This window comes from Streptomyces sp. NPDC017246, from assembly GCF_044331325.1.
Classification (GTDB): domain Bacteria; phylum Actinomycetota; class Actinomycetes; order Streptomycetales; family Streptomycetaceae; genus Streptomyces.
Genome location: NZ_JBIRMW010000010.1, coordinates 221,609 through 325,883, shown reverse-complemented (window position 1 = coordinate 325,883; position 104,275 = coordinate 221,609). Strand labels below are relative to the sequence as shown.

Here is a 104,275-nt window from a genome sequence, read left to right as displayed (position 1 = left end):
GCCCCGCTGGGTGACGGGCTGTACGGACTCGGCGACGGGCTGCGCGGTGTTCTCTGGCTGCTCAGACACAATGCCCCGATTCTACGGCGCCCCCCCCCCCCCCCCCCCCCCCCCCCCCCCCCCCCCCCCCCCCCCCCCGCCCCTCCTCCGTTTGTGTGGCATCAGATCCAGCCGTCGAGCGGCACTTCCTCGCAGAGCCGGACGACCGGCCTGCGGCCCGTGACACCGACTCCCGAGGAGACCTTGACCCGGACCCCGGGGCGCACCGCGTGCAGCGGCCCGTCGACGCGACAGCGGACCGTGAAGCCCTCCGTCATATAGACCGGCCAGAGGTCGGCGTCGGCGGCGGCGACCCCGCGCCGTACGGAGATCACGCCCTCGCCCTCGCTGAGTTCGGGGTTGAGCTCGGTCGACCCGCAGGTCGGACAGAGCAGTCGCTGGAACGTCGTGGTGTGGCACCAGCGGCAGCGCTGGAAGTAGAGCTCGGTGCCGGGGGCCGACTCCTCGGCGGCCTGGACGGCGGTCCCGCTCCTCAGTCCCGTGTGGAACACGATGCCTTCTCCTCGCACTCGGCGGCTCGACCGCGCATGGAGCAAAGATATGGCACTGAGTGCCATCAAATAAAGACCTGAGTTCCCTCAATTAGAGATACCGCGAACCCCGACGCCGTTTTCCGTTCACCTTCAGCCCTCGCCGAGGCTCGACTCCACCTCGCGCACCACGCGCCACATGGGAGTGGACCGCTTGGTGATCACGACGACGACGTCCTCGGTCTCCTCGACCGGCACGTCCACGACCGCGTCCGGACTCCAGGTGGCGCGGACGAACTCCAGGGCCCCGTCGACCTCCGCCAGCGGCTCGCCCTCACCGCCCGAGCGCAGCCAGTGCCGCAGGGCGTGGTTGTGGGCGGCGACCACGGCCGCCGCGGCGACGTTGGCGCGCAGGGTGCCGTCCCTGCGGTCGGCCCAGCGGGTGCGCAGATAGTCCCCGAGGGTCTTCTCGTACCGCCAGACGACCGACAGTTCGTAGGTGCGCAGCCCGGCCACCTCACGGGTGAGCCGGTAGCGCTGCACGGAGAAGGTGGGGTTCTCGGCGTACATCCGCATGACGAGCCGGGCGGCGCCGCAGACCCGGACCATCGGGTCGTCGGAGTCGGCGCTCGCCGCGAGGAAGCGGGTCATGTCGGCGAGGCACTGCTCGTGGTCGGGGAAGACCACGTCCTCCTTCGACGGGAAGTACCGGAAGAACGACCTCCGGCCGACGCCCGCGAGGGTGACGATGTCGTCGACCGTCGTCTGCTCGTAGCCCCGCTCCAGAAAGAGCTGGAAGGCCGCGGCGATGAGGGAGTCCCGCATCGCGGGCTTCGTGGAGTTCGTCGACGCTGTTCCCATGGCCCGAACCTAACACCCGTACGCCCCTCGCGCGGCACTAGGTGCCGAATGAATCCGGCACCCAGTGCTGTCGGGAGGGTACGGAGGCTCAGGCCTCCAGGCGGATCAGCGCGCGGTCATCCGGAGCGCGCCGTCCATCCGGATCGTCTCGCCGTTGAGGTAGTCGTGCTCGGCGATCATCGTCACCAGTCGGGCGTACTCCTCCGGGCGCGCGAGGCGCTGCGGGAAGGTGACGCTCGCGGCGAGACCGGCCCTGACGTCCTCGCCGAAGCCGGCCATCATCGGGGTGTCGACGATGCCGGGGGCGATGGTGACGACCCGGATGCCGAACTGCGCCAGGTCGCGGGCCGCGGTGACGGTCATGCCCGCGACGCCCGCCTTGGAGGCGGCGTAGGCGATCTGGCCGACCTGCCCCTCGAAGGCCGCGATCGAGGCGGTGTTGACGACGAGACCGCGCTGCCCGTTCTCGTCGGGCTCGTGCCGGGCGATGGCCTCGGCGGCGAGCCGCATCACATTGAACGTCCCGAGCAGATTGACGTTGAGCACCGCCCGGAAGAGGTCGAGGTCGTGCGGACCCTTCCGGCCCAGGATACGGGCGGAGGGGGCGATGCCCGCGCAGTTCACGGCGAGCCGCAGCTCGGCGCCGTCGGCGTCGATCGCGGCGAGCGCCTCGCGGACCTGCTGCTCGTCGGTGACGTCGGCCGCGAGCAGCCGGACGCCCTCGGGCAGCGGCCCGGCGGCGGCCACGGCCTTGTCCAGGTCGAGTCCGTAGACGGTGGCGCCCCGGGCGGCGAGCGCCGCCGCGGTGGCGGCGCCGAGGCCGGAAGCGGCACCGGTGACGAGAGCGGCGGAGCCGGCGATGTCCATGGAACTCCTCGTTCGTGTCGTGCGGGTGCGACCCTGCCGCCGGGTTGGCCGCCGGATCGGGCGCGTGCCCGCGGAGGACCGCGCGGTCCGCGCGATCTGCGCCGCCCACCATAGAACCGCAGGCCGCGCCCCCGGAAGCGGACCCGGGAGGGTCGTCAGGGGCGCGTCGGCACGATCGACGCGCCCCTGCCGGAGGAACCCGGTCAGAAGGGCTTGGCGGGGAGGTACTTGCCGTCGAGCGTGATGACCGCGCGCTCGCCGCCCTCGGGGTCGGCGACCTTCTTCACGTCCAGCGTGAAGTTGATCGCGGAGATGATGCCGTCCCCGAACTCCTCGTGGACCAGGGCCTTGAGGGTGGTCCCGTACACCTGGAGCATCTCGTGGAAGCGGTAGATGGTCGGGTCGGTCGGGATGCCGTCGAGGGACCCCCGGGTGGGGATCGTCCGCAGCAGCCGCACCGCGTTCTCGTCCAGGCCGAGGAGTTCGGCGACGGCCTTCGCGGCCGGCTCCGGAAGGGCGTGCTGGCCGAGGACGGCGGCGGTGGTGAAGGCGACGGAGAGGCCGGCGGCGTCGGCGATCTGCCGCCAGCTCAGGTCCTTGACGGTCTTGGCCTCGACGGCGGCGACGGCGAGCTCGCGACGGGCGGTGGGGTCGAACTGGGCGTGCACCATGAGAGGTACGTCCTTTCCTTACGGGGGGGGTGGGGTGGTTCAGGCGGCGGCACGGGCGCCGACGGGGGTGGCGTGAGGGCCGGTGGCGGTGACGTGAGCGCCGGTGGCGGTGGCCGTCCCGGTGACGTGAAGCTCCTCGACGGTGCCGTCGGCGATGTCGAAGACCCAGCCGTGCAGCCGCACCGCTCCCTGGGCGAGGGCGCGGGCCACGGAGGGGTGGGTGGCCAGGTTCGCCAGCTGCGCGGCGACGTTCTCCCGTACGAGCGCGGCCACGTCCCCCGCCCTGCCCGCCGCGGCGGTACGGGCCAGGGAGGCGTCGGCGTGACGGAGCCAGGCGGCGACGGCGGGCGCGCCGCTCAGATCGCGTCCCTCGGCGAGCGCGGTCATCGCGCCGCAGGCGGAGTGCCCGCAGACGATGACGTCCCGCACGCCGAGGACGGTGACGGCGTACTCGACTCCGGCGGCCACCCCGTCGGTGCCCGGGGCGTGGGCGGGGACGAGGTTTCCGGCGGTGCGGACGACGAAGAGTTCACCGGGGTCGGTCTGGGTGATCAGTTCGGGTACGACCCGGGCGTCGGAGCAGCCGATGAACAGCGTGCCCGGACGGTGGGCGGTGGCGAGGTGGGCGAAGAGCTCTGCTTTGGCTGGGAAGACCTCCCGCTGGAAGCGGGCGATTCCCTCGGCGAGATGAGGCATGCCCTCACCCTGCACGAACAGGCACTATAGCGTCCAAGACCCACTATCGATGCCTGCCATAGATCTCATCTATAGCGCTCTACACTCGGTGCCATGCAGCCGGAACTCCGTCATCTCCGCTATCTGCTCGCCGTCGCCGAGCACGCCAACTTCACCCGCGCCGCCGAAGGGCTCCGTATCGCCCAGCCCACGCTCTCCCAGCAGATCAAGCAGCTGGAGAAGGCCCTCGGGGTACTGCTGCTCGACCGGACCGGCCGCACCGTGCGCCTCACCGACTCGGGGGAGGCCTACGCCGCCTACGCCCGGCGGGCGCTCCAGGACCTGGCGGCCGGCGAGCGGGCGGTGCTCGACGTACGCGACCTCTCCCGCGGCCGGCTCCGGCTCGCCGCCACGCCGACCTTCACCGCCTACCTCACGGGCCCGCTGGTCGCCGCCTTCCACACCCGTCACCCGGGCATCACGGTGGAGGTACGGGAGTCGACCCAGGACCGCATCGAGGCCGAACTCCTCGCCGACCGCCTCGATCTCGGCATCGCCTTCGAGGGCGGCCATCTGCCGGGCGTCGAGGCCACCGCGCTGTTCACCGAGACCCTCGGCCTCGTCGTGGGTCCCGGTCACCCCTTCGCCGGCCGGACGGAGCCCGTACCGGCGGAGGAGCTGAACCATCACCATCTCGCCCTGCTCAGCCAGGACTTCGCCACCCGCAGACACATCGACGCGTACGTCGCCGAGCACGGCCTCCGGCCCCGGATCGCGATGGAGGCCAACGCCGTCGGCGCCCTCACCGAGATCGTCCGGCGCACCGCCCTGGCCACCGTGCTGCCCGACGCGGTCACCCTGGACCACCCGCAGCTGAGCCATGTCCCGCTCTCTCCCGCCCTGCCGACCCGCGGCGTCACCCTGCTGCGCCGGGCGACCGGCTACCGCAGCGCCGCCGCGCGCGCCTTCACGGAGCTGGCCAGCGGCTGGGAGGAGGACCGTGCCCCGTCCGCCGGACCGGCGTCGGACAACAGCTAGTCCGGCATACGGTTCCCGGCCGTCTTCTTCCCTGGTACACGAGGGAGCCGGCCGAGCGGGCCGGTTTCCGTCCGACGGGGTCAACCGATCGGATGACCCCGGGGTCGGCCGTTGCGGGCACCGGACGCAGCCGGGACGACGACGGCCGGTGCGGGGGGACGCCCCCAGGATGGAGGGGAAGCGGGCCACGGACTCCCGACGGCCCCCGCAGTCCACCGAGTTCACTGGAGCAGACCCCATGAAGCACGTGAAGAAGGCCACCTCGCGCACCCGTGTCCTGACCGGTGGCGCGATCGTCGCCGCGCTCGCCCTCGGTGGCTTCGGTGCCTACTCCGCCAGCGCCACCGGCGAGAACACGGCGGCCGCCCCCGCCGTCGTCGCCAAGGCGGACGCCAGGAACAAGAGCACCACGCAGTCGACGCATCTGACGGTCGAGGCCGCCACCAAGGCAGCGCGGGCCGCCCTGGACGCCGCCGAGAAGGAGAACCAGCGCGTCTCCGTCGCCGTCGTCGACCGCAACGGCAACACCGTCGTCACCCTGCGCGGCGACGGCGCCGGCCCGCAGTCCTACGAGTCGGCCGTCAAGAAGGCCTACACCGCCGTCTCCTGGAACGCCCCGACCTCGGAGCTGGCCAAGCGCCTCACCAACGCCCCGAACCTGAAGGACATCCCCGGCACCCTCTTCCTCGCCGGCGGCGCCCCCGTCACCGCCAAGGGCGCCCCGATCGCGGGCATCGGTGTCGCCGGCGCCCCCTCCGGCGACCTCGACGAGAAGTTCGCCCAGACCGGCGTCGCCTCCCTCGGCAAGTAGTCCCGTCCCGCGCCCGCACGAGGAACACCGCCATGAACGCCCTCGACGACACCCTCCTGGCGGCCGCCGCGCACGGTGACACCGGTGCCGTCCGCGCGGCCCTCGGCGCGGGCGCCCAGGTCGACGCCCGCGACCGGCACCGGCGCACACCGCTGCTGCGCGCCGTCCGGCGCGACCATGTCGCCGCCGCGCGCGTCCTCCTCGCCGCGGGCGCGGATCCGAACGCCCAGGACGACCGGTGCGACAGCCCCTGGCTGGTCACCGGTGTCACGGGCAGCGTCGCGATGATGCGGACGCTGCTCCCCGCCGGCCCGGACCTGGGCGTCACCGACCGCTACGGCCGTACGGCCCTGATCCCCGCGGCGGAGCGGGGGCACGTGGCCTACGTCCGCGCCGTCCTCGACGAGACGTCCGTCGACGTCGACCACGTCAACCGGCTGGGCTGGACGGCGCTCCTCAAGGCCGTGATCCTCGGCACGGGCGCCCGCCCCCACCAGGGGGTCGTCGCCCTCCTCCTCGCGGCGGGCGCCGACCCCGACCTGCCGGACCCGCACGGCCGCACGGCCCTGGACCACGCGGTCCGCCACGGTCTGACGGGGATCGCGGCCCTGCTCGTTTCAGGCCGTGCGGGGCGTGCGGGGCGTGCAGGCCCCGGAGGGGCGTCCCGAACCGCCGTCACGCCTGCGAGAGCCCCCGGGCGATGACCAGGCGCTGGATCTGGTTGGTGCCCTCGAAGATCTGGGTGATCTTGGCCTCGCGCATATAGCGCTCGACCGGGAAGTCACGGGTGTAGCCGTAGCCGCCGAGGACCTGGACGGCGTCCGTCGTGACCTTCATGGCCGTGTCGGTGGCGATGAGCTTGGCGGCACTGGCCTGCCGGCTGAAGGGGCGGCCGAGGTCACGGCGGCGGGCCGCGTCCAGGTAGGTGGCGCGGGCCGCGTCGACGGCGGCGGCCATGTCGGCGAGCAGGAAGCCCAGACCCTGGTGGTCGATGATCCGGCGGCCGAAGGTGGTGCGCTCGTTGGCGTACGCGACGGCGGCGTCGAGGGCGGCCTGGGCGAGGCCCGTGGCGCAGGCGGCGATGCCGAGCCGGCCGCTGTCGAGCGCGCTGAAGGCGATCTGGAGGCCCTGGCCCTCGTCGCCGACGAGCCGGTCGGCGTCGAGGAGGGCGCCGTCCCAGTAGGCGGAGGTGGTGGGGACCGCCTGGAGGCCCATCTTGCGCTCGGGGGCGCCGAAGCTCAGCCCCTCGGTGGCGCCGGGGGCGAGGAAGCAGGAGATGCCGTGGCTGCCGGGCGCGGTGCGGGCGAAGAGCGCGTAGAAGCCGGCCCTGCCGCCGTGGGTGATCCACGCCTTGGTGCCGGTGATCCGGTAGCCGTCGTCCTGTCGCTCGGCCTTGCAGGTGAGCGCGGCGGCGTCGGAGCCGGCCTGCGGCTCGGAGAGGCTGTAGCCGCCGACGGTCCGGCCCTCCAGCATCTCGGGCAGCCAGCGTTCCTTCTGCTCCGCGGTGCCGAAGGTGTGCAGGGGGTGGCAGGCGAGCGTGTGGACGCTGGTGGCGACGGCGACGGCCGCCCAGCGTGCGGCGAGCTCCTCCAGGACCTGGAGGTAGACCTCGTACGGCTGGCCTCCGCCGCCGTACTCCTCGGGGTACGGCAGGCCGAGCAGCCCGGCCTCGCCGAGGGTGGCGAAGAGGCCTTCGGGATAGGTCTCGGTGGCCTCGTACTCGTCCGCCTTGGGAGAGAGCTCCTTGTCGGCGATCTCCCTGGTGAGGGCGATGAGGTCCGCTGCCTCGGGGGTGGGAAGCAGGCGGTCGACATCCATGGCGTCTCCATCGGCGCGCAAAGTGGTACTGCGGAGGGTACTGCAGTACCGGTTAGCGTAGCGCAGAAGGATGTCGCCGTAACCCCCCGGAACGTCGGCCTGGAATACTGAGCGGGTGATCGAGACCTCAGCCGCCGATGCCCCGAAGCTGACGGGCCGCGGCGCGGCCCGCCGCTCCGCCCTCTTCGAGGAGCTCGTCGCCCTCCTCGTCGGCGAGGGTTTCGCCCGGCTGACGCTCGACGACCTCGCCGCCCGGCTGCGCTGCTCGAAGCGGACCCTGTACGGACTGGCCGGCAGCAAGGAACAGCTGGTCAGGGCGGCCGTCGTGCACTTCTTCCGACGCGCCACGGCCCGGGTCGAGGCGGTCCTCGCCGCCGCGACGGACCCCGCCGAGCGGCTCGCCGCCTATCTGCGGGCGGTCTCGGCCGAGCTGGCGCCGGTCTCGCCGCAGTTCTTCGACGACGTGGCCGCGTTCGAGCCGGCGGCGGAGGTGTACGAGCGCAACACGCGCGCGGCGGCCGGCCGGGTCCAGCAGCTCATCGAGGAGGGCGTCCGCGCGGGCGTCTTCCGTGAGGTGCACGTGACCTTCGCGGCCGACGTCATCTCCTCCGTGATGGTCCGCATCCAGCGGCGTCAGGTCGCCGCGGCGACCGGCCTGGCCGACGCGGAGGCGTACGAGCAGCTGGCCGAACTCCTCCTGAGCGGCCTCCGCAGGGCCTGAGCCCGGGACGCCGACGTCTCGCCGGGTCCACGTGGCCCGGCCCCCGGCCGTACAACCTTTCCCTGCGGCACGGTGTCAAAGGGGTGTACGCGGGGGCCCAGACGCGACCTCCGGCCGTGACAGGACCCCCCGCATCCGGGGGGCGAGGAGGTTCTCGTGGCTCGTGCACGAACGGCGGTGGTGGCAGCGGCGCTGATCGCGACCGTGGCGCCGCTGACATTCGGGGGACCGGTGGCCTTCGCCGCACCGGCGCCCGTGACGACGACGGCCGAGGCGACGGCCGGGATCGGCACGGTCGTCCAGGAGGGCGGCCGGCTGGCCGTCCCCGCGGGCGAGGAGGGCGCGGTGACGCTGCGGTTCACGGCGACGGTCGCCCCCGACGTGTGGGGCCCGGTGACCGCCGTACTCCGCCTCCCGACCCAGCTCGTCGAGAGCGCGGGTTCCTCGCCGGTGAGCGAGAACGTGATCCGTTCCACCTGCGCGGTCGACGGGGTCGCGTACGGGGCCTGCCGCTGGGTCATGCCGTACGCGATCGACGACCGGCCGGTGGACCCGCCGTCCCTCACCCTGCCGACGGTGACGACGACGGAGACGGCGACCTCGCCGACGAGGACGGTCCGCTACACCGTCACGCTGGACGCGGACCGGACGGCGCTCGTCCTGGGCACGCCGGACGCCGTGGTCCTCCTGCGGGACGGGCAGGGCGAGGTGGTGGCCGAGGGCACGGTCCGCCTCGACTTCGTCCCCGGCACTCCCCCGCCGGACGGACGCGGCGCCGTGCACGCGCGGGACAGGAGCGGCGTGCTGTGGAGGTACGAGGGCACCGGCGACGTCGGCAGGCCGTTCGCGGCGCGCAAGCGCGTCGGTGGCGGCTGGAACGCGTACACGGCCGTGGTTCCGGTCCGGAGCACCGACGCCGCCGGGCGGGGCAGCCTGGTGGCCCGCGACCGGAACGGGGTCCTCTGGTACTACGAGGGCACGGGCGACCCCGACCGGCCGTTCGCGCCGGCCCGGCGCGTCGGGGGCGGCTGGAACACGTACACGGCCCTCACGGGCTTCGACCACGGCGGCCTGGTCGCGCGGGACAGGGACGGCGTCCTGTGGTCGTACGAGAGGAACTACGGTTCCGGCGGCCCCTTCGAGGCACGTCGGCGGGTCGGCGGCGGCTGGAACGTGTACACCGCGCTGACCATGTCGGGGTACGGCGACGGAGCACTGGCACGGGACGCGAGCGGGGTGCTGTGGAAGTACGACCGCCCCGGCTACTCCCCCTCCGTGCCCTTCGTACCGAAGCGGCGCGTCGGGGGCGGCTGGAACGCCTACACCGCGATCGCCGGCACCGGCGAACTCGGCCGGGACGACACGCCCGACCTCGTCGCACGTGACACCTCCGGAAGGCTCTGGCTCTACCAGGGAGTGCCCCGGCACGCGCCCGGCCCGTACTACCTGAGCATCGTCCCGGGCCCCCACCGCACCCTCGTCGGCGGCGGCTGGAACACCTACGACCTGATCTTCTGAGCCCACCCTCCTCCGCCCTCCCTTCCGCGTTCAGGTCCTGAACGCGGAAGGGGCTTAATTCAGGATGTGACTTAAAGCTCAAGAGAAGAAGGTGCTGAGGTCACGGCAGCGGTATGTTGCCTCTAGGACTACTTCGCCAGGGGGCCCCAGTGACCATGCGGAACGGCCGCACCGTGCGTGACCTGCGACGCGAGAACCGCACCGCCGTCCTTCAGCGCCTCTACTTCGACGGGCCGCTGAGCCGCTTCTCGCTCGGCCCCGCCACCGGCCTCAGCTCCGGCTCGGTCAGCAACGTGGTCGCGGAACTCGTCGCCGAGGGCCTGGTCGAGGAGGCGGGCAGCGTCGACTCGGCGGGCGGACGGCCCCGCACCCTGCTCCGGATCACCCCGGACAGCGGCTGCATGATCGGCGTCGACGTCGGCGAGACCCGGGTCAGGATCGAGCTCTTCGACCTCACCCTCACCGAACTCGCCCGCACCGAACGCCCGTTGGCGATCGACGGACCGAACCCCCACGACCGGTACGAGGTCGGGGTCGTCGTCGGGCACGTCCGGGAGGGCATCGCGGAGGTGCTGCGGACCGCGGGCGTGTCCGCCGAACAGCTCCTCGGGGTCGGCATCGGCGTGCCCGGCATCGTGGCCCGCACCGCCGAGGACGGCGCGGTCGTGCACGGGCAGACCACCGGCTGGGACGCGGTCCCCCTGGAGCGGATGCTCCGCGAGAGCGTGGACCTGCCGGTCTCGGTGCCGTACTGGATCGACAACGGCGCCAAGACCCTCGGCCAGGCCGAGATGTGGTTCGGCGCCGGACGGGGCGCGCGCAGCGCCGTCGTCGTCCTCTTCGGCTCGGGCGTGGGCGCCTGTGTGGTCACCGACCCGATGGGGCCCGGCCGGGCGATCGAGTGGGGCCATCTGAAGGTGCGGGTCAGGGGCCGCCGCTGCCGCTGCGGAGCCCAGGGCTGCCTGGAGGCGTACGCGGGCGCGGAGGCACTCCTGGAACGGTGGCGGGAGGCGGGCGGGCGAGCCCCGAAGGGTACGGACGAGGAGACGGCGCTGACGGCGATGCTGACGGCCGCCCACCCGGCGGACGCCACGACGGAGCCCGACGCGACGGCGCTCGCCGTACTGGAGGAGACCGCCGAGTACTTGGGCGCCGGCTTCGCCGACCTGATCAACCTCTTCCAGCCCGAACGCATCCTCGTCGGCGGCTGGGCGGGCCTCCAGCTCGGCGCCCGCTTCCTGGAGACGGTCAAGGAGTACGCGACGGAGTACGCCCTGAAGTATCCGGCGGCCCGGGTCAGCATCTCCCTCGGCACCCTGGGGCCCGACGCGGTGACGGTCGGGGCGGCGATCCTGCCCCTCGCGGACTTCTTCGCCCGGGGCGGGCGACGGGCCGAGGCCGAGGCCGACGAGGAACAGCCGGCCTGGGCATCGGCGGTACGGGACCGGGGCGTGTCGCACTGAGCGTGCGCCGCCCGTCGGACGGCCGGGCCGGGGCCGGGGGAACGAGACCGCCGCACAGGGGAGGCGCCCGGGGGCGGGCCCCCGGGCACCCCCGTTCCACGCCCCCTGCCACCGACGCGCGACGGCGGCCCGGCGACTCCCGGGAAAGGCCGGAAACACGCCGGGGTCCGAAAGTCGGAGCCCGGCCCCGCCGGCGACCCCTCCCCTGTCCCCCCACGCCGTGCGACGGCCGGCGGGCGGCGCACCGGGCGCCTGCCGAGGCGCGGGCCGAGTGGTCCAGCCCGGCGGAGCCCTCGCGGCCCAGCGCCACGAAGGTCCGGACGGCGGGCGCGGGCGCCGTGGTCCACCAGCGCACGGCGACCGCGCAGGAGGCCGGGACCCAGGGCCACGGCACCGCGGACGGTGATTCCGGGCCGCCGCGCCCCCGGATCACGATGCGCCGACTGCCGTACCGCGCCGGAAATCGTCCGGCGAGCGCCATCCCCGAAACCCCCCGAAGGGAACATGCCGGGCGCGGGTCCCCGCATCCCCCCTGTCGAAAGGCGGGACCGTGGCGTGAAGATCTGCTCCATGTCACCCGAGACCACGCCTGAGACCGTCTCCGCGACCGCTCCCGAAAGCGGGCGCTGGACCCCGATACACGGTCAGCCGTACCGTTCCGCCCCGTACCGGCCCGAGCGGATGCCACAGCCGGAATCCCTCGCGCGCGCCGCCGAGTTGCGGGTGCGGATGGACGAGCGACGGACCGTGCGCCACTTCTCCCCCGACCCCGTGCCCGAGCAGGTGGTCCGGGACGCAATAGCCTGTGCCGCGACCGCTCCCTCCGGGGCGCACCAGCAGCCCTGGACCTTCGTGCTGGTCAAGGACCCGGCCGTGCGGCAGCGGATCCGCGCCGCCGCCGAGCAGGAGGAGGAGCTCTCCTACGACGGCCGGCTGGGCGACGAGTGGCTCGCGGCGCTGCGTCCGCTCGGTACGGACGCGGTGAAGTCCCATCTCACGGACGCCCCGGCGCTGATCGTCGTCTTCCAGCAGCGCTACTGGCTCGGCCCGGACGGCACGAAGCACAAGCACTACTACGTCGACGAGTCGGTCGGCATCGCGGTCGGCATGCTGCTGTCCGCTCTCCACCTGTCCGGGCTGGCGGCGCTGACCCACACCCCGAGCCCGATGCGCTTCCTCTCCCACGTCCTCGACCGCCCCGAGAACGAGAAGGCCTTCGCGGTGATCCCGGTCGGCTACCCCGCGGACGACTGCGAGGTGCCCGACCTGGTCCGCAAGTCCCTGGACCAGGTCCTGATCGAGCTCTAGGCCACGTCGCGCCCCGATTCGGCGCGATGCCGGGATGCGACGACTTCGCCGACCGCGACGTCCCGGCCGCCGGGGCCGTCCGCCGGGGCCTCTCTCTGATGTGGCGGCAGCCGACACGGAGTGCGGAAACTTTAGTTCCCATCGACGGATCGGTAAACTATAGTTGTCACATGGCGACCTCTGAGATCACCCCAGAAGAGCAGGCAGGACTCGACAAGGCTCTGTACGACGCCTTGAACCCCCTGGCCTTGGCCATCCGTTCCCGGGAGACCGGGTTGCCCGCCGACCGCATGTGGGACGCGAGCCCTGTCGAAGTGGCGCTGTCCGTCCTGGCCGCCTGGAAGGTGATGGATGGCGAGGTCAAGCGGCTCACGGAGTGGGCGGCAGCGACCGCCGGCTCCTACGGCGCGAGCTACGAGCAGTTGGGAGCGGTCTGGGGCATCACCCGGCAGGGCGCCCGCAAGAAATGGCCCGATGCCGTCAGCCGCCCAGCACCCGCGACAGCGGGCAAGAGCACGCTTGCGCTGTTTGGAGGGACTGCCGAGCTGGTGCAGTCCCCTTCCGGCGGTTGGGGCTGGACCGGTCGAGGCGCTGACGGAGCATCCGGCACGGCCGCCGATGGGGCGCAGTACGTGACCGCAGAGGAAGCGGCGGCCCACGCGGGCGCGTTCCTCAAAGAACACACCCTCGGCCCCGATCGGCCCTAGGGCTTCTCTCGCGGGCCAACCGCGAGCCCGGATGAGGATGACGGCGCGGATGCAGCGTCGGCGGAGGTGATCGCTAGGCGACGGAACCTATCCGCCCCGCGGGCTCGCGGGGGCCGTCGTGGTGGATCGGGGTGTGGGCGCCGGTGAGGGAGTGGCCGGTGCCGCCGCGGCGGTTGGCGACGATCTCGGCGCCGATCGACAGCGCGGTCTCCTCCGGCGTACGGGCGCCCAGGTCGAGGCCTATCGGGGAGCGGAGCCTGGCGAGTTCGAGCTCGGTGACGCCGACCTCGCGGAGGCGCTTGTTGCGGTCCTCGTGGGTGCGGCGGGAGCCCATCGCGCCGATGTAGGCGACGGGAAGCTTGAGGGCGGCCTGGATGAGGGGCACGTCGAACTTGGCGTCGTGGGTCAGGACGCAGAGCACGGTGCGGCTGTCCACCTCCGTGGACGCCAGATAGCGGTGGGGCCATTCGACGACGATCTCGTCGGCCTCGGGGAAGCGGGCCGGCGTCGCGAAGACGGGCCGCGCGTCGCAGACGGTGACGTGGTAGCCGAGGAACTTGCCGACCCGGACGAGGGCGGCGGCGAAGTCGATGGCACCGAAGACGATCATGCGGGGGGCGGGCACCGACGACTCGACCAGGAGGGTCAGCGGCTGTCCGCAGCGGCTGCCGTCCTCGCCGATCTCCACGATGCCGGTACGGCCCGCGTCGAGCATCGCGCGGGCCTCTGCCGCGGCGGTGCGGTCGAGTTCGGGGTGGCCGCCGAGCTTCCCCTCGTACGCACCGTCGGGGCGGACCAGGAGGGCCCGGCCCATCAGGTCCTCGGGTCCGGAGACGATCCGGGCCAGGGCCGCCGCCTCCCCGGTGGAGGCGGCCGCGAGCGCGGCGGGGAAGACCCCGCCGCGGACCGGGGTGACGAGGATGTCGATGATGCCGCCACAGGTCAGACCGACCGCGAAGGCGTCCTCGTCGCTGTAGCCGAAGCGCTCGACGACGGTCCTGCCGTCGTCGAGGGCCTGGACGCAGAGGTCGTAGACCGCACCCTCCACACATCCGCCGGACACCGAGCCGATCGCCGTGCCGTCGCTGTCGACGGCGAGCGCGGCGCCCGGCTGCCGGGGCGCGCTCCCGCCGACCGCCACGACGGTGGCGACGGCGAACTCGCGTCCCTGCTCGACCCACCGCTGCAGCTCCTCGGCGATGTCCAGCATCTCGAACTCCTCGATAGGTGTGTGGAGGGCGGCGTCAAGGGCGTCAGCTGACGCCCAGCCAGCTCTCGAGCGGATGGATCGCGAAGAACACGATGAAGATCGCGGTCAGGCCCCACATGAAGGCGCCCACTTCGCGTGCCTTGCCCTGCGCCGTCTTGATGACGGTGTAGGAGATGACGCCGGCCGCGACACCCGTGGTGATGGTGTACGTGAACGGCATCAGGACCACGGTGAGGAACACCGGGATCGCGACGGAGCGGTCGCTCCAGTCGACGTGCTTGGCGTTCTGCATCATCATCGCGCCGATGACGACCAGGGCCGCGGAGGCGACCTCGGCCGGGACGATCGCGGTGATCGGGGTGAAGAAGAGGCAGGCCGCGAAGAACGCGCCCGTGACGACGGAGGACAGGCCCGTACGGGCGCCCTCGCCGACGCCGGTCGCCGACTCGACGAAGACGGTCTGGCCGGAGCCGCCGACGCCGCCGCCGATGACACCGCCGGCACCGTCGATGAACAGCGCCTTGGAGAGGCCGGGCATCCGGCCCTGGGAGTCCGCGAGCTTGGCCTCGGAGCCGACGCCGATGATCGTGGCCATGGCGTCGAAGAAGCCGGCGAGCACCAGGGTGAAGATGATCATGGTGACGGTGATGTAGCCGACGTCGCCCCAGCCGCTGAAGGACACCTCACCGATGAGCGAGAAGTCCGGCGTGGAGACGGCGCTGCCGCTGAGCTCCGGCGGGCCGGAGAACCAGGCCTTGGCCGGCAGGTCGCCGACGGCGTTCACGACGGCGGCGATGACCGTGCCCGCCACGATGCCGATGAGGATGGCGCCGGGCACGTTGCGGGCCTGGAGCGCGAAGATCAGCAGCAGGGTGAAGGCGAAGATCAGGACCGGCCAGCCGGCCAGCTCGCCGGCCGGGCCGAGGACGACCGGGCCACCGCCGGGAGAGGGGTTCTCGTGGACGAAGCCCGCCTTGACGAAGCCGATGAGCGCGATGAAGAGACCGATGCCGATGGTGATCGCGTGCTTGATCGCCAAGGGGATCGCGTTCATGATCATCTCACGGAGGCCGGTGACCACCAGGAGACAGATCACCACGCCGTAGGCCACACACATGGCCATGGCCTGCGGCCAGGTCATGACGGCGATGACCTGCGAGGACAGCACGCCGGAGACGCTGAGACCGGCTGCGAGGGCGAGCGGGACCTTGCCCCAGAAGCCCATCAGCAGGGTGGTCACGGCGGCGGCGAGCGCGGTCGCGGTGATGAGTGCGGGCTGGCTGAGGACGTTGCCGTCCACATCCTTGCCGCCGAGGATCAGGGGGTTGAGCAGGAGAATGTACGCCATCGCCATGAAGGTGGTGACGCCGCCGCGGATCTCCGTCGCGACGGTGGATCCTCTCTCCGAGATGTGAAAGTACCGGTCGAGCCAAGAGCGGCCGGCGGGGACGTTCGAGCCGGAGCCCGCGTCCTCCGAAGCGGTCTTGGGCTCCACAGACGACTGGGTCATGGGGCCTACTCCCAAGGTTCAAAGGGGCACCCGCGTCAGACTTCGAAGGACTTCTGATCTGGTGAAGAATGCGGGATTTGGGATGATGCGTGGGCTGCACGACCCGGGGGACGGCCCGAGGCGAACGGAATGGTTCGGTACTGCTGGTACTGCCGGTACTGCTGGTACTGCGATGTGCTGCTGATGATCCCGATACTGCGGGGGTACTGCTGGGGGTTGACTCCGGGCGGTACGAGCGGGGAAGTGTGACGTTCCTTGGGAGGCACGGACCGCCCGGAGAGTCCTACAGGGTGCCGGTGAGCGCCTCGGGGCGTACCGGCGTCTTGTTGAGCTCCAGGCCCGTCGCGTTCCGGATCGCCGCGAGGACGGCCGGAGTGGACGAGAGGGTCGGAGCCTCGCCGAGTCCCCGCAGGCCGTACGGCGCGTTGGGGTCGGCCAGTTCGAGTACGTCGACCGGGATGGTCGGCGTGTCGAGGATCGTCGGGATCAGGTAGTCCGTGAAGGAGGGGTTGCGCACCTTCGCGGTCTTCGGGTCCACGATGATCTCTTCCATCACCGCGACGCCCAGGCCCTGGGTGGTGCCACCCTGGATCTGGCCGACCACGGAGAGCATGTTGAGCGCCTTGCCGACGTCCTGGGCGGTCGCGAGCTCGATGACCTTCACGAGGCCGAGCTCGGTGTCCACCTCCACCACCGCGCGGTGCGCGGCGAAGGTGTACTGGACGTGTCCGTCGCCCTGGCCGGTGACCAGGTCGAACGCCTGGGTCTGGCGGTGCCGGAACTCGAGCTCGATGTCGATCGGCGCCTCGTCCTCCAGGATGTCGGCGATGGTCGCGAGGACCTCGCCGCCGTCGGTGACGATCTTGCCCGCCTCCAGGAGGAGTTCGGCGGTCGCCCAGGCCGGGTGGTAGGAGCCGTTCTTCCGGCGCCCGATCTCCAGGACCTTCTCGCGGACGGCCTCGCAGGTGTTCTTCACCGCGCCCCCGGTCATGTACGTCTGCCGGGAGGCGGACGTCGAACCGGCGGAGCCGACCTGGGTGTCGGCCGGGTGGATGGTCACCTGCGTGACACCCAGCTCCGTGCGGGCGATCTGGGCGTGCACGGTGACACCGCCCTGACCGACCTCCGCCATGGCCGTGTGGACCATCGCGACGGGCTCCCCGTTGATGAGCTGGAGCACCACGCGGGCGGTGGAGTAGTCGTCGAAGCCCTCGGAGAAGCCGACGTTCTTGATGCCGACGGCATAGCCGACACCGCGGACGACGCCCTCGCCGTGGGTGGTGTTGGAGAGGCCGCCGGGCAGCGCGCGGACGTCCGCGCCCTCGCCCGCGGTCTCCCACTGGCGCTCCGGCGGCAGCGGGCGGGCCTTGACCCGGCGCAGCAGCTCGGCGACCGGGGCCGGCGAGTCCACGACCTGGCCGGTCGGCATGATCGTGCCCTGCTCCATGGCGTTGAGCTGGCGCAGTTCCACCGGGTCCATGCCCAGCTTCGCCGCGAGCTTGTCCATCTGGGCCTCGTAGGCGAAGCAGGCCTGGACGGCGCCGAAGCCGCGCATCGCGCCGCAGGGCGGGTTGTTGGTGTAGAGCGCGATCGCCTCGATGTCGACGTCGTCGATGACGTAGGGGCCGACGGAGAGGGAGGAGGCGTTGCCGACGACGGCCGGGGAGGCCGAGGCGTAGGCGCCGCCGTCCAGCACGATCCGGCACTTCATGTGCGTGATCTTGCCGTCCTTGGTGGCGCCGTGCTCGTACCAGAGCTTCGCCGGGTGGCGGTGCACATGGCCGAAGAAGGACTCGAAGCGGTTGTAGACGATCTTGACGGGCTTGCCGGTGCGGAGGGCGAGCAGGCACGCGTGGATCTGCATCGAGATGTCCTCGCGACCGCCGAAGGCACCGCCGACGCCGGAGAGCGTCATCCGGACCTTCTCCTCGGGCAGGCCGAGGACGGGGGCGATCTGCTGGAGGTCGGAGTGCAGCCACTGGGTGGCGACGTACAGGTCGACGCCGCCGTCCTCGGAGGGTACGGCGAGGCCGGACTCCGGCCCGAGGAAGGCCTGGTCCTGCATGCCGAAGGTGTACTCGCCGGAGACGATGACGTCGGCGCGCTTGGCGGCCTCGTCCGCGTCGCCGCGGATGATCGGCTGGCGGTGCACGATGTTCGGGTGCGGGACGTGACCGATGTGGTGGTCGTCGCGGCCCTCGTGGATGAGCGGCGCGTCGGGGGCGAGCGCGGACGCCTCGTCCGTGACGAGCGGCAGCTCCCGGTAGTCGATCTTGATCTTGGCGGCCGCGCGGCGGGCGGTCTCCGGGTGGTCGGCGGCGACCAGGGCCACCGGCTCGCCGTGGTGCCGTACCCGGCCGTGGGCGAGGACGGGGGTGTCCTGGATCTCCAGGCCGTAGTTCTTCATCTCGGCCGGCAGGTCGTCGTACGTGAGCACGGCGTACACGCCGGACATCGCGAGGGCCTCGGAGACATCGATGGAGACGATCTCGGCGTGCGCGACGGTCGAGCGGAGCGTCTGGCCCCAGAGCATGTCCTCGTGCCACATGTCCGAGGAGTAGGCGAACTCGCCGGTGACCTTGAGGGTGCCGTCCGGGCGGAGCGTGGACTCGCCGATGCCGCCCTTGGTGTGGTTCTGGGTGACGTTCGTCGGCGTACCGGACGGAACGGTGCGGGTGTTCTGAGCCATGGTCAGACCGCCTCTCCCTGACGGGCGGCCGCGAGGCGGACCGCGTCGAGGATCTTCTCGTAGCCCGTGCAGCGGCAGAGGTTGCCGGAGAGGGCCTCACGGATGTCCTGGTCGGACGGGTCGCTCTGCCGCTCCAGGAGCTCGTCGGCCGCGACCAGCAGACCCGGGGTGCAGAATCCGCACTGGACGGCGCCGGCGTCGATGAACGCCTGCTGGATGGGGCTCAGTTCGACGCCCTCGCCGGTCTGCGAGTCCTGACCCGGCTTGGCCTGCCACCTCTTGGCGGCGTCGAGCGAGGTGCCGCAGGTGCCGGAGGCACAACCGGCGTGCTCCGCACGGTCCTTGGCGAACTCGGCGAGGCCTTCGACGGTGACGACCTCGCGGCCCTCGACCTGGCCGGCGGCGACCAGACAGGAACAGACCGGCACTCCGTCGAGGCGGACCGTGCAGGAACCGCACTCGCCCTGCTCGCAGGCGTTCTTGGAGCCGGGGAGCCCCATCCGCTCACGCAGGACGTAGAGGAGGGACTCGCCCTCCCAGACGTCGTCGGCTTCCTGCGGACGTCCGTTGACCGTGAAATTGACGCGCATGGTTATGCAGCTCCCTCAAGCGTGCGGCCGGTGCCGCGGTACTGCTCCCAGGTCCAGCCGAGCTGGCGGCGGGCCATGATGCCGACGGCGTGGCGGCGGTACTTGGCGGTGCCTCGGACATCGTCGATCGGGTTGGCGGCGCCCGAGCAGAGGTCGGCGAACTGCTTCGCGATCGACGGGGTGATGATCTTGCCGTTGTCCCAGAAGCCGCCCTCTTCCAGAGCCGCGTTCAGGAAGACCTCGGCCTCCTTGGCGCGGATGGGGGTGGGCGCGGCGGAGCCGATGCCGGTGCGCACGGTCCGGGTCTCCGGGTGCAGGGCCAGGCCGAAGGCGCAGACGGCGATGACCATCGCGTTGCGGGTGCCGACCTTGGAGTACTGCTGGGGGCCGTCCGCCTTCTTGATGTGGACGGTCTTGATGAGCTCGTCGGGCTGGAGCGCGTTGCGCTTCACGCCCGTGTAGAACTCGTCGATCGGGATGAAGCGGTTGCCGCGTACCGACTCGACCTCGACCTCGGCGCCCGCGGCGAGCAGGGCCGGGTGGGCGTCGCCGGCGGGCGAGGCGGTACCGAGGTTGCCCCCGACGCCGCCGCGGTTACGGATCTGCGGGGAGGCGACCGTGTGCGAGGCGAGTGCCAGGCCGGGCAGCTCGGCCCGCAGGTTCTCCATGATCTGGGTGTACGGAACGGCGGCGCCGAGGCGGACGTTCTCCTCGCCGACCTCCCACTCGCGCAGCAGCTCGATGCGGTTCAGGTCCAGGAGGTACTCGGGCCGCCGGTGGTCGAAATTGATCTCGACCATGACGTCCGTGCCACCCGAAAGGGGCACGGCCGTGGGGTGCTCTGCCTTGGCGGCGAGCGCCTCCTCCCAGCTGGCGGGGCGAAGGAAGTCCATGGTGGCTCTCTTCCAGTGATTCTGGTGATCGGGGGTCGTGCGCAGGGTCCCGGGGGGACGGCCGGTCCTCGACTTCACGTTCATGTGCTGTTCACGCGGTGTGTGGCCTAGTACACAAGCCCACGATCGCCCGGGTGCAGTCACCGAAAACATGAAGGAGTTGGCTGGCTCCCGTCGTCGTCTTGTAGATTCGAACGAAAGGCGGGGAACAGTTACCTCGCTGTTTTCCCCTGGAAACGGTGGCCCCACGCCACCGTCGACAACGCGACAACCCCACCACCCACTGACGAAGGAACGGCGGCGACACGATGCGGCTGCGCGCACTGCTGGAGAACGACGCGCTCGGGCTGCGCCTGCTCGGCGGCGAGGACGAGCTGGACCGCACCGTCCGCGGCGTGATGACGACGGACCTCAAGGATCCCAGCCGGTACCTGTCCGGTGGCGAGCTGGTGCTCACCGGCCTCGCCTGGCTGCGGGAGCCGGCCGACGCCGAGCCGTTCGCCCGGATCCTGGCCTCGGCCGGGGTCGCCGCCCTGGCGGCGGGCGAGGCGGATCTGGGCGACATTCCGGACGACCTCGTAGAGGCGTGTTCACGCCATCGGCTGCCGCTCTTCGCGGTGAACGAGACGGTTGCGTTCGCGACGATCACCGAGCACGTTGTTCGACAGGTCTCCGGCGAGCGGGCGGGGGACCTGGCGGCCGTCGTCGACCGGCACCGGCGGCTCATGACCTCGGGACCGGCGGGCGGCGGACCCGAGGTGGTCCTCGACCTGCTGGGCTCCGACCTGGACCTGCGGGCCTGGGTCCTCTCCCCCACCGGCCGCCAGATCGCGGGCGCGGGCGAGCCCCTCCCGGCCTCCCTGGCCGCCACCCTGGCCGGTGAGCACCTGGCCGCCACCCGGACCGGCAGGCGCGGCCCGCACCGGCTGAGCACCGGCGGAACGGCGTACTCGCTGTTCCCGATCCGCAACACCGGCCGGGGTGCCGCCCCCGCCTCCCGGGACGTGCGCGAGACGGTCCTCTCGGACTGGCTGCTGGCCGTCGAGGCGGACGCGGGCGACTGGCCGGCCGCCCGGCTCGACCTGCTCCAGGGCGTCACCCAGCTGATCGCCGTCGAACGGGACCGGCGCGACGCGGCCCGTACGGTACGGCACCGGCTCGCCCAGGAGGTCCTGGAGCTGGTGCAGACGGGCGCCGCGCCGGCCGAGATCGCGGCCAGGCTGCGGGTCGCCGCCCCGGTGCTGCTGCCCGGGCTCGGCACGGCCCCGCACTGGCAGGTGGTCGTGGCCAGGGTCGACTGGGAGCAGGAGGCCGGTCAGAGCCCCGCCGTGGACGGCGGCCCGGTGGCCCAGGCGCTCCTGGAGGAGATCCTCGTCGACCCGGCGGCCGCGGGCGCCGAGTCGGCCGACCGGATCGCCGTCGCGCACAGCGGCGACGAGGCCATCGCGCTGGTCCCGCTGGCCGCGGGTCCGCTGCCGGACAGCGAGGACGAGAGCCCCGCCCCCGCTCTCGGGCTGCACGCGGACGCGCTGCTCGCCGCCGTGCGGGCCCCGCTCTCGGCCGGTCTCGCCGACGACGGACGGCTCACCCTCGGTGTCAGCGCGGCCGTGCACTCGGCGGAGGGGCTGCGCGGGGCCCTGGAGGAGGCCCGGCACGCCCGCCGGGTCGCCGCGGCCCGTCCGGGCCGGGTCTGCGCCGCCGGCCACCACGAGCTGGCCTCGCACGTGCTGCTGCTGCCGTTCGTCCCGGACGACGTCCGGCGGGCCTTCACGGCCCGGCTGCTCGACCCGCTGCGCGACTACGACCGCCGTCACCGGGCGGAGCTGATCCCGACCCTGGAGGCCTTCCTGGACTGCGACGGCTCCTGGACCCGCTGCGCGACCCGTCTGCACCTGCACGTGAACACGCTGCGCTACCGGGTGGGCCGGATCGAGCAGCTCACCGGCCGTGATCTGTCCCGTCTGGAGGACAAGCTCGACTTCTTCCTCGCCCTGCGGATGAGCTGAGGGGCCGTTCACGGATTCACCCTTTCGGTTGAGTCCGGTGGAGTGACGTCCGGGCCGGTGGGAGGCTGTCCGCAGGGCCGGCCGGCGGGCCGCGCCGGGGCCTGATCACAGGCCCGGGAGTGATCTGACGGCCTGTCGGCCGCGGTCGGGAGCGCACTGCCTCGATGCATCGGACACTTGTGAATTCTTTCACCTGACCCCTTGGCCAGGTGCTGCCCTTCGTGCTGAGATGCGGGTCTTACTCAACAGCTCAATGGCGCGCTCGGGGAGGGCAATGTGGCGGACACCGCCATGTCTGGTTCCGAATCAAGGGGCGGCGAAGATCCGTCCCTCGCCTACGGCAAGGAGACTCCCGTGGAGACCGCCATATGGCGGCTCCGCTCCCGAGGGTGCTGGACGGACGCGGCGGCGCTCCTCGCGCCGCACGCGACGGAACCCGCCGCCGCACTCGAACGGGCCGCGCTGCTGATCGAGCGCTGCCTCTACACCGAACAGGGCTGGGCCGACGCCGAGGAGGCGCTCCGGGCGGCGGAGGCGGTGGCCGGCACGGACGAGGAACGCGGCGCCGCCGCCTGCGAACGCGGTTATCTGGCCTACGCGTCGACGCTTCTGGGGGTACGCGACCGGGCCGACGAGGCACGGATGGCACTCGGCCGGGCAGCGGCCCTGATCGCCCCGTCGGCCGAGGGCCGCCCCCTGCTCGACCTGCGGCGCGGGCTCATCGCGCAGAACCTCGGCGACTCCCCGCAGGCGGCCCGCGCCGCGTACCGCAGGGCCCATGCCGGGGCCACCGCGCAGGGGGACTCGCTGCTGCTCTCCTCCACCTGGCGGCATCTCGCCGGACTCGCCCTGAGGGAGGGCGAGTTGGCGGAGGCCCGGCACGGCTTCGCGGAGTCGCTCCGCATCCGTGAGGAGCTGGGCTATCTGGTCGGTACGGCCCCGGCCCTCACCGCGCTCGCCACCACGGAGACGGAACCGGAGGCGGGCCGCCTGCGCGCCGAGGCCCGCCGCCTCTTCCGTCTCCTGGGCGGGGTGCCGACCTGGCTCGCGAGCCAGCTGATGCCTCAGCCAGCGACGTGAAGTCCTTTACGGGGAGAGGTCAGTGACGGTCTCTCAGTAGGGCGTGCGCTTCGGCACCAGACAGACCAGGCTCTCGTCGGTGCCGACGAGCAGGGAGCCGGCGCCGGTGACGGCGACCGCGCGGACCGGGGGGCCCGGGCGGAACGAGAGCGTCGGGCCGCCCTCCGGGCGGTGGAGTTCGACGAGACCGTCGCCCCAGGCCGCGGCGACCAGCGGTCCGTGCGGGGTCTCCGTCGCGTGCAGGGCGACCACCGGCGAGGGGCGTTCGGCGAGGGGTTCGGGGCGCGGGTCGCGGCCCGGGGTCCAGAGGCGGACGGTCCCGTCGACGCCGCCGGAACAGACGAACGGGGTCTCGGACTCGACCGCCGAGACCGCCGTCACCCGCCCGCTGTGCGAGGCCGCCTGGTGCAGGCCCCGCAGACCGAAGGCGTGCACGGAGCCGAGCCGGTCCCCCACGACCACCGAACCGGCGATCGCCGCGAGGGCGGTCCCGGGATGGCGGACGAGGGTCGCCGAGACGGCCTCCGTGAGGCGCTCCAGGTACGGGGCACGCGGCGTCGTCCCCCGTACGGTGTGCAGCCTGCCCCGGTCGTCCAGGAGGAGCACCGTGCCGTCGGGCGCGGGCGCCAGCGCGGTGACGCGGCCGGGGACGGTGTGCGCGAGGCGTCCCGCCGGGCTCGCGTCCGCCTCGTGGAGGAGCCGTACGACCCCGGTGCGGTCGCCGACGAGCAGGGTCCCCTCCAGGGGGCCGCCCGCCGTGCCGAGGACCGTGACCGGACCCGGCCAGGGCGGGGTCAGATCGCCGCGGTGCCGGGCCCACCGGAACCGCCACGGAGAGCCCTCCGCGAGCTCGGCGAGCGCGGGCCGCAGCCGGGGGTCCGCGCCGTCGCCGAGCGCGGAGAGCAGCACCAACGCCCTTTCCGCGGGGGCCTGTTCGCGGCAGAGCGACTGTCCGGCCCGCATCCAGGCGGCCCGCAGTCCCCCGTGGTCCTCGGCCGCGTTCTCGCCGGGGCGGGAGGGCGCCTCGGGGCCGTCGAGCGTGCCCGGCACACCGGCGGCCGCGGAACCGGAGACGTACGCCGTGGTGACGAGCAGCGGGTCCGCCGCACAGACGGCCGCCGGGTCGGACAGGTCGGGCAGCGGCCGCGCGGGCTCCGGGGCGGCTGTCTCGGCAGGCTCGGCGTCGCCGTCGAGGTCCACGACGGCGACCCGGCGCTCGGCGCGGAGTGCGGCGGGGGCCGGGGTGCCGCTGCGGGCCTCGACCACCAGACGGACCCGTCCGACCCCCGCGAGCTCGGCGATCAGGTCGGTGAGCGCGGCCGGTTCGGCCGCGGCGTGCAGATCGGTCAGCAGGAGGACGGCGCGGGCGGCGGGCCGGGCCTCGCTGGTGGCGAGGGCGTGCACGAGGTCGCCGGGCGACCTCGCCACCACACCGAGGCGGTCGGCGATCGTCCAGGTCGCGCCGAGCGCGCTCTGTCCGGCCAGCGGGACGAGCACCCGGGCCGTACGGCGGCGCGGCCGGCCTGCCCGCGGACCGTGCTGGGCGAACCAGCCGAGCAGCGCCGACTTGCCGCTGCCGGGGGCGCCGGTGACGAGGCAGAGCCGGGGCGCCTCGGGATCGGTGAGCCAGCCGAGCAGGGCCGTGGCCTCGGCCTCCGTACCGGTGGCGGGCCGGCGTCCGTCCCATGCCGGGGACGGGGTCGCGGACGGCATGGGACACCTCACGGGCAACACGGTGCGGGCGGCTGACGTCACCGACCTTAGTCGTCCCGGGCCCCGGGGACCGCCCGGTCGGCGGAGGCGGTCTTCGGGAGCTTCGGCGAGCGGCCCGGGCGGGTCAGAGGTCGGGGTTGCCGCCCGCCGCGACGAGCTTGAGCCGGCCGACCTGGACCTGGGCGCCGCGCTCCGCCCATTCGCGCCCCCAGTGGAGGGTGCTCACATAGGAGACCACCGTGCCGACGCGCAGGTAGACACCGACGAACTCGCCCCGCTCGAAGGCGTAGGTCTCGTCGGCCCCGGCCTCCACCTTCACCGGCTCGAAGGGGCCGGACGTACCGTCCGACGCCTTCCTCTCCTTCTCCACCGCCTTCAGTACGGCGGTCGCCTCCTGCTCCGTGCCGAAGGTGTAGAGCGTGAAGGTGGCGCCCGTCTCCGACGAGGAGCCGCTCAGGACCAGGTCCTTGATGCTCGCACCCGTCACTCCGGGGCAGTCCACGTCGAGCCTGTCGGCACAGAACTTCACGGCCTCGGCCGCCGGGACCGCTTCGGGGTCGTCGCCGGTGTACGTGCCGTCGGTGAACTCGGACGACACCGGCAGGGCGTTGATCAGTCCGGTCGCGTCCAGCGAGGCCGGCACGTCCTCCTTGCCGTCCGTGGTTCCCGTGACCGCGTCGGTCCCCGTGGCAGCGCCGCCGCCTCCGCATCCCGTGAGCGCGATCACCAGAGCCGCCCCGACAGCGATCCCCCGTACACCCGTCCTCATCCCGACTCCCCGTGTGGCGTGACCGATTGACATGATCATCAACCCTAGCGGGGCGGAGTTCAGGCGTTCGCGCCGGTGAAGTGTTCGCGGACGAGGGCTTCGACGACCGGGAGGTCCTGGGCGATCAGGGCGTCGAGCAGGGCGGTGTGCTCGGCCGCGTCGGCGACGAGCACACCGTGGCGGACGACGGGCGCGCTGATCAGGGGCCACTGGGAGCGACGGTGGAGATCGTCGGCGACGGCGAGCAGTTGCTGGTTGCCCGCGAGGGAGAGGACGGCCCGGTGGAAGGCCCGGTCGGCCTCGGCGTAGTGGGCACGGTCGCCCCGGGCGGCGGCGTTCGAGGTCGCCTCGGCGAGCGGGCGGAGCTCGGCCCAGCGGGCCGCCGGGACCGTGCGGGCGAGCCGGAGCATGACGGGGACCTCGATGAGCGCGCGGACCTCGGCGAGTTCGGCGAGTTCGCGCGGGGTGCGCTCGGTGACGCGGAAGCCCCGGTTCGGCACGACCTCGACGGCGCCCTCGACGGCGAGGCGCTGCATGGCCTCGCGGACGGGGGTGGCCGAGACGCCGAAGCGCTCTCCGAGGGCGGGGGCGGAGTACACCTCGCCGGGGACGAGCTCGCCGCCGACGAGGGCGGTACGGAGGGCGTCGAGGATCTGACCGCGGACGGAGTGCCGCACGACGCGGGAGGCCGGGGCGGCGGGTTCGCCGTGGGTGTGCTCGCCCCGGGTGTCCTCGGCCCGGGTGTCCTCGGCCCGGGTGTCCTCGGCCCGGCGGGCCGGGCCGGTGGGGGTGCCGGTCCCGGGGTGAGTGCCGGTGCCGGGGTCCGGCTCGGCGCCCTGGGTCCCGTGGGAGCGGCGGACCGGATCGCCGGCGTGGGTGCGGGCTCCGGCGGTGGCTTCGGGGGTCCGCGAGGGCTGCCCCGCGGCTCGGGCCTGCTCCGGGACGCGGGCGGCGTCGCCGAAGGGCGGGGACGGCCTCTCCGTCGCCCGCTCCCACGTTGCGCCCTGCTCCACCCGGGTCCTCCTGCGGCTTCGTGCCGGGCCCGGCTCGCGTCGCCCGGGTCCTCTGTGCACCATAGGCGAACGGACCGACATCAGAGGTGCCGGGGCCGCCCCGCCGGTGGGCGGCGCCGGGCCGGTGGTGAGAGACGACCCCGAATCGGGTAAGGTAAGGCTAACCTGCCAATGCTCGCGATTCGGTGGTCCGCATGACCGTCCCCGCCCTGTTGCCCGCCCTCCCGACCTCACCCGTCGCGGCCTCGTACGCCCGGCTCGCCGAGGTCTTCCCCCATCTGCGGATAGAGGAACACGTCCCGGGCGAGCGACTGCCGCGCGGCGCGGGCTGGGTCGGCGCGGACGAACTCGCGGCCGGCGGCCCCGACCTCGACGCCTTCCTCGCCTGGGACAACGCGCAGGTGCTGCGCGACTACGGCACCCAGGCCCGCCCCGACGTCGTCGCCGGCTTCGGACTGCACCGGTACGCCTGGCCCGCCTGCCTCCTCGTCACCGTCCCCTGGTTCCTCGACCGCAGGGTGCCCCGGCTGCCCGCCGCCAACGTGTCCTTCCAGCGCGCGCTCGGACGGATGGCCGTCCGCGTCGAGGAGTTCGCCTGCCTGCCGGGCGACCCCGCCGCCGCACTGCCCGGCGCGCGGGTCGTCGCCGACGAGGACGCCCTGCGGGCCGAGGTGCGCGCCTCCCTCGCCGAGCACTTCGAGGCGGTCCTCGACGGCTTCGGCTCCCGGATGCGGCGCGGCCGCCGCGCCCTGTGGGGCATGGCCACGGACGAGATCGTCGAGGGCCTCTGGTACATCGGCGCCCTGCTCGGCGAGGAACGGCGGGCGATGGACGAGCTCGATCTCCTCATGCCGGGCACCGCCAAGCCGTACAAGCCGTACGCCGGCGCCGCGGGCTTCCGCGAACTGCCCGGCACCGAGGGTCCTGACGGGGCCCCGCGCGCCACGCGCGACCGGGCGACCTGCTGCTTCTTCTACACGCTGCGCCCCGAGGACACCTGCATCACCTGCCCGCGCACCTGCGACGCCGAGCGCGTTCGCCGCCTCGCCGCGGCCGCCTGAGGCACCCGAGTGGTTACGCCACCCGGACGGGTGGCGTAAATCGAACTCAACCCTCTTTCCCTGTATGGGTGTTCGACCAGATCGCACCTATTCGTATGCCGTGGCGACCCGATGGCGTGCTCTTGCCCGGAAACACCTTGAGCGCCCCGCGGGGTCGGCCAGTATGGGCCGCCAAACGCCCTACTGCGATGCAAGGGACACCGCATGAGACTGACCGACATATCGCTGGACTGGCTGCTTCCGGGCGGCGTGATGGTGGCCGGAGTCCTGACGGCGGTGGCGGTGCTCGCGCGCGGGAAGCGCGCCGGTGACCAGGCCGCGGCCGAGGACTCCTGGGAACGCAGCGAGGAGCGCCGCAGACGGAAGGAAGCCGTCTACGGCACCGCTTCCTACGTCCTCCTCTTCTGTTGTGCCGCGGTCGCCGCGGCGCTCTCCTTCCACGGTCTCGTCGGCTTCGGCCGGCAGAACCTCAACCTCACCGGGGGCTGGGAGTACCTCGTCCCCTTCGGCCTCGACGGCGCCGCCATGTTCTGTTCGGTGCTCGCGGTCCGCGAGGCCAGCCACGGCGACGCGGCCCTCGGCTCGCGCCTGCTCGTCTGGCTGTTCGCGGGCGCGGCTGCCTGGTTCAACTGGGTGCACGCGCCGCGCGGCCTGGGCCACGACGGCGCCCCGCAGTTCTTCGCGGGCATGTCCCTCTCGGCGGCGGTCCTCTTCGACCGGGCGCTCAAGCAGACCCGCAGGGCCGCGCTGCGCGAGCAGGGCCTGGTGCCCCGCCCGCTGCCGCAGATCCGGATCGTCCGGTGGATGCGGGCGCCCAGGGAGACCTTCGCCGCCTGGTCGCTGATGCTTCTGGAGGGCGTACGGACCCTGGACGAGGCCGTCGACGAGGTGCGCGAGGACCGGCGGGAGAAGGAGCAGAACCGCATCCGGCGGCGCGACCAGGTCAAGCTCGACCGGGCGCGGCTCAAGGCGATCAACCGCCAGCACCGGGCGTTCGGCAGGGGCGGCGGGCGGCAGGTCGAGATGGCCGCGCTCAACGCCACGCCGGGTTCCGGTACGGGCCCGGGTCCGGGGTCCGGCACCGGTTCGGGTTCCGGTTCCGCCACGGCGTCCGTACAGGCCGCCGTAGCGGAACCCGCCATAGCGGATCCTGGACAACTGCCGCTTCGACCCCGGCCATCCCTCCAAGCCGTCAGGGGCCGTGACACCTCCACGGGCGACTCCCGGACGGTGGACCTCACCGCGGAGGACGACACCCAGACGCTGCCCCGTCTCGACTCCCTCGAGCGCAAGCTCAAGGATCTGGAGCAGCAGTTCGGCTGAGCAACCGCTCCGTCCACCGCACACCGGCGGGGCCGCCTCTCAGGCGGCCCCGCCGTCCAGTTCGAACCACACCACCTTGCCCAGCCCGTGGTCCTCGACCCCCCAGGAGTCGGCCAGGGCCTCGACGAGGATCAGCCCCCGCCCGTGCGTACCGTCGTCGGCGGGCGGTACGTGCGGTGGCGCGAGACCGGAGACGAAGTCACGGACCTCGACCCTCAGCTGCGCGGGCACGACCGTCGCGGTGACGACCGCCCCGTGCTCGGTGTGGATCAGGGCATTGGTCACCAGCTCGCTGGTGAGCAGCTCCGCCACGTCGGAGGCGCCCGGCCCGCCCCACTTCCGCAGCAGTTCGCGCAAGGCATGTCGCACCTTTGGCACCGCGGTGAGATCCGCGCATCCCACCTTTCTGAGCAGTTGAGTCGGCTGTCCTGCCTCCCCGGCCATAACCCCCACCCACAGATCGCGTCGAACAGGCTCACGGGGATGCATGCCCCGCCAAAACGCCCGCACTCCCTCAGAGTCGGGGCACGTTGCGCAGATTGGAACGGGCCATCTGCACCATTCGGCCCACACCGCCGTCCAGGACGATCTTGCTGGCGGAGAGCGCGAAGCCGGTCACCATGTCGGCGCTGATCTTCGGCGGGATGGAGAGCGCGTTGGGGTCGGTGACGACGTCCACCAGGACCGGGCCCTTGTGCTTGAAGGCCTCCTTGAGCGCGCCGGTGAGCTGCTTGGGCTTCTCCACCCGGATGCCGTGGGCCCCGGCGGCGCGGGCGATGGCCGCGAAGTCCGGGTTCTTGTTCGTCGTTCCGTACGAGGGAAGTCCGGAGACCAGCATCTCCAGTTCGACCATGCCGAGCGAGGAGTTGTTGAACACGATCACCTTCACGGGCAGGTCGTACTGCACGAGGGTGAGGAAGTCGCCCATCAGCATGGAGAAGCCGCCGTCGCCGGAGAGCGACACGACCTGCCGGTTCCGGTCGGTGAACTGCGCTCCGATGGCCTGCGGCAGCGCGTTCGCCATCGAGCCGTGGCTGAACGAACCGATGATCCTGCGCCGCCCGTTGGGGCTGAGGTAGCGGGCCGCCCATACGTTGCACATACCGGTGTCCACGGTGAACACGGCGTCGTCGTCGGCCAGATCGTCGATCACGGAGGCGACGTACTCGGGGTGGATCGGGACGTGCTTCTCGACCTTGCGGGTGTACGCCTTGACGACGCCTTCGAGCGCGTCGGCGTGCTTCTTCAGCATCTTGTCGAGGAAGCGGCGGTCCTGCTTGGCGCGGACGCGCGGGACCACACAGCGCAGGGTCTCCCGGACGTCGCCCCAGACGGCGAGGTCGAGCCGGGAGCGGCGGCCGAGGTGCTCGGGCCGTACGTCCACCTGCACGATCCTGACGTCGTCGGGCAGGAAGGCGTTGTACGGGAAGTCGGTGCCGAGCAGGATCAGCAGATCGCACTCGTGGGTGGCCTCGTAGGCGGCGCCGTATCCGAGCAGTCCGCTCATGCCGACGTCGTACGGGTTGTCGTACTGGATCCACTCCTTGCCGCGCAGGGCGTGGCCGACCGGTGCCTTGATCCGCTCGGCGAACTGCATCACCTCGGCGTGCGCCCCGGCCGTGCCGCTGCCGCAGAAGAGGGTCACCCGGTCGGCCTCGTCGATCATCCGGACCAGGGCGTCGATCTCGGTGTCGCCCGGGCGGACGGTCGGCCGTGAGGTGACCAGCGCGGTCTCCGCCGCCTTCTCCGGGGCCGGCTGGGAGGCGACGTCGCCGGGCAGCGCGACCACACTGACGCCGCCGCGGCCGACGGCGTGCTGGATCGCCGTGTGGAGCAGCCGGGGCATCTGCTTCGGGCTGGAGATGAGTTCGCTGTAGTGGCTGCACTCGCGGAACAGCTGGTCGGGGTGGGTCTCCTGGAAGTAGCCCAGGCCGATCTCGCTGGACGGGATGTGCGAGGCGAGGGCCAGGACCGGGGCCATCGAACGGTGGGCGTCGTAGAGACCGTTGATGAGGTGCAGGTTCCCCGGCCCGCAGGAGCCGGCGCAGGCGGCGAGCCCGCCGGTGATCTGCGCCTCGGCGCCGGCGGCGAAGGCCGCGACCTCCTCGTGCCGCACCTGGATCCAGTCGAGGGACTTGGTGCGGCGGATCGCGTCGACGACGGGGTTCAGGCTGTCACCGACGACGCCGTACAGGCGCCGGACTCCCGCGCGCACGAGGATGTCGACGAACTGTTCCGCCACGTTCTGTTTGGCCATGGCTCCATCAACACATGACCCGGGGGGTTACGCCTCCCAGACGCCCACCCCCGTGCGGTCGTCGGCGTAACCGGTCACCCTCAGCTGGGTGTCGGCGAGGAACGCGGCCAGTCCGGGCGCCTCGGCGTCGCCCCAGCGGGCGGCGAGCTCGCGGGCGAGGGCGGGTTCGCCGCGCATCGGCTCGGCGAGGCCGGGCGAGGCGAGGAGCAGGGTGTCGCCGGGGCGGGCGACCGAGGCACGGAAGCGGAACGGCTCGGCGGGCGGCGGTACGGGCTCCTCGACGAGCGGCCCGGGAGCGGTCGTGATCCCGAGGTCCATGGTGAGCCGGTCGCCCTCCTCGGTCTCGGAGGCGGCCGCCTCGCGGGGCGGCGAGCCGAAGCCCGGGACGGGGGCGCCGGTGACGGCGGCCTGTTCCGGCAGCAGGGGTTCGATGTCCTGCCAGGAGCCGTCCCGGAGCCGGAAGAGACCGCCGCCGCCGATGCCGAAGAAGACCCGGGTCCGGCACTCGGGGTCGGCGGGGACGAGCAGACAGCGGAGGGTCGCGGTGTACTCGTCGGAGGCGAGGCCCCGTTCGGCCGCGCGGGCCCTGAGCTTGCCGTACGTGCGGTCGGTGAGGCGGTGCAGTCCCGACTTGAGGTCGCCGCGGCGGCCGGACCTGATGTCCTCGGAGAGCCGGGAGTGGCTGCGGCAGACGGCCTCGGCGATCCACTGGCAGGCGTCGGAGGCGGCGAGGTGGGCGTCCTCGGCGGCGCGGGACCCGGCGGCGACGGCGACGAGGACGAGCGCGGTCTCGTCGTGGCCGAAGCGGGCGGTGAGCAGGGCGTCGCGGCGGGGCTCGCCCCGGTAGCGGGCGGAGTCCCCGCGTACGGAGGCGGCCCGCAGGGTGCAGGTGCCGTAGCGGGCTCCGTCGAGCACGGTGTCGGAGACGAGTTCGCCGAGCTCTCCGGGACGGGCGACGGGCAGCGCGGTCGGCTCCGGCTCGTAGGTGGGCGGCCGGCTCCCGACGTGACCGGTCCGGGGCCGGGGCACGGACACCTCGACGGTGAGGTCGTGGTCGGGTCCGGTACCGGCCTCGTCCTCGTCCTCGGCCCCGTCCACGAGCCAGGTCTCCGGCGCCGCCCGCTCCGGCCCCGGGGGCGGCTGCACCTGGACGGTGGGCGCCTCGACGGGAGGGGCGACCGGCGGAGGCGGGACGGAGAACGTCCGAGGGCCCTCCGGGGGCGTCTCCCAGGGTGCCGCGCCGGGCGGGCGGGGTACGGGCGGCGGTGCGGCCGGCCGGGCAGGGGCCGCCGGCACGGGCGGCGGTCCGGGGGCCGTACCGCTCACCGGCGCGGGGGGCGCACTCGGTGCGCTCGGTGCGCTCGGTGCGCTCGGCGCGCTCGGCGCGCTCGGTGCGCTCGGTGCGCTCGGCGCGCTCGGTGCGCTCGGCGCGCTCGGTGCGCTCGGCGCGGGAGGCCCCGGCGGAGGTCCGGGTGCACGCGCCGGGCCCGGCGATGGGGCGACCGTGGACCGCGGGCCCGCCGGAGGCGGTGGCGGCGGGCCGGTCGTGGCCCGTGCCGCCGTCGTGAAGTGGTCGTCGAGGGTGTCACCCGACGCCGTCGGGGCCGTGTCCGGCGCCGACTCGTCGTAGAGCTTGTCCCACCAGTTGTCGTCCCCCTGCTGAGTCATGCCCTTATTGTCCACCGCTCAGGGCGTCCGAAAACGGGACATCAGGAAAACCGTTGCTGCAAATGGGTGGTCCGCCGGGCGGCCCCACCCCCCACGGGAAGGACGCCCGGCGGACCGGCGTGATCAGCGCACGTCGTAGGCGCGGACCACGGTCTGGGTGACGGAGTTGCCGTTGGCGTCCGTCAGTTCGGTCTTCAGGGTGACCGGCTTGCCGCCCGCGCCCGTGTGGTTCACGGTCGCGGTCCACGTACCGCCCTGCTGAGAGACCCGCGCTTCGGTCCAGGTCGTACCCCCGTCGTAGGAGTACGAGAGCTTCGCCGAGGTGAGCGCTGCGGGGGTGTAGCCCGCGTGACCCGTCGCGGTGAGGCCGATGTGCTGGCCGTCGGTCGCGGCGAGGGTCTTGAGTCCGTCCTCCGGAAGGTCGTACCGGGGGAAGAGAATCGGGATGCCCTGAGAATAGACGCTCTCGTCAAGCTTGGAGGTGAATTCCCACACCGAGTTGACGGAAGTGGAGCGGGCCCACACCTTGCTGCCGATCTTCGTGGTGTTCTGTTCGAGGGTGTACGTCCCGGCTTCGGCCGGTACCTCGAAGACTCCGAACGGCCAGCCGGTCCGCCCGAGGAGCTCGCCGTCGCGGCGGAGGATGAGGTTGCCGATGTCCCCGAAGGAGCCGGGCTCGGCGTGGTGGGTGCTGTCGCCCCACATGGCGTTCGCGAAGCCGATCAGGTTGCCCTGGCGTTCGGAGACGAGGACCGGCCTGCCCTCGGCGTCGCGCGGGGCGGTGGGGGCGAGGACGTCGTCGTACCAGCTCTCGGTGCGCTTCTCGCCCGCCTTGTAGGTGTGCGGGGCGCCGATCATCAGCTCGCCGAACGGGAAGCTGCTGCCGGCCATCTCGGCCCAGGCGGTGTCGCCGGTCGTGTAGTACTCGGTGCGGCTGCCGGGGGCCGGGACGGTCTCCAGGGAGCCGAAGGAGACACGGGTGCCGTTGGGGCGGGAGGCGTCGACGAAGTACATGAAGTCGGTGGCGATGCCGGCCGATCCGAAGCGTGCCTCCTTGCGGCCGAGGCGGTCGTCCCGGACGCGGTAGGTCCTGTCGTCGCGGACGGAGCCGGACTCGGGGAAGGCCAGGCTGAACGAGTACGGGCTCTTCGCGGTGGCCTTCCAGGCGAGGGTCACCTGGCCGGCCGCCAGCTTGCCGCGGAGGGCCGTCGCCTCGCCGGACGGGAGGGAGAGGACGGGCAGACCGAAACCGGTGAACGAGCCGCTGGGGTACCAGCGTTCGGGCGTCGAGTGGTGGACGATCACGGCGACGGCGCCGGCGGCCTTGGCGTCCCGGGCGAGCGCGCCCGCGTTGGTGGAGTCGTCGGGCAGCCGGACGAGGGCGATACGGCCCTGGACTCCGGCGGCCGCGAGCTCCGCCGGGGTGCCGGTTCCGGCGTCGACGAGCCGGGCGGAGGCGGCGCCGTCGAGGTTGTCGGAGCCGGTGGAGGCGGTGAGCGGGTGCAGGGTCAGGCCGTCGGCGGTGCGCAGCGAGCTGATCTGCGGGGCCGCGGCGCGCCAGTAGCTGCCGAACTCGAAGTCGCCCTCGTCGGCGGCGCCTTCGACCGAGGCGTAGTAGTTCCGGATGGTGCGCGGCGCCGCGGCGGTGCCGGCGTGCATCCAGTAGTCGCCCCAGGAGCGGGCGAACGCGAGGGTGGCACCACGGGTTTCGGAGGGCTTCTCGGTCGCGACCGAGAGCCTGTGGGCCTTGCGGGCGTCGAGGACGACCGTGGTGTCCTTCTTCAGCTCCAGCTGCGGGCGGCCGAGGTAGCTGAGCGAGTCGTTCAGCCTGGCGCCCTCCCCGGCGTCGGGGGTGGTGACGAAGGAGGACAGGAAGTAGCTGCCGGGGCGCAGGCGGTAGACCTGGTCGGCGGCCCCCTCGTTGAAGCGGCGCTCGCCGCCGGCGTCGTCCGTGCCGATGACGTCGAGGGAGGAGGCGCCGGAGGCCGACTCACCCTGACGGTCGATCAGCTTGACGCGGAGGGTGACGGTCTCGGGCTCGACGTAGAGCGAGAACGGAGTGGAGACGTGGACGCCGCCCTTGCCGGTGGCGATCACGCGGCCGGTGACGTCGCCGTACTGGGCGCGGTCAAGGCGGGCCGTGGGGTCGAGCTCCAGCGGCACCTGGACGGTGGCGCCGGCGGGTACGGTGACGGTGCGCTTGCCGAGTCTGGCGACCGAACTCCGCACAGTGGAACCGTCGTTGCCGGTGACCTTCTCGACGGCCAGGTTCAGGGTGACCGCGGCGCCGGAGGTGTTGGTGTACGGGACGGAGACCGTGGTGCGGTCGGTCCTGTCCTGCGGCCAGTTGTAAGTGCCGCCCTGGACGGCGGGGGCGCCGAGGACCGTCTGGTCGAGCGCGGCCTTGACGTCGAGGCGGCCGCCGCCGACCTCGCGGACGTCGCCGGGGACGGAGCTCTCGGCGGAGGCGACGAGCGCGGCCTTGACCTGCTGGGCGGTCCAGTCGGGGTGGCGCTGCTTGACGATGGCGGCGGCGCCCGCGACGTGCGGGGTGGCCATCGACGTACCGGACATGGACTGGTAGGCGTACACGCCCCGGCCGCCGGCCGCGGCGGCGGAGATGCCGACGCCGGGCGCCGCTATCTCGGGCTTCAGGGTGTGGTTGACGATCGTCGGGCCGCGGCTGGAGAAGTAGGCGGTGGAGTCGTCGCGGTCGGTGGCGCCGACGGTGAGCACACTGGGCGCGCAGCCGGGCGAGGAGACCGTGTTGAGGGTCGGGCCGGAGTTGCCGGCGGCGATGACGAACAGCGTGCCCTTGTTCTGGGCGAGTTCCTCGGCCGCGATGCTCATCGGGTCGGTGCAGTCGGTGGGGACGGGGCTGCCGAGGCTCATCGAGACGACGTCGGCGCCCTGCGCGACGGCCCATTCCATGCCCGCGATGATCCAGGAGGCGGCGCCGGAGCCGGCGTCGTTGAGGACCTTGCCGTTGAGGAGGGCCGCGCCGGGCGCGACGCCCTTCTTCTTGCCGCCGCTCGCGGCGCCGGAGCCGCCGACGGTGGAGATGGTGTGGGTGCCGTGGCCCTGGCGGTCGTCGGTGGTCTCGGAGTCGGTGAAGTTCTCCGACGCGGTGACCCGGCCCTTGAGGTCGGGGTGCTCGACGTCGGCGCCGGTGTCGAGGACGGCGACCTTGGTGCCGGTGCCGTCGTAGCCGGCGGCCCAGGCCTCGGGGGCGTGGATCTGCTTCGTCGAGCGCTCCAGGGTGGCCTGGACCTTGCGGTCGAGCCAGAGCTTCCTGATCCCGGAGGCGGAGCGGGCGGCGGGGGCGTCGAGCTCGGCCCAGAAGGTGGCGGCCTGCTTCTTCTCCGCCTTGAGGGCGACGCCGTCGACGGTCCTGAGGACCTGGCCGCGCCGGGAGCCGCGCGGGGCTGCGGGGACGGAGCGGGTCAGGTCGGAGCCGTAGACCGCGATGAGGGGCAGCGTGGTGGTGGCGTCGTCGTCGTAGCCCTGGCGGACGAGCCCGGTGACGTTGAAGAGCTCCTCGTCGACGCGTCCGGCGGCGAGCGCGGCGGTGGCGGCCTCGGGGTAGACGTACAGGTCCTGGCCGGAGCGGCGGGTCTGGATCAGGGGGACGGTTCCGTCCGCGCCCGGCAGGGCGGTGGCTGCCGGGTTGCCGTCGGCGTCGCGGGTGACCACGACACGGTCTCCGGTGACGAGGGTCACCGTGACCGGACGGTCGCCGGCGCGGGCCGAGGCCTCACTGCCTACCAGCGGTCGCTTGCCGGCCGTGTCGTCCTGCGGCTCATTCGCCATGGACGGCGCGACCGCGGTGACGGCCAGGACGACGGCGGTCGCCGCCCCCAGGGCCGTACGCGAAATCGGGCGCATCGCTCTCCCCATCTGATTCCGGAAAAAAGGCATAAGACACCCGTCTCCGGAGGCTGTTGGTGCTGCGGTGGCGCCACATTGGCAGAGGTGAGAGCGGTACAGGGATGATGGGCAAGGCGGGAATACGCCGTGGCCGTTTCCCGCCAGGTCACCAACGGAACGAATGCCTCCGGTGAACGTCCCGGGAAGATCCGGGACGCCCGCCGCAGGTAGGGCGAGGGGTGGGGCATCCATGCTGGGAGCGATAGGACTCGACGAGCGCCAGGAGTCCGCGTACCGCGCGCTCGTCGCGCTGGGCGCGGCCGAGGTGACCGACCTCGCGCACCGGCTGGCGCTGCCCGAACGGGACACCGAGCGGGCGCTGCGCCGCCTGGAAGCGCAGGGGCTCGCCGCGCAGTCCTCGGCCAGGACCGGCCGGTGGGTGGCGGCCCCGCCCGGGGTGGCCCTGGGCGCGCTGCTGACCCAGCAGCGCCACGAGCTGGAGCAGGCGGAGCTGGCGGCCGCGCTGCTCGCCGAGGAGTACCGGGCGGAGGCCGCGGAGGCGGCCGTGCACGACCTGGTGGAGGTGGTGACCGGCGCGAGCGCCGTCACCCACCGCTTCCTCCAGCTCCAGCTGGGCGCGCAGGAGGAGGTCTGCGCCCTGGTGACGGGCAAGCCGATCGCGGTCTCGGGCCTGGAGAACGACGCGGAGGAGCAGGCCGCCGGGCGGGGCGTGCGCTACCGGGTGGTGATCGAGCGCGAGGTGCTGACCCTGCCGTCCGGGCTGCTGGAACTGTCGGCGGCGCTCGGCCGTGAGGAGCGGATCCGGGTCGCCGACCGGGTCCCGACGAAGCTGGTGGTCGCCGACGGCAATCTGGCGATGGTGCCGCTGACCGGGCGGGGCGTGGAGCCGGCGGCGATCGTCGTGCACGCGAGCGGGCTCCTCGAATCGCTGATGGGCCTCTTCGAGTCGGTGTGGCGGGAGGCGCTGCCGCTGAGACTCGGGGCGGGCGCGCAGGTCACCGAGGACGAGGCGCCCGGTCCCGACGTCATGGACCTGGAGATCCTCTCGCTGCTGCTCGCGGGGATGACGGACGCGAGCGTGGCCAAGCAGCTGGACCTGGGTCTGCGGACGGTGCAGCGGCGGGTGAAGGGCCTGATGGAGCTGACCGGGGTGACGACCCGGCTGCAGCTGGGCTGGCACGCGTACGAGAAGGGCTGGGTGGCGCGCGGCTGAGCCCGCGTCCGTGCCCGCACCTCCTCGCCCGGCCCCCGTATGCACTGTGCGACCTGCGCGGACGTCGTTTGTGGGGGACCCTGGGCAGCGTGGGTGTGTGGCAGCTCCTGATGGTCGCGACGGTGATGCTGCTCGGCCTGTTCGGGGTGCTGACCCCGGGCGTGCCGGGGACGTGGCTGGTGTGGGCGGCGATGCTCTGGTGGTCCCTGCACGAGCGGACCGACCTCGCCTGGATCCTGCTGGCCTGTACCACCGGCCTGCTGCTGCTCACCCAGGTGGTCGTCTGGCAGCTTCCGCCCCGCCGCTTCCGGGGCGTGGGCATCACCCGGCGGATGGTGACGTACGCCGGTCTCGGCGCGCTCCTGGGCTTCGTCCTGATCCCGGTGCTGGGCGCGATTCCCGGCTTCGTGGGCGGGATCTACCTCTCGGAGCGGCTCCGGCTCGGCGGCCACGGCCAGGCCAGGGCGGCGACCCGCACGGTGATGCGGGCCGCGGGCACGAGCGTCCTCGTCGAGCTCTTCTCCTGCCTGCTGATCGTGGGGGCGTGGGCGGGCGCGGTGCTCTGGGGCTGAAGGATCCGGAGCCGGCCGGCGCCCGCGGGCGCGAGTCCTAGGCCCCTGGAGGGAGACGGACTACATCCCGCTGCCGATCCGCCGGGGCGGCCGCGGCGCGATGCTGGATCCATGAGGGAATTCGAGGGCTTCAGCGAGGCGGAACGCGCCTATCTCACGGACGGCCCGCGGCTGGGCCGGATGGCCACGGTCGACCCGTCCGGTCAGCCGCAGGCCAATCCGGTCGGCTTCTTCCCGCAGGAGGACGGCACCGTCCTGGTGGGAGGTCTGGCGATGGGCCGTACGAAGAAGTGGCGCAACCTGCGGGAGAACCCGAAGGTGGCGCTGGTCGTCGACGACCTCGCGAGCGTCCGCCCCTGGCGGGTGCGGGGCGTCGAGATCCGCGGCGAGGCGGAGCTCCTCGTCGGTCCGCACGATCTGGGCGCGCACTTCAGCGAGGAGGTCATCCGGATCCGTCCGCGGCGGATCCACAGCTGGGGCCTCGAGGACGCCCCTCAGGCGGCCGGGGAGAGCGGGGCCGCCCCCAGGTAGCGCGCGGCGTACGAGCGCCAGGGGCGCCACTCCTCCGCGTCGGGCCCGCCCGCCGGGCGCACGTCCGGGTCTCCGAGGGCCCTCATCCGGATCAGGGCGGCGTCCCCGGCACCCACGCCGGGGACGGCGAGCAGCGCCCGCTCGGCCTCGTCGCGGTCGGCGCCCGGGCCGAGGCCGACCTCGCCGGCGGCGAGCGCGCGGGCGAGGGGGCCCACGACGGGGTGGCCGGTCAGGGCTTGGGGACCGGGGAAGACATGGGTGAGGCTGCCGCAGGCGGTGGCCAGTGGGGTGCCGTGCTCCTCGACGACCCGGGCGGCCTCCTCCGCGCCGAGGAGCGTCCGCAGCGCGAACTCCTCGGGGTCGGCCGTCCCCGGTGACCGTACGCCGGGCCGGGCGGCCACCTCGGCGGCGAGCCCGGGGGCGGCCCCGAGGCGCTCGGCGACCGCGTAGGGGTCGGCGTCCAGGTCGAAGAGGCGCCGCAGGCGGTGCACGGCGGTGGTCAGGTCACGGAGCTCGGTGAGGTGGATCCGCGCGTCCAGCCAGCGCCCGGCGGACCGCTCGTCGACGGAGACGACGCCGGTGCCGTACGGGAGCCGGAGGGTACGCCGGTAGGTGCGGGCGCCGGGGCTCCCGACGACCTCCTCCACCCGGGGCACGGCCTCGGCCGCGAGCAGGTCGAAGACCTCGCCGGCCGCGTACGGGCCCCGGTGGGCGAGCCGCAGCGGGACCCCGGCGGCGAGCGCCGTACGGGCTCCCGCGCCGCTGCCCGCCTCGGCGCGCAGGGCGGTGGGCGTACGGGCGTAGACGGCGCGGATCGTCTCGTTGAACTGGCGGACGCTGGCGAAGCCCGCGGCGAAGGCGATCTCGGTCACCGGCAGTCCGGTGGTCTGGAGCAGCAGCCGCGCGGTGTGCGCCCGCTGGGCGCGGGCGAGCGCGACGGGCCCGGCGCCGAGCTCCGCGGTGAGCTGGCGCTGCACCTGCCGGGTGCTGTAGCCGAGACGTCCGGCGAGGCCGGGCACGCCTTCGCGGTCGACGACGCCGTCGCCGATCATCCGCATGGCGCGGCCGACGACATCGGCCCGTACGTCCCAGGCGGCGGAGCCGGGCACGGCGTCCGGGCGGCAGCGGCGGCAGGCCCGGAAGCCGTGGCCCTGGGCGGCGGCGGCCGTCGGGAAGAACGCGACGTTCTGCCGTTTGGGGGTGACGGCGGGGCAGCTGGGGCGGCAGTAGATGCCGGTGGTGCGGACGGCGAAGAAGAACTCTCCGTCGAACCGCGCGTCCCTGCTGCTGACCGCCTCGTAGCGGGTGTCGTCGTCCTTCACGTGTTCCAGTGTGCGACGGCCGACGACCTCCGGCTCGCGGTTTTCGGACACGGCGTTGCGGGAGCGGGGAGGGGCGCCCGGCCGACGCGCCTCCCCGGTGCACCCGCACCCGCACCCGCACCCGTCAGCGGACGCGCCCGCGCTTCATCTCCATGGCGTGGCGGCCCTCGGCACCCTTGCGCTTCCAGTCCTTCAGGATCTCGCTGCGCACGCGGGCGTCGGTCTTGGCCACGATCCGCTGGTTCTCGCGGATCAGCTTGCGGTAGCTCTCCAGGCGGCGCACCGGCAGCGAACCGTCCTCGATCGCGGCGGCCACCGCGCAGCCGGGCTCCGACTCGTGGGCGCAGTCGTGGAAGCGGCAGTCACCGGCCAGTTCCTCGATCTCCGAGAAGACCTGGCCGACGCCGGTCTCCGCGTCCCAGAGGCCGACTCCTCGCAGTCCGGGGGTGTCGATGAGGACGCCCCCGGTCGGGAGGACGAAGAGGTTGCGGGTGGTGGTGGTGTGACGACCCTTGCCGTCGATGTCACGGGCGGCCCGGACATCCATGACGTCCTCGCCGACGAGGGCGTTGGCGAGGGTCGACTTCCCGGCCCCGGAGACGCCGAGCAGCACGGTCGTACCGCCCGCGACCACCGCGGACAGCACGTCGAGCCCCTCCCCCGTGGCCGAGCTCAGGGGCACGACCTGGACGCCGGGGGCGACCGTCTCGACGTCCTCGACGAGGTAGGACAGCCCGACGGGGTCGGGCACGAGGTCGGCCTTGCTGAGGACGACGGTCGGCTGGGCACCGGACTCCCAGGCCAGGGCGAGGAAGCGCTCGATGCGGCCGAGGTCGAGCTCGACGGCGAGCGAGACGGTGATGACGGCGTGGTCGACGTTGGCCGCGAGGATCTGGCCCTCGGACCGCTTGGACGAGGTGGACCGCGCGAAGGCCGTACGGCGCGGCAGGCACGCCCGTACGTAGCGCGGGTCGCCGGCCTCCTCGGGATCGATGGCGGCCCAGTCGCCGGTGCAGATGACCCGGAGCGGGTCGTGCGGGGTCACGAACGCCGTGTCGGCGCGCACGATCCCGTCGGCGGTGGCGACGTCGCACTTACCGCGGTCGACCCGGATCACCCGGCCGGGGACGAGCCCCTGGGCGACGTACGGAGCGAAGGACTCGGCCCAGCCGGAGTCCCAGCCGTGGGCGTCGAGCGAGGAGGAGGCGGAGAAGGAAGAAGTGACGTGGGAAAGCGGGAAAGACAAGGGGGACCCTTCACAGGGGTGGCCCCGGCGCTGTGTGTCGGAACGGTGAGGTCAGCCGGTGGCCACGGAGGTGGTGTGGATGAACTTCTGCGTGAGGGCAAGGCCCGTCGTGATGACAGCCATCGGTCACACCTCCTGTGCGTCTTTTCGCGCGATCTCGTCACGATCGCGCGGTCGCGATCGTGTACGGGAGAGACCGTAGCCGGAACGCACCGGCACGCGCCACAGGTTTTATTCAGGCCATCGCGGGCCCCTTTTCGGGCCACTGCGAGCAGGGCCGACAGGACGGCACCGGAACGGGGCCTGGGAGAGGGGCCGGGACGGGAGCCAGGGACGGGGGCGCACCGTTCGGGTTGCGCGTCCGATTCGTACAAGACCCGTCGGGCGCCCCGTGCCTACCGTGCTCGCATGAACACAGCACCCCGCCTCGACCTCATCGGCGTCGTGGTCTCAGACATGGCCGCCTCGCTCGCCTTCTACCGCCGTCTCGGCCTGGACATCCCGGACGGGGCCGAGTCCGCCCCGCACGTGGAGGCCGCGCTGCCCGGCGGGCTGCGGATCGCCTGGGACACGGAGGACGTCGTGCGTTCCTTCGATCCCGGATGGCGGCGGCCCGAGGGCGGCAACCGGATCGAGCTCGCCTTCCGGTGCGACGCGCCGGAGGCCGTGGACGCGGCGTACGACGAGCTGGTGGCCGCCGGGTACCGGGGGCATCTGAAGCCCTGGGACGCGGTCTGGGGACAGCGTTACGCCGTGGTCCTCGATCCGGACGGTTCGGGCGTCTCGCTGTTCGCCGACTCCGCCGCGGCCGCCACGTAGGCGCCGAGCGTCGTCCCGGCCAGCGCCCTGGTCTCGCGTGCGAGATGGGCCTGGTCGGCACAGCCCGCACGGAGGGCGGCCTCGGCGTACGGCACCCCGGCCAGGACCAGGGCGAGCGCGCGCTGGAGCCGCAGGACGCGGGCGAGGGTCTTGGGGCCGTAGCCGAAGGCCTCCAGGGAGCGCCGGTGCAGCTGCCGGGCGCCGAGCCCGACGGCCTCGGCCGTCTCGGCGACCGCCCGGCCCGCCGCGAGGCGCGCCGCCACGGCCCGGAGCAGGGGATCGGGCGCGGGGGCCGCGGCCGCCCGGAGCCGTACGAACGTGTCAAGGGCGGTGGCCGGGTCGGGGGTCTCGGTGATCCGTTCGCCGAGCCGTCGCGCCTCGGCCTCGCCCCACAGCGCGCCGAGGGCGACCCGCCGGTCGCGGAGTTCATGGGCCGGTACGCCGAGGAAGCCGGGCGCGTCCCCGGGGGCGAAGCGGATGCCCGCGTACCGTTCGGCGGTCTCCGTCGGCACGTACGCGTGCGTGTCGGGTCCGGCGACGAGGAGGTGTCCGTCGGCCCAGATCAGATCCATGCAGCCGTCGGGCAGGACCGGCCGGGGGCCCTCCGTGGCGGGGCCGGCGGTCCGGGTCCACAGGACGGCTCCGTCGAGCAGGGCGGGGCGTTCCTCGTACACACGTCAAAACTAGACCCCCGCCGGGTGGTCAGTCCTTCTCCCAGCCGGAGTGGAGGCGGGCCTTCACGTCGTCCGGCGGCAGGAACCTGGACCAGCGCTCGGGGAACTCGGAGGGCATGTCCGGGTCGTCCTCGTCGACGTCCTCCGCCTCGGCCCGCACCCGGGCGACGAGTTCCGCCGCCTGGACGGCGCGGGCCCGCTCGTTGGCCTCGCGGGCCGCTGCGGTGGCGACGGAGGGCCAGACGCGGTCGATGGCGGCGTTCACGGCGGCGCCGACCAGGACGGCGAAGGCCGAGATGCCGATCCACAGGAGGACGGCGATGGGGGCGGCGAGGGAGCCGTAGATCGTCGGGCCCTCGACCTGGCTGGTGAGGTAGATGCGCAGCAGGAAACTGCCGAGGACCCACATCCCGAGGGCGACGAGGGCGCCGGGGATGTCCTCGATCCAGGGCGATCTGACGGGCACGGACACGTGGTAGAGCGTGGTCAGGAAGGCGATGGAGAGCAGGATGACGGCCGGCCAGTAGAGGACGGAGACGACCTCCGTTCCCCAGGGGACGAGTTCGACCACCCGGTCGGGGCCGACGACCGCGAGCGGCAGCACCACGGCTCCGATGATCAGGGCCACGATGTAGAGCAGGAAGGCGAGGAGCCGGGTCTTCACGATGCCGCGGTGGCCGTCGAGTCCGTACATGACGGTGATGGTGTCGATGAAGACGTTCACCGCGCGCGAGCCGGACCAGAGGGCGATGGCGAACCCGAGGGAGATCAGGTCGGGCCGTTTGCCCTGGGTGACGTCGTCCAGGATCGGTTTGGCGATGTCGTCGACGCCCCGGTCGGAGAGAACCGTTCCGGCGGCGCGGAGGATGTTCTCCTGGATGCTCGCGACCGTGTCGGTGTTGGTCCAGTCGTCCGCGTAGCCGAGGAGGGCGATCAGCCCGAGGAGCAGCGGCGGCAGCGACAGCAGCGTGAAGAACGCGGCCTCGGCCGCGAGCCCGAGGATCCGGTACTCGATGCACGAGTTGACGGTGTCCTTGAGGAGCAGCCAGACCATCTTCCGCTTCGAGACGTTGCGGTAGAGGACGCGCGCGCGGTGGAGCCTGCTCCAGGGCCGCCGCTCGGGCCGTTCGGGTGTTTCGCTTGCTGCCTGCACCTGCTTACCGTATCGGCATGGCAGCGACCTCCCACACCGTGACCAACCAGCCTCCGCCCCTGGTGGGACATGACGTCTTCACGAGCGATCGGGCACTGGCCGAGGCGGTCGAGCGGCACCTGGCGCCGGAGCTGCTCGCCGAGGCCCGCGATGACCTCGTCGTCCTCGGCAGGGCGGCCGGTTCCGCGCAGGTCCAGGAGTGGGGCGAGCGGGCGAACGCCCGTCCGCCCCGGCTGCGGACGCACGACCGCTACGGCCACCGGATCGACGAGGTCGAGTTCGACCCTGCCTGGCACCGGCTCCTGGGCAAGTCGGTGGGGGCCGGCCTCACCGACGCGTGGGGCCGTCCGGGTGGTCATGTGCGGCGGGCCGCCGGGTTTCTGGTGGTGTCACAGGCGGAGTCGGGGCACGGCTGCCCGCTGTCGATGACGCACGCCGCCGTGCCCGCGCTGCGCGCCGAGCCGGAGGTCGCGGAGGTCTGGGAGCCTGCGGCCACCTCCCATGTGTACGAGCAGGGGCTGCGTCCGGTGGCCGAGAAGCCGGGTGTTCTGCTCGGGATGGCCATGACGGAGAAACAGGGCGGCAGCGACGTACGGACGAACACGACGCAGGCGCGTCCGCTGGCGGCGGCCGGGGAGTACGTCCTGACCGGGCACAAGTGGTTCTGTTCGGCGCCGATGTCGGACGCCTTCCTGGTCCTGGCCCAGGCCCCGGCGGGGCTCACCTGCTTCCTGGTGCCCCGGGTGCTCGCGGACGGCTCGCGCAACGCCTTCGCGCTCCAGCGGCTGAAGGACAAGCTGGGCAACCGTTCGAACGCCTCGGCCGAGGTGGAGTTCGACGGGACGACCTGGGCGCGCCGGATCGGCGAGGAGGGGCAGGGGCTGCGCACCGTCATGGGGATGGTCGCGGCGACCCGGCTCGACTGTGTGCTCGGGTCGGCGGCTCTGATGCGGCAGGCGGTGGCGCAGGCCGTGCACCACTGCGCGTACCGCAGTGCCTTCGGCGGGCCGCTGATCGAGAAGCCGCTGATGCGGAACGTCCTCGCCGATCTCGCCCTGGAGTCGGAGGCGGCGACGGTCCTCGGTCTGCGTCTGGCCGCGGCCTACGACGCCGACACCCCGCAGGAGCGGGCGCTGCTGCGGATCGCGGTCCCGGCGGCGAAGTACTGGGTGACGAAGCGGTGTACGCCCCTGGTGGCGGAGGCCCTGGAGTGCCTGGGCGGCAACGGGTACGTGGAGGAGTCGGGGATGCCCCGGCTGCTGCGGGAGTCGCCGGTCAACTCGGTCTGGGAGGGCTCGGGCAACATCCAGGCGCTCGACGTGGTCCGGGCGCTGCGGACCGAGCCCGCCGCGCTCGACGCGCTGCTGCGCGAGGTGGGGGCGGCGCGGGGCGCGGACCACCGGCTGGACCGGGCGATCCGTGGGCTGCTGGTCGAACTGGCGGACCTGGAGGGGGTCGAGGCGCGGGCGCGGCGGCTCGCGGAGCGGCTCGCGCTGGTCCTCCAGGGAGCGCTGCTGGTGCGGTGGGCGCCGCCGGAGGTCGCGGACGCGTTCTGCGCGGGGCGGCTCGGCGGGGACGGGGGCGCGGCCTTCGGGACGCTGCCGCACACCCTGGACCTGAGGGCGCTGGTGGAGCGGGCGCGGGTGGAGGCCTGAGGAACCGCGGGAAGGCCTCGGGTGCCGAGCGGCGGCGGGGCCGCGGGGTGGCATCGGGGATCGACCGGAGGTGTCGGCTCCGGGGGCCGCGGGAAGGCCTCGGGGCCGTGCGTCCGTGCGGTGGCGGGAAGCTGGGCCGCGCGCACCAGGGGTGGGCCGCGAAGGGCCGGTACGCGCGGAAAAGCGGGGGTGGTGCTGCGCCGACACGGCACCACCCGCCGCTCGCACCAGCTTCACCCCGGGGGCCGGTCGACGACCAGAGTTGCAAAGGGTTGCAGGATTACCCGAACCGGGCCTCGCCGGACGGTTCCGAACGGCACGATGGGCACCGACACTCCGGACATCTGCCCTGTGCAGAACCGATACAGCACCCCGGGCGGCTGGGAGAGACCGATGAATAACACTCAGCTCGACATGAAGCGCCTCGCCGCCATGGACGCAGCCCAGGCCACCCGGCTGCTGCACCGGGTCCGGGAGGAGACCCTGGCGGGCCGTACGCCGCCGATCGCGCCCCGCCCGGTGATCGACGCCTCCTGGCAGCGGATGGCCCGGCTCGGCCTCGACCCCGACCGGGGCACGGACAGCGTGCTGCTCCAGCGCGACGAGCTGGAGCAGCGGCGCAGGACCACACTGCTCTCCGAGGTCATGCAGACGCTGAGCGGCGGGCTCGCCGGCATCGCCGACACCTCGCTCCAGATCATGGTGGTGACCGACGAGCACGGCCGCGTGCTGTGGCGGCAGGGGAACCCGGCGGTCATGCGCCAGGCGAACGGCATCTGCCTGGAGGAGGGCGCGGCCTGGACCGAGCACACGACCGGCACGAACGCGGTCGGCACGGCCCTCGCCATGGGCCGGGCGGTGCAGGTGCACTCCGCCGAGCACTACGTCCAGGCGCTCCACAACTGGACCTGCGCCGCAGCCCCCGTCCACGACCCGCGCGACCGGCGGCTCCTCGGCATCCTGGACGTGAGCGGTCCGGCGTCCAGCTTCCATCCGGCGATGCTCGCCCTGGTCGGCTCGGTGGCCCAGCTCGCCGAGGCCGAGATGCGGGAGCGCCACCTCAGATCGGTGGAGCGGCTGCGGGCGGTGGCCGCGCCGATCCTGTGCCGGGTGGGCGGCCGGGCGATCGCGGTGGACACCCACGGCTGGACGGCGGCGGTGACCGGGCTGGCTCCGGTGGACCGCGTCCCGCTGCCGAAGTCCTTCCGGTCCGGCCGGCTCTGGCTGCCCTCGCTGGGCGTGTGCGCGGTGGAGCCGCTCCCGGGCGGCTGGCTGCTGCGGGTGGAGGAGGAGACGCCGGAGGAGGAGCCGGGCGCGGAGGCCGCGAGCCGGGTGGTCCTCGACCTGAGCCGGCCGCGCCGCTGGACGGTGTCCGTCTCGGGGGCGGCCGGCAGCTGGCAGCAGGAGCTGAGCCCCCGGCACGCGGAGCTCCTCTATGTACTGGCGATGCACCGGGACGGGCGGACGGCGGCGGAGCTGGCGGACGACGTGTTCGGGGACCGGACGCGGACGGTGACCGTACGGGCGGAGATGTCCCGGGTGCGGCGGAACCTGGCCGGGGTCCTGGCGCACCGCCCGTACCGCTTCCGCGAGGAGGTCGCGGTGGAGATCCTGCGGCCGCGGCGCCCGGCGGACCTGCTGCCCCACTCGCTGGCGCCGGCGGTCCGTGCGGAGGCCGGTACCGGGGCTCCGGTGGGCGACTCCGGCGCCTAGGCGCCGTGCGGACAGGCCGTACGGGGCCCGTCCGCGCGTGTCCACATGGCGGACGGATGCCTTCCGGCCCCGCCCCCGGTCACCCTCCCCCGTGCGGCACCCCTCACCGGACCGCTATGGGAATTCGGCGCTCCGCATGATGCGATGACCTCATGAGCATCACTCTCACCACCTGGTCCCTCGAACAGACCTCGCCGTCCGACCTGCGCCCCGCCACCCCGCCGGAGGGCGACGACGTCACGATCCGGCGCGCCGAGGTGCCGTCGGCGGAGTTCAGCCGCTTCCTCTACACCGCGGTCGGCGGCGACATCCGCTGGGCCGACCGGCTGTCGCTGACGTACAAGCAGTGGCAGGAGATCGTGGAGAAGCCGGGCGCCGAGATCTGGGTGGCGTACGACAAGGGGACGCCCGCCGGGTACGTGGAGCTCGACCCGCAGGACGACGGCGTGGTGGAGATCGTCTACTTCGGCCTGATCCCGGCCTTCCGGGGGCGCCGCATCGGCGGCCACCTGCTGTCGCACGGGGTGGCGCGGGCCTGGGACCTGGCCGGGCGCTGGCCCGGGCGGGAGGCGACGAAGCGCGTCTGGCTGCACACCTGCTCGCTCGACGGCCCGCACGCGATGGCGAACTACGAGCGACGCGGCTTCCGGCTGTTCGAGACCAGGACAGAGGAGACCGAGGAGACCGAGACCCCCGGCCCCTGGCCCGGCGCCCAGGCCTGACCGCCCGGTCCCGGTGTCCACTCCCGGTCCCGGTGTCCACCCCCCGGGGCCACACGAGACCGTTCGGTACCGCCGCACGGGCGAGACCGCTCGGTACACCCCGCCGAAGACCCGTGAAGGGGCCCTGATCAGGGCCCCTTTCGCGTGACCCGTGCCACACCATCCCACGAAGCGAGACGACTATGTCCGCATCCTGGACGATGCTGGACTGAGTCCAAAGTCCCGTGACACGCTTCCGTCATGTCTGGAACTGGAATTGCCTTGGTGAGTCGGCGGCACGTCGACCTAGGCCGCATGTCCAGCGCCATCTGTCCGGCGCGCTGAGAGAACCAGCACCGCCGCGATCACTTTTCAGCACGACTCTGCCCCGCCCTGCTGCGCACTGACGCGCCACCCTCCGACCTGAGCGCCAGTGTGCAGGTCAGAGCCGCCCTCTCGCAGTCCCGAAGGACAAGACGCCATGGCCGCCACCCCGGAAAACCCCACTCCAGCCGCCGCACGCCGCAAGACCGGGCGCCACCGTGGCGAGGGTCAGTGGGCCGTGGGGCACTTCACCCCCCTGAACGGCAATGAGCAGTTCAAGAAGGACGACGACGGTCTCAACGTACGGACACGTATTGAGACGGTCTACTCGAAGCGCGGATTCGACTCCATCGACCCCAACGACCTGCGCGGACGCATGCGCTGGTGGGGCCTCTACACCCAGCGCAAGCAGGGTCTGGACGGCACCAAGACCGGTGTCCTGGAGCCGGAGGAGCTGGACGACGAGTACTTCATGCTCCGCGTCCGCATCGACGGCGGCCGGCTGACCACCGACCAGCTGCGGGTCATCGGCGAGATCTCCGAGGAGTTCGCCCGGGGCACCGCCGACATCACGGACCGGCAGAACGTCCAGTACCACTGGATCCGCATCGAGGACGTCCCCGAGATCTGGAACCGCCTGGAGGCGGTCGGCCTGTCCACCACCGAGGCCTGCGGCGACACCCCGCGTGTCATCCTCGGCTCCCCGGTGGCCGGCATCGCCGCCGACGAGATCATCGACGGCACGCCCGCCATCGACGAGATCTACCGGCGGATCGTCGGCAACCCCGACTTCTCCAACCTGCCCCGCAAGTTCAAGTCCGCGATCTCAGGCTCGCCGCTGCTCGACGTGGCGCACGAGATCAACGACATCGCCTTCGTCGGCGTGAACCACCCGGACCACGGCCCCGGCTTCGACGTCTGGGTCGGCGGCGGCCTCTCCACCAACCCCAAGCTCGGCGTCCGCCTCGGCACCTGGGTCTCCCTCGACGAGGTCCCGGACGTCTACGAGGGCGTCATCTCGATCTTCCGCGACTACGGCTACCGCCGGCTGCGCAACCGCGCCCGGCTGAAGTTCCTCGTCGCCGACTGGGGCCCGGAGAAGTTCCGCCAGGTCCTGGAGGACGAGTACCTCCAGCGCAAGCTGAACGACGGCCCCGCCCCCGAGCAGCCCGCCGGCCGCTGGCGCGACCACGTCGGTGTGCACCGGCAGCAGGACGGCAAGTTCTACGTCGGCTTCGCACCGCGGGTCGGCCGTGTCGACGGCGCCACCCTGACGAAGATCGCCGCGGTCGCCGAGGCGCACGGCTCCGGCCGGGTCCGCACCACCGCCGAGCAGAAGATGCTCGTCCTCGACGTCGAGGAGGCGCAGGTCGACTCGATCGTCGCCGCCCTCGAGGCCCTGGACCTGCGCGTCACCCCCTCGCCGTTCCGGCGCGGCACGATGGCCTGCACCGGCATCGAGTTCTGCAAGCTCGCGATCGTCGAGACCAAGGCCCGCGGGGCCTCGCTCATCGACGAGCTGGAGCGTCGCGTCCCGGAGTTCGACGAGCCGCTGACGATCAACATCAACGGCTGCCCGAACGCCTGCGCCCGCATCCAGGTCGCGGACATCGGTCTCAAGGGCCAGCTGGTCCTGGACGACGAGGGCAACCGCGTCGAGGGCTACCAGGTGCACCTGGGCGGCGCGCTCGGCCTGGAGGCCGGCTTCGGCCGCAAGGTGCGCGGCCTCAAGGTCACCGCGGACGAGCTCCCCGACTACGTGGAGCGGGTCCTCAAGCGCTTCCAGGCCGAGCGCGAGACCGGCGAGCGCTTCGCGACCTGGGCGGCCCGCGCCTCCGAGGAGGCCCTGTCATGAGCGAGCGTGCCGCACCGTTCCACTGCCCCTACTGCGGCGACGAGGACCTGCGTCCCAACGAGCAGGGCCACGGCGCCTGGGAATGCGCCGCGTGCAGTCGAGCCTTCCAGTTGAAGTTCCTGGGGCTGCTCGCCCCGGCGACTTCGAGCGACACCCCTGGGAGGAAAGAGATATGACGATCACTCAGGACGCCACCGCGGCCGACCTCAAGGCACTCGCCGAGCAGGCCGGCCGTGATCTGGAGGACGCCTCCGCGCTGGAGATCCTCCGGTGGGCCGTGGACACCTTCGGCGAGGGCTTCTGCGTCACCTCCTCCATGGAGGACGCGGTCGTCGCCCATCTCGCCTCGCGGGTCCGGCCCGGTGTGGACGTCGTCTTCCTCGACACGGGCTACCACTTCGAGGAGACCATCGGCACCCGTGACGCCGTGGACGCCGTCATGGACGTCAACGTCATCACCCTGACCCCGCGGCAGACCGTGGCCGAGCAGGACGCCGAGCACGGCCCGAAGCTGCACGACCGCGACCCCGACCTGTGCTGCGCGCTGCGCAAGGTCAAGCCGCTCGAAGAGGGCCTGACCCGGTACGGCGCCTGGGCGACCGGCCTGCGCCGCGACGAGTCCCCGACCCGGGCGAACACCCCGGTCGTCGGCTGGGACGAGAAGCGGCGCAAGGTCAAGGTCTCCCCCATCGCCCGCTGGACGCAGGACGACGTCGACGCCTACGTCACCGAGCACGGAGTCCTCACCAACCCGCTCCTCATGGACGGATACGCCTCCGTCGGCTGCGCCCCCTGCACCCGTCGCGTCCTGGAGGGCGAGGACGCCCGCGCCGGACGCTGGGCGGGCCGCGCCAAGACCGAATGCGGACTGCACGGATGACGGACACTCAGAACATTCAGGAGACGCACGTGACGGGTGCCACCATCTGGCTCACCGGCCTGCCGAGCGCCGGAAAGACCACCATCGCGTACGAGCTGGCCGGCCGGCTGCGCGAGGAGGGCCACCGGGTCGAGGTGCTCGACGGTGACGAGATCCGCGAGTTCCTCTCCGCGGGCCTCGGCTTCACCCGTGAGGACCGGCACACCAACGTGCAGCGGATCGGCTTCGTCGCGGAACTGCTCGCCTCCAACGGCGTGAAGGTCCTCGTCCCCGTCATCGCCCCGTACGAGGACAGCCGCGAGGCGGTCCGCAAGCGCCACGCCTCCGAGGCCACCCCGTACGTCGAGGTGCACGTCGCCACTCCGGTGGACGTGTGCTCCGTACGCGATGTGAAGGGGCTGTACGCCAAGCAGGCCGCCGGCGAGATCAGCGGACTGACCGGCGTCGACGACCCGTACGACGAGCCGCGCAACCCCGATCTCCGGATCGAGTCCCACACCCAGACCGTGCAGGAGTCGGCAGCGACGCTCCACGCGCTGCTCACCGAGAGGGGTCTCGCATGACGACCGTCGCTCATGTTCACGACAGCACGGACAGCCCGTTCGCGCTGTCGCACCTCGACTCCCTGGAGTCCGAGGGCGTCCACATCTTCCGCGAGGTGGCGGGCGAGTTCGAGCGGCCGGTGATCCTCTTCTCCGGCGGCAAGGACTCCATCGTCATGCTGCACCTGGCGCTGAAGGCCTTCGCCCCCGCGGCGATCCCCTTCACGCTGCTGCACGTCGACACCGGGCACAACTTCCCCGAGGTCCTCGAGTACCGCGACCGAATCGTCGCCCAGCACGGGCTGCGGCTGCACGTCGCCTCCGTGCAGGAGTACATCGACGCCGGAAAGCTGCGCGAGCGCCCCGACGGCACCCGCAACCCGCTGCAGACCGTCCCGCTCACCGAGGCGATCCAGCAGCACCGCTTCGACGCCGTCTTCGGCGGCGGCCGCCGCGACGAGGAGAAGGCCCGCGCCAAGGAGCGGGTGTTCTCGCTGCGCGACGAGTTCTCCCAGTGGGACCCCCGCCGCCAGCGCCCCGAGCTGTGGCAGCTCTACAACGGCCGCCACGCGCCCGGCGAGCACGTCCGCGTCTTCCCGCTGTCCAACTGGACCGAGCTCGACGTGTGGCAGTACATCCAGCGCGAGAAGATCGAGCTCCCGGGGATCTACTTCGCCCACGAGCGCGAGGTGTTCGCCCGCAGCGGCATGTGGCTGACCGCAGGCGACTGGGGCGGCCCCAAGGAGTCGGAGACGGTCGAGACGCGGCTCATCCGCTACCGCACCGTCGGTGACATGTCCTGCACCGGCGCCGTCGACTCCGACGCCACCACCCTGGACGCCGTCATCACCGAGATCGCCGCCTCCCGGCTGACCGAGCGGGGCGCGACCCGCGCCGACGACAAGATGTCCGAGGCCGCGATGGAAGACCGCAAGCGCGAAGGGTACTTCTAGCCATGACGAGCACCACCGAGCAGTTCGCCGACGTGGCGGCCACGACCCTGCTGCGCTTCGCCACCGCCGGCTCCGTCGACGACGGCAAGTCCACCCTGGTGGGCCGGCTCCTCCACGACTCCAAGTCGGTCCTCACCGACCAGCTGGAGGCCGTCGAGGCCGCGTCCCTCAAGCGCGGGCAGGAAGCGCCCGACCTGGCGCTCCTCACCGACGGTCTGCGGGCCGAGCGCGAGCAGGGCATCACCATCGACGTGGCCTACCGCTACTTCGCGACGCCCCGCCGCCGCTTCATCCTGGCCGACACCCCCGGGCACGTGCAGTACACCCGGAACATGGTGACCGGCGCCTCCACCGCCGAGCTGGCCGTGGTCCTCGTCGACGCCCGCAACGGCGTGGTCGAGCAGACCCGCCGGCACGCCGCCGTCGCCGCGCTGCTGCGCGTCCCGCACGTCGTCCTGGCCGTGAACAAGATGGACCTGGTCGACTACCGGGAGCCCGTCTTCGCCGCGATCGCCGAGGAGTTCACGACGTACGCCTCCGAGCTCGGCGTCCCGGAGATCACCGCGATCCCGATCTCGGCGCTCGCCGGCGACAACGTCGTGGAGCCGTCCGCGAACATGGACTGGTACGGCGGCCCGACGGTCCTGGAGCACCTGGAGACCGTCCCGGTCAGCCACGACCTGACGGCCTGCCACGCGCGGTTCCCCGTGCAGTACGTGATCCGCCCGCAGACCGCCGAGCACCCCGACTACCGGGGCTACGCCGGTCAGATCGCCGCGGGTGCCTTCCGGGTCGGCGAGCCGGTCACCGTCCTGCCCTCGGGGAAGACCTCCACGATCACCGGGATCGACGCGCTCGGCGAGTCGGTGGACATCGCCTGGGCCCCGCAGTCGGTCACGATCCGCCTCGCCGACGACATCGACATCTCGCGCGGCGACCTGATCGCCCCGAGCGGTGACGCCCCGGAGACCACGCAGGACATCGAGGCGACCGTCTGCCACGTGGCGGACCGGGCGCTCGCCGTCGGTCAGCGGGTGCTGCTCAAGCACACGACCCGCACGGTCAAGGCGATCGTCAAGGAGATCCCCTCGCGGCTCACCCTGGACGACCTGTCCCAGCACCCGAACCCCGGTCAGCTGGTCGCCAACGACATCGGCCGTGTCGTGGTGCGCACGGCCGAGCCTCTCGCGCTCGACGCGTACGTGGACTCGCGCCGTACCGGTTCGTTCCTGCTGATCGACCCGGCGGACGGCACCACCCTGGCGGCGGGCATGGCGGGCGAGTCCTTCGCCTCCAGGGCCGAGACCACCGTCCAGGCGGATGAGGAAGGGTGGGACTTCTAGATCATGCTCTCCGACATCTACTCGACCTTCGCGAAGGAGGGTGGCCGCGTAGGCAGCGGCACCCTCGGCAGTGGCCAGGGAGGGGTGGCGCGATGTGCGCGATGACGTACGCGCACCGCATGCGCGCCCACACCCCCCACGAGCTGTATCCGCCCCTGCTCCACCGCCGAAGACGTGCGTCATGAGACCACGTGTCGAGAGGAAAGCCTCCCGTGTCTGCCAACGGAAATTCCCGCACCACCCGTAACACCGTGCGCCGCGGCATCGTCGCCGCCGCCGCGCTGCCCCTGCTGGTCGGTGCCCTCGCCTCGTGCGGCTACGGTTCCAACGCCAAGGACGAGTCCTCGGACAAGAAGGCCCCGGTCGCGGCCGACGGGAAGAAGCTCTCCGCCGACGAGGTCCGGATCGGCTACTTCCCGAACCTGACCCACGCCACCGCCCTCATCGGCGTCCAGGACGGCCTGATCCAGAAGGAGCTGGGCGGCACCGCGCTGAAGCCGCAGACCTTCAACGCCGGCCCCTCCGAGATCGAGGCGCTCAACGGCGGCTCTCTCGACATCGGCTTCATCGGCCCCTCGCCGTCCATCAACGCGTACGTCAAGTCCAAGGGCAAGAACCTGCGGATCATCTCCGGCTCCGCCTCCGGCGGCGTGAAGCTGGTCGTGAACCCGGACAAGATCAAGACCCTGGACGACGTCAAGGGCAAGAGGATCGCCACCCCGCAGAAGGGGAACACGCAGGACGTCGCGCTCCTGAACTGGATCGCTGAGCAGGGCTGGAAGGTCGACCCGGAGTCCGGCAAGGGTGACGTCTCCGTCGTCCGCACGGACAACAAGGTCACCCCGGACGCCTTCAAGTCCGGCTCCATCGACGGCGCCTGGGTTCCCGAGCCGACCGCCTCCAAGCTGGTCGCCCAGGGCGGCTCAGTCCTCCTCGACGAGACCTCCCTGTGGCCCGACAAGAAGTTCGTGATCACGAACGTCATCGTGTCGCAGAAGTTCCTCTCGGAGCACCCGGACGTGGTCGAGGCCGTGCTGACGGGCACGGTGAAGACCAACGAATGGATCAACGCCAACCCGGACAAGGCGAAGGCGTCCGCCAACGCGGCGCTGAAGTCCCTCGGCGGCAAGGCCCTGGACGCCAAGGTCATCGACCCGGCGTGGCCGAGCATCGCGATCACGAACGACCCGCTGGCCGCGACGCTGAAGACCCAGTCCGAGTGGGCGGTCAAGGCCGAACTCATCAAGCAGCCCGACCTGGCCGGCATCTACGACCTGAAGCTCCTCAACAAGGTGCTGAAGGCCGAGGGCAAGCCCGAGGTCTCCGACGCCGGTCTCGGCGTCAAGTAACCCCGCCGAGCAGCGACACAGACCGCGAATCCGTAACCCCAGGAGGTGACGACCATGGCCACGACGTTCGCCAAGGCTGCCGAGGGCACCGTAGCGGAGCAGACGCACGCCGCCCGGATCGAGCACGTCTCGAAGTCCTTCTCCGGCCCGGCCGGTACCCAGCTCGTCCTGGACGACGTCAGTCTCGACGTCGCTCCCGGCGAGTTCGTCACCATCCTGGGGGCCTCGGGGTGCGGCAAGTCCACGCTGCTGAATCTGGTCGCGGGACTCGACCGGCCGACCCAGGGTTCCATCGAGACCCCGGGCGGCCGGCCGGCCCTGATGTTCCAGGAGCACGCCCTCTTCCCGTGGCTGACCGCGGGCAAGAACATCGAACTCGCCCTGCGGCTGCGCGGGGTGTCCAAGGCCGAGCGCAGGCCTGAGGCCGAGCGGCTGCTCGAACTCGTCCGGCTCGGCGGCGCGTACGGCAAGCGGGTGCACGAGCTGTCCGGCGGCATGCGGCAGCGCGTGGCCCTCGCCCGGGCGCTGGCCCAGGACAGCCAACTGCTGCTGATGGACGAGCCGTTCGCGGCCCTGGACGCCATCACCCGTGACGTGCTGCACGGCGAGCTGACGCGCATCTGGGAGGAGACCAACCTCTCGGTCCTGTTCGTCACCCACAACGTGCGCGAGGCCGTGCGTCTCGCGCAGCGGGTCGTCCTTCTCTCCTCCCGCCCCGGCCGGGTGGCGAAGGAGTGGACCGTGGGCATCGAGCAGCCGCGCCGCATCGAGGACGCGGACGTGGCCGAGCTGTCCCTTGAGATCACCGAACACCTGCGTGGGGAGATCCGCCGTCATGGCCAGCACTGACACCGCAGCGACGGTCAAGAAGGACGACCTCGCCGGTCTGGAGGCCGGGCTCGACGCCCTGGACGCGGTCGAGATCCGCCGCACGCCGGTCCGGGAGGTCCTGCTCAAGAAGGTCCTCCCGCCCACCATCGCCGTAGCCCTGGTCCTCGCCGTCTGGCAGATCCTCGTCTCCGCGAAGATCGCCGAGGAGACCAAGCTGCCCGCGCCGTCCGCGGTGTGGGACGGCCTGGCCGACATGTGGCTCCAGGGGACGCTGCTCGAAGTCATCTGGACCAGCGTGTCCCGGGGTCTGGCCGGCTTCCTGCTGGCGCTCGCCATCGGCACCCCGCTGGGCCTGCTGGTCGCCCGGGTGAAGTTCGTGCGGGCCGCGATCGGCCCGATCCTGTCGGGTCTCCAGTCGCTGCCCTCGGTGGCGTGGGTGCCGCCGGCCGTGCTCTGGTTCGGTCTGAACGACGCGATGATGTTCACGGTGATCCTGCTGGGCGCCGTCCCGTCCATCGCCAACGGTCTGGTGTCGGGCGTCGACCAGGTCCCGCCGCTCTTCCTGCGGGCCGGCCGCACCATGGGCGCCACCGGTCTCAAGGGCACCTGGCACGTGGTGCTCCCTGCCGCGCTGCCCGGCTATCTGGCCGGTCTGAAGCAGGGCTGGGCGTTCTCCTGGCGCTCGCTGATGGCCGCCGAGATCATCGCCTCCTCCCCGGATCTGGGCCTGGGCCTGGGCCAGTTGCTGGAGAACGGGCGGAACAACATCGACCTGCCCGGCGTGTTCCTGGCGATCCTGCTGATCCTGGTCGTCGGCATCGCGATCGACCTGCTGATCTTCAGCCCGCTGGAGCGCTGGGTGCTCCGCAGCCGCGGCCTGCTGGTGAAGTGAGCCGATCGACCATGAACCGACCCGTCCTCCTCGTCATAGCCCACGGCAGCCGCGACCCGCGGCACGCGGCGACCGTCCAGGCGCTGGTGCGCCGGGCCGGTGCGCTGCGGCCGGGGCTGCGCGTGGAGACGGCGTTCCTGGACTTCAACCTGCCCTCGGTGACGGGGGTGCTCGACCGGCTCGCCGCCGAGGGAGTACGGGACGTGGTGGCGCTGCCGCTGCTGCTGACCCGGGCCTTCCACGCGAAGGCCGACGTCCCCGCCGTCCTTCGCCAGGCGCCCGCGTCACTGCGGATCCGCCAGGCGGAGGTCCTCGGCCCCTCGCCACTGCTGATCGCGGCGGTGGAGCGGCGGCTGTACGAGGCCGGGCTCACGCCCGGCGACAAGAGCACCACCGGGGTCGTCCTGGCCTCGGCGGGCTCCACCGACCCGGAGGCGATCGCGGTGATCGCAGAAACGGCGCGGGAGCTGCGGCGCACCGGTTGGTGCTCCGTGCGGCCCGCTTTCGCCTCCGCATCTCTTCCGCGTACGGAGGACGCCGTGCGGGCCCTGCGGGCCGACCCGGGTGTCCGGCGGGTGGCCGTCGCCCCGTACGTGATCGCCCCGGGCCGCCTCCCGGACCGCATCGCGGCGGGCGCGGCGGGGGCGGACGTCCTGGCGGACGTCCTCGGCCCCTCCTCCGAACTGGCCCGGCTGCTCCTGGAGCGCTACGACGGCGCGCACGCGAACCGTGTCGCGGTGGCGCACTCGGCCTAGGCGGCCCTTCGGGGACTCGTCCGCCGGACCGGTTCCTCAGTTCTCGGGGTTCCGGCCGCTCGTCGCCAGTGCGCGGACGAACGCCGGTGCGTCGTCGGGTACGTCGACGACGGCGGCGAAGCCCTGGTACTGCCGGTAGACCTCGGCGTGCTCCTCGACGACACCGAGGACGAAGGCCGCCGTCTCCTCGGGCACCTCGAACTCCTGGCCCGTGGAGCGGGCCAGGTCCCAGCCGTGCAGGGCGAGTTCCTTGACGAGCAGCGAGGCGACCGCGGTGGCCGGCATGGCGGTGAAGCCGAGGTCCACCTCGCCCTCCCAGACGCCGGGCCTTTCCCAGGCGGCGAGGGCCCGGCCGAGCTGGGCCGTGTACGCCTCGGCCCAGGCGTCCTCGGCGGCGAAGTCGCGCTGGACGGTCTCCTCCGGGAGCTGGGTGCGCAGGGCCCGGTGTTCGAGGCCGTGGGCGGAGTAGAGCACCAGGTGGTTGGCGAGTTCGCGGACCGTCCAGTCGGCGCAGACGGAGGGCGCGGCGAGCTGCTCGGCGGTGACGGCGCGGGCGACCCGGCCCGCCTCGGCGGCGCAGACGGTGAGATGGGTGTGGATCTCGTTCATACCGTCGACGCTACGGAGCGGACCCCGGGCGGTCTTGAAGTTTCGCGACAGCCCGATGCGAGGAATTTCATGCCCCGGACGGCGCATCCTTGGAGCCTTCTCGTGCGTCTTCTGTGCGCCGGGTCGTTACAGGCCCGGAAGACATCGGTTTCTACCAAGGGCAGAAGACTTTGATCACTTCGACACTCGGTGTACGCAGTGCGCTGACCGTCACGATCACGGCCTCGGCCGTACTGGCCGGCGGCGTCTTCGCCGGCCAGGCGTATGCCGCGCCGCCCACCCCGTCGATCACCGCTCCGGGCGGCTTCGTCATGAACAACGGGACGGGCACGACGCTGTACGGGAAGACGGCGGACACCCGCCGGTCGACCGGTTCCACCACGAAGATCATGACCGCGAAGGTGGTGCTGGCCCAGCGGGGTCTGAACCTGGACGCGAAGGTCACCGTCCAGAAGGCCTACAGCGACTACATCGTCTCCAAGAACGCCTCGTCCGCGCGGCTCATCGTCGGCGACAAGGTGACGGTCCGGCAGCTCCTCTACGGCCTGATGCTTCCGTCGGGCTGCGACGCCGCCTACGCGCTGGCCGACAAGTTCGGCACCGGCACCACGCGGGCGGCCCGGATCAAGTCGTTCATCGGGAAGATGAACACCGAGGCCAGGAACCTCGGCATGCGGAACACCCACTTCGACTCGTTCGACGGAATAAGCAATGGGAGCAACTACTCGACTCCCCGCGATCTGACGAAGCTCGCGAGCAGTGCGATGAAGAACTCCACGTTCCGCACCGTCGTCAAGACGAAGTCGACGAAGCAGAAGGTGACCACGAAGACCGGCGGTTACCGGTACATGTCGTGGAGCAACACGAACAAGCTGCTGAGCACGTACAGCGGTGCGATCGGTGTGAAGACCGGCTCGGGTCCGCAGGCGAAGTACTGCCTCGTCTTCGCGGCCACCCGCGGCAGCAAGACGGTCATCGGTGCGGTGCTCGGCTCGTCGAGTGAGGCGAACAGGGCGAACGACGTCAAGAAGCTGCTGGACTACGGCTTCGCGAGGTAGTCGGCGGGGACCGGCGCCCCCGCGGGCGCCGGTCCCGCCCACGGCTGCCTCCCGCTCGGCGGGAGGCAGCCCGCGCGACGCCCCTGCCGGGGACGCGCTTCCCCGGGAACGGCGCTCCCCCGGGATCGTTTCGTCCTCGTCCTAGCCGAAGTCGAGGCCGCCGGTGCGGGTGCGCTTGAGTTCGAAGAGGTCCGGGTGGTTGGCCAGGGCCCGGAAGCTGTCGAAGAGTTCGGCCGCGCGCTCGCCGCGCGGGACGGCGCGCAGGACCGGGCCGAACCAGACGGTGCCGTCGACGTGGATCGTCGGGGTGCCGACGTACGCCCCGGCCTCGGGGTCCTTGCCGGCGTCGTGGCTGCGACGCACGATCTCGTCGTACGCCGGGTCGTGGGCGGCCCCGGCCAGTTCGGCGGGGAGGCCGAGTTCGGTGAGCGACTCGGCGACGACGGCGTCGAAGTCCGTCTGCTTCTTCTCGTGGATGCGGGTTCCGTACGCGGTGTAGAGCGGGCGCAGGATCTCCTCGCCGTGCTGTGCCGCGGCGGCCGCCGCGACTCTGACGGGGCCGACGGAGGCGTCGACGAGGGTGCGGTACCAGTCGGGCAGGGTGTTGCCCTCGTTGTGCAGGTACAGGCTCATGACCTTGAAGCGGAGGTCGATGTCCCGTTCGCGCTCGACCTCCAGGATCCATCGGGAGGTGATCCAGGCGAAGGGGCAGGCGGGGTCGAAGTAGAAGTCGACGGTGGGGCGGGACGGGGTCGGCGGCTGGATCTCGGTGGTCGTCATAGGTCGAATCTAGCCAGCGAGTGGCCTGTCCCCGTGGTCCAATCGGACCTCGTGAAAGCGGGCCACTTGCCCCTCAGTCCTCCCGTGTCATCTCCACCAGCTTGGCCACCGTGTTCCAGTTGCGGGCGGTGACCACCATCCCCTTGACGACGGACGGCCGCATGAGGACCTCGGCCAGCCGGGACGTGCCCAGGCCTCCGGGGACGTAGAGGTAGACGACCCGGTCACCGAGGGCGAAGGCCTCGGGCGCGTAGGCCTCCCGGTCGATCGCGGCGAAGCGCTCGGCCTCGGCGGGGCCGGAGCAGTAGAGGGCGTGGAGTTCCCTGCCCTCCAGTTCGGCCGCCGGGAAGGGACAGGCCTCGCGCACCGCGGCCAGGTAGTCGGCATCGCGGACGAGGCAGTCGACGCGGAAGCCGAAGTGGCCCTCGATCGCCTCCTCGACGGCGGTGGCGAGCGCGTCCCCGGAGGCGGTGGAGTCGGTGGTGAAGACGGCGTTGCCGCTCTGCAGATAGGTGCGGACGTTCTGGTGCCCGAGGCCTTCGAGGACCGAACGGAGTTCCGCCATGGGGACCTTCCGGCGGCCGCTCACGTTGATGCCGCGCAGCAGGAGCGCGTATGTCTGCGTCATGGGCTCAGCCTAGGCGGGCCACCGCGCCTCGTGGGGGGCGGCGCGGTGGCCGGTTCGAACACTGTCCGATGAGGGGAGCCGCGAGAAGACCCTTCACCCATCTGTGACTTATTCAACAATGTTTCGTAATGGCGAACCCCGCGCGAGCGGATCATTTGCGCTGATAGCGGGCGAGTACCCGGTTGCCGTCCACGACCAGGCGCCGGCGCAGCTCGGCCGCGTCGATCGCGCCGCTGTAGTACTCCTGGAAGGCCGGCGTGGCCACCTTGTCCTTCCACTCCGGGTATCCCCGCACCGACTGCGCGGGCGCCGGGCGGAGCTTCTCGGCCACCGCGGCGCCGGTCGCCCAGCCGTCCCGGGCGGTGTGCAGGGAGGGGTCGGCGAGCGCCGCCGTCCCGGTGGGGAGCATCCAGTCGCCGCGCGCGAGCCGCACCATGTTCTCCGGGCGCAGGAAGAAGTCGAGGAACGCCGCCGCCTCCTTCTTGTGCGGGCTGTCCTCGGAGATCGACAGGGTCTGCGGGGAGACGCCCTGGGTGAGTCCGGTGCTGCCGGCGGGGGCGGGCAGCACGGTCCATTCGAAGTCCTTGGGCGCCTGCTGCGCCATCTGCTGCCGGTAGGCGAAGCCCAGCGGGACCATGGCGTACCTGCCGGCGAAGAAGCCGGGCAGGGTGTCGGAGCCGCCGCTGCCGAGCGTGGTGCGCGGGGCGGTGCGGTCGGTGACGACCTGGTCGTGGATTGTGCCCGGGACGACGGCGTCGGCCTCGGTGAAGCGGACGGTGACCCGGCCGTCGGTCTCCCGGTGGAAGAGCTGTCCTCCGGCGGAGAGCCCGAGGTTGAGACTGACGGAGACGGGTTCCCTGAGTGGCCAGGCGACGGCGTAACGGCCGGGTCCCATGCTCCGGGTGAGGTCCTGGGTGATCTGCCGGAACTCCTCCCAGCTCCAGGGCTTCGACGGGGTAGGGACGCGGACGCCGGAGGATTCGAGGATCTTCCTGTTGGCGATGATCACGCGCGGTTCCTGGAGGAACGGCACGCCGTAGATACCGTCGCCGAAGGTGGTGGTCTCCCAGCTGGAGGCGGGGATGTCGGCGCGGAGCCGTTCGGGCAGCAGCGGGCGGAGGTCGGCGAGGTCACCGCCGTAGGCGAAGTCGGCCAGGTCGTCGGAGGCGTCGTGGATGATGTCGGGCGCCTCGCCGCCCTCGAAGGAGGTGAGGAGCTGGTCGTGGACGGAGTCCCAGCTGCCCTGGACGTAGTCGATCTGGACCTCGGGGTGGGCGGCGTTCCACTCCTTCACCAGCTGCCGGTTGGCGTCGACGGACTCCTTCTGCCAGGCGAGGGACTGGAAGCGGAGCCGTACGACCCCGTCGTCCCGCCCGTCGTCCGCCGCGGTGCAGCCGGGGAGGAGCAGGGCGAGCGCGGCGGTGAGGGTGAGGAGGCGTCGTCTCATGACTTCACCGCCCCGGCCAGCATCCCGCCGGTGATCCGCCGCTGGAGTACGGCGAAGACGACGAGGGACGGCAGGGTGGCGAGGAAGGCGGCCGCGGCCAGCGGGCCGAGGTCGGCGACGCCCTCGGCGCCGAGGAAGTGGGTGAGGACGACGGGCAGGGTCTGCTTCTCCGGGGTCTTGAGCAGCACGAGCGCGAAGAAGAACTCGTTCCACGCGGTGACGAAGGCGAAGAGTGCGGTGGCGACGATGCCGGGGGCGAGCAGCGGGGCGGTGACCGAGACGAGGGTACGGAGCCGGCCCGCGCCGTCGACGGCGGCGGCCTCCTCCAGTTCGGCGGGGACGGCCCGGACGTAGCCCATCAGCATCCAGAGGGCGAAGGGCAGCGACCAGACCACGTAGACGAGGACGAGGCCGAACACGCTGTTGACCAGGTGCAGGTTCTTGAGGATCAGGAAGAGCGGGATGATCACCAGGACGAACGGGAAGACCTGGCTGATCACCACCCAGCCGGTGGCGGCCGAGGCGAGCCTGCCCCGGTGGCGGGCCGTCACATAGGCGAGCGGGGTCGCGACGGCCACCGCGATCAGGGCGGCGGCGACCGCGGCGACCAGGCTGTTCGCGGCGGCCCTGAGCAGCGGCTGCTCATCGAAGGCCTGCCGGAAGTTGTCGAGCGTGGGATCCCTCGGGATCCAGGTGGGATGGAGCGAGGCCAGCTCGGGGGCGGGCTTGAAGGCGGTGGAGACCAGCCAGAGGAAGGGGAGGGCGAGGAAGACCAGGTACGCGAGGAGGGCGAGGTACTGGCCGATCCGCGCGGGTCTGCTCGTCCGGAGGGCGCTCACCGGTCCTGGTCCCCTTTCAGCCGGCGTACGAGGGAGAGGGCGATGAGCACCGAGACGGCGGCGATCATCACACAGCCCATCGCGGCGGCGTAGCCGAACTGTCCGTAGCGGAAGGCCTCTTCGTAGGCGAAGAGCATGGGGAGCCGGGTCCGGCCGCCCGGTCCGCCGCCGGTCAGCACATAGACGAGGGCGAAGGAGTTGAAGTTCCAGATGAGGTTGAGGGCGGTGATGGCGAGGGCCACCGGTCTGAGCGCGGGCCAGGTGACGGCGCGGAAGCGGCGCCAGGCGCCGGCGCCGTCGAGGGCGGCGGCCTCGTGGAGCTCGCGCGGGGTGTTCTGGAGTCCGGCGAGGAGGGCGACGGTGGTCTGCGGCATTCCGGCCCAGACGCCGACGACGACGACGGCGGGGAGGGCGGTGCCGAGCCCGGAGAGCCAGTCGTGGCCCTCGCCGAGGCCGAGGGTACGGAGCGTCTCGTTGAGGATGCCGGCGTCGGGGTTGTAGACCAGCCGCCACATGATGCCGACGACGACCTCCGGCATCGCCCAGGGAACGATGGCGAGGGCCCTGGCGAGCCAGCGGAGGCGGAGGGGCTGGTTGAGCAGCAGGGCGAGGCCGAGGGCGAGCAGGAACTGGGGGACGGTGACCCCGACGGCCCAGACCGCGCCGATGCGGAACGAGTCCCAGAAGAGGGAGTCGTGCAGCAGGTCCTGGAAGTTGAGGGTGCCCACCCAGCTCGTGGCCCGGGTGCGGCCGGACTGGGCGTCCGTGAAGGCCAGCGCGATGCCGTAGAGGAGGGGGCCGACGCTCAGGATCAGGATCGGCAGCAGCGCCGGGAGCACCAGGAACCAGGCGCCGAAGTCGGGGCCGCGCGGGCGCTTCACAGGGGCGGTGCGCGGTGTGCGCGTCCCGTCCGGCCGTTTCGTCGCGGTCACCGAGCTCACCGATCGACCCCCGTCCGCCCTCTTCCGCCCGCGTGGGAACCCCGCCATGGTCCTGAGGCGCCCGGGGGCCGTCAAGGCGATCCGCGCGGTGAGCTGCGCGGATGGGAGACTTTGGCTCAATCGCACAGGTAGGGAGAGATCGATGGACGAGGCGCGGGCGCGGGAGATCCTGGCCGCGGCGGGACTTCCGGTCGCGGAGTCGCGGCTGCTGGCCCTCGGTGAGAACGCGGTCTTCGCCGTGGGGGATCTCGCCGTGAAGGTGGGCCGGGACGCGGAGGTCTACGAGCGGGCGGAGCGGGAGCTGGCGCTCGCCGCCTGGCTGGCCGCCGCGGATGTGCCGGCGGTGCGCGCCGCCGAGGAGAAGCCGCGTCTGGTCGACGGGCATCCGCTGACCTTCTGGCACCGGCTTCCCGAGGCGGTACGGCCCGCGGAGCCCCGCGATCTGGCGCCGCTGCTGCGGCGGGTGCACGCCCTGCCGGAGCCGGCGGCCTTCACGCTGCCGCGCCGTGAACTGCTCGGCGGGGTGGAGCGGTGGCTGCGGCTCGCGGGGGACGCGATCGACCCGGCGGACGCGGCGTTCCTGCGGGAGCGGCGCGATTCCTTCGCCCCGGCGGCGGCCGCCCTGACCCCGCATCTGGCACCGGGACCGATCCACGGGGACGCGCTCCCCCGGAACGTCCATGTCGGTCCGGACGGCCCCGTCCTGGTGGACCTGGAGACCTTCTCGTCCGACCTGCGTGAGCACGACCTCGTGGTGCTCGCGCTCTCCCGGGACCGGTACGGGCTGGATCCGGCCGCGTACGAGGCCTTCACCGAGGCGTACGGCTGGGACGTCCGGGAGTGGGAGGGGTGCGCGGTGCTGCGCGGGGCGCGGGAGACCGCGAGCTGTGCGTGGGTGGCGCAGCACGCGCCGGCGAACCCGAAGGCACTGGCCGAGTTCCAGCGGCGGGTGGCCTCGCTGCGGGACGGCGACACCGAGGTGCGCTGGTACCCGTTCTGACATCATGGTGCCCGACCGAACCGGGTTGACCGAACGGGGTGTTGGGATGCGGGTCGAACTGTCCGAGGTGGCGCTCGACGTCGAGGTGAGCGGTGCGGGACCGGCCGTGCTGCTGGTGCACGGCTTCCCCGACAGTCACCGGCTGTGGCGCCATCAGATCCCGGCGCTGAACGCGGCCGGGTTCATGACGGTCGCCCCGACGCTGCGGGGCTTCGGCGCCTCGGACCGTCCGGAGGGCGGCCCGGAGGCGTACGACCCGGCCAGGCACGTGGGCGATCTGCTGGAGCTGCTCGCCCGGCTGGAGGTCGACCGGTTCCATCTGGTCGGCCACGACTGGGGCTCGGGGCTGGCGCAGGGCATCGCCCAGGTCGTCCCCGACCGGGTGGCGAGCGTGACGCTCATGTCGGTGGGCAACCTCGCGGCGATCCTCTCCGCGGGCTGGGAGCAGCGGCAGCGCCTCTGGCACCTGTCGATGTTCCAGCACGAGGGACTCGCCGAGGAGTGGCTCTCCCGCGACGACTTCTCGCGGCTGCGCGAGATGCTCGACGACCACGCGGAGGCGGAGGCGGTCCTGGAGCCGTTGCGCGCTCCGGGCGCGCTGACCGCCGCTCTGCAGATCTACCGGGCGGGGCTGCCGATCGAGGTCCAGCTGGCCGCGCCCCCGGTGGTTCCCCCGCTGTCCGTCCCGGCGATGGGCGTCTGGTCCACAGGCGACCGCTTCCTCTCCGAGCGCCAGATGGTGGACACCGGTGAACACGTCGCCGGTCCCTGGCGCTACGAGCGCGTGGAGGACGCGGGCCACTGGTTCCCGCTGGACCGGCCGGACCGGGTGAACGAGCTGCTGCTCTCCTTCCTCAAGGAGAACTCCTAGCCGACGGGCGCGGCCACCGGGCCGCGCAGCGGCCAGACGGGGTCGACGACCGCCTCCGCGTCGCCCTTGCGGCGCAGGAAGTCCTGGAAGTTCTCGGCCCAGAGGCGGTACCAGGCGATCTGGCGCTCGTGGAGTTCGGCCGGGTCGAGCTCGGCGACCTGACGGTGCCGCTCGGCTATCGCGACGGCGACCCGGACGGCGGCGAGCGCGTCGGCCGCCGCCTGGTGGGCGGCTTCGAGGACGACTCCGTACTCCCCGCAGACCGCTTCCAGGGTCCGCTTGCCGCGCCGGTAGCGGTCGACGGCGCGGTCGATGGTGTACGGGTCGACGACGGGCCCGACGGGGGCGCCGCCGAGCCGCTCGCTCAGCGAGGGCAGTCCGTGCCGGTACAGCTCGGCGGAGAGCAGCGTCAGGTCGAAGGAGGCGTTGTACGCCACGACCGGGACGCCGTCCTCCCAGTACTCGGTGAGGGCCTTCGCGATCTCGTCGGCGACCTCGCGCACCGGCCGGCCCTCGGCGGCGGCACGCTCGTTGCTGATGCCGTGGATCGCGGAGGCCTGTTCCGGGATGCGGATGCCCGGGTCGGCGAGCCAGTCCCGCCGGCCCGTGATGTGTCCCCCGCCGTCGACCTCGATGATCGAGGCCGTCACGATGCGGGCCTCCAGCGGTTCGGTGCCGGTCGTCTCCAGGTCGAAGCCGACCAGCGTTTCGCCGTGCCAAGCCATCGGGTCCTCCTTACGTGATCTCCCCCGTGGTGCTGACCACCCTCGCACGCGCCACTGACAACGTCTCCGGCCTCCCCCGGCGAGGGGTCAGGAGACGGGCCGGGAGTCGAGCCAGACGGACTCGAATTCCTCCCGGTATGTCTCGAAAAGTCCGTGATCGCCGTCACGGATGCCCTGCCCGTGGCGCACCACGTTCCGCCCGCCGCCGCGCAGGACGAGGACGGGCGCCTCCATGCCCCGGGCCCGCCGCAGATAGGACTGCACGACGCCGACCCCGTCCGGGCCGTCGCCGTCCACCAGATAGGCGGTGAAGCGGGGCGTCTCGTCGAAGACGTGGATCTGGAAGGCGCCCGGGTCGCGGAGCTTGGAGCGGACCCGGCGCATGTGCAGGATGTTCATCTCGACCGAGCGGCTCAGCTCGCCCTTCTTCAGGCCGAGTTCGCGCTCGCGGCGCTTGACGGCGCTGCTCGCGGGATTGAGGAAGAGGAGCCGGGTCCGGCAGCCGGACTCGGCGAGCCGGACCATGCGCCGGCCGGAGAAGTTCTGCACGAGCAGATTCAGGCCTATGCCGGTGGCGTCGAGGCGGCGGGCCCCGCCGAAGAGGTCCTCGGCGGGCAGCTGCCGCTGGAGCCGGACCCGGTCGGGGTGGACGGAGACCACGTCCGCGTACCGGTCGCCGACGAGGTCCTCGACCGCGTCCACGGGCAGCCGGTCGGCGGAGGGCACGCCGGCACCGCCGCCGAGGATCTCCAGGATGCGGGCGGAGGCCCGCTCGGACTGGGCGAGGACGGTGAGCGAGAGGGCCCGGTTGCGGGAGACCACGTTGCGCGTGACCTCCAGCTCGTCGAGGGCCAGCTCGACCTCGCGCCGGTCGTCGAAGTAGGGCTCGAAGCAGGGCCAGTGCTGCACCATCAGCTCCCGCAGCTGCGGGAGCGTGAGGAAGCTGAGGACGTTGTCGTCGGCGGGGTCGAGGAGGTAGCCCTTGCGCCGCGAGACCTCGCGCACGGCGACGGCCCGCTGCACCCACTCCTGACCTGCGGGGCCGGCCGCGGCCACCACCCACTCCTCGCCGTGCACGGGTTCGTACACGGGCCGCAGGACGGCGGCGACCACGGCGCGCAGCCGCTGCTCGACCAGGTTCAGCCAGATGTAGGCCCGCCCGGCGCGCTGGGCGCGGGTGCGGACCTCGCCCCAGTCCTCGGCGTCCCAGTCGAGCTCCGCCCCTATCTCCACCGGCCGGGTGACGGTGACCGTCCCGGGCGGCGCGGCACCCGGCGACGCGACGGGACCGGGCGAGGCCTCCGCGGGGTCGGCCGGACCCCCCTCGCGACCCGAATCACCTGGGGGCAGCTCCAGACCTCCCGAGCTCACCCGCGCACCGCCTTCTGCTCCTGGACGCCCGTGTCGACCGGTCCGACAACGATCAAGGAAGGGTACTCCGGGAGCGGGAGGCGGTGCAGCAGGATCGTCAGGCTCCTTGTTCAACTCCCCAGATCCGGCTGCCCGTTCTGGGAGGCGAGATCGGCCGGAGTGAGCGGATTCATAGCGGTTACGTCCCTGGGGGCGAGCTGGAAGCCCTGCCAGTGGACCGGCATCGGCTGCTGGTCCTCGTCCCGGGCGATGTGGTGGAACCCTATGTTGACCCAGACGGACGGTTTGGTCAGAGTTTCCCCGTTGACCCATTTGTCCACGCTGTCACCGGCGTTGGGCGCGCAGCTGCCGATGTTGTTGCTCGCGAACTTCTCACAGGCCCGCGCCTGGGTGAAGTAGACGTCGTGCTTGGTGAATCCGCGCCCGGCGTGGGTGTCGGTGTGGCCGGGGACGATCTCGTACGAGCGGGCGTGGCCGTCGGCGTTCTTGCCGGTGCCGCTGACCACCCGCCACCAGCGCATGTTCCTGGCGTCTCCGGCGAGCTCCTTGGTGACGACGGTGCGCGTGGTCTTCACGGTCGGTCCGCCGCCGCTCGCGGGAGGCGCGGTGACGGTGGAGTCGAACTGCTCGATCCGGTCCTTGGTGGAGCCGTCGAGACCGAAGTCGAGCTTCCAGAAGACGTTGTGGGCGTGGCTGGTGGCGTAGGCGCGGGAGCCCTTGCCGATGGGCCAGCCGCGGCCGTCGGTGGCGTTGTAGTCGACGGGCGAGAGGCTGCCGGTGGCACCGACGTTGGCGCCGATGGTGCCGTCGGCGGAGAACCGCCACTCGGAGATGTACTCGTACCAGCCGACCTTGTTGACGGTGTAGACGAGCATGTCCTTGGCCTGGGCCTGCCAGACCTTGGTGCCGCCGTCGCTGGCCATGCGGTACGCGTGGCCGCGCGCCCGCGTGGTGGTGCACAGACCCTTGATCTGGCCGACCTCGGGCACCTTGACGGTGGTGAGGGTGCCGCCGGGGCACTCGGCCGGCTTGAGGTTCTGCAGGCCCCAGCCGAAGCCGGCGCCGGTGAGGTCGTCGTACTCGGCGACGCCGTCGTCGTACGGCACGTGGATCTGGGCGAGCCGGGCGCTGGCGAGGACCTTGATGGGCGCGGTGGCGCCGGGCGGCTGGTAGGTCACGCGGTCGAGGGTGAGCCCGGCGGCGGTGTCGTAGCGCCAGCACATGCGCCAGACGGCGCCGCCGTCGAGCTTCTGGGTGATGCGGTAGGCGGTGGAGCAGTCGGCTTCGGCCGGGCCGGCGGGGCGGGTCGGGCCGGGCGGCCGGGGCGCGGACGGGGCGGCGGTGGCACCGGCGACGGGTCCGGCGGCGGCCGTGGCGGTGCCGAGCAGGGCGGCCGCGGTCAGGACGGCGCCCCGCCCGCGGGTGCGCCGGTTTCGCTGGGTGGACATGGGGACGTACTCCCTCGTACGGAGATGCGGCGGGAAGGACCGGTGGCGGCGGTGGTCAGCCGACGCGGGTGACGGTCCTCGCGGAGAGGTCGACGATCAGGTTCCGGGTGTCGATCCAGGCCCCGTTGAGGACCTTGGTGACCAGCCGGACGCACCGGTGCTCCCCGCAACGGGTCAGCTGCGCGGGGACGTCGGCCTCGCGGTAGGTGCGGTAGAGGTCGCCGTTGAACCACAACTGGTCGGTGGAGGTGAGCGCCTTGCCGGTGGCGTCCTTGTAGTCCTCCTTGACGCCCTTGCCGAGCGGGCTCGCCAGGATCAGCTCCAGGGCCTCGCGCAGTTCCTCGGGGTGGGCGGAGGGCTGGACCCCCCGCTGCGAGACGGACTTCTCGACCTTCCCCGTGTCGAGGTTGACCGTCCGGGTGATGAGCTCGTCACGCCCGTAGTCGTAGAAGCGGACCTCGGCGCGGCGCGTCCTGTCCCCGTGCAGCGGGTCGGCGAGGTCGGTGCCCAGGTGCTGGGGTCCCCGGCCGCCCTCGACGTTCTGCTGGGCGGCGGCGCCGGGCGGGGTCAGCGCCAGCGTCTCGGCCCGGGAGAGCTCGCCGTCGGTGAGCGGGTCGCTGCCCACGCCCCTGTCCCCCTCCGCGGCCACGGGGGCCACGGTCGCCGGCGGGGGCGCGGTGCCCCCGGCCCCCGTCGCGGTTCCGGACCCCGCCGCGCCGACGGCGTCCGCCTCCCCGCCTCCTCCGCCCGCGGCGGCCGCACCGCCGAGGGCGGTACCGCCCGCCGGCCTGGGCACGGCTTCACCCGCCGATACCCCCGGCAGGCCGATCGCGACCGCGACGGCGGTTCCCGTCACCGCCATGGCCGCTCCGGCCACCACCTTCCCCAGGTGGCGGCGCGCTATTTCGTACACACTTCCCCCTCTTTCCCCCTCTTGGTCTGCGGTCACCCGGTAGGACGGGGCGAAGTCCTAGGAGGTTGCCCCAATTTCGGGCAGGATCTGGCCGAGGAACACCTACAAAACCCGGACAGAAGAGGAAGAGTCGTATCCATGCAGGTCTGGCCGGGACAGGCGTACCCCTTGGGCGCCACCTATGACGGTGCGGGAACCAACTTCGCGGTCTTCTCGGAGGCCGCCCACAGGATCGAGCTGTGTCTGCTCCATGACGACGGCTCGGAGACGGCGGTGGAGCTGCGCGAGACCGACGCCTTCGTGCGGCACGCCTATCTGCCGGGCGTGATGCCCGGTCAGCGGTACGGGTTCCGGGTGCACGGCCCGTACGCCCCGGAGCGCGGGCTCCGCTGCAACGCGGCGAAGCTGCTCCTCGACCCCTACGCTCGCGCGGTGTCGGGGCAGGTCAAGTGGGGCGAGGCGGTGTACGGCTATCCCTTCGGGAAGCCGGACGCGCGCAACGACCTCGACTCGGGCCCGCACACGATGACCTCGGTCGTGGTCAATCCGTACTTCGACTGGGGCGACGACCGGCGGCCGCGCACCGAGTACCACCACACGGTGATCTACGAGGCCCATGTGAAGGGCCTGACCATGCTCCACCCGGACCTTCCGGAGGAGCTGCGCGGGACGTACGCGGGGCTCGCGCACCCGTCGGTGATCGGGCACCTGAAGGAGCTCGGCGTGACGGCCCTCGAACTGATGCCCGTCCACCAGTTCGTGAACGACCACCGCCTGGCCGACGCGGGGCTCTCCAACTACTGGGGCTACAACACCATCGGCTTCTTCGCCCCGCACAACGCCTACGCGTCCTGGGGCGACCGGGGCCAGCAGGTCCTGGAGTTCAAGTCGGCGGTCCGGGCGCTGCACCAGGCGGGCATCGAGGTCATCCTCGACGTGGTCTACAACCACACCGCCGAGGGCAACCACCTCGGTCCGACCCTCTCCATGCGGGGCCTGGACAATCCCTCGTACTACCGGCTCGCGGACGACCCCCGCTACTACATGGACACCACGGGCACCGGGAACTCGCTGCTCATGCGTTCCCCGCACGTGCTCCAGCTCATCATGGACAGCCTGCGGTACTGGGTGACCGAGATGCACGTGGACGGCTTCCGCTTCGATCTGGCGGCCACCCTGGCCCGCCAGTTCCACGAGGTGGACCGGCTGTCCTCGTTCTTCGACCTGGTGCAGCAGGACCCGGTGGTGAGCCAGGTGAAGCTCATCGCCGAACCCTGGGACGTGGGCGAGGGCGGCTACCAGGTGGGCAACTTCCCGCCGCTGTGGACCGAGTGGAACGGCAAGTACCGGGACTGCGTGCGGGACCTGTGGCGCGGCGAGCCGCGTACCCTCGCCGAGTTCGCCTCCCGGCTGACCGGCTCCTCCGACCTGTACCAGGACGACGGGCGGCGACCGCTCGCCTCGGTCAACTTCGTGACCTGCCACGACGGTTTCACGCTGCGGGACCTCGTCTCGTACAACGAGAAGCACAACGAGGCGAACGGCGAGGGCAGCCGGGACGGCGAGAGCCACAACCGCTCGTGGAACTGCGGCACGGAGGGCGAGACCGAGGACGTCGGCATCGCCGAGCTGCGCGCCCGCCAGACCCGTAACTTCCTCGCCACCCTGATGCTGTCCCAGGGCGTGCCGATGCTCAGCCACGGCGACGAGTTCGGGCGCACCCAGGGCGGCAACAACAACGCCTACTGCCAGGACAACGAGGTGTCCTGGGTGCGCTGGCCGAAGGAGAACAGCGAGGCGGAGGCCACCCTGCTCCGCTTCACCCGGGCGATGGTGCGGCTGCGCCGGGACCACCCGGTCTTCCGCCGCCGCCGCTTCTTCCACGGGCGGCCGGTGGAGGGCACCCACGACGAGCTCACCGACATCGCCTGGTTCACCCCGGAGGGCGAGGAGATGACGGCCCGCGACTGGCAGGCGGCGCACGCCCAGGCGCTGACCGTCTTCCTCAACGGCAACGCCATCTCCGAGCCGGGCACCCAGGGTGAGCGGATCGCCGACGACTCCTTCCTGCTGATGTTCAACGCCTCGGCGAAGGAGCTGGAGTTCTCGGTCCCCGACAGTCACGGGGCCTGCTGGCGCACGGTGGTGGACACCTCGGACCCGGAGGGCATGCCGCCGCAGGAGGGTCCTGAGCTCGCGGGCGGCGAGCGGGTGACCCTCGCGCCGCTCAGCCTGACGGTTCTGCGGAGGCCCGCCTGACGGCGGGGTCCTCCGGAGCGCCTTCCTTCACCTCGGACGGTACGGGCGTCGCCCGTACCGTCCAGGACAGCAGCGCGCAGGCCACGGCCGCCCCCACCGCCACCGCGAAGGCGGCGGGGGCGCCGTGGCCTTCGGCGAGCCGGCCGGAGACGGCCAGGGCGAGGGCCTGGCCGCCGACGATCCCGCTGGTGAGGAAGGCCATGGACTCGGCGAGCCGGGTGGCCGGCACGGTCCGCTCGGTGAGCCCGAACACGGTGATGAGATGCGGGGCGTACGCGGCGCCGAGGACGGCCACGACCGCGTAGAGCGCGCCGAGCGAGCCGACGGACAGCAGCGGCACGGAGAGGACGACGAGCGCGAGGGTCGCCGTGCGCCAGCGGGTCGTCAGCCCGATCCGGGCGGGCAGGGCCGCCATGGAGAGACCGACGGCGGCGCTCATCACCCCCATCGCCGCGTAGACGAGCCCGGCCTGGGCGGGCACGCCGAGCTCCTCGGTGAGGGCGGTGATCCCCGCCTGCGAGGCGCCGAACATCGCGCCCTGGAGCACCATCGTGCCCCGCAGGACGTACGCCGGACCCGGCAGTCGCGTCCGTTCGGCGGCACCCGATCGGGTGGAGCCGGACGGCCCCGGGGCGGTGGTCCGGGCGGTCGGGTGGAGCGCGAACGCGGTGCCGCAGCCGGCGAGCAGCAGGGCCGCCAGGAGGAGCGCGGCCGCGGGGTGGGCGAGCGCGGCGGCGAGGCCGACCAGTGCCGGGCCGAGGACGAAGGACACCTCGTCGAGGGTGCCCTCGAAGGAGAGCACCGTGCCGACCGTCCGGTCGTCCGCGCCGGAGCGGCGGGCGAGGGCCACCGAGCGGGTCCTGGCGAGCGGGCCGATCTGGGGGACGGTGGCCCCGGCGAGCGCGGCGAGGACCATCAGCGGGCCGGGGGGTGCCCCGTCGAGTGCGGCGAGGACCAGGGCGGCGACGGCGACAGCGTTGGCGAGGGAGGCCACGAGGACGACCCCGCGCTGGCCGTGCCGGTCGGCGAGCCGGCCGACGACCGGCCCGGCGACGGTCTGCCCCGCCGCGAGCGCACCGCCCGTGAGCCCGGCCGTGGTGAGGGAGCCGCTCGTCTCGGCGACCAGGAGCAGGCTGCCGAGCTGGCACATGGCGGTGGGCAGCCGGCCGAGGAAGGAGACGACCGGCAGGGCCGGGCCGAGCAGGGAGAACGTGTCGCGATACATGCGGAGCATCGGCCGAACGTAACGCGATGCACACGAACGGGTGCATGGGGCGATGACACAGAAGCCCTCGCGCGGGGTACGTACGTTCGCATGACCTCCCTCCCGTCCGGTCCCGCAGCCGTCCTTCCCACCGCCACCTACCGGCTCCAGCTCCGGCCGGAGTTCCCCTTCGCGGCGGCCGAGCGGGCCGTGCCGCATCTCGCGGGGCTCGGGATCTCGCACCTCCATCTCTCCCCCGTCCTGGAGGCGGTCCCCGGCTCGGCCCATGGGTACGACGTCACCGACCACCGGTCCGTACGGGCCGAACTCGGCGGCGAGGAAGGACTGCGGGCCCTCGCCGCGACCGCGCGGGCGCACGGGATCGGCCTCGTCGTCGACCTGGTGCCGAACCACATGGCGGCCTCGCCGCGGCACAACCACGCGCTGCGCGCCGTACTCCGCGACGGCCCCGGATCGCCGTACGCCCGCTGGTTCGACGTCGACCGGTCCGCCGGGGACGGCCGGCTGCTCCTGCCGGTGCTGCCCGCCCGGCTTCCGGAGGTACGGGACCGGCTGCGGGTCTCCGGCGGGGCGCTGCACCTGGACGGTCAGGAGTTCCCGCTGCGGCCCGGCACGGAGGGGCTGCCGCTCGACGAGCTGCTCGACGCCCAGTCGTACCGGCTCGGCTGGTGGCGACTGGCCCGCACCGAGCTCAACTACCGCCGCTTCTTCACCATCTCGGATCTCATCGGTGTGCGGGTGGAGGACCCCGAGGTGTTCGCGGCCACCCACGCGAAGATCGTCGAGCTGGTCGGGGACGGGGTGGTCGAGGGGCTGCGGATCGACCACCCGGACGGGCTCGCGGACCCGCAGGGCTACCTGGAGGATCTGGCGGCGGCGACCGGCGGGCGCTGCTGGACGGTGGTCGAGAAGATCCTCACGGGGCCGGAGGTCCTGCCCACCGCCTGGCCGGTCGCCGGGACCACCGGGTACGACGCCCTGCACCATGTCGACGGGGTGTTCACCGACCCGGTCGGAGCCGACGAACTCGCGGACGTCTACCGCGAGTTCGTGAGCAGGGCCGGGGACAGGGGCGGCCGTTGGGAGGCGACCGAGCGGCGCGCCGCGTACGAGGTGGTCGGTCACGACCTGGCCGCCGAGACGGCCGTCCTGACCCGGATCGCGGAGCGGATCTGCGCCGCCGACCCCGCGCTGCGGGACCACGCGCCCTGGGCGCTGCGCACCGCGATCCGCGAACTCCTGGTCCGGGTGCCGGTCTACCGCCCCTACCGGAGCGGCGGCGAGGCGGTACTGACCCCGGAGGCGGCGCGCGGCGCGAAGGCGGCCTTCGCGGTGCCGGAGGAGGCCGCCGCGGTCGACCTCGTACGGGATCTCGCGCTCGGAGTACTCGGCGACGGACCGGAACACCGGGCGTTCCGGACGCGGTTCGCGCAGACCTCGTCGGCGCTTCGGGCCAAGTCCGTGGAGGACACGGCCTTCTACCGCTACACACCGCTGCTCTCGGCGAACGAGGTCGGCGGGGACGCGGGCCGCCCGGCGGTGCCGGTGGACGAGTTCCACGCGTACTGCCTGCGGATCTCGCGGGACTGGCCGGGCACCGGCACCGTCCTGTCCACGCACGACACCAAGCGCAGCGCCGATGTCCGGGCCGCCATCGCGGTCCTCTCCCAGTGCCCGCAGGTGTGGGCGGAGCTCCTCGCGGAGGTGGCGGGGGTCCCGGCGCCCGATCCGCACGTGGCGTGGACGGCCTGGCAGACCGCCTTCGGTTTCGGCGCCCCGGACCCGGACCGGCTCGGCCCCGCGATCCTCAAGTCCGTACGGGAAGCGGGGCTGCGGACCAGCTGGACGGAGCCCGACCCGGAGTACGAGCGGGCGGTGGCCGAGTTCGCGGCGGCCGGGCCCGGCCGGATCCCGCTCCGGTCGGCCTCGGAGGCGGCCTTCGCCCTGGAGCCGCACATCCGGGCGCACGCGCTGGGCGCGCTCCTCGCGCAGCTGACGATGCCGGGGGTGCCGGAGCTGTACCAGAACACGGAGCGGGAGTACCGGGCGCTGGTCGACCCGGACAACCGGGCCCTGTTCGCGATCGGCGAGGACGACGACCACACGGCACTGGTCCGCGCGGCCCTGCGCCTGCGCCGCGAACGCCCTGCGGCCTTCGGCGGCCGGGGGACGTACACCCCGCTGACGGCCGAGGGACCGACCGCCGCCCACTGCCTGGCCTTCAGCCGCGCCGACCGGGTGATCACCGCCGTGACCCGGCTGCCCCTGCGCCTCTGGGAGGCCGGTGGCTGGCAGGACACGGAGCTGGTCCTGCCGGAGGGCCGCTGGGCCGATGTCCTGGACGGGGTACGGGAGTTCACGGGTGGCCCGGCGACGGAACTGAAACTGGCGGAACTGTTCGCGGAGCGGCCGGTGGCGCTGCTCGCGCGGATGGAGTGAGGCGTCGGAACTCCGCGAGGGCACGAAGCGCGAGGACACGAAGAACGGGACGCCCCCCGGGGGGCGTCCCGTGCTGCTCCGACCGGTCGTCAGGAGCGGGAGGCTCGCGAGACCTCGCACTTGGTGTACTCGGAGCCGTCGCCGGATCCGGGGTAGGAGGTGGTGAGTTCGGCGCTCGCCGAGGCACCCGCCGCGACCGCGATGGCGGTCTTGGTGGCGGTCGCCGGAATCGCGGTGCCGCTCGCGTCGCCCTTGAAGTTCATGGTGACGCTGTAGTCGTAGTCGAGCGCGCCGTCGTTCTTGACGGTGATCCGGGCGACGAGGTTCTTGGTCGCCGCGTCGTACTTGCACTCGTTGATGGTCACGTCGCGGATCGCCTTGTCGGCGCTGCTGGAGCCGCCGAGGGAGCCGCCGGAAGTGCCGCCGGAGGTGCTGTCGTTGTCGCTGTTGTGGTTGCTGCTGGAGCTGCCGGAGCCGCTGCTGCCGCCGCAGCTGCCGCCGTGCGAGCCGCGGGCACCGGTCAGGGCGACGACCGCGATGCCGAAGACAGCGATCGCGCGGACATGACGCATCTTCACGTTTGAATCCCCGTTGAAAGTGGTACTGGTTAAGGCGCTCTTTGACGAGCGCACGTCACCCTAGCAGCGGCCGGGACGCACCCGCCCCGCCCCGGGATCAGCCACCGGGACGGACGATCAGGCTCCGCGGCGCCCTCGTGATGAGGCCGGCCCACACCGGACGGAAGCCGTCGGCCAGACGGAGCCGGGGCATCGCCGCGAACAGGGCCCGCAGGGCGTACTCGGCTTCCAGGCCCGCCAGGAGCACGGCGGGGCAGAAGCCGTCGCCGTACGTGAGCTGGCCCGGGTCGTCGCGGAGCGGGTCGAAGCGGTCGGGCTCGCGGAAGCGCTCCGGGTCCCGGCCCGCCGAACCGAGGAGCAGGGCGACGGGCGCGCCCGCGGGGACGACGCCGCCGCTGACCGGCACCTCGGCACTGGTACGGCGCACGGCGATCTGCACCGGCGGGTCCCGGCGCAGCGACTCGGTCCAGGCACGGGCGACGAGACCGGCCGGGGCGTCGCGGAGGGCGGCGACCCGGTCCGGGTCCGAGAGGACGTTGCCGAGGAAGGAGGCCAGGGCCTTCTCCCGTACGGCGATCTGGCCGCCGCACTCCCCGGCCAGCGCCCCGGCGGCCCGGCCCCGCACGAGCCGCATCATGTCGCGGTAGGGCACGCCGACGGCGGCGGCGACCGTGCCGGCCGGCAGCCAGTGGCAGAAGTCCGCGACCAGGTCGGCCTGCGGGCGCTCGGCGATCCGGCGGGCCAGGACGTACGCGGTGCGCTCGGTGACCGAGCGCAGGGCGCCCATGTCGACGTCGACATGGGCCCGTACGCACGGCGGGTCACCGGGCCGGTGCCCGTGCGTGAAGCGGCTGTCGGTGAGCGCGGTGGCCACGTCCGCGAACCTGCTGAGCACCCAGGACCTCAGCAGCGGGTCGTAGGTGAGCGGGAACTCCTCGCGCAGGGTCCGGTGGATCCCGTGCGGGTCGCGGGAGGCGCCGGGGTCGAGGGGGCTCGGCGCGACGGTCCTGGCCCGGGGCGCGAGGGCCGCGGAGGGCCCCGCGGGTCCGGTGCGTCCCGTGGCGGCCGGATCGGGCGCGGTCCGCCCCCGGCCCGGCGCGGGCGCCGCGAGACCGGCCCGGAGAAGGGCGCCGGCCTCTCCGTCGGCCATGGGCGTCGCCGGTGCCATGGACGGCAGTCGCGTCCAGGGGTCCCCGGGCGGCACCTCCGGCCGGTCGTTCCCTATGCCTCGGCCCGGCTCGCGGTTCGGCTCGTCGCTCATCGCGCCCCCTGTCGATCGGCGGTGGGTGCCGCGGCCGGAGATCGTGGCGCGCGTCCCCACAGCCCATCACCGCCTCTGCCGCACCGCCCGCCGCATACCGCCGAACGAGTGAACACCGCCGGGGCGGTCAAGGGGACGTCACCGCGTCGCGGGAGGTGCTCAAGGATCAGCGGGGCTCAGACGCGGGGCCAGTCCCGGCCGGCGGTCACCTCGCGGCGAACACGGCGCCACGCGGCCTCCCCGCCGGGCAGGGGCCAGGCCCAGGTGCGTTGTTCCGCGGTGTCCAGGTCGTGGAACAGCCGGGCGAGCCGCGGGCCGGCGGTGGCGGCGCCGTCGGGGACGGTGGGACCGTGGACGGCTCGGAGTGCGGCGAAGCGTGCCGGCTCGGCCTCGTAGCGGCCCACGGCCTCATGGGTGCGTCGTTCCGCCGCGTGCCGAGAGCGTGGACGGCCGGGTCGCTCGGGCCTTCCGGGCGGTGCCTACCCGTGCGAGAGCCGGAACGTCATCTGGCCGAAGCCGACGACGTCCCCCGGCCGCACGACCACCGCACCCGTGACCCGCCGGCCGTTGACGGTCGTGCCGTTCGTCGAGCCGAGGTCGCGCAGGACCCACATCCCGCTCTGCATCGACAGTTCGGCGTGCAGCCGGGAGGCCGTCTCGTGGCTGAGCCGGAGGCCGTTGACCGGGTCGCGGCCGATCCGCAGCGGGTGCGGGCCCGGCAGGGGCATCAGCAGCTTCGGCAGCCGCTCCGCGGACCAGGCGCGCCCCAGCCTGGCCGTGAAGGCGGACATCCGCTCGACCGCGCCCACCACCCGGCGGGTCCAGGTGCCCTCGGTCCTCAGGTCGGCGGTGAGCAGGGCGAGTTCGTCCGAGCGCCGGGCCTGGAGCGCGCGCTCCATCCGGTAGACGAACGTGTCGTGCGAGAGGCGGCCCTGGGCGGCGCCCTCACGGAGCAGCCCCAGCGCGCGGTCCCGCTCGGCGTCGGTCAGCCGAGGGGTGTTCGCCGGAAGCTCGAAAGGGGTCGTCACAAAGGTGATTGTCCGTCCGCCGGGGCCGCAGTGTCCAGAAGGGCCCCCGGCCGCCGAAAGTCGGTGCCGCTCGTACGAGCACGCCTGCTACGGTCTGCCGTCTCCACAGCACGGATCCCCAGGGGGAAACACGACGTGACCACGTCTTCTTCGAGCACCACCAGCACCACCAGCACGCCCAGCACCACCGGCACCACCGCCGCCGCGCACGGCCTCGTCATACGTCCGCTCGCCGGACCCGAGGAACTCGACCTGTTCCTCCGCCTCACCTACTCGCTCGACCACGAGCTCGCCGACGACCTCTCCACCGGCCGCCGCGTCCCCGAGTGGATGTGGGTCGCGCTCGACGGCGACCGGCTCCTCGGCCGGATCGCCTGGTGGACCAACACGGCCGGCGGCGCCCCGCAGGCCCTCGACTTCTTCGACCTCGACCCCGCGCTTTCGCCCGAGGAACGCTCCGAGATCGGCCTGCGGCTCCTGGAGACCGCCACGGCCGCCGTGATCCCGGCGGGCACGCAGCGCCCGGAGTTCGGCCGCTTCATGCCGGCCGACTGGCGCGAGGTGCCGGAGACCCGGTCGCTCCTGGAGTCCGTCTTCGGCGTCCTGGTGGCGGCGGGAGCCCGTCCGCTCGTCGAGCGGCTGCGCCTGGAGTGGCGGTCCGGCACCCCCGTACCTGAGCCGAAGGGCCGTCTGGAGTTCCGCCCGGTGCGGGACCGGGAGGACCTGGTCACCCTGATGACGCCGGTCATGGAGGGCACCCTCGACGCGCACGGGCAGGCCGACCTGGCCTCCGGCCTCTCGGCGCGGGAGGCCGCCGAGCTGCACTACGACGAGGAGTTCGCGCACTACTCCTCGCCGCAGGAGTGGTGGCGGGTGGCCCAGCTGCCGGAGAGCGGCGAGCCGGTCGGCTTCGTCATCCCCGCGCGCAACAACTACCACCACACGATCGCGTACATCGGCGTGCTGCCCGCCCACCGCGGCCACGGCTACATCGACGACGTCCTGGCCGAGGGGACGCGGATCCTGGCCGCCCACGACGTGCCCCGCATCCGGGCCGCGACGGACCTGGGGAACGTGCCGATGGCGGCCTCCTTCGCCCGTACGGGCTACATCACCTTCGAGCGCGCGATCAACTACGTGTGGGACGCGCCGGGCGCGGCGGTGTCCTGACTGCCAGGATGGGCACGGTAGTCATGCGTTGATTCGCTGAGTGACTGGTCCGTCGACGAGGGGATTCCCGTGCTCTTCGAGGTGTGGGCGCCGAACGCCCGTGACCGCGTGACGCTGGAGCTGAACGGCTCCGGGCATCCCCTGGAACGGGACGCGGAGCGGGACGGCTGGTGGACGGGGGTCGTGCCCGCCGAGGACGGCGACCGCTACGGCTTCTCGCTGGACGGCGGGCCCCTGCTGCCCGACCCGCGCTCCCGCCGGCAGCCCGACGGGCCCGACGGGCTGAGCGCGGTCGTCGACCACTCCGCGTACTCCTGGCTGCACGACTCCCCGCGGCTGCGGCTGCGCGGCGGGGTCCTGTACGAGCTGCACCTCGGCACCTTCACCCCGGAGGGGACCCTCGACGCGGCGGCCGCGCGGCTCGGCGACCTGGCGGGCCTCGGCATCACCCATGTGGAGCTGATGCCGCTGTGCCCGTTCCCCGGGGTGCGGGGCTGGGGGTACGACGGGGTGGCGCCCTGGGCGGTGCACGAGCCGTACGGCGGCCCCGAGGCGCTGAAGCGGTTCGTGGACACGGCGCACGGACTCGGCATGGGCGTGGTCCTGGACGTGGTGCACAACCACCTGGGGCCCGACGGCAACCATCTCCCCTTCTTCGGCCCCTACTTCACGGAGACCCACCACACGCCGTGGGGCGCGGCGGTGAACCTGGACGCGCCCGGCTCGGACGAGGTCCGGGCGTACTTCCGGGGCAGTGCGCTCGCCTGGCTGCGGGACTACCGGATCGACGGGCTGCGGCTCGACGCCGTGCACGCGCTCGCCGACACCCGGGCGCTGACCTTCCTGGAGGAGCTGTCGGCGGCCGTCGACGAACTGGCGAGGGAGCAGAGCCGCCCGCACTTCCTGATCGCCGAGTCCGATCTCGCCGACCCCCGCACCACCACCCCGCGCGCGCTCGGCGGGCTCGGGGTCCACGCCCAGTGGAACGACGACTTCCACCACTCCCTGCACACCGCCCTCACCGGTGAGTCCCAGGGCTACTACGCGGACTTCGCCCGCGCCCCGATGGCCGCCCTCGCCAAGACGCTCACCCACGTCTTCTTCCACGACGGCACGTACTCGGCCTTCCGCGGACGCCGGCACGGGCGGCCCGTGGACCGGGAGCGCACCCCCGCCCACCGCTTCCTCGGCTACGCCCAGACCCACGACCAGATCGGCAACCGGGCCCTGGGGGACCGCCTCTCGGCCTCCCTCTCCCCCGGTCTGCTGGCCTGCGCGGCGACCCTGGTGCTGACCGGGCCCTCGGTGCCGATGCTCTTCATGGGCGAGGAGTGGGGCGCCACCACGCCCTGGCAGTACTTCACCGACCACACCGACCCGGAGCTCGCCGAGGCCGTACGGCGCGGCAGGCGGCGGGAGTTCGCGGAGCACGGCTGGGACGAGAACGAGGTCCCCGACCCGCAGGAGGCGGCCACCCGCGACCGGTCCGTCCTCGACCGGGCCGAACGCGAGCGGGACCCGCACAAGCGGCTGCTCGCCTGGCACCGGCAGCTCATCGCGCTGCGCCGCACCCTGCCGGACCTGACGGACCCGGACCTGGCGGGGGTGAAGGTGGCCTTCGACGAGGAGGCACGCTGGCTGGTCTTCCGGCGCGGGGTGCTGCGGGTGGCCGTCAACCTGGGCGAGGAGCCGGCCGTGATCCCGCTCGGCTCCAACGGCCGGGACAAGGTCCTGGCGGCCTGGGAGCCGGTCGAGACCCCGGCGGCGGACGGGGTCCTGCGGCTCCCCGGCGCGTCGGCGGTCGTCCTCACGGACGGCTGAGGACCGCGCCGCCCGCCTATTCGACGAGGGCCATCTCGTGCGGGGTGTTGTTGAACCGGCGCCCCGCACCGTCCTCCGTCGCCGTGACGATGTCCTCGATCCGCACGCCGAAACGGCCCGGCAGATAGACACCGGGCTCGATGGAGAAGCACATGCCCGGGACGATCGGGAGCTCCTCGCCCTCGATCATGTACGGCGGTTCGTGGGTGGTGACGCCGATGCCGTGGCCGGTGCGGTGGATGAAGTACTCGCCGTATCCGGCGTCCGTGATGACCTTGCGGGCCGCCCGGTCGACGTCCTGGCAGGCGACCCCGGGCCGTACCGCCTCGAAACCGGCCTGCTGGGCCTCCCGTACGAGGTCGTGGACGCGCCGCTCCTCGTCGGTGGGTTCGCCGACGTGGACGGTACGGGTGGTGTCGGAGCCGTAGCCGTGCTTGAGGCCCCCGAAGTCGAGGACGACCATGTCGCCGTGCCCGATGACCCGGTCGCCGGCCTCGTGGTGCGGGTTGGCGCCGTTGGGGCCCGAGCCGACGACGGTGAAGTCGACCTGCGAGTGCCCGAAGCGCATCAGCAGCGCGGCGAGGTCGGCGGCGACGTCGGTCTCCTTGCGGCCGGCGAAACGGACCTTCAGGATCTCGCCGTACGCCCGGTCAGCGGCGGCCCCGGCGGCCGCGATCCGGGCCAGCTCGTGGGCGTCCTTGACACCCCGGAGCATCGGCAGGGCCTCGGTGAGGGAGACGTACGAGGTCTCCGGCAGCGCCTTCTGGAGCCCGAGGAGGTGCATGGCCCAGGCATTGTCGCTGACGCCGAACCGGCCGTCGGCGTCGAGCAGGGGCGCGGTGACGGCGTACGGGTCCTTGCCGTCGGTCCAGTCCCGCAGCGTGAGCGCGGCGGCCCCGGTGGCCCGCTCGGCGTCGGGCGCCTCCAGGGTCGGGACGACCAGGACCGGTTCCTGTCCGACGGCGAGGACGAGGAAGGTGAGCCGCTCGGTGATCGCGGTGGGCCGGTAGCCCGTGAGATAGACGAGATCGGGGCCCGGGGCGACGATCACGCCCGCGAGACCCGCCGCCGCGGCGGACTCGGTGGCGCGGGCCATCCGGGCCCGGTAGTCGTCCGCGGTGAACGGGACGGGGGTCTCGCCCCGCTCCTCGGCCGCTTCGGGGGCGGGGGTGCTCGACATGGGGTCTCCTTCGCGGCTCCGCTGCATCCTCGACGTACAGCATCCTGCCGGGAGGAGCCCCCCGCCGCGACCGGTCAGCGGCGGTCCGGGCCCTGGGCGATGAGCCGTTCCAGGAGCTCCTGGAAGTCGTCGCCGACGACGATCCGCAGGTCCCCGCGCTCCTCGTCGTGCTCGCTGAGCTGGGTGAGGGTGCCGCCGCGCCACCAGAAGACGTACGGGCTGATGGCGCCCGGGGTGTCCTCGTACCCGGAGGCGGCGAACGAGGCCATCGCGCCGAGGGCGGGGATGATCGAGGTGTCGCGGATGGGGTGGAAGGCGAGCTGGTGCCGGAACGGCATCGCGACGAGGGCGCCGTGCTCACCCAGCGGCAGACCGGTGACCCGCCGGGCCACACCGTCCAGGTCCAGGACCCGGCTCGCGGTGTAGAAGGAGTCGCCCAGGATGATCTCGAAGCACATGCCGTCGGCGTCCCGGACGGTCTCGTGCTCCTCGACGGGCAGCCCGCGCAGATTGCGCAGGGCCCGGTCGCGCAGCTGGGCGTGGTCACCGAGCCGTTCGAGCGCCTCGTCGGTGAGCATCATGACGCTCTCCGGCAGGTCGAGCGCGAGGATCTCGTACAGCCCGGGGCCGACGGTCCTGGCGTAGCCGAAGGCGGCGGCGTCGATGCCGTCGCCGCTGACCACCCTGGGATAGAGCTGGGAGCGGATCTGCTCGGGCGGCAGGGTGTCGAGCGCGGACGGCCCGTCCATCGCGCGCACGACCAGGCCGATGTGCCGATGGATCATCCCCGGCCAGACGCGCGGGCCGCGCCGGTCCTGGTGGCAGACGGCGGCCAGATTTCCGAGGCCGAAGCGGCGCCCCTTGTCGTCGATGACATGGTCGGCGTAGACGGTCACCTCGAGGCCGAGTTCGGCGAAGGTCTCCCGGACCCGGCCGCGGAAGAGCGCGGCCTCGCGCTGGGAGAAGTACGCGAACTCCGGGTCCCTCGGTGCGTCGTCGCCGTCCCGCCTGGGTCCCCGTCGCAGCCACCCCACGCCAGCCCGCCTTCCGTCGCCGTTGCGCTCAGGGTAGCGACTGCGGGTGTCGGCTCTTGAGCCGTCCGGTGAACTCGGCCACCGGACCGGTGCGTTCGGCGTCCGCGCCGGCCGGCAGCAGGAGTTCGGTGCGGTGGACGAGCCGGGGAACGACCAGGGGGACGGCGGTGGCCCCCGGGACGTCCGCCGCCACCGGCAGCGGCAGCAGCACGAGGCCGTGACCCGCGGCGGCCAGGGCGGCGAGGGTGCGGGTGTCGCCGCCCTCGTAGCGCAGGGCCGTACGGAAGCCCCGCCCGGCGGGCCCGCCGTGGACGGCCCGCAGCTGGTCGAGCGGGATGCCCGCGGCGGGTGCGTCCAGCCAGCGGGCGTCGACGAGGTCGTCGAGGCGGAGCCCGGAGCGACCGGCGAGCGGATGGGCCGCGGGCAGAACGACGGCCAGCGGCTCCTCCGCGACCCCGGTCGCGGCGAGCGGGGCGACATCGGGCAGGCGCAGGGGGTCGCTGGGGGCGGCGACGCCGTCGACGAGCCCCGCGTCGGCCTCGCCCGTGGCGACGACGACGGGCACCCGCTCGCGGGGCAGGGCGCGCAGGGTGACACCGCTGACGGGCAGCGCGGCGAGGGTACGGGCGTGCAGGGCGAGCGGGGAGGCGGCGACGGTCAGCGTCGCGCGGGGCGCCGCCGCGAACCGGTCGAGATCGGCGCGGGCCGCGTCGAGGCGGAGCAGCAGGGCCACGGCGTGTTCGAGGAGTCGCTCCCCGGCCGGGGTGGGGGCGACGGGCCTGCGGGTGAGCAGCGGCAGCGCGAGGTCGGTCTCCAGGGCGGCGATGTGCTGGGAGACGGCGGACTGGGTGTAGCCCAGCTCGCGCGCGGCCTCGGAGAAGGACGCCAGCCGGGCGACGGTGACGTAGGTACGGAGGAGGTGCGGGTCCATGGAGCGCGCCGGGCCGCTCAGGACCCGTCGGGGGCGGTGAGGAGGGCCCGGGCGTAGTGGGCGAGGGAGCGGTTGTAGCGGGGCAGCAGCGGGGCGAGGGCTCCGAGGGCGAGCGAGGCGGCCTCGCGGTCGCGGCCGGTGTCGGCGAGGGCCAGGGCGAGGAAGGCGTCGACGGCTCCGGCGAGCGCGGTCTCGTCGGCGTCGAGCCGGTCGGCGGGGATGTCCCGCTCGGCGGTGAGGAGTTCGACGCTGCGGTCGGGCCGGCCGAGGTTGCGCAGGCTGCTGGCGAGCTGGATGACGGCCCGGCGGCGGCGCAGCCCCGTGAGGCCGCGGTCGAGGGCCCGCCGGTAGAGCTCGACGGCCTCCTCGGGCAGACCGGTGGAGTCGTGGGCGGCGCCCTGTTCGAAGAGGGCCGCGGCGTCGTCGGCGGGGCGTTCGGCGGCGAGCGCGGCGACGAGGGCCCGGAAGTCGGCCGGCTCGTGGCTGTCGAGCCGCTCCCAGAGTGCGGCGACGCGGTGTTCCCAGCCGTTCAGGTCCTGATCGTTCGTCATCCGTCCACCCTATCCAGCCCGTCATAAGCATTCGTGATGGAAGGTGCAGAGATCATCGTTGGACGTGAACCGGGGGCGCTGCCGAGGATGGTCCCCATGGACACCACGCCCCCTCTCCCCCGCACCCCCCGTATCGCCCTGGTCGGCGACCGCTCCCCGCACGTCCGCTCCCACGTCCGGATCCCCGTGCTCCTCGACGCCCTCGCCGAGCGCGACGGCCTCGCCCTCGACGCGTACTGGATCCCGACCGGGGACGCGGAGGCACCCGGCGCGGTGAGGGGTTTCGACGCGCTGTGGGTGCTGCCGGGGAGCCCGTACGCCAGCGAGAAGGGGGCGCTGGCCGCGATCCGTACGGCCCGCGAGGACGGCATCCCGTTCCTCGGCACGTGCGGCGGCTTCCAGCACGCCCTCCTGGAGTTCGCGCGGGACGTCTGCGGCCTGACCGGGGCCGCGCACGCCGAGAACGACCCGTCGGCGGACGAGGGCGACCTGCTCATCGCCCCGCTGGCCTGCTCGCTGGTGGGCCACGAGGGAGTCGTACGGGTCACCCGGGGCTCACTCGCCGAGCGAGCCCTGGGCGCGGAGCGCACGACCGAGCGCTACCACTGCACCTACGGCCCCGACAGCCGCCACCTGGACACCCTGCGGGCGCACGGCATGCGGTTCACGGGCGCGGACGAGGAGGGCGGCATCCGCATCGCCGAACTCCCCTCGCACCCCTTCTTCCTGGCGACCCTCTTCCAGCCGGAACTGGCGGGCGACGGCACCCGTCCGCACCCGCTGATCCGGGCACTCGCGACGGCGGCGTCGCGGCACGCGGCCGGGCGCGCGGTCTAGGACCGCGGTCTGGCCACGCGTGCCGAAGCCGACACCGACACCGACACCGACACCGCCGGAGCTGACGGCTCCGCATCAGGTCATCGTGACGACCAGGTGGGCGCGGTCCCGGCCGTGGGCCACCAGGCGGGCGTTGGCCTCGTCCGACGCGTGGACCCAGCGTTCGGCGTGGGCCCGGTCCTTGCCGAAGCGGACATGGCGTTCGACGAGCCGGGGGACGCGGCGCCGGTCGTCCAGGTCGAGGTACCAGGCCTCGTCGAGCAGGGGCAGGACCCCGGCCCAGGCCCCCTCGTCGTGCAGCAGATAGTTGCCCTCGGTGACGACCAGCGGGACCTCGGGCCCGACGGGTACGGCCCCGGCGATCGGCTCCTCCAGGGAGCGGTCGAAGGCGGGCGCGTAGACCGTGGTGCCGGGGGCGGGGGCGCGCAGCCGGGCGAGGAGCGCGGTGTACCCGGCGGCGTCGAAGGTGTCGGGCGCGCCCTTCCTGCCGGCCCGGCCGAGGCGTTCCAGTTCGGCCTGGGCGAGATGGAAGCCGTCCATGGGGACGAGGACGGCGAGCCCGTCGAGGCGGGCGACGAGTCGCGCGGCGAGCGTGGACTTCCCGGCACCGGGCGGCCCGGCGAGACCGAGGATGCGGCGCGGCCGACGGCCGTCACCGGGGCGCGCGACGAGGGCCTCCGCCCGAGCGGCGAGGCGGTCGAACCGCTGCACGTCCATGCGGGGCATTCTCGCACCGGCCCGCAGAGGCGCGGCAGCCCACGGACGTCCGCGGCGCCGCGCCCGCCCCGGCCCTCGCCCGGCCCCCGTCCCGACCCTCGCCCCGCCCCCCCGTCCCGACCCTCGCCCCGCCCCCTTCCGGACCCTCGTTCGCACCCTGCAAGAGGCGAGGGTCGTGGCCGGGACGACACGGGTCGACGCGGGTAGATTCCTGCCGCTTGCGCGTATTACGTTGGGGTAATGCCGTCCATCGCACTTGTGACCCTGGTCGTCCGTGACTACGACGAGGCCATCGCCTTCTACTCCGACGCCCTCGGCTTCGACCTGGTCGAGGACACCGACCGGGGCGGCGGCAACCGCTGGGTCGTCGTCCGGCCGCCCGGTGCGGCCGGGGTCGGCGGCCTCGGGAACGTGGGCCTGCTCCTCGCCCGCGCCAAGAACGACTCCGAGCAGGCCTCCGTCGGCAACCAGACGGGGGGCCGGGTCGGCTTCTTCCTCCACACCGAGGACTTCGCCCGCGACCACGCCCGGATGACGGAGGCCGGCGTGAAGTTCCTGGAGGAGCCGCGCCACGAGCCCTACGGCTCGGTCGCCGTCTTCGAGGACCTGTACGGCAACCGCTGGGACCTCCTCCAGCCCGCCGACCCCGCCGCCGCCTAGGCTCCCTCAGCCCAGCAGTTGGAGGAGCCGGCCCACCGCTTCCGCGACGGGCTGGCCCACCGCGCCGACGGCCGCCGCGATCTGCGCGACGTTCGCCAGGACGAGGCCGCGGCCGCGCAGGGTCTCGCGGTCGGGGGTGAGCTCGGGCAGGGCCTGTTCGAGTGTGCGGTCCTGGTCCGGGGTGAGGTGGGGGCGCAGCTCCAGGAGGAGACGGGTGAGTTCGGCGACGGCGGTGCGGAGCTCGTCGTCCGGGGTGGCGGCACCGACGGTGCCGTTGTTGATGCCGATGTTCTGGTGTCCGCCGTTCATGTTGACCACGGGACCGTAGTTGTTCGTCGTGTCGCTCACAGGTTGATCCCCCGGTTGTTGCGGCCGCCGTTCATGTTGACCACGGGGCCGTAGTTGTTCGTGTTGCTGTTGTTGAACTGCTGGACGACCGCGGTGAACTCGGCCTGCGGGTTGTCGATGGCGTGCACGATCCGCCCGGCGATCTCCCGCAGTTCGTCCACGCTCGGCAGGGTGACGGTCAGCACCGAGCCGCCGGCCGTCTCGACGGCCAGCACCGGCGTCGCCCGCTGGAACAGTTCCTTGCAGAGGAGGACGCCCAGCACGACCAGGACGATGAGGAGCAGCGGGCCGCCACTCGCCTCGCCGTCGCTCGCGACGTTGACCCCGACGGCGACCAGGACGACGAGGACGAGCCACTTCAGGAAGCGGAGGAGGGCCGCGCCCCGGTCGGGCCTGAGCCGGAAGGCCTCGACCAGGGTGATGTTGTGCAGCGGGACGGCCGCCGCGCCCACCCACAGGATCCGGCGGCTGACCTTGAGGACCAGGGTGCCGTCCCTGCGGGGCGCCGGGGCTGGGATCCACGGGCTCGGAGGCGTCGAGGACGGCGGGGCCGTCGGAGGCGTCGAGGCCGTCGAGGGCGTCGACTGAGGCGGGACGGGCGGCGGTGCCGACGGCATCGGCCTCGGGGGCGGCGGCCCGGAGGGCGGCGACCCGGGTGGTGTCGAGCCGGGTGGTGTCGGCCCGGCCGGGACGGGCCCGGAGGGCGTCGCGCCGGGCGGTGGAGCCCCGTTGCTTCCCGTGGTGTCCATGCGTTTCCCCCGTGTCCTCGTCACTCGCACCCGCGCGTCGCGGGAGGACCATTAAGCGCCCGGAGGGAGGCATGGGGCAGGCGAGATACGGCCAACCCTCCTTTCTGGCCTGTACTTTGTCGCGCCGAACTCCGGCCCGCCCATGAGCCCCGCCGGCGAAAACCGCTGTCGCGCGGTCCGCCCGACTCCCTACACTCACGTCTCGCGGCGCACCGACCGGTGCGCCCCGTGAGACGTTCGACCGAGGGGAGAAGACCGTGCGCAGCCGTGCCGCCGTCGCCGTGTCCTCCTCCCGTGCCCGGTACGACGTGATCCTCGCCTCTCCCTCCGGCCGGTGGCGGCTGCGCGCCCGCCATCGCCGACCCTCGACGACGCCCCTGGCCTGACGGCCCGTCGTCCGGGAATCGCGCTGCCCCGTCTCCACGCAGCAGCGAAAGGCACGACACCGTGCGTACTCACCTCACCGACCGCGTCCGCAACCTCGGCATCCTCGCCCACGTCGACGCCGGCAAGACCACCGTCACCGAGCGGTTCCTGTACCTCACCGGCGCCACCCACAAGCGGGGCGAGGTCCACGACGGCACCACCGTCACCGACTTCGACCCGCAGGAGCGGGACCGGGGCATCACGATCTTCGCCGCGGCCGTCAGCTGCGACTGGTCCGGGCACCGGATCAATCTGATCGACACCCCGGGGCACGTCGACTTCTCCGACGAGGTCGAACGCTCCCTGCGCGTCCTCGACGGCGCCGTCGCCGTCTTCGACGCCGTCGCGGGCGTCGAGCCGCAGAGCGAGACGGTGTGGCGGCAGGCCGACCGGCACGGCGTCCCGCGCATCGCGTTCGTCAACAAGCTGGACCGCGCGGGCGCGGAGCTCGACACCGCCGTGGAGTCGATCCGTACCCGCCTCGGCACCGTCCCGCTCCCCGTCCAGCTCCCCATCGGGCGCGAGGACGACTTCACGGGGGTCGTGGATCTGGTCGGGATGCGGGCGTACGTATGGGCCGACGGCGCCGAAACGTACACCGACCGGCCGGTCCCGGACGCGCTCCTCGACGAGGCACGGCGCCGCAGGCGACGCCTGGAGGAGACGGTGGCGGAGCTGCACCCGGGCGCGCTCGAGGAGTTCTGCGACCGAGGGGAACTCTCCGAGGGGACGCTGACGGGCGCGCTCCGCGACCTCACCCTCACGGGCGAGGCCGTGGTCGTGCTGTGCGGCTCGGCGTATCGCAACCGGGGTGTCGAGCCGCTCCTCGACGCGGTCGTCGCGTACCTCCCGGCGCCCTCGGACATGCCTCCGGTCCGCGGGGAGGTCCCGGCGGACCCGGAGGCGCCGTTCACCGCGCTGGCCTTCAAGGTGAGCGCGACCGCCACCGGCCGCATGACCTACGTCCGCGTCTACGCGGGCACGATCGGGAAGGGGGACACCGTGCTCGACACCGTCACCGGCCGCACCGAGCGGATCGCCCGCATCCTGCGGGTGCAGGCCGACCGGGCGACCGAGGTGGACGTGGCGCGCGCCGGGGACATCGTCGCCGTCGTGGGCCCGAAGGGCGCCCGCGCCGGGGCGACCCTGTGTGCCCCGGGCGCGCCGATCGTCCTCGAACCGCCGACGACCGCCGACCCCGTGGTCTCGGTCGCCGTGGAGGCGCGCCGGAGCACGGACACCGGCCGGCTGGCCACGGCTCTCGCTCGGCTCTCCGAGGAGGATCCGTCGCTCGTCGTGCGCTCCGACCCGGAGACGGGCCAGACCGTGCTGTCGGGTCTGGGCGAACTGCACCTGGAGGTCGCGGTGGAGAAGCTGCGGCGCGACCGGGGCCTGGAGGTCACGGTCGGCCGTCCGCAGGTCGCGTACCGGGAGACGGTGGCGAAGGGCGTCACCGGTCTGCTGCACCGTCATGTCAAACAGGACGGCGGTGCGGGCCAGTTCGCCCATGTCGTCATCGACGTCGAACCGCTCGCGGACACCGAGGAGGCGGAGTTCGCGTTCGCCTCGACGGTCACGGGCGGCCGGGTCCCGCAGGAGTACGTGCGCGCGGTCGAGGCCGGCTGCCGTGACGCCCTCGTCGAGGGTCCGCTCGGCGGTCACCCGGTGACGGGTGTCCGGGTCACGCTCACGGACGGCGCCACGCATCCGAAGGACTCCTCGGAGATGGCGTTCCGCACGGCGGGCAGGTTCGCGCTGCGCGAGGCGCTCCGCACGAGCGTGATGACGCTCCTGGAACCGGTGGCCGACGTGACGGTCACCGTCCCGGCCGATTCCGTGGGCACGGTCCTGGGCGACCTCGCGGCCCGCCGCGGCCGGGTCACGGACCAGACGACCCGCTCCGGTACGGCGGTGGTGGAGGCGACGGTGCCGCTGGCCGAACTCTTCGGCTACGCGTCCCGCCTGCGCGGCCGTACGCAGGGCCGGGGCACGTTCACGACCCGGCCGGCGGGTTACGCGCCGGCGCCGGCGCCGTAGGGAAAAGCGGGGTGCGCTCGCTGTGAGCGCACCCCGCCGTCCTGGCCCGACCGGTGTCTACGGTCCGTACGCGGAGCGGACCTGATCCGTTCCGCGCATGGCGGCGACGGTGTCGACCATGCCCTGGTGGAACTGCTCCTGGGTCATGCCGGTGCCGTACTTCTTGAACATCTCGATGCCCTGGCGGACGCTGATGAGGTCACCGGCGTCGGTCCCGCCGTTGAAGATGCTGGCACCGGGGAACGCCGAGGAGGCTCCGCCCTCCAGGTAGCCCTCTTCGAATCCCGCCGCCATGCCCACGAAGCTGTAGTGCACGTTCGACCAGATGTCGTAGAAGGCCTCTTCGCCGGTGCCGGGCACGGCGAAGTAGAAGTCGGGCTTGGTGCGCAGATGCATCATCTCCTTGAGCTTGGGCTTGTGGTCCCAGTCGGCGCCGTCGCGGACCTTGTCCACCCAGATGCCCGTGGCGATGAGCCATCCGGCGCCGCCGGCCACCGGATTGGCCCCGTCCTCGTGCAGGCCGTTGTACATCGACGTGAAGGCGCCGGACTTCAGGTTCCGCATGATCTCGGCGTACATGTACGCCTCGGCGGTCTCCCAGCGTTGTGCTCCCAGCAGATGTGCGGCGGCCTTCTCCCTGGCCTGGCGCTCGATCTTGCGGGACCGGTTCCAGTCCTTCTTGGCCTGGGACATGTGGTTCGGTCCTTCGCCCTTGTTGTGCGGGTCGCGGTTCCACGTGCCCTTTTTGTCGGCCTCCTCCTCCATGGCCTGGGCGTGTCCGGCGCAGTAGTCCCAGACGCAGTTGTTGGAGCCGTCGCCGATGACGCCGTCGTGGTCGCCGCCTCCGCCTTCGTAGTACGGCTTGGGCGGTACTCCCGCGCAGACTCCGTCCTTGCCGCCACCCGGTGAACCGTGCAGGCACTGTCTGCCGTCCGGGTCGGAGTTGGTGACGGGGTTGTTGTCCGAGTAGGCGTAGCCGTTCCAGCTCTGCGGGTCGGCGCCGTCCAGCAGGGGGTCGGCGCTGATGAAGCGGCCGGTGGTGGGCTGGTACTGGCGGACACCGAGGTTGGTGAGGCCGGTCGTGGTGTCCTTGCTGCCGCCCACGAAGCCCTTGCCGCCGGCCCAGCCGGTGGGCTGGGCGCCGCGCGGGTTGCCGAAGGGGTCGCTGACGCGCCGGGTGACGGCGAGCGTCGACAGGTCGACGGCGAGACCGTCGGTCCCGTGGTGGTCGGCGACCTGGGCGACGAACGCTCCGGCGGCCGTGCCCGCGCCGGTGCGGACGATGGCCATTCCGCCCGGGATCGGGTAGGTGCGGACGCCGGTCTGCGGCTTGGGCGTGGTGGTCGCCGTGGTGTCGACGGTCAGCTCGTCGGTGCCGAGGGTGAGCGTGGTTCTTCCGGGGTTGCGGCGCACCAGTTGGTTGCCGTCCGCGTCGTAGACGAACGTGGTGGTGGTGTCGGGAACGGTCCACTTCTGTCCGGCGGGCACCTGGGTGGCGCAGTCGCCGATGACGAGGTCGGTGCCGTCGGTGGTGACGTCGCCGGGGACGGCGAGGCAGCGGCCCGAGGCGGGGTTGTGGAGGGAGGTGTCGGGGCGTGCGGTCCAGGTCTGGGCGGCGGAGCCGTCACAGGTCTGGAGCTGGACGGGCGAGCCCGCCGCGGTGCCCATGGCCTGCAGGCACTTGTTGGCGTTCGAGAGCCGGCTGCCGCTGGTGGCGAACTTCTGTGCCCCGCTGTTGTTGCAGGTGTAGATCTGTGCCGGCGTTCCGTTGGAGGTGCCGCTGCTCTGCATGTCGACGCACTTGCCCCCGATGCCCTTGATCGGGGTGGCCGTCGTGAGGGAGGCGACCTTGCCCTCGCTGTTCCAGGTCAGTGCGCTGGTGCCCGCCCTGCCGGCGCGGAACGACGTGGTGTTGCCGCTCGCGTCGTACTGGAAGGTGTCGTTGTCGGTGCTCGTCGACGTCCTGGCGGTCGAGGTGAGCAGGGCGTGCGGGCCACCGGTGCCACCGCCCGTGGCGGGAGCGCCGGTCGGGGTGTTGACGACGCCGGCCGTGCCGAACGTCTGCGTGGTGGTGACGTCCTTGGCGGTGTCACCGGCCGGGTCGTGGCCGACCAGCTTGGTGCGGTTGCCGGTCAGGTCGTAGCTGTAGTCCTGCCAGTAGGGGGCCGGTCCGCCGATGGTCGCGGCGGACGGGGTGGCGTTGGCGCAGCCGCCCTGGTCCTGGGTCTGTCCCTGCTGCGGTGCGGCCAGGGCCCCGGTGTCGGTCCAGGCCGTCGCGAGCCGGCCGGAGGTGTCGTAGGTGAAGCACTGCCGGTCGGTCTGGGAGGGGGTGTTGTCGGCGATGCCGGTGATCGAGGTGACCTGGCCGGCGTCGTTGTAGGTGTAGCCGGTCTGCTGGACGGCGCCCGTCAGGGACGTCTGCTTGTCGATGAACTGCTGCCGCATCCGGCCGGTCGACTGGTCGTAGTCCATGGTGGCGACGACCTGGGTGGCCCAGGGGTTGACGGTCGAGCGGATCGGGCGTCCGAAGGCGTCGTACTGCGTCTGCGTGTCGTACGTCGTGGCACCCGCGTACTTGTACATCAGACCGTAGTCGTTGTACGAGTACAGGATGTCGTCGAGCGGGACGCCGCCGAGCGCCGGGAGGATCGTCTCCTTGGGACTGCCGGTGACCTTGTCGTAGACCGTGCTGGTCGTGTACGAGAACGTGCCCGAGGCCAGCCCGGCGTCCGTGCCGGGGAGGGTGATCGTCGATCCCGTGACGTGGTAGGCGTCGTCGTACCCCTTGATCGCCGTGGTGTACGCCTGCCCCGCCGTGCCTCCGACGTAGCGCGTCGACGAGGCGGGCCTGCCCTTGCCGGCCGTCGCGGTGTCGAACGTCCACGCCGTGAGCTGCTTGTCGGAGGTGGGCGAGGCGCCTTCGTACACGCCGGTCTTCCGGCCGATCAGGTCGTAGGTGTACGTGAGGGTCCGGCCCTTGGCGTCGGTGGTGCTGCCGAGCCGTCCGGCGCCGTCCCAGGTCTGGGTGGACGTGCCCGTGTCCGGGTCGGTCGCGGTGATCTGGCGGCCCCGCTGGTCGTAGCCGTACGTCCAGGTGTTGCCCGCCGCGTCCTTACGGGTGCGCGGACTGCCGTCCGCCTCGTAGGTGGTCCGGGTGACGGTGGCGTCGGCCGCGTTGCCGGTCACGGTGGGGGTCGTGTACTGCCACAGCTCCGCGGTCCGGCCGCGGCCGTCGATGAGCGTCGTCGTGGGCGAGGCGCCCTTGGGGGGCACCACGTCGGTCCGGTCGACGCCCTTGACGTCGGTCGTGGTCCGGGACTGTTCCACTCCCAGCGACCAGGCGGCGGTGACCAGCGCGCGTCCCTGCCCGTCGTAGGTGGTCCGGGTCTGCGACGGGATGGTGCTCTCCGCGGCGACCAGGAGGGTTCCGGTCGGGCCCGATACGTCGTTGTACCAGGGCGCGTTGACCGTCCGCGCCCGGCCCTGCGAGTCGAGCAGCGTGTCGGAGACGAGTCGGCCGGTGTAGGCGGGGTTGGCCGGTGACGTCTGCGTCTGCCGGGTGCGGGCGAAGCCGTCGAGGATGCCGACGCTCCTGGTGTAGACGGGCGTCTCGCTGTCCCTCGTCAGCGTGCTGGTGGTGGTCGTCGACGGGACGCCGCTCGTGCTGGACACCGAGTACGCGAACGTGAGGTTGGCGTTCGGGTTGGCGGCCGGTGTGCGGCCGGGCAGCCAGACGGCGGCGAGGCGTCCGAGCGCGTCGTAGGTCCGGGTGCTCGTCTTGAGATTCTGGTCCTTGACCGTCAGGGGGAGGTTGCGGCGGACGTCGAAGGTGGTGACGGTCGGCCAGGTGGTCGTCGGATCCTGACCGGGGACGGGTGCGGCGACCATCAGCGTGGACGGCAGTTCGCCGGTGGCGGCCGGGGTGTACGTGGTCGTCGTGACCGCGCCGTCCTGGTGCTTCGCGTCCTTGCTGTGGGGGTCCGTGACCGAGACGGACCGGCCGTAGACGTCGTAGCCGGTGAGGGCGGTGGATTCGAAGACGGGTGTTCCGTCCGTCGCGTAGCGGTCGAGGACCTCCTGCTTCGTCGGGTCGGCGGTGGCCGCGGCCTGTTCGAAGGGCAGGCCGTCGTAGGAGGTGCGGGTCCGGGCGACGGTGTTGGCGGACGTCGCGCCGGCGGTGCAGGCGGCGGTACCGGAGACGACGAGCTTCTCCGCGACCAGGCTGGTGACCTGGGCGTCGGGGCCCGTGGCGTAGGTCAGTCGTGTGCACAGGTCGGGCAGGCCCTCGGCCTGCTCCAGGGTGGTGTCGGCGCGGTTGTTGTGGGCGGGGTCGGTCGTCGCCGTGGTGACGGTCGACCGCCAGCTGCCGTCGGCCTTCCTGCCCTGGGCCGTGGCGGTGGTCGTGGTGGCGGAGTAGCGGGCGACGAGGTCCGGCAGGCCGGAACCACGCGCGTGCGTGGCGGTCTCCTTCTCGCCCGAGGAGGCGTTGACCGTGCGTGCGGTGACGTTTCCGCCGGCCTGGTCGTAGGTCTCGGTCTGGAGTGTCCGGCCGCTGAGCCATTCGTGGTCGGTGACCGAGCGGCCCAGGGCGTCGGTGATCCGGACGGTACGGCTGCTGTCGTCCTTGCGGACGTCACCGTTCATGCCCTGCAGGTACGTGGTGCGGAGCTGCGACTTGGGGCCGTCGCCGCCGCTGCCGGTGATCGCGGTCACGGTGGCGAATCCACGGAAGTCGCCCCAGGTGCGGGACTTGGGGTCGGTGAACTCGCTGTCGTCCCGGTGCCAGCCGGCCGCGCCGTAGGCGTAGGTGGTGATCTTCTGGGGGGCGTCGGTCGTCGTGTCGTTCTCGGTGAGCGAGTGGACGGTGTAGCGGTTGAACCAGTCGAGGACGGGGTCGGAGCCGACGACCGAGCCGTCCGGCGTCCAGCGGACCGGGTAGCAGGCCTTGGTGTTGTCGTCCTCCGCGGCCGGCATCTCGTGCCGCAGCCGCGAGCACTCCGGCAGGCCGTAGTCGACGTTGAGGATGCCGCCGGTCTCGTTCTTGATCTGCTGGATGCGTGCCCGGTTCATGAGCGGCGGAGCGGGGACGAGGTCGGTGCCGTCGACCCGGTTCGGGAGCATCACGGGGACGAACGTCACCGGGGGCAGCGGGAGGTGCGGGGTGCTCGTCCGGCCGGTGCGCAGGACCTGGTCCAGCCAGAGGACCTTCTGGCTGGTGGCGTCCTTCGGGTCGGGGAACGAGTGCTTCAGGGCGTAGAAGTCGACGTCCTGCCAGGCGTTGTTCACCCGCACCTGCGTCAGGACGGAGGCCAGCCGCCGGGTGGTGAAGAAGGTCGGCGCGACGGTGGTGCAGGTGCCGGTGCTCTTGCACTCCTGGTCGACCGGGACGTCGGGCCAGTTGTTCTTGTTGGCGACGGTTCGCTGCGAGGGGTCGCAGACGGCCGTGTCGAGGCAGCGCTCCTCGGTCGTGAGGGTGATGCGGGCGGCGGGCTGGAGGCCTCCGCGGGCCGCGATCTGCTCCGGCAGCCGCTGGCCGTACGCGACCGAGGCCAGCGTGGCGGCGCGGGTGTAGGCGGTGGGTGTCCCGTTGCCGGGGTTCTGGCCGCCGCCGCGTGCGTAGGTGTTGGTCTCGGGCGCCCAGGTGTACGTCGTCAGGTTGCCGTGGGTGTCGACGACGTGGTCGAGCTGGAGGCGCTGCCACATCTGGCACCAGGACGCGTTGCCCTTGGCCGCGTCGTGGCACGGGTCGCCGGCCTTCGGGGAGTACACCGGCACGTCGGCGACGGAGCCCGTCGCCGGGTCGGTCCTGTCGCCCCCGGGCAGGTGGTTGACGCCGAAGTAGTAGACGGTTCCGCCGGCGTCGGTGACCTTGGCGTAGGCACCGTCGCGGACGCCGTTGGCGGCGCCGGAGCCGAACTCGATCCTCGTGCCGTCGTCGTTCTTCAGCCGCCACACACCGGTCGCCTCGTCCGTCGAGGCGGCGCCGGTGCCGACCCGGACGAGCGGTCCGGAGTGGCCGCCCAGCGACAGGGTCGCGTTGAAGCCGGACCAGCAGAGGTCGCCGGAGCGGGTGATGCCCGCCTTGTCGCAGGGCTTGTAGGTGCGCTCGATAAAGCCGGGGTTCAGGTCCCAGCCGTCGCCGATCCACGAAGCCTGCGTGTTGGTGGCGGAGGTACGGCCGTCCACCGACGAGGAGTCGTAGGAAAGCGCCAGTTGGGGTGCCGCGCCGCCGATGGCCGCGGGCGTCAGGAACGGGTAGCTGTAGGACAGGGCACCGGTGGAGCCGCCCGCGGCCCATGCCGAGGAGGGGTTCAGCGCGGACGCCTTGTAGTCGCCGCCGCCGCCCGAGGTGCCGGTCTCGGCAGCCAGGAGCATCGGTGCGCCGAGGGGGCCGGTGGACCGCAGGGGCGACGCGGCCGCACCGGTGGCGGGCTTGACCAGGGCGGGGGCCGGAGCCGTGGCCGGTACGGCGATGTCGGCCGTCACGCGTCCGGTGGCTCTGTCGTAGCGGGTGACCAGCGGCGTACGGACCTGACACGCGGCTGTGCCGGGGGTCGTCGCGGCGCAGGCGGGCAGTGTCACCAGTCGGCCGCGGGAGGCGAACTGCCCGCCCGTGGCCTGCTGGAGGGCCGCCATGTCGAGACCGAGGTTCACCGGCACGGTGCCGCCGGTTCCCTGGCCGACGGCGGCGACGGAGAAGAGCAGGCCCTGTACTCCGGCGGCGCGGGCCGTCTTCGTGTCGTTGCGTACGACGGTCACCGCGGGCAGGGGGACCTTGCGGCCCTTCGCGGTCGGGGCCACCCACACGGGGAGGTCGCCGGCACGCGCGGCGGACGTCGTGGACCGGGCCGTTCCGGCCAAGTAGGTCGTGTTGCCCCCGGGTTGAGATCCGGCCTTGGCCCGTGGCGGCACCTCACGGGGCGGCTTCACCGGAACGCGCTTCGTCGCCTCCCGCGCGGACACGGGGGCGGTTGTCGGCAGCGGCGTCTTCGGTGGCTGCCAGAGTTTGTCGAAGTCCGGCCCGGCCGGGGCGGCTTGGGCCACCGGCACGGCCAGAAGGGTCGCCGTGAGGGCGAGGATCAGCGGGCTGACCGCCTGAATCCGTATATGTCGCCTGGAACGGCGCATGCCAAAGCGTGGCATCGCACTCCCCCGTTGAAAGCAATGAGAGCCGTCGACCCGAGTGATCGACGGCGCAATCGGTCGGGAACGTAACAGCCGCACAACCCCCCTGGCGCGCAATGGAAGTTGAAAGTCAGACGTGTCTTACATCACATGGTGTGTAAATGATGAAGACTGCACACAAGGCGGACACATTCCGCGTGGCGTGTTTTGGACCCTTCGTCATGCTCCTGCCACAGTGCCCCCGATCTCCGCGCGCCACGCGCCGTGACCACACACATGCATGGGGGAGCGAACAAGCATGTCCACTGCTGCACCAAGACCCGGGCTCGGACGGCCCTTGACGGCCGCCGTCGTCCTGGCGACATCGGCCGCGCTGCTGGTCGCGGCGCCGTACGCGGCGCAGGCCGCGCCCACGCCGCAGCCCGGCACCTCCGTTGCTCCGGCCACCCCCGCCCCGACGCGGGCCGGCACCGAACGCCCGCGGCCGACGGCCCGCACCGCGGCCGAGAAGGCGAGGCTGAAGGCCCGGACGTCCGGAAAGGACGTCCTGGTTCCCGAGCTGACGGACGAGTTCAGCACCACGGTCGTGACACCCCGGGGGAAGCTCCGCACGGAGCGGCACCTCGTGTCCCAGCGCAAGAAAGGCGGGGCCGAGGGCTGGACCACGCTCGACGACACCCTGGTGACGCGGCCGGACGGCACCGTGGCCCCCAAGGCCGCCGACGCCGACCTCGCCATCTCGGGCGGCGGCACCGGCCCCCTGGCCACGATGACCTCCGAGGACGGACAGCAGCTTTCGGTGTCCTCGCCGTTCCCCGGCGCGCTGCCCGAGCCGGTCCTCAGCGGCAACGGCGCCCTCTTCGAGAACGTCGCGCCGGACACCGACCTGAAGGTCACCGCCACCAAGTGGGGCGGCTACACCACCGTGGTGATCCTGCGCAGCCCGGCCGCCGCCGCCAACCCGGCCGTGCGCAACCTCTCGTTCCCCACCGTGACGAAGGGCCTCACGCTCGCCGAGGACAAGGACGGCAACCTCACGGCGAACAGCGGCCGTGACACCGTGTTCCGCGCCCCCGCGCCGCTGATGTGGTCCGCGAAGGAAGCCCGGAAGCCGGCGACACGGGGCGGGAAGTACGCGGACCTGGACGCCGCCGAGCCCACCGCCAAGGCCAACGGCAACGTCGACGGCCTGAGCAACGCCGAAGGACCGGGCACCCGGGCCACCGTCGCCGAGATCCCCACCTCCGCGAAGGTGACCGGCTCCTCGAAGCGGGCGACCGGCGCGATCACGCTCGCCCCGAGCACCGCGCTCCTCGACGGCCCGGACACCAGCTACCCGGTGTACATCGACCCGTCCTGGTCGGGCGACGCCCGGAACAAGCAGCACCACGCCTGGGTCATGCAGGCCTGGCCCAACACCGGCAACTTCGACCGGTCCGGCTCCTCCGACCGGGACCGCCCCGGCTCGGGCTACCAGGGCTGGGAGAGCCCGTACGGCATCGAGCGCGCCCTGTTCGAGTTCGACATCAACGGGTACTACGGCTCGACCATCAACTACGCGAACCTGCGGGTCAACCAGTACATCTCCTCCGACTGGTCCTGCACCACGAAGTACCCGGTGGGTCTGTACCGGGCCCGCGAGTTCGACGGCTCGGTGTCCTGGAACAACCACGAGGTCCGGGAGTGGGTGGACGGCAAGGACGTGCCCGGCAACGGCACGAACTCCGCCTGCTACAACGACATCCCCATCGACTTCAACGTCACCGGCGCCATGCGCGACGCGATCCGCGACACCGGCAGGCCGCTCGCCTTCGTCCTGCGCGGACAAGAGGGCACCGGCAACAAGATGGGCTTCAAGCGGTACAACTACAACGCGGTGCTCAGCACCGAGTACGACTTCCCGCCGAACACCCCGGCGAACCCGCACGCCTACCCGGCTCCGCGCCGTGTCGTCGCCGGCGACACCCAGAGCTGCGCCGCGGTTCCCACGTCCTCCTACGGATGGCTTACCGGCACCACCACCACGCTGATCTCCCAGGTCAGCAGCCCCAACCAGGGCCAGCTCACCGAGTGGGTGAACGTCTGGGACGAGACCACGCAGTCGACCGCGCACCAGAACTGGTCGGGCTTCGTCGGGAACGGCTCGGAGGCCTCGTACTCCCTGCCGCAGGGCACCCTGCAGAACGGCCACGCGTACGCCTGGGCGACCCACGGCGACGACGGTCTGCTGCGCGGCCCGTCCAGCACGACCTGCCACTTCGCCGTCGACTCCACCCCTCCGGTCATGGCCTTCGGCCAGTTCACCGACCCCGACACCCAGTACCCGCCGGCCGGCAACGGCCAGATCACCAATCTGCGCCTCGGCGGCACCGGCTCCATCCCGATCTCGGCGTCCGACCCGAGCCCCGGCGCCGGACTGCTCGCCTCCGGCCTCGCCTGCGTCCAGTGGGGCTTCGACCCCCAGCTGACCGGCGCCCAGCAGAACTGCGGCAGCCCGCTGAACACGAGCGGCATCAGCGTCACACCCAGCCACTGGGGCACCAACGTGGTCTACGCGCGGGTGCTGGACGAGGCGGGCAACGCCTCCCAGACCATGTCGTACGCCTTCTACGTGCCGTGGAAGGACGGCCCGGTGGCCTTCGGCGACACCACGGGTGACGCCCGCCCCGACATCCTCCTCCCGGACGACGCCGGAAACCTCGTCACCCACGGCCGTGCCACCGACGGAACCGCGGGCAGCATGCAGCCGAGCGGCACCGCCGCGACCGCCGTCCAGGCACCCGAGGTCTCCGCCGGCCGCACCTGGAAGAACTACCGGGTCGCACACCGCGGCTCCCTCGACCCGGGACGCAACGTCGACGACCTGTTCGTCCACCGCGAGCCCGCCACGGTCGGTGCCCTCGGCGGCCAGGACCTGTTCGTCTACGACAACGACCTGTCCGACCCGGGCCGGTTCACACTCGGCGCCAAGGACAACATCGCCAAGCCGGCGTGCGAGCCCGCCTACACCACGTGCGACGGGTACAACAGCTCCGTCGAGACCTGGCAGTACTCCAGCCAGATCACCCCGACCGGTTCCACGCGCACCTCGCGCACCCCGAGCCGGCAGGTCACCGACGCCACCGGCCTGCTGGCCGTGGAGGCCGGGAAGCTCTGGTACTACCCCGCCAAGGCCCACCAGACGCTCGCCTCGCCGACCCTGGTGTCGGGCACGACGGGCTGGGACAACAAGGACCTGATGGTCCCCGGCAACACGCTGGACCTGAGCACCAGCACCACGAACGACACCGCCCCCGCCCTGTGGGTACGCGACCGCACCAGCGGCGACGTCTTCCAGTACCGGCTGAGCACCGCCGTCCGCACCGAGGAATCGGGCCTCACGTACGCCGTGTTCAACGGTGTCACGGCCCAGCCCACGAGCAGGATCTTCAAGGACATCACCGGCACCGCCTATCCGCGGGTCGGCTCCGACGGTGACGTCACCGACGACGGCATCCCCGACTTCTGGGCCCTGGACAACGCCGGGACCCTGCACGCGTGGGCCGGCACGCCCGACCAGGGCATGGTGAAGAGCCTCACCGGCGAGCACGTACGGGGCGACACCCGGGCCCCGACGGCGCAGTGGCGCCTGGAGGGTGACGCCACGGCCATCCCCGCCGACCACAACGGGACCGCGGCGAACATCGGCTACGCCGACAGCACCGTCGACGGCCGCTCGACGAAGGTCGCCGTCTTCGACGACGTACTGAAGTCGAGCATCACCGCACCGGACAAGGTCGTCGACACCCGGCAGAGCTTCACCGTCAGCGCCTGGGCCAAGTACGACAAGGCCGACGGCGTCATCGTCAGCCAGGACACCGCCCACGGCAGCGCGTTCATGCTGTGGGGCGACGCCGGCTACTGGCGCTTCGCCATCGCCCGTGGCGACGACGACGGCTGGCCGTACGACTACACCGCCGCCGTCAACGCCGCCGGCGTCTTCCGGACCGGCGAGTGGACTCAGCTGACAGCCTCGTACAACGCCGCCACCGGTGCCATGAGCCTGTACGTCAACGGCCGCCTCGGCGCCAGCGGATACCACCTGGCGAGCACCAGCCCCGCCCCGAACGGCAAGCTCGTGATGGGCCGGTTCAAGTACCGGAGCCAGCCCTCCAACTGGCTGGCCGGCCGCGTCGCCGACGTCGCCGTCTACCAGGGCTACACCCCGCAGGCCACCACGGCCGACAGCCCGGTGCGCTTCGCGGCCAGCCCGGACATCTGCATGGACACCCCGGGCGGCAACAGCGGCAACGGCATGGCTCCGCAGCTGTACGGCTGCAACGGCACCGAAGCCCAGCGCTTCAGCGTCAACGCCAACGGCACCCTCACCATGAAGGGCCAGTGCGTCGCCGCCTCCGCCAACCAGACGGCCGGCGGCACCGGCGTGATCTTCTGGCAGTGCGTGAACGAGGGCGGCCAGCAGTGGATGCCCCGGGCCGACGGCTCGATCTACAACCCGCAGTCCGACCGCTGCCTCGACGTCCCCTGGGGCAACCGCACCTGGGGCACCACCTTCCAGCTGTACGACTGCAACGACACCTTCGCCCAGAAGTGGAGCGTCCCGACCCTCCACACCCCGGCCCTGCCGGTCAGCCCGTAACCCCACACCGCACCACCGGACGCCCCGTCCCCCCAGGACGGGGCGTCCCCCTTTCCCCGAACTCGCGCCGGAACCCTCCGCCCGGACCGAATTCCTCGCCCGTCCGGCCCGAGAACGTGTGTGCCAGGATGCGTGTACCGGCCCCTCCACCCGCACGCGGAGCGGCCGGTGCCGTGCGACGCGAGGAGCGACATTCATGAGCACCACCCCCGGCGGATACCTCTCCGGCCTCTTCTCCCTCGAAGGGCGCACCGCCCTCGTCACCGGTGGCAGCTCCGGTATCGGCCGCGCCATCGCCGGGGCCCTGGCCCGTGCCGGGGCGAGTGTCGTCGTCGTGGCCCGCAAGGAGTCCGAGCTCGTCGCGACCGTCGACGAGCTGACGGCCGAGGGCTGCCGGGCGGCCCGGGTGAGCGCCGACCTGAGCACCCGCGAGGGCATCAAGGCCGGGGCGGAGGCGGCCGCGGCGGTCTTCGGTGAGCCGGACATCCTGGTGAACTCGGCCGGCATCAATCTCCGCCCCCCGCTGGGCGACCTGAGCGACGAGGTCTGGGACACCACGATGACCGTGAACCTGGAGGCCCCGTTCCTCCTCGGTCGGCGCTTCGGTCCCGGGATGGCGGAGCGCGGCTTCGGCCGCATCATCCACATC

Annotated in this window: 88 protein-coding genes (1 of these 88 only partly in view); 43 read left to right on the top strand and 45 right to left on the bottom strand. The window is 72.5% G+C overall.

The window, feature by feature from the left end:
- Positions 1-161: 161 nt before the first annotated feature.
- The 5 genes from ACH4MY_RS24300 to ACH4MY_RS24280 form a co-directional block, all read right to left on the bottom strand.
- Positions 162-551 carry a zinc ribbon domain-containing protein gene (locus ACH4MY_RS24300; protein WP_398005826.1) on the bottom strand — a complete coding sequence of 130 codons (390 nt, stop codon included), beginning with the start codon at positions 549-551 and terminating at the stop codon, positions 162-164.
- Between the two features lie 132 nt (positions 552-683).
- A complete protein-coding gene (locus ACH4MY_RS24295) occupies positions 684-1,391 on the bottom strand; it encodes a TetR family transcriptional regulator (RefSeq protein WP_398005825.1) in 708 nt (235 codons plus the stop codon).
- A 105-nt stretch (positions 1,392-1,496) separates the two neighbouring features.
- Positions 1,497-2,258 (bottom strand): SDR family NAD(P)-dependent oxidoreductase, encoded by a 762-nt coding sequence (locus tag ACH4MY_RS24290; RefSeq protein ID WP_398005824.1) that lies wholly within the window; start codon positions 2,256-2,258, stop codon positions 1,497-1,499.
- A gap of 203 nt (positions 2,259-2,461) precedes the next feature.
- Positions 2,462-2,929: a cyanase gene (gene cynS, locus ACH4MY_RS24285; RefSeq protein WP_398005823.1), complete on the bottom strand. Its 468-nt coding sequence runs from the start codon at positions 2,927-2,929 to the stop codon at positions 2,462-2,464.
- A gap of 39 nt (positions 2,930-2,968) precedes the next feature.
- The gene (locus tag ACH4MY_RS24280) at positions 2,969-3,625 is read right to left on the bottom strand and encodes a carbonic anhydrase (protein ID WP_398005822.1); all 657 of its coding nucleotides are present in this window, start codon (positions 3,623-3,625) and stop codon (positions 2,969-2,971) included.
- A 93-nt stretch (positions 3,626-3,718) separates the two neighbouring features.
- On the opposite strand from ACH4MY_RS24280, the gene cynR reads away from it, so the two are divergent.
- The 3 genes from cynR (at position 3,719) to ACH4MY_RS24265 (ending at position 6,157) form a co-directional block, all read left to right on the top strand.
- Positions 3,719-4,642: a transcriptional regulator CynR gene (gene cynR, locus ACH4MY_RS24275; protein ID WP_398005821.1), complete on the top strand. Its 924-nt coding sequence runs from the start codon at positions 3,719-3,721 to the stop codon at positions 4,640-4,642.
- A gap of 247 nt (positions 4,643-4,889) precedes the next feature.
- Positions 4,890-5,453, top strand: a complete 564-nt coding sequence (locus ACH4MY_RS24270) for a heme-binding protein (RefSeq protein WP_398005839.1) — start codon at positions 4,890-4,892, stop codon at positions 5,451-5,453.
- A gap of 32 nt (positions 5,454-5,485) precedes the next feature.
- The gene (locus ACH4MY_RS24265) at positions 5,486-6,157 is read left to right on the top strand and encodes an ankyrin repeat domain-containing protein (RefSeq protein ID WP_398005820.1); all 672 of its coding nucleotides are present in this window, start codon (positions 5,486-5,488) and stop codon (positions 6,155-6,157) included.
- Here ACH4MY_RS24265 and ACH4MY_RS24260 read toward each other — a convergent pair.
- Positions 6,129-7,271, bottom strand: a complete 1,143-nt coding sequence (locus ACH4MY_RS24260; RefSeq protein ID WP_398005819.1) for an acyl-CoA dehydrogenase family protein — start codon at positions 7,269-7,271, stop codon at positions 6,129-6,131. The genes ACH4MY_RS24265 and ACH4MY_RS24260 overlap by 29 nt on opposite strands.
- Positions 7,272-7,386: 115 nt before the next feature.
- On the opposite strand from ACH4MY_RS24260, the gene ACH4MY_RS24255 reads away from it, so the two are divergent.
- From ACH4MY_RS24255 to ACH4MY_RS24235, 5 genes are all read left to right on the top strand, one after another.
- Positions 7,387-7,992, top strand: a complete 606-nt coding sequence (locus ACH4MY_RS24255) for a TetR/AcrR family transcriptional regulator (protein WP_189806881.1) — start codon at positions 7,387-7,389, stop codon at positions 7,990-7,992.
- Between the two features lie 156 nt (positions 7,993-8,148).
- Positions 8,149-9,510 carry a hypothetical protein gene (locus ACH4MY_RS24250; RefSeq protein WP_398005818.1) on the top strand — a complete coding sequence of 454 codons (1,362 nt, stop codon included), beginning with the start codon at positions 8,149-8,151 and terminating at the stop codon, positions 9,508-9,510.
- Positions 9,511-9,665: 155 nt separating this feature from the next.
- Positions 9,666-10,973: an ROK family protein gene (locus ACH4MY_RS24245; RefSeq protein ID WP_398005838.1), complete on the top strand. Its 1,308-nt coding sequence runs from the start codon at positions 9,666-9,668 to the stop codon at positions 10,971-10,973.
- Between the two features lie 570 nt (positions 10,974-11,543).
- Positions 11,544-12,281, top strand: coding sequence for a nitroreductase family protein (locus tag ACH4MY_RS24240; protein WP_398005817.1), 738 nt, complete (start codon positions 11,544-11,546; stop codon positions 12,279-12,281).
- A gap of 170 nt (positions 12,282-12,451) precedes the next feature.
- Positions 12,452-12,988 (top strand): hypothetical protein, encoded by a 537-nt coding sequence (locus ACH4MY_RS24235; protein ID WP_398005816.1) that lies wholly within the window; start codon positions 12,452-12,454, stop codon positions 12,986-12,988.
- Between the two features lie 73 nt (positions 12,989-13,061).
- Here ACH4MY_RS24235 and ACH4MY_RS24230 read toward each other — a convergent pair whose 3' ends face one another.
- The 5 genes from ACH4MY_RS24230 to ACH4MY_RS24210 all read right to left on the bottom strand — a co-directional run bounded on the left by ACH4MY_RS24230 (position 13,062) and on the right by ACH4MY_RS24210 (position 19,880).
- Complete coding sequence (locus ACH4MY_RS24230) at positions 13,062-14,198, bottom strand: XdhC family protein (RefSeq protein ID WP_398005815.1); 1,137 nt, start codon at positions 14,196-14,198, stop codon at positions 13,062-13,064.
- Positions 14,199-14,241: 43 nt separating this feature from the next.
- Positions 14,242-15,708, bottom strand: a complete 1,467-nt coding sequence (locus ACH4MY_RS24225; RefSeq protein ID WP_398005814.1) for an NCS2 family permease — start codon at positions 15,706-15,708, stop codon at positions 14,242-14,244.
- 283 nt (positions 15,709-15,991) lie between these two features.
- Positions 15,992-18,397, bottom strand: a complete 2,406-nt coding sequence (gene pucD, locus ACH4MY_RS24220) for a xanthine dehydrogenase subunit D (RefSeq protein WP_398005813.1) — start codon at positions 18,395-18,397, stop codon at positions 15,992-15,994.
- A gap of 2 nt (positions 18,398-18,399) precedes the next feature.
- The gene (locus ACH4MY_RS24215) at positions 18,400-18,987 is read right to left on the bottom strand and encodes a (2Fe-2S)-binding protein (RefSeq protein ID WP_398005812.1); all 588 of its coding nucleotides are present in this window, start codon (positions 18,985-18,987) and stop codon (positions 18,400-18,402) included.
- 2 nt (positions 18,988-18,989) lie between these two features.
- A complete protein-coding gene (locus tag ACH4MY_RS24210) occupies positions 18,990-19,880 on the bottom strand; it encodes an FAD binding domain-containing protein (RefSeq protein WP_398005811.1) in 891 nt (296 codons plus the stop codon).
- A gap of 308 nt (positions 19,881-20,188) precedes the next feature.
- On the opposite strand from ACH4MY_RS24210, the gene ACH4MY_RS24205 reads away from it, so the two are divergent.
- Together ACH4MY_RS24205 and ACH4MY_RS24200 are read left to right on the top strand one after the other, a co-directional pair.
- Entirely contained in the window at positions 20,189-21,886 is a 1,698-nt protein-coding gene (locus ACH4MY_RS24205; RefSeq protein WP_398005810.1) for a PucR family transcriptional regulator, read from the top strand.
- Between the two features lie 291 nt (positions 21,887-22,177).
- A complete protein-coding gene (locus ACH4MY_RS24200; RefSeq protein WP_328489405.1) occupies positions 22,178-22,966 on the top strand; it encodes a hypothetical protein in 789 nt (262 codons plus the stop codon).
- A 33-nt stretch (positions 22,967-22,999) separates the two neighbouring features.
- Here ACH4MY_RS24200 and ACH4MY_RS24195 read toward each other — a convergent pair whose 3' ends face one another.
- The 3 genes from ACH4MY_RS24195 to ACH4MY_RS24185 all read right to left on the bottom strand — a co-directional run bounded on the left by ACH4MY_RS24195 (position 23,000) and on the right by ACH4MY_RS24185 (position 26,461).
- Positions 23,000-24,679, bottom strand: a complete 1,680-nt coding sequence (locus ACH4MY_RS24195; protein ID WP_398005809.1) for a WD40 repeat domain-containing protein — start codon at positions 24,677-24,679, stop codon at positions 23,000-23,002.
- A 124-nt stretch (positions 24,680-24,803) separates the two neighbouring features.
- Complete coding sequence (locus ACH4MY_RS24190; protein ID WP_398005808.1) at positions 24,804-25,448, bottom strand: hypothetical protein; 645 nt, start codon at positions 25,446-25,448, stop codon at positions 24,804-24,806.
- A gap of 59 nt (positions 25,449-25,507) precedes the next feature.
- Positions 25,508-26,461: a GntR family transcriptional regulator gene (locus ACH4MY_RS24185; protein ID WP_398005807.1), complete on the bottom strand. Its 954-nt coding sequence runs from the start codon at positions 26,459-26,461 to the stop codon at positions 25,508-25,510.
- A gap of 194 nt (positions 26,462-26,655) precedes the next feature.
- On the opposite strand from ACH4MY_RS24185, the gene ACH4MY_RS24180 reads away from it, so the two are divergent.
- Together ACH4MY_RS24180 and ACH4MY_RS24175 are read left to right on the top strand one after the other, a co-directional pair.
- On the top strand, positions 26,656-27,522 hold the full coding sequence (locus tag ACH4MY_RS24180; RefSeq protein WP_398005806.1) for a (2Fe-2S)-binding protein: 867 nt from the start codon (positions 26,656-26,658) through the stop codon (positions 27,520-27,522).
- A gap of 204 nt (positions 27,523-27,726) precedes the next feature.
- On the top strand, positions 27,727-28,845 hold the full coding sequence (locus ACH4MY_RS24175) for a DUF2637 domain-containing protein (protein WP_398005805.1): 1,119 nt from the start codon (positions 27,727-27,729) through the stop codon (positions 28,843-28,845).
- Between the two features lie 39 nt (positions 28,846-28,884).
- Here ACH4MY_RS24175 and ACH4MY_RS24170 read toward each other — a convergent pair whose 3' ends face one another.
- The 4 genes from ACH4MY_RS24170 to ACH4MY_RS24155 form a co-directional block, all read right to left on the bottom strand.
- Positions 28,885-29,334, bottom strand: a complete 450-nt coding sequence (locus ACH4MY_RS24170) for an ATP-binding protein (RefSeq protein WP_398005804.1) — start codon at positions 29,332-29,334, stop codon at positions 28,885-28,887.
- 25 nt (positions 29,335-29,359) lie between these two features.
- Positions 29,360-31,102 (bottom strand): pyruvate dehydrogenase, encoded by a 1,743-nt coding sequence (locus tag ACH4MY_RS24165; protein ID WP_398005803.1) that lies wholly within the window; start codon positions 31,100-31,102, stop codon positions 29,360-29,362.
- A gap of 27 nt (positions 31,103-31,129) precedes the next feature.
- Positions 31,130-32,770: a protein phosphatase 2C domain-containing protein gene (locus ACH4MY_RS24160; protein ID WP_398005802.1), complete on the bottom strand. Its 1,641-nt coding sequence runs from the start codon at positions 32,768-32,770 to the stop codon at positions 31,130-31,132.
- A gap of 123 nt (positions 32,771-32,893) precedes the next feature.
- The gene (locus tag ACH4MY_RS24155) at positions 32,894-36,655 is read right to left on the bottom strand and encodes a S8 family peptidase (protein ID WP_398005801.1); all 3,762 of its coding nucleotides are present in this window, start codon (positions 36,653-36,655) and stop codon (positions 32,894-32,896) included.
- 232 nt (positions 36,656-36,887) lie between these two features.
- Here ACH4MY_RS24155 and ACH4MY_RS24150 point away from each other — a divergent pair, with 232 nt between their 5' ends.
- The 3 genes from ACH4MY_RS24150 to ACH4MY_RS24140 all read left to right on the top strand — a co-directional run bounded on the left by ACH4MY_RS24150 (position 36,888) and on the right by ACH4MY_RS24140 (position 38,974).
- A complete protein-coding gene (locus tag ACH4MY_RS24150; protein WP_398005800.1) occupies positions 36,888-37,871 on the top strand; it encodes a helix-turn-helix domain-containing protein in 984 nt (327 codons plus the stop codon).
- 89 nt (positions 37,872-37,960) lie between these two features.
- The gene (locus tag ACH4MY_RS24145) at positions 37,961-38,443 is read left to right on the top strand and encodes a DUF456 domain-containing protein (protein ID WP_398005799.1); all 483 of its coding nucleotides are present in this window, start codon (positions 37,961-37,963) and stop codon (positions 38,441-38,443) included.
- A 111-nt stretch (positions 38,444-38,554) separates the two neighbouring features.
- Positions 38,555-38,974 (top strand): PPOX class F420-dependent oxidoreductase, encoded by a 420-nt coding sequence (locus tag ACH4MY_RS24140; RefSeq protein ID WP_398005798.1) that lies wholly within the window; start codon positions 38,555-38,557, stop codon positions 38,972-38,974.
- Here ACH4MY_RS24140 and ACH4MY_RS24135 read toward each other — a convergent pair.
- Positions 38,938-40,305, bottom strand: coding sequence for a DNA-3-methyladenine glycosylase 2 family protein (locus ACH4MY_RS24135; protein WP_398005837.1), 1,368 nt, complete (start codon positions 40,303-40,305; stop codon positions 38,938-38,940). The genes ACH4MY_RS24140 and ACH4MY_RS24135 overlap by 37 nt on opposite strands.
- Positions 40,306-40,420: 115 nt before the next feature.
- On the bottom strand, positions 40,421-41,542 hold the full coding sequence (gene rsgA, locus ACH4MY_RS24130) for a ribosome small subunit-dependent GTPase A (RefSeq protein ID WP_398005797.1): 1,122 nt from the start codon (positions 41,540-41,542) through the stop codon (positions 40,421-40,423).
- Positions 41,543-41,950: 408 nt separating this feature from the next.
- On the opposite strand from rsgA, the gene ACH4MY_RS24125 reads away from it, so the two are divergent.
- A complete protein-coding gene (locus ACH4MY_RS24125) occupies positions 41,951-42,361 on the top strand; it encodes a VOC family protein (protein WP_398005796.1) in 411 nt (136 codons plus the stop codon).
- Here ACH4MY_RS24125 and ACH4MY_RS24120 read toward each other — a convergent pair.
- Together ACH4MY_RS24120 and ACH4MY_RS24115 are read right to left on the bottom strand one after the other, a co-directional pair.
- Positions 42,289-43,035, bottom strand: coding sequence for a helix-turn-helix domain-containing protein (locus tag ACH4MY_RS24120; RefSeq protein ID WP_398005795.1), 747 nt, complete (start codon positions 43,033-43,035; stop codon positions 42,289-42,291). The genes ACH4MY_RS24125 and ACH4MY_RS24120 overlap by 73 nt on opposite strands.
- Positions 43,036-43,063: 28 nt before the next feature.
- Positions 43,064-44,188, bottom strand: a complete 1,125-nt coding sequence (locus ACH4MY_RS24115; protein ID WP_398005794.1) for a YihY/virulence factor BrkB family protein — start codon at positions 44,186-44,188, stop codon at positions 43,064-43,066.
- 17 nt (positions 44,189-44,205) lie between these two features.
- On the opposite strand from ACH4MY_RS24115, the gene ACH4MY_RS24110 reads away from it, so the two are divergent.
- The 14 genes from ACH4MY_RS24110 (at position 44,206) to ACH4MY_RS24045 (ending at position 57,981) form a co-directional block, all read left to right on the top strand.
- Positions 44,206-45,843 carry an acyl-CoA dehydrogenase family protein gene (locus tag ACH4MY_RS24110; protein ID WP_398005793.1) on the top strand — a complete coding sequence of 546 codons (1,638 nt, stop codon included), beginning with the start codon at positions 44,206-44,208 and terminating at the stop codon, positions 45,841-45,843.
- 393 nt (positions 45,844-46,236) lie between these two features.
- Positions 46,237-47,556: a GAF domain-containing protein gene (locus tag ACH4MY_RS24105; RefSeq protein WP_398005792.1), complete on the top strand. Its 1,320-nt coding sequence runs from the start codon at positions 46,237-46,239 to the stop codon at positions 47,554-47,556.
- A gap of 152 nt (positions 47,557-47,708) precedes the next feature.
- Complete coding sequence (locus ACH4MY_RS24100) at positions 47,709-48,278, top strand: GNAT family N-acetyltransferase (protein ID WP_398005791.1); 570 nt, start codon at positions 47,709-47,711, stop codon at positions 48,276-48,278.
- A gap of 240 nt (positions 48,279-48,518) precedes the next feature.
- The gene (locus tag ACH4MY_RS24095; RefSeq protein WP_310591794.1) at positions 48,519-48,602 is read left to right on the top strand and encodes a putative leader peptide; all 84 of its coding nucleotides are present in this window, start codon (positions 48,519-48,521) and stop codon (positions 48,600-48,602) included.
- Positions 48,603-48,738: 136 nt separating this feature from the next.
- The gene (locus tag ACH4MY_RS24090) at positions 48,739-50,436 is read left to right on the top strand and encodes a nitrite/sulfite reductase (protein WP_398005790.1); all 1,698 of its coding nucleotides are present in this window, start codon (positions 48,739-48,741) and stop codon (positions 50,434-50,436) included.
- Complete coding sequence (locus ACH4MY_RS24085) at positions 50,433-50,612, top strand: hypothetical protein (RefSeq protein WP_398005789.1); 180 nt, start codon at positions 50,433-50,435, stop codon at positions 50,610-50,612. The genes ACH4MY_RS24090 and ACH4MY_RS24085 overlap by 4 nt, the downstream gene beginning before the upstream one ends.
- Positions 50,609-51,316, top strand: coding sequence for a phosphoadenylyl-sulfate reductase (locus ACH4MY_RS24080; protein ID WP_398005788.1), 708 nt, complete (start codon positions 50,609-50,611; stop codon positions 51,314-51,316). Before ACH4MY_RS24085 ends, ACH4MY_RS24080 begins: the two co-directional genes overlap by 4 nt.
- Complete coding sequence (gene cysC / locus ACH4MY_RS24075) at positions 51,313-51,879, top strand: adenylyl-sulfate kinase (protein ID WP_398005787.1); 567 nt, start codon at positions 51,313-51,315, stop codon at positions 51,877-51,879. The genes ACH4MY_RS24080 and cysC overlap by 4 nt, the downstream gene beginning before the upstream one ends.
- Positions 51,876-52,811, top strand: coding sequence for a sulfate adenylyltransferase subunit CysD (cysD, locus tag ACH4MY_RS24070; protein ID WP_398005786.1), 936 nt, complete (start codon positions 51,876-51,878; stop codon positions 52,809-52,811). Before cysC ends, cysD begins: the two co-directional genes overlap by 4 nt.
- A 2-nt stretch (positions 52,812-52,813) precedes the next feature.
- A complete protein-coding gene (locus ACH4MY_RS24065) occupies positions 52,814-54,154 on the top strand; it encodes a sulfate adenylyltransferase subunit 1 (protein ID WP_398005785.1) in 1,341 nt (446 codons plus the stop codon).
- Between the two features lie 212 nt (positions 54,155-54,366).
- On the top strand, positions 54,367-55,503 hold the full coding sequence (locus ACH4MY_RS24060; protein WP_398005784.1) for an aliphatic sulfonate ABC transporter substrate-binding protein: 1,137 nt from the start codon (positions 54,367-54,369) through the stop codon (positions 55,501-55,503).
- Between the two features lie 54 nt (positions 55,504-55,557).
- On the top strand, positions 55,558-56,352 hold the full coding sequence (locus ACH4MY_RS24055) for an ABC transporter ATP-binding protein (RefSeq protein ID WP_398005783.1): 795 nt from the start codon (positions 55,558-55,560) through the stop codon (positions 56,350-56,352).
- Positions 56,339-57,226, top strand: coding sequence for an ABC transporter permease (locus tag ACH4MY_RS24050; RefSeq protein ID WP_398005782.1), 888 nt, complete (start codon positions 56,339-56,341; stop codon positions 57,224-57,226). Before ACH4MY_RS24055 ends, ACH4MY_RS24050 begins: the two co-directional genes overlap by 14 nt.
- Positions 57,227-57,237: 11 nt before the next feature.
- Positions 57,238-57,981, top strand: coding sequence for a sirohydrochlorin chelatase (locus tag ACH4MY_RS24045; RefSeq protein ID WP_398005781.1), 744 nt, complete (start codon positions 57,238-57,240; stop codon positions 57,979-57,981).
- Positions 57,982-58,017: 36 nt separating this feature from the next.
- Here ACH4MY_RS24045 and ACH4MY_RS24040 read toward each other — a convergent pair whose 3' ends face one another.
- Complete coding sequence (locus ACH4MY_RS24040) at positions 58,018-58,590, bottom strand: TIGR03086 family metal-binding protein (protein WP_398005780.1); 573 nt, start codon at positions 58,588-58,590, stop codon at positions 58,018-58,020.
- 170 nt (positions 58,591-58,760) lie between these two features.
- On the opposite strand from ACH4MY_RS24040, the gene ACH4MY_RS24035 reads away from it, so the two are divergent.
- Entirely contained in the window at positions 58,761-59,648 is an 888-nt protein-coding gene (locus ACH4MY_RS24035) for a D-alanyl-D-alanine carboxypeptidase family protein (RefSeq protein WP_398005779.1), read from the top strand.
- A gap of 141 nt (positions 59,649-59,789) precedes the next feature.
- On the opposite strand, the gene ACH4MY_RS24030 is transcribed toward ACH4MY_RS24035, so the two are convergent.
- From ACH4MY_RS24030 to ACH4MY_RS24010, 5 genes are all read right to left on the bottom strand, one after another.
- On the bottom strand, positions 59,790-60,428 hold the full coding sequence (locus ACH4MY_RS24030; RefSeq protein ID WP_398005778.1) for a DsbA family protein: 639 nt from the start codon (positions 60,426-60,428) through the stop codon (positions 59,790-59,792).
- Positions 60,429-60,501: 73 nt separating this feature from the next.
- Complete coding sequence (locus ACH4MY_RS24025; protein WP_398005777.1) at positions 60,502-61,056, bottom strand: DUF1697 domain-containing protein; 555 nt, start codon at positions 61,054-61,056, stop codon at positions 60,502-60,504.
- Between the two features lie 151 nt (positions 61,057-61,207).
- Positions 61,208-62,503 carry an ABC transporter substrate-binding protein gene (locus ACH4MY_RS24020; RefSeq protein ID WP_398005776.1) on the bottom strand — a complete coding sequence of 432 codons (1,296 nt, stop codon included), beginning with the start codon at positions 62,501-62,503 and terminating at the stop codon, positions 61,208-61,210.
- Positions 62,500-63,342 (bottom strand): carbohydrate ABC transporter permease, encoded by an 843-nt coding sequence (locus ACH4MY_RS24015; protein WP_398005775.1) that lies wholly within the window; start codon positions 63,340-63,342, stop codon positions 62,500-62,502. Before ACH4MY_RS24015 ends, ACH4MY_RS24020 begins: the two co-directional genes overlap by 4 nt.
- On the bottom strand, positions 63,339-64,283 hold the full coding sequence (locus ACH4MY_RS24010; protein ID WP_398005774.1) for a carbohydrate ABC transporter permease: 945 nt from the start codon (positions 64,281-64,283) through the stop codon (positions 63,339-63,341). The genes ACH4MY_RS24015 and ACH4MY_RS24010 overlap by 4 nt, the downstream gene beginning before the upstream one ends.
- Before the next feature lie 142 nt (positions 64,284-64,425).
- Between ACH4MY_RS24010 and ACH4MY_RS24005 the strand changes: the two genes are divergently transcribed.
- Both ACH4MY_RS24005 and ACH4MY_RS24000 read left to right on the top strand, forming a co-directional pair.
- Entirely contained in the window at positions 64,426-65,283 is an 858-nt protein-coding gene (locus ACH4MY_RS24005; protein WP_398005773.1) for a phosphotransferase, read from the top strand.
- Positions 65,284-65,329: 46 nt separating this feature from the next.
- Positions 65,330-66,154 (top strand): alpha/beta fold hydrolase, encoded by an 825-nt coding sequence (locus ACH4MY_RS24000; RefSeq protein ID WP_398005772.1) that lies wholly within the window; start codon positions 65,330-65,332, stop codon positions 66,152-66,154.
- Here the strand turns inward: ACH4MY_RS24000 and ACH4MY_RS23995 are convergent.
- The 4 genes from ACH4MY_RS23995 to ACH4MY_RS23980 form a co-directional block, all read right to left on the bottom strand.
- Positions 66,151-66,879, bottom strand: coding sequence for a 3'-5' exonuclease (locus ACH4MY_RS23995; protein WP_398005771.1), 729 nt, complete (start codon positions 66,877-66,879; stop codon positions 66,151-66,153). The two genes, ACH4MY_RS24000 and ACH4MY_RS23995, sit on opposite strands and share 4 nt — an antisense overlap.
- 87 nt (positions 66,880-66,966) lie before the next feature.
- Positions 66,967-68,250, bottom strand: a complete 1,284-nt coding sequence (locus tag ACH4MY_RS23990; RefSeq protein WP_398005770.1) for an SAV2148 family HEPN domain-containing protein — start codon at positions 68,248-68,250, stop codon at positions 66,967-66,969.
- Positions 68,251-68,360: 110 nt separating this feature from the next.
- Entirely contained in the window at positions 68,361-69,698 is a 1,338-nt protein-coding gene (locus tag ACH4MY_RS23985; protein ID WP_398005769.1) for a copper amine oxidase, read from the bottom strand.
- Positions 69,699-69,753: 55 nt separating this feature from the next.
- Positions 69,754-70,611, bottom strand: coding sequence for a Tat pathway signal sequence domain protein (locus ACH4MY_RS23980; protein WP_398005768.1), 858 nt, complete (start codon positions 70,609-70,611; stop codon positions 69,754-69,756).
- Between the two features lie 138 nt (positions 70,612-70,749).
- Here ACH4MY_RS23980 and glgX point away from each other — a divergent pair, with 138 nt between their 5' ends.
- Entirely contained in the window at positions 70,750-72,870 is a 2,121-nt protein-coding gene (gene glgX, locus ACH4MY_RS23975; RefSeq protein ID WP_398005767.1) for a glycogen debranching protein GlgX, read from the top strand.
- Here the strand turns inward: glgX and ACH4MY_RS23970 are convergent.
- Positions 72,839-74,095, bottom strand: a complete 1,257-nt coding sequence (locus ACH4MY_RS23970) for an MFS transporter (RefSeq protein ID WP_398005836.1) — start codon at positions 74,093-74,095, stop codon at positions 72,839-72,841. The two genes, glgX and ACH4MY_RS23970, sit on opposite strands and share 32 nt — an antisense overlap.
- 90 nt (positions 74,096-74,185) lie before the next feature.
- On the opposite strand from ACH4MY_RS23970, the gene treY reads away from it, so the two are divergent.
- Entirely contained in the window at positions 74,186-76,534 is a 2,349-nt protein-coding gene (gene treY / locus ACH4MY_RS23965) for a malto-oligosyltrehalose synthase (protein WP_398005766.1), read from the top strand.
- An 89-nt stretch (positions 76,535-76,623) separates the two neighbouring features.
- Here the strand turns inward: treY and ACH4MY_RS23960 are convergent, their stop codons facing one another.
- The 4 genes from ACH4MY_RS23960 to ACH4MY_RS23945 form a co-directional block, all read right to left on the bottom strand.
- Complete coding sequence (locus ACH4MY_RS23960; RefSeq protein ID WP_398005835.1) at positions 76,624-77,106, bottom strand: hypothetical protein; 483 nt, start codon at positions 77,104-77,106, stop codon at positions 76,624-76,626.
- A gap of 103 nt (positions 77,107-77,209) precedes the next feature.
- Positions 77,210-78,373 carry a cytochrome P450 gene (locus tag ACH4MY_RS23955; RefSeq protein ID WP_398005765.1) on the bottom strand — a complete coding sequence of 388 codons (1,164 nt, stop codon included), beginning with the start codon at positions 78,371-78,373 and terminating at the stop codon, positions 77,210-77,212.
- Between the two features lie 176 nt (positions 78,374-78,549).
- Positions 78,550-78,777, bottom strand: a complete 228-nt coding sequence (locus ACH4MY_RS23950; protein WP_398005764.1) for a hypothetical protein — start codon at positions 78,775-78,777, stop codon at positions 78,550-78,552.
- A gap of 75 nt (positions 78,778-78,852) precedes the next feature.
- On the bottom strand, positions 78,853-79,401 hold the full coding sequence (locus tag ACH4MY_RS23945) for an FHA domain-containing protein (RefSeq protein ID WP_398005763.1): 549 nt from the start codon (positions 79,399-79,401) through the stop codon (positions 78,853-78,855).
- Between the two features lie 219 nt (positions 79,402-79,620).
- On the opposite strand from ACH4MY_RS23945, the gene ACH4MY_RS23940 reads away from it, so the two are divergent.
- Positions 79,621-80,571 carry a GNAT family N-acetyltransferase gene (locus tag ACH4MY_RS23940; RefSeq protein ID WP_398005834.1) on the top strand — a complete coding sequence of 317 codons (951 nt, stop codon included), beginning with the start codon at positions 79,621-79,623 and terminating at the stop codon, positions 80,569-80,571.
- Positions 80,572-80,640: 69 nt separating this feature from the next.
- Positions 80,641-82,392 carry a malto-oligosyltrehalose trehalohydrolase gene (treZ, locus tag ACH4MY_RS23935; protein ID WP_398005762.1) on the top strand — a complete coding sequence of 584 codons (1,752 nt, stop codon included), beginning with the start codon at positions 80,641-80,643 and terminating at the stop codon, positions 82,390-82,392.
- A 16-nt stretch (positions 82,393-82,408) separates the two neighbouring features.
- Here treZ and ACH4MY_RS23930 read toward each other — a convergent pair whose 3' ends face one another.
- From ACH4MY_RS23930 to ACH4MY_RS23915, 4 genes are all read right to left on the bottom strand, one after another.
- Positions 82,409-83,572 carry an aminopeptidase P family protein gene (locus ACH4MY_RS23930; protein ID WP_398005761.1) on the bottom strand — a complete coding sequence of 388 codons (1,164 nt, stop codon included), beginning with the start codon at positions 83,570-83,572 and terminating at the stop codon, positions 82,409-82,411.
- A gap of 74 nt (positions 83,573-83,646) precedes the next feature.
- The gene (locus ACH4MY_RS23925; protein WP_398005760.1) at positions 83,647-84,606 is read right to left on the bottom strand and encodes a hypothetical protein; all 960 of its coding nucleotides are present in this window, start codon (positions 84,604-84,606) and stop codon (positions 83,647-83,649) included.
- Between the two features lie 28 nt (positions 84,607-84,634).
- On the bottom strand, positions 84,635-85,537 hold the full coding sequence (locus tag ACH4MY_RS23920) for a LysR family transcriptional regulator (protein WP_398005759.1): 903 nt from the start codon (positions 85,535-85,537) through the stop codon (positions 84,635-84,637).
- Positions 85,538-85,554: 17 nt separating this feature from the next.
- Complete coding sequence (locus tag ACH4MY_RS23915) at positions 85,555-86,088, bottom strand: tetratricopeptide repeat protein (RefSeq protein WP_398005758.1); 534 nt, start codon at positions 86,086-86,088, stop codon at positions 85,555-85,557.
- 96 nt (positions 86,089-86,184) lie between these two features.
- Here ACH4MY_RS23915 and ACH4MY_RS23910 point away from each other — a divergent pair, with 96 nt between their 5' ends.
- The gene (locus tag ACH4MY_RS23910) at positions 86,185-86,925 is read left to right on the top strand and encodes a hypothetical protein (RefSeq protein ID WP_398005757.1); all 741 of its coding nucleotides are present in this window, start codon (positions 86,185-86,187) and stop codon (positions 86,923-86,925) included.
- A gap of 75 nt (positions 86,926-87,000) precedes the next feature.
- Here ACH4MY_RS23910 and ACH4MY_RS23905 read toward each other — a convergent pair whose 3' ends face one another.
- Positions 87,001-87,651, bottom strand: coding sequence for a nucleoside/nucleotide kinase family protein (locus ACH4MY_RS23905; RefSeq protein WP_398005756.1), 651 nt, complete (start codon positions 87,649-87,651; stop codon positions 87,001-87,003).
- 231 nt (positions 87,652-87,882) lie between these two features.
- Here ACH4MY_RS23905 and ACH4MY_RS23900 point away from each other — a divergent pair, with 231 nt between their 5' ends.
- Positions 87,883-88,302: a VOC family protein gene (locus tag ACH4MY_RS23900; RefSeq protein WP_398005755.1), complete on the top strand. Its 420-nt coding sequence runs from the start codon at positions 87,883-87,885 to the stop codon at positions 88,300-88,302.
- Between the two features lie 6 nt (positions 88,303-88,308).
- On the opposite strand, the gene ACH4MY_RS23895 is transcribed toward ACH4MY_RS23900, so the two are convergent.
- Together ACH4MY_RS23895 and ACH4MY_RS23890 are read right to left on the bottom strand one after the other, a co-directional pair.
- Positions 88,309-88,650 carry a hypothetical protein gene (locus tag ACH4MY_RS23895; protein ID WP_398005754.1) on the bottom strand — a complete coding sequence of 114 codons (342 nt, stop codon included), beginning with the start codon at positions 88,648-88,650 and terminating at the stop codon, positions 88,309-88,311.
- The gene (locus ACH4MY_RS23890) at positions 88,647-89,102 is read right to left on the bottom strand and encodes a DUF6232 family protein (protein ID WP_398005753.1); all 456 of its coding nucleotides are present in this window, start codon (positions 89,100-89,102) and stop codon (positions 88,647-88,649) included. The genes ACH4MY_RS23895 and ACH4MY_RS23890 overlap by 4 nt, the downstream gene beginning before the upstream one ends.
- A gap of 554 nt (positions 89,103-89,656) precedes the next feature.
- On the opposite strand from ACH4MY_RS23890, the gene ACH4MY_RS23885 reads away from it, so the two are divergent.
- Both ACH4MY_RS23885 and fusA read left to right on the top strand, forming a co-directional pair.
- Complete coding sequence (locus tag ACH4MY_RS23885) at positions 89,657-89,785, top strand: hypothetical protein (protein WP_398005752.1); 129 nt, start codon at positions 89,657-89,659, stop codon at positions 89,783-89,785.
- 61 nt (positions 89,786-89,846) lie between these two features.
- On the top strand, positions 89,847-91,862 hold the full coding sequence (fusA, locus tag ACH4MY_RS23880) for an elongation factor G (protein WP_398005751.1): 2,016 nt from the start codon (positions 89,847-89,849) through the stop codon (positions 91,860-91,862).
- Between the two features lie 57 nt (positions 91,863-91,919).
- Here fusA and ACH4MY_RS23875 read toward each other — a convergent pair whose 3' ends face one another.
- Positions 91,920-98,990: a ricin-type beta-trefoil lectin domain protein gene (locus ACH4MY_RS23875; protein ID WP_398005750.1), complete on the bottom strand. Its 7,071-nt coding sequence runs from the start codon at positions 98,988-98,990 to the stop codon at positions 91,920-91,922.
- Between the two features lie 295 nt (positions 98,991-99,285).
- On the opposite strand from ACH4MY_RS23875, the gene ACH4MY_RS23870 reads away from it, so the two are divergent.
- Both ACH4MY_RS23870 and ACH4MY_RS23865 read left to right on the top strand, forming a co-directional pair.
- Complete coding sequence (locus ACH4MY_RS23870; protein WP_398005749.1) at positions 99,286-103,626, top strand: ricin-type beta-trefoil lectin domain protein; 4,341 nt, start codon at positions 99,286-99,288, stop codon at positions 103,624-103,626.
- Positions 103,627-103,822: 196 nt separating this feature from the next.
- Positions 103,823-104,275 carry the 5' portion of an SDR family NAD(P)-dependent oxidoreductase gene (locus ACH4MY_RS23865; protein ID WP_398005748.1) on the top strand. 333 nt of this gene lie beyond the right edge of the window, so only the first 453 of its 786 coding nucleotides appear in the window; it begins with the start codon at positions 103,823-103,825; its stop codon lies off the right edge, out of view.

What these genes read in the sequence shown, in the direction of transcription:
- ACH4MY_RS23915 (WP_398005758.1), bottom strand. Translation starts at nt 86,088, where the DNA reads ATGACGAACGATCAGGACCTGAACGGCTGGGAACACCGCGTCGCCGCA.
- ACH4MY_RS24000 (WP_398005772.1), top strand. Translation starts at nt 65,330, where the DNA reads ATGCGGGTCGAACTGTCCGAGGTGGCGCTCGACGTCGAGGTGAGCGGT.
- ACH4MY_RS24005 (WP_398005773.1), top strand. Translation starts at nt 64,426, where the DNA reads ATGGACGAGGCGCGGGCGCGGGAGATCCTGGCCGCGGCGGGACTTCCG.
- ACH4MY_RS23985 (WP_398005769.1), bottom strand. Translation starts at nt 69,698, where the DNA reads ATGTCCACCCAGCGAAACCGGCGCACCCGCGGGCGGGGCGCCGTCCTG.
- ACH4MY_RS23960 (WP_398005835.1), bottom strand. Translation starts at nt 77,106, where the DNA reads ATGCGTCATGTCCGCGCGATCGCTGTCTTCGGCATCGCGGTCGTCGCC.
- pucD (WP_398005813.1), bottom strand. Translation starts at nt 18,397, where the DNA reads ATGGCTCAGAACACCCGCACCGTTCCGTCCGGTACGCCGACGAACGTC.
- ACH4MY_RS24090 (WP_398005790.1), top strand. Translation starts at nt 48,739, where the DNA reads ATGGCCGCCACCCCGGAAAACCCCACTCCAGCCGCCGCACGCCGCAAG.
- ACH4MY_RS24280 (WP_398005822.1), bottom strand. Translation starts at nt 3,625, where the DNA reads ATGCCTCATCTCGCCGAGGGAATCGCCCGCTTCCAGCGGGAGGTCTTC.
- ACH4MY_RS23870 (WP_398005749.1), top strand. Translation starts at nt 99,286, where the DNA reads ATGTCCACTGCTGCACCAAGACCCGGGCTCGGACGGCCCTTGACGGCC.
- cynR (WP_398005821.1), top strand. Translation starts at nt 3,719, where the DNA reads ATGCAGCCGGAACTCCGTCATCTCCGCTATCTGCTCGCCGTCGCCGAG.
- ACH4MY_RS24290 (WP_398005824.1), bottom strand. Translation starts at nt 2,258, where the DNA reads ATGGACATCGCCGGCTCCGCCGCTCTCGTCACCGGTGCCGCTTCCGGC.
- ACH4MY_RS24025 (WP_398005777.1), bottom strand. Translation starts at nt 61,056, where the DNA reads ATGACGCAGACATACGCGCTCCTGCTGCGCGGCATCAACGTGAGCGGC.
- ACH4MY_RS24195 (WP_398005809.1), bottom strand. Translation starts at nt 24,679, where the DNA reads ATGCCGTCCGCGACCCCGTCCCCGGCATGGGACGGACGCCGGCCCGCC.
- ACH4MY_RS24175 (WP_398005805.1), top strand. Translation starts at nt 27,727, where the DNA reads ATGAGACTGACCGACATATCGCTGGACTGGCTGCTTCCGGGCGGCGTG.
- cysC (WP_398005787.1), top strand. Translation starts at nt 51,313, where the DNA reads ATGACGGACACTCAGAACATTCAGGAGACGCACGTGACGGGTGCCACC.
- ACH4MY_RS24200 (WP_328489405.1), top strand. Translation starts at nt 22,178, where the DNA reads ATGTCTGGTTCCGAATCAAGGGGCGGCGAAGATCCGTCCCTCGCCTAC.
- ACH4MY_RS23900 (WP_398005755.1), top strand. Translation starts at nt 87,883, where the DNA reads ATGCCGTCCATCGCACTTGTGACCCTGGTCGTCCGTGACTACGACGAG.
- ACH4MY_RS24085 (WP_398005789.1), top strand. Translation starts at nt 50,433, where the DNA reads ATGAGCGAGCGTGCCGCACCGTTCCACTGCCCCTACTGCGGCGACGAG.
- ACH4MY_RS23970 (WP_398005836.1), bottom strand. Translation starts at nt 74,095, where the DNA reads ATGTATCGCGACACGTTCTCCCTGCTCGGCCCGGCCCTGCCGGTCGTC.
- ACH4MY_RS23930 (WP_398005761.1), bottom strand. Translation starts at nt 83,572, where the DNA reads ATGTCGAGCACCCCCGCCCCCGAAGCGGCCGAGGAGCGGGGCGAGACC.
- ACH4MY_RS24155 (WP_398005801.1), bottom strand. Translation starts at nt 36,655, where the DNA reads ATGCGCCCGATTTCGCGTACGGCCCTGGGGGCGGCGACCGCCGTCGTC.
- ACH4MY_RS24045 (WP_398005781.1), top strand. Translation starts at nt 57,238, where the DNA reads ATGAACCGACCCGTCCTCCTCGTCATAGCCCACGGCAGCCGCGACCCG.
- ACH4MY_RS23920 (WP_398005759.1), bottom strand. Translation starts at nt 85,537, where the DNA reads ATGGACCCGCACCTCCTCCGTACCTACGTCACCGTCGCCCGGCTGGCG.
- ACH4MY_RS23905 (WP_398005756.1), bottom strand. Translation starts at nt 87,651, where the DNA reads ATGCCCCGCATGGACGTGCAGCGGTTCGACCGCCTCGCCGCTCGGGCG.
- ACH4MY_RS24225 (WP_398005814.1), bottom strand. Translation starts at nt 15,708, where the DNA reads ATGACCCAGTCGTCTGTGGAGCCCAAGACCGCTTCGGAGGACGCGGGC.
- ACH4MY_RS24205 (WP_398005810.1), top strand. Translation starts at nt 20,189, where the DNA reads ATGCGGCTGCGCGCACTGCTGGAGAACGACGCGCTCGGGCTGCGCCTG.
- ACH4MY_RS23875 (WP_398005750.1), bottom strand. Translation starts at nt 98,990, where the DNA reads ATGCGCCGTTCCAGGCGACATATACGGATTCAGGCGGTCAGCCCGCTG.
- ACH4MY_RS24245 (WP_398005838.1), top strand. Translation starts at nt 9,666, where the DNA reads ATGCGGAACGGCCGCACCGTGCGTGACCTGCGACGCGAGAACCGCACC.
- ACH4MY_RS24265 (WP_398005820.1), top strand. Translation starts at nt 5,486, where the DNA reads ATGAACGCCCTCGACGACACCCTCCTGGCGGCCGCCGCGCACGGTGAC.
- ACH4MY_RS24215 (WP_398005812.1), bottom strand. Translation starts at nt 18,987, where the DNA reads ATGCGCGTCAATTTCACGGTCAACGGACGTCCGCAGGAAGCCGACGAC.
- ACH4MY_RS24095 (WP_310591794.1), top strand. Translation starts at nt 48,519, where the DNA reads ATGTCTGGAACTGGAATTGCCTTGGTGAGTCGGCGGCACGTCGACCTA.
- ACH4MY_RS24165 (WP_398005803.1), bottom strand. Translation starts at nt 31,102, where the DNA reads ATGGCCAAACAGAACGTGGCGGAACAGTTCGTCGACATCCTCGTGCGC.
- ACH4MY_RS24020 (WP_398005776.1), bottom strand. Translation starts at nt 62,503, where the DNA reads ATGAGACGACGCCTCCTCACCCTCACCGCCGCGCTCGCCCTGCTCCTC.
- ACH4MY_RS24210 (WP_398005811.1), bottom strand. Translation starts at nt 19,880, where the DNA reads ATGGACTTCCTTCGCCCCGCCAGCTGGGAGGAGGCGCTCGCCGCCAAG.
- ACH4MY_RS24260 (WP_398005819.1), bottom strand. Translation starts at nt 7,271, where the DNA reads ATGGATGTCGACCGCCTGCTTCCCACCCCCGAGGCAGCGGACCTCATC.
- cysD (WP_398005786.1), top strand. Translation starts at nt 51,876, where the DNA reads ATGACGACCGTCGCTCATGTTCACGACAGCACGGACAGCCCGTTCGCG.
- ACH4MY_RS23995 (WP_398005771.1), bottom strand. Translation starts at nt 66,879, where the DNA reads ATGGCTTGGCACGGCGAAACGCTGGTCGGCTTCGACCTGGAGACGACC.
- ACH4MY_RS24050 (WP_398005782.1), top strand. Translation starts at nt 56,339, where the DNA reads ATGGCCAGCACTGACACCGCAGCGACGGTCAAGAAGGACGACCTCGCC.
- cynS (WP_398005823.1), bottom strand. Translation starts at nt 2,929, where the DNA reads ATGGTGCACGCCCAGTTCGACCCCACCGCCCGTCGCGAGCTCGCCGTC.
- treY (WP_398005766.1), top strand. Translation starts at nt 74,186, where the DNA reads ATGACCTCCCTCCCGTCCGGTCCCGCAGCCGTCCTTCCCACCGCCACC.
- ACH4MY_RS24065 (WP_398005785.1), top strand. Translation starts at nt 52,814, where the DNA reads ATGACGAGCACCACCGAGCAGTTCGCCGACGTGGCGGCCACGACCCTG.
- ACH4MY_RS24055 (WP_398005783.1), top strand. Translation starts at nt 55,558, where the DNA reads ATGGCCACGACGTTCGCCAAGGCTGCCGAGGGCACCGTAGCGGAGCAG.
- ACH4MY_RS24080 (WP_398005788.1), top strand. Translation starts at nt 50,609, where the DNA reads ATGACGATCACTCAGGACGCCACCGCGGCCGACCTCAAGGCACTCGCC.
- ACH4MY_RS24030 (WP_398005778.1), bottom strand. Translation starts at nt 60,428, where the DNA reads ATGACGACCACCGAGATCCAGCCGCCGACCCCGTCCCGCCCCACCGTC.
- ACH4MY_RS24230 (WP_398005815.1), bottom strand. Translation starts at nt 14,198, where the DNA reads ATGCTGGACATCGCCGAGGAGCTGCAGCGGTGGGTCGAGCAGGGACGC.
- ACH4MY_RS24150 (WP_398005800.1), top strand. Translation starts at nt 36,888, where the DNA reads ATGCTGGGAGCGATAGGACTCGACGAGCGCCAGGAGTCCGCGTACCGC.
- glgX (WP_398005767.1), top strand. Translation starts at nt 70,750, where the DNA reads ATGCAGGTCTGGCCGGGACAGGCGTACCCCTTGGGCGCCACCTATGAC.
- ACH4MY_RS24125 (WP_398005796.1), top strand. Translation starts at nt 41,951, where the DNA reads ATGAACACAGCACCCCGCCTCGACCTCATCGGCGTCGTGGTCTCAGAC.
- ACH4MY_RS24235 (WP_398005816.1), top strand. Translation starts at nt 12,452, where the DNA reads ATGGCGACCTCTGAGATCACCCCAGAAGAGCAGGCAGGACTCGACAAG.
- ACH4MY_RS24170 (WP_398005804.1), bottom strand. Translation starts at nt 29,334, where the DNA reads ATGCATCCCCGTGAGCCTGTTCGACGCGATCTGTGGGTGGGGGTTATG.
- ACH4MY_RS24240 (WP_398005817.1), top strand. Translation starts at nt 11,544, where the DNA reads ATGTCACCCGAGACCACGCCTGAGACCGTCTCCGCGACCGCTCCCGAA.
- ACH4MY_RS24140 (WP_398005798.1), top strand. Translation starts at nt 38,555, where the DNA reads ATGAGGGAATTCGAGGGCTTCAGCGAGGCGGAACGCGCCTATCTCACG.
- ACH4MY_RS23910 (WP_398005757.1), top strand. Translation starts at nt 86,185, where the DNA reads ATGGACACCACGCCCCCTCTCCCCCGCACCCCCCGTATCGCCCTGGTC.
- ACH4MY_RS24295 (WP_398005825.1), bottom strand. Translation starts at nt 1,391, where the DNA reads ATGGGAACAGCGTCGACGAACTCCACGAAGCCCGCGATGCGGGACTCC.
- ACH4MY_RS23955 (WP_398005765.1), bottom strand. Translation starts at nt 78,373, where the DNA reads ATGAGCGACGAGCCGAACCGCGAGCCGGGCCGAGGCATAGGGAACGAC.
- ACH4MY_RS24180 (WP_398005806.1), top strand. Translation starts at nt 26,656, where the DNA reads ATGACCGTCCCCGCCCTGTTGCCCGCCCTCCCGACCTCACCCGTCGCG.
- ACH4MY_RS24160 (WP_398005802.1), bottom strand. Translation starts at nt 32,770, where the DNA reads ATGACTCAGCAGGGGGACGACAACTGGTGGGACAAGCTCTACGACGAG.
- ACH4MY_RS24100 (WP_398005791.1), top strand. Translation starts at nt 47,709, where the DNA reads ATGAGCATCACTCTCACCACCTGGTCCCTCGAACAGACCTCGCCGTCC.
- ACH4MY_RS24190 (WP_398005808.1), bottom strand. Translation starts at nt 25,448, where the DNA reads ATGAGGACGGGTGTACGGGGGATCGCTGTCGGGGCGGCTCTGGTGATC.
- ACH4MY_RS24040 (WP_398005780.1), bottom strand. Translation starts at nt 58,590, where the DNA reads ATGAACGAGATCCACACCCATCTCACCGTCTGCGCCGCCGAGGCGGGC.
- ACH4MY_RS24110 (WP_398005793.1), top strand. Translation starts at nt 44,206, where the DNA reads ATGGCAGCGACCTCCCACACCGTGACCAACCAGCCTCCGCCCCTGGTG.
- ACH4MY_RS24105 (WP_398005792.1), top strand. Translation starts at nt 46,237, where the DNA reads ATGAATAACACTCAGCTCGACATGAAGCGCCTCGCCGCCATGGACGCA.